General features: G+C 40.2%; 101 protein-coding genes and 1 tRNA gene (1 of these 102 running past the window's edge). 64 read left to right on the top strand and 38 right to left on the bottom strand.

All coding sequences use genetic code 11. The annotated features are described in order from the left end of the window. Positions 1-1791, bottom strand: partial view of a M13 family metallopeptidase gene (locus tag AAEZ22_RS05870; RefSeq protein ID WP_086995990.1) — the 5' portion only. It extends 291 nt beyond the left edge of the window; 1791 of the gene's 2082 nt are visible here — the first part of the coding sequence; the start codon lies at positions 1789-1791; its stop codon lies beyond the left edge, outside the window. Positions 1792-1982: 191 nt separating this feature from the next. Beyond that, positions 1983-3773 carry an ABCB family ABC transporter ATP-binding protein/permease gene (locus AAEZ22_RS05865; protein WP_089368215.1) on the bottom strand — a complete coding sequence of 597 codons (1791 nt, stop codon included), beginning with the start codon at positions 3771-3773 and terminating at the stop codon, positions 1983-1985. Between the two features lie 137 nt (positions 3774-3910). Between AAEZ22_RS05865 and AAEZ22_RS05860 the strand changes: the two genes are divergently transcribed. The 5 genes from AAEZ22_RS05860 (at position 3911) to AAEZ22_RS05840 (ending at position 8959) form a co-directional block, all read left to right on the top strand. Further along, entirely contained in the window at positions 3911-4477 is a 567-nt protein-coding gene (locus AAEZ22_RS05860; protein ID WP_352296536.1) for a hypothetical protein, read from the top strand. Positions 4478-4585: 108 nt separating this feature from the next. After that, positions 4586-6424 carry a protein translocase subunit SecD gene (gene secD / locus AAEZ22_RS05855; RefSeq protein WP_352296533.1) on the top strand — a complete coding sequence of 613 codons (1839 nt, stop codon included), beginning with the start codon at positions 4586-4588 and terminating at the stop codon, positions 6422-6424. Beyond that, on the top strand, positions 6417-7358 hold the full coding sequence (gene secF, locus AAEZ22_RS05850) for a protein translocase subunit SecF (protein ID WP_352296530.1): 942 nt from the start codon (positions 6417-6419) through the stop codon (positions 7356-7358). The genes secD and secF overlap by 8 nt, the downstream gene beginning before the upstream one ends. A 109-nt stretch (positions 7359-7467) precedes the next feature. Next, complete coding sequence (locus tag AAEZ22_RS05845; RefSeq protein WP_179806603.1) at positions 7468-7944, top strand: transcription elongation factor GreAB; 477 nt, start codon at positions 7468-7470, stop codon at positions 7942-7944. Positions 7945-8518: 574 nt separating this feature from the next. Further along, positions 8519-8959 carry a GFA family protein gene (locus tag AAEZ22_RS05840; protein WP_339685072.1) on the top strand — a complete coding sequence of 147 codons (441 nt, stop codon included), beginning with the start codon at positions 8519-8521 and terminating at the stop codon, positions 8957-8959. 299 nt (positions 8960-9258) lie between these two features. Here the strand turns inward: AAEZ22_RS05840 and AAEZ22_RS05835 are convergent, their stop codons facing one another. Next, complete coding sequence (locus AAEZ22_RS05835) at positions 9259-9609, bottom strand: hypothetical protein (RefSeq protein ID WP_339685069.1); 351 nt, start codon at positions 9607-9609, stop codon at positions 9259-9261. A 735-nt stretch (positions 9610-10344) separates the two neighbouring features. Between AAEZ22_RS05835 and AAEZ22_RS05830 the strand changes: the two genes are divergently transcribed. The 7 genes from AAEZ22_RS05830 to AAEZ22_RS05800 all read left to right on the top strand — a co-directional run bounded on the left by AAEZ22_RS05830 (position 10345) and on the right by AAEZ22_RS05800 (position 16508). After that, on the top strand, positions 10345-10632 hold the full coding sequence (locus AAEZ22_RS05830) for a hypothetical protein (RefSeq protein ID WP_339685067.1): 288 nt from the start codon (positions 10345-10347) through the stop codon (positions 10630-10632). Positions 10633-10717: 85 nt separating this feature from the next. Next, positions 10718-11254: a c-type cytochrome gene (locus tag AAEZ22_RS05825; RefSeq protein WP_350544074.1), complete on the top strand. Its 537-nt coding sequence runs from the start codon at positions 10718-10720 to the stop codon at positions 11252-11254. Between the two features lie 23 nt (positions 11255-11277). Then, positions 11278-11781, top strand: a complete 504-nt coding sequence (locus AAEZ22_RS05820) for a YybH family protein (protein ID WP_350544071.1) — start codon at positions 11278-11280, stop codon at positions 11779-11781. A gap of 68 nt (positions 11782-11849) precedes the next feature. Continuing rightward, complete coding sequence (locus AAEZ22_RS05815; protein ID WP_350587208.1) at positions 11850-12668, top strand: formyltransferase family protein; 819 nt, start codon at positions 11850-11852, stop codon at positions 12666-12668. Between the two features lie 730 nt (positions 12669-13398). After that, entirely contained in the window at positions 13399-14793 is a 1395-nt protein-coding gene (locus tag AAEZ22_RS05810) for a RimK family ATP-grasp domain-containing protein (RefSeq protein ID WP_086996005.1), read from the top strand. Then, positions 14793-15950 carry a peptidase C39 family protein gene (locus tag AAEZ22_RS05805; protein WP_350544066.1) on the top strand — a complete coding sequence of 386 codons (1158 nt, stop codon included), beginning with the start codon at positions 14793-14795 and terminating at the stop codon, positions 15948-15950. The genes AAEZ22_RS05810 and AAEZ22_RS05805 overlap by 1 nt, the downstream gene beginning before the upstream one ends. A 42-nt stretch (positions 15951-15992) precedes the next feature. Next, a complete protein-coding gene (locus tag AAEZ22_RS05800; protein WP_011328060.1) occupies positions 15993-16508 on the top strand; it encodes an MgtC/SapB family protein in 516 nt (171 codons plus the stop codon). A gap of 28 nt (positions 16509-16536) precedes the next feature. On the opposite strand, the gene AAEZ22_RS05795 is transcribed toward AAEZ22_RS05800, so the two are convergent. Together AAEZ22_RS05795 and AAEZ22_RS05790 are read right to left on the bottom strand one after the other, a co-directional pair. Beyond that, positions 16537-17772 carry a sensor domain-containing phosphodiesterase gene (locus tag AAEZ22_RS05795; RefSeq protein ID WP_352296523.1) on the bottom strand — a complete coding sequence of 412 codons (1236 nt, stop codon included), beginning with the start codon at positions 17770-17772 and terminating at the stop codon, positions 16537-16539. 69 nt (positions 17773-17841) lie between these two features. Next, on the bottom strand, positions 17842-18852 hold the full coding sequence (locus AAEZ22_RS05790; protein ID WP_089368220.1) for a GlxA family transcriptional regulator: 1011 nt from the start codon (positions 18850-18852) through the stop codon (positions 17842-17844). Positions 18853-18979: 127 nt separating this feature from the next. Here AAEZ22_RS05790 and AAEZ22_RS05785 point away from each other — a divergent pair, with 127 nt between their 5' ends. Next, complete coding sequence (locus AAEZ22_RS05785) at positions 18980-20887, top strand: beta-ketoacyl synthase (protein WP_089368221.1); 1908 nt, start codon at positions 18980-18982, stop codon at positions 20885-20887. A 72-nt stretch (positions 20888-20959) separates the two neighbouring features. On the opposite strand, the gene AAEZ22_RS05780 is transcribed toward AAEZ22_RS05785, so the two are convergent. From AAEZ22_RS05780 to AAEZ22_RS05770, 3 genes are all read right to left on the bottom strand, one after another. After that, positions 20960-21376: an MgtC/SapB family protein gene (locus tag AAEZ22_RS05780; RefSeq protein ID WP_011328064.1), complete on the bottom strand. Its 417-nt coding sequence runs from the start codon at positions 21374-21376 to the stop codon at positions 20960-20962. Between the two features lie 709 nt (positions 21377-22085). Beyond that, complete coding sequence (gene fghA / locus AAEZ22_RS05775; RefSeq protein ID WP_011328066.1) at positions 22086-22928, bottom strand: S-formylglutathione hydrolase; 843 nt, start codon at positions 22926-22928, stop codon at positions 22086-22088. A 58-nt stretch (positions 22929-22986) separates the two neighbouring features. Further along, positions 22987-24108: an S-(hydroxymethyl)glutathione dehydrogenase/class III alcohol dehydrogenase gene (locus AAEZ22_RS05770; RefSeq protein WP_011328067.1), complete on the bottom strand. Its 1122-nt coding sequence runs from the start codon at positions 24106-24108 to the stop codon at positions 22987-22989. A 129-nt stretch (positions 24109-24237) separates the two neighbouring features. Here AAEZ22_RS05770 and AAEZ22_RS05765 point away from each other — a divergent pair, with 129 nt between their 5' ends. The 7 genes from AAEZ22_RS05765 to hflX all read left to right on the top strand — a co-directional run bounded on the left by AAEZ22_RS05765 (position 24238) and on the right by hflX (position 32340). Further along, positions 24238-25110, top strand: coding sequence for a LysR family transcriptional regulator (locus AAEZ22_RS05765; protein WP_086996014.1), 873 nt, complete (start codon positions 24238-24240; stop codon positions 25108-25110). A gap of 138 nt (positions 25111-25248) precedes the next feature. Then, positions 25249-26466: a lipoprotein-releasing ABC transporter permease subunit gene (locus AAEZ22_RS05760; protein WP_309217160.1), complete on the top strand. Its 1218-nt coding sequence runs from the start codon at positions 25249-25251 to the stop codon at positions 26464-26466. Beyond that, positions 26459-27157, top strand: coding sequence for a lipoprotein-releasing ABC transporter ATP-binding protein LolD (lolD, locus tag AAEZ22_RS05755; RefSeq protein WP_309217093.1), 699 nt, complete (start codon positions 26459-26461; stop codon positions 27155-27157). The genes AAEZ22_RS05760 and lolD overlap by 8 nt, the downstream gene beginning before the upstream one ends. Continuing rightward, positions 27147-28391: a lipoprotein-releasing ABC transporter permease subunit gene (locus tag AAEZ22_RS05750; protein ID WP_309217095.1), complete on the top strand. Its 1245-nt coding sequence runs from the start codon at positions 27147-27149 to the stop codon at positions 28389-28391. Before lolD ends, AAEZ22_RS05750 begins: the two co-directional genes overlap by 11 nt. 134 nt (positions 28392-28525) lie before the next feature. After that, complete coding sequence (locus AAEZ22_RS05745) at positions 28526-28999, top strand: YehS family protein (RefSeq protein WP_011328072.1); 474 nt, start codon at positions 28526-28528, stop codon at positions 28997-28999. 433 nt (positions 29000-29432) lie between these two features. Further along, positions 29433-30785 carry an NADP-specific glutamate dehydrogenase gene (gene gdhA / locus AAEZ22_RS05740; RefSeq protein WP_011328073.1) on the top strand — a complete coding sequence of 451 codons (1353 nt, stop codon included), beginning with the start codon at positions 29433-29435 and terminating at the stop codon, positions 30783-30785. A gap of 208 nt (positions 30786-30993) precedes the next feature. After that, complete coding sequence (gene hflX / locus AAEZ22_RS05735) at positions 30994-32340, top strand: GTPase HflX (RefSeq protein WP_309217096.1); 1347 nt, start codon at positions 30994-30996, stop codon at positions 32338-32340. 264 nt (positions 32341-32604) lie between these two features. Here the strand turns inward: hflX and AAEZ22_RS05730 are convergent, their stop codons facing one another. Next, on the bottom strand, positions 32605-34338 hold the full coding sequence (locus tag AAEZ22_RS05730) for an AMP-binding protein (RefSeq protein WP_309217097.1): 1734 nt from the start codon (positions 34336-34338) through the stop codon (positions 32605-32607). 182 nt (positions 34339-34520) lie between these two features. Then, a complete protein-coding gene (locus AAEZ22_RS05725; protein ID WP_011328076.1) occupies positions 34521-34967 on the bottom strand; it encodes a DUF3010 family protein in 447 nt (148 codons plus the stop codon). A 382-nt stretch (positions 34968-35349) separates the two neighbouring features. On the opposite strand from AAEZ22_RS05725, the gene thrS reads away from it, so the two are divergent. The 10 genes from thrS to AAEZ22_RS05675 all read left to right on the top strand — a co-directional run bounded on the left by thrS (position 35350) and on the right by AAEZ22_RS05675 (position 45744). Next, positions 35350-37260, top strand: coding sequence for a threonine--tRNA ligase (gene thrS / locus AAEZ22_RS05720; RefSeq protein ID WP_011328077.1), 1911 nt, complete (start codon positions 35350-35352; stop codon positions 37258-37260). Between the two features lie 61 nt (positions 37261-37321). After that, on the top strand, positions 37322-37882 hold the full coding sequence (infC, locus tag AAEZ22_RS05715) for a translation initiation factor IF-3 (RefSeq protein WP_080516827.1): 561 nt from the start codon (positions 37322-37324) through the stop codon (positions 37880-37882). A gap of 212 nt (positions 37883-38094) precedes the next feature. Beyond that, positions 38095-38295, top strand: a complete 201-nt coding sequence (rpmI, locus tag AAEZ22_RS05710; RefSeq protein ID WP_004587840.1) for a 50S ribosomal protein L35 — start codon at positions 38095-38097, stop codon at positions 38293-38295. Between the two features lie 15 nt (positions 38296-38310). Next, positions 38311-38673, top strand: coding sequence for a 50S ribosomal protein L20 (gene rplT, locus AAEZ22_RS05705; RefSeq protein WP_011328079.1), 363 nt, complete (start codon positions 38311-38313; stop codon positions 38671-38673). 273 nt (positions 38674-38946) lie between these two features. Continuing rightward, entirely contained in the window at positions 38947-40764 is a 1818-nt protein-coding gene (locus AAEZ22_RS05700; RefSeq protein ID WP_011328080.1) for a M14 family metallopeptidase, read from the top strand. A gap of 1 nt (position 40765) precedes the next feature. Beyond that, positions 40766-41407 (top strand): MBL fold metallo-hydrolase, encoded by a 642-nt coding sequence (locus tag AAEZ22_RS05695; protein ID WP_011328081.1) that lies wholly within the window; start codon positions 40766-40768, stop codon positions 41405-41407. 94 nt (positions 41408-41501) lie between these two features. Next, on the top strand, positions 41502-41960 hold the full coding sequence (locus tag AAEZ22_RS05690) for an Lrp/AsnC family transcriptional regulator (RefSeq protein ID WP_011328082.1): 459 nt from the start codon (positions 41502-41504) through the stop codon (positions 41958-41960). Positions 41961-42092: 132 nt separating this feature from the next. Further along, a complete protein-coding gene (locus tag AAEZ22_RS05685; protein WP_011328083.1) occupies positions 42093-43649 on the top strand; it encodes a SulP family inorganic anion transporter in 1557 nt (518 codons plus the stop codon). A gap of 200 nt (positions 43650-43849) precedes the next feature. Next, positions 43850-44920, top strand: a complete 1071-nt coding sequence (locus AAEZ22_RS05680) for a sensor histidine kinase (protein WP_011328084.1) — start codon at positions 43850-43852, stop codon at positions 44918-44920. Beyond that, positions 44920-45744 (top strand): LytR/AlgR family response regulator transcription factor, encoded by an 825-nt coding sequence (locus AAEZ22_RS05675; RefSeq protein ID WP_089368227.1) that lies wholly within the window; start codon positions 44920-44922, stop codon positions 45742-45744. Before AAEZ22_RS05680 ends, AAEZ22_RS05675 begins: the two co-directional genes overlap by 1 nt. 81 nt (positions 45745-45825) lie before the next feature. Here AAEZ22_RS05675 and pyk read toward each other — a convergent pair whose 3' ends face one another. After that, a complete protein-coding gene (gene pyk, locus AAEZ22_RS05670) occupies positions 45826-47262 on the bottom strand; it encodes a pyruvate kinase (protein WP_011328086.1) in 1437 nt (478 codons plus the stop codon). A 337-nt stretch (positions 47263-47599) separates the two neighbouring features. Between pyk and gnd the strand changes: the two genes are divergently transcribed. Then, positions 47600-48973, top strand: coding sequence for an NADP-dependent phosphogluconate dehydrogenase (gnd, locus tag AAEZ22_RS05665; RefSeq protein ID WP_011328087.1), 1374 nt, complete (start codon positions 47600-47602; stop codon positions 48971-48973). 84 nt (positions 48974-49057) lie between these two features. Here gnd and ansA read toward each other — a convergent pair whose 3' ends face one another. Both ansA and sppA read right to left on the bottom strand, forming a co-directional pair. Next, positions 49058-50068: an asparaginase gene (gene ansA, locus AAEZ22_RS05660; protein ID WP_011328088.1), complete on the bottom strand. Its 1011-nt coding sequence runs from the start codon at positions 50066-50068 to the stop codon at positions 49058-49060. A gap of 72 nt (positions 50069-50140) precedes the next feature. Next, entirely contained in the window at positions 50141-52006 is a 1866-nt protein-coding gene (sppA, locus tag AAEZ22_RS05655) for a signal peptide peptidase SppA (RefSeq protein WP_011328089.1), read from the bottom strand. A gap of 316 nt (positions 52007-52322) precedes the next feature. Between sppA and AAEZ22_RS05650 the strand changes: the two genes are divergently transcribed. The 6 genes from AAEZ22_RS05650 (at position 52323) to bamJ (ending at position 57124) form a co-directional block, all read left to right on the top strand. Continuing rightward, positions 52323-54284, top strand: a complete 1962-nt coding sequence (locus AAEZ22_RS05650; protein ID WP_350544028.1) for an oxidoreductase — start codon at positions 52323-52325, stop codon at positions 54282-54284. A 220-nt stretch (positions 54285-54504) separates the two neighbouring features. Then, entirely contained in the window at positions 54505-55053 is a 549-nt protein-coding gene (locus tag AAEZ22_RS05645; RefSeq protein WP_089368956.1) for an NAD(P)H nitroreductase, read from the top strand. Positions 55054-55377: 324 nt separating this feature from the next. Beyond that, the gene (locus tag AAEZ22_RS05640; RefSeq protein ID WP_306288054.1) at positions 55378-55755 is read left to right on the top strand and encodes a hypothetical protein; all 378 of its coding nucleotides are present in this window, start codon (positions 55378-55380) and stop codon (positions 55753-55755) included. A gap of 151 nt (positions 55756-55906) precedes the next feature. Beyond that, positions 55907-55997: transfer RNA gene (locus tag AAEZ22_RS05635), tRNA-Ser, on the top strand. Between the two features lie 50 nt (positions 55998-56047). Continuing rightward, positions 56048-56434 carry a hypothetical protein gene (locus AAEZ22_RS05630; protein ID WP_011328093.1) on the top strand — a complete coding sequence of 129 codons (387 nt, stop codon included), beginning with the start codon at positions 56048-56050 and terminating at the stop codon, positions 56432-56434. Positions 56435-56503: 69 nt separating this feature from the next. Next, positions 56504-57124: a BamJ family beta-barrel-assembly machinery protein gene (gene bamJ, locus AAEZ22_RS05625; protein ID WP_011328094.1), complete on the top strand. Its 621-nt coding sequence runs from the start codon at positions 56504-56506 to the stop codon at positions 57122-57124. Positions 57125-57363: 239 nt separating this feature from the next. Here bamJ and AAEZ22_RS05620 read toward each other — a convergent pair whose 3' ends face one another. The 6 genes from AAEZ22_RS05620 to ubiG all read right to left on the bottom strand — a co-directional run bounded on the left by AAEZ22_RS05620 (position 57364) and on the right by ubiG (position 65535). Further along, the gene (locus AAEZ22_RS05620) at positions 57364-59709 is read right to left on the bottom strand and encodes a TonB-dependent receptor (RefSeq protein ID WP_350544023.1); all 2346 of its coding nucleotides are present in this window, start codon (positions 59707-59709) and stop codon (positions 57364-57366) included. Between the two features lie 273 nt (positions 59710-59982). Further along, on the bottom strand, positions 59983-60252 hold the full coding sequence (gene yfaE / locus AAEZ22_RS05615; RefSeq protein ID WP_011328096.1) for a class I ribonucleotide reductase maintenance protein YfaE: 270 nt from the start codon (positions 60250-60252) through the stop codon (positions 59983-59985). Further along, positions 60252-61382, bottom strand: coding sequence for a class Ia ribonucleoside-diphosphate reductase subunit beta (nrdB, locus tag AAEZ22_RS05610; protein WP_011328097.1), 1131 nt, complete (start codon positions 61380-61382; stop codon positions 60252-60254). The genes yfaE and nrdB overlap by 1 nt, the downstream gene beginning before the upstream one ends. 67 nt (positions 61383-61449) lie before the next feature. After that, the gene (nrdA, locus tag AAEZ22_RS05605; protein ID WP_011328098.1) at positions 61450-63732 is read right to left on the bottom strand and encodes a class 1a ribonucleoside-diphosphate reductase subunit alpha; all 2283 of its coding nucleotides are present in this window, start codon (positions 63730-63732) and stop codon (positions 61450-61452) included. 412 nt (positions 63733-64144) lie between these two features. After that, the gene (locus AAEZ22_RS05600) at positions 64145-64825 is read right to left on the bottom strand and encodes an HAD family hydrolase (RefSeq protein ID WP_350544018.1); all 681 of its coding nucleotides are present in this window, start codon (positions 64823-64825) and stop codon (positions 64145-64147) included. Further along, positions 64825-65535, bottom strand: a complete 711-nt coding sequence (gene ubiG / locus AAEZ22_RS05595) for a bifunctional 2-polyprenyl-6-hydroxyphenol methylase/3-demethylubiquinol 3-O-methyltransferase UbiG (protein WP_350544015.1) — start codon at positions 65533-65535, stop codon at positions 64825-64827. The genes AAEZ22_RS05600 and ubiG overlap by 1 nt, the downstream gene beginning before the upstream one ends. 177 nt (positions 65536-65712) lie before the next feature. On the opposite strand from ubiG, the gene gyrA reads away from it, so the two are divergent. The 10 genes from gyrA (at position 65713) to AAEZ22_RS05545 (ending at position 76687) form a co-directional block, all read left to right on the top strand. Next, a complete protein-coding gene (gene gyrA / locus AAEZ22_RS05590) occupies positions 65713-68412 on the top strand; it encodes a DNA topoisomerase (ATP-hydrolyzing) subunit A (protein ID WP_011328101.1) in 2700 nt (899 codons plus the stop codon). Positions 68413-68736: 324 nt separating this feature from the next. Further along, positions 68737-69819: a 3-phosphoserine/phosphohydroxythreonine transaminase gene (gene serC, locus AAEZ22_RS05585; protein WP_011328102.1), complete on the top strand. Its 1083-nt coding sequence runs from the start codon at positions 68737-68739 to the stop codon at positions 69817-69819. Then, the gene (gene aroA / locus AAEZ22_RS05580) at positions 69819-71096 is read left to right on the top strand and encodes a 3-phosphoshikimate 1-carboxyvinyltransferase (protein WP_011328103.1); all 1278 of its coding nucleotides are present in this window, start codon (positions 69819-69821) and stop codon (positions 71094-71096) included. The genes serC and aroA overlap by 1 nt, the downstream gene beginning before the upstream one ends. Before the next feature lie 105 nt (positions 71097-71201). Beyond that, entirely contained in the window at positions 71202-71912 is a 711-nt protein-coding gene (gene cmk, locus AAEZ22_RS05575; protein ID WP_011328104.1) for a (d)CMP kinase, read from the top strand. Positions 71913-72007: 95 nt separating this feature from the next. Beyond that, positions 72008-73675 (top strand): 30S ribosomal protein S1, encoded by a 1668-nt coding sequence (rpsA, locus tag AAEZ22_RS05570; RefSeq protein ID WP_011328105.1) that lies wholly within the window; start codon positions 72008-72010, stop codon positions 73673-73675. Between the two features lie 63 nt (positions 73676-73738). Beyond that, a complete protein-coding gene (gene ihfB / locus AAEZ22_RS05565; protein WP_011328106.1) occupies positions 73739-74026 on the top strand; it encodes an integration host factor subunit beta in 288 nt (95 codons plus the stop codon). A gap of 22 nt (positions 74027-74048) precedes the next feature. After that, positions 74049-74330 (top strand): lipopolysaccharide assembly protein LapA domain-containing protein, encoded by a 282-nt coding sequence (locus tag AAEZ22_RS05560; protein WP_086996069.1) that lies wholly within the window; start codon positions 74049-74051, stop codon positions 74328-74330. Positions 74331-74332: 2 nt separating this feature from the next. After that, a complete protein-coding gene (gene lapB / locus AAEZ22_RS05555; protein WP_086996072.1) occupies positions 74333-75469 on the top strand; it encodes a lipopolysaccharide assembly protein LapB in 1137 nt (378 codons plus the stop codon). A gap of 45 nt (positions 75470-75514) precedes the next feature. Next, on the top strand, positions 75515-76219 hold the full coding sequence (pyrF, locus tag AAEZ22_RS05550) for an orotidine-5'-phosphate decarboxylase (protein ID WP_011328109.1): 705 nt from the start codon (positions 75515-75517) through the stop codon (positions 76217-76219). Between the two features lie 93 nt (positions 76220-76312). Then, positions 76313-76687, top strand: coding sequence for a hypothetical protein (locus AAEZ22_RS05545; RefSeq protein WP_182677664.1), 375 nt, complete (start codon positions 76313-76315; stop codon positions 76685-76687). 65 nt (positions 76688-76752) lie between these two features. On the opposite strand, the gene AAEZ22_RS05540 is transcribed toward AAEZ22_RS05545, so the two are convergent. Together AAEZ22_RS05540 and AAEZ22_RS05535 are read right to left on the bottom strand one after the other, a co-directional pair. Then, positions 76753-77583 carry a CvfB family protein gene (locus AAEZ22_RS05540; protein WP_058373336.1) on the bottom strand — a complete coding sequence of 277 codons (831 nt, stop codon included), beginning with the start codon at positions 77581-77583 and terminating at the stop codon, positions 76753-76755. Positions 77584-77585: 2 nt separating this feature from the next. After that, positions 77586-78908, bottom strand: coding sequence for a DEAD/DEAH box helicase (locus AAEZ22_RS05535; protein WP_011328112.1), 1323 nt, complete (start codon positions 78906-78908; stop codon positions 77586-77588). Positions 78909-79104: 196 nt separating this feature from the next. Between AAEZ22_RS05535 and trhO the strand changes: the two genes are divergently transcribed. The 3 genes from trhO (at position 79105) to AAEZ22_RS05520 (ending at position 82883) form a co-directional block, all read left to right on the top strand. Next, positions 79105-80112, top strand: a complete 1008-nt coding sequence (gene trhO, locus AAEZ22_RS05530; protein WP_011328113.1) for an oxygen-dependent tRNA uridine(34) hydroxylase TrhO — start codon at positions 79105-79107, stop codon at positions 80110-80112. A 157-nt stretch (positions 80113-80269) separates the two neighbouring features. Continuing rightward, on the top strand, positions 80270-82165 hold the full coding sequence (locus AAEZ22_RS05525) for a putative nucleotidyltransferase substrate binding domain-containing protein (protein ID WP_011328114.1): 1896 nt from the start codon (positions 80270-80272) through the stop codon (positions 82163-82165). 7 nt (positions 82166-82172) lie between these two features. Next, positions 82173-82883 (top strand): 3'-5' exonuclease, encoded by a 711-nt coding sequence (locus tag AAEZ22_RS05520; protein WP_011328115.1) that lies wholly within the window; start codon positions 82173-82175, stop codon positions 82881-82883. A 90-nt stretch (positions 82884-82973) separates the two neighbouring features. Here the strand turns inward: AAEZ22_RS05520 and AAEZ22_RS05515 are convergent, their stop codons facing one another. Continuing rightward, entirely contained in the window at positions 82974-84554 is a 1581-nt protein-coding gene (locus AAEZ22_RS05515; protein WP_011328116.1) for a BCCT family transporter, read from the bottom strand. Positions 84555-85050: 496 nt separating this feature from the next. Between AAEZ22_RS05515 and egtB the strand changes: the two genes are divergently transcribed. Both egtB and egtD read left to right on the top strand, forming a co-directional pair. Then, complete coding sequence (gene egtB / locus AAEZ22_RS05510; RefSeq protein WP_192532039.1) at positions 85051-86325, top strand: ergothioneine biosynthesis protein EgtB; 1275 nt, start codon at positions 85051-85053, stop codon at positions 86323-86325. Then, a complete protein-coding gene (gene egtD / locus AAEZ22_RS05505) occupies positions 86322-87308 on the top strand; it encodes an L-histidine N(alpha)-methyltransferase (RefSeq protein ID WP_192532038.1) in 987 nt (328 codons plus the stop codon). Before egtB ends, egtD begins: the two co-directional genes overlap by 4 nt. 4 nt (positions 87309-87312) lie before the next feature. On the opposite strand, the gene AAEZ22_RS05500 is transcribed toward egtD, so the two are convergent. The 6 genes from AAEZ22_RS05500 to pxpB all read right to left on the bottom strand — a co-directional run bounded on the left by AAEZ22_RS05500 (position 87313) and on the right by pxpB (position 92348). Then, on the bottom strand, positions 87313-88152 hold the full coding sequence (locus tag AAEZ22_RS05500; RefSeq protein ID WP_193038530.1) for a PhzF family phenazine biosynthesis isomerase: 840 nt from the start codon (positions 88150-88152) through the stop codon (positions 87313-87315). After that, on the bottom strand, positions 88136-89809 hold the full coding sequence (gene asnB, locus AAEZ22_RS05495) for an asparagine synthase B (RefSeq protein WP_086996100.1): 1674 nt from the start codon (positions 89807-89809) through the stop codon (positions 88136-88138). Before asnB ends, AAEZ22_RS05500 begins: the two co-directional genes overlap by 17 nt. 157 nt (positions 89810-89966) lie before the next feature. After that, positions 89967-90635: a pyroglutamyl-peptidase I gene (gene pcp, locus AAEZ22_RS05490; protein ID WP_011328121.1), complete on the bottom strand. Its 669-nt coding sequence runs from the start codon at positions 90633-90635 to the stop codon at positions 89967-89969. After that, the gene (locus AAEZ22_RS05485; RefSeq protein ID WP_303394021.1) at positions 90628-90708 is read right to left on the bottom strand and encodes a hypothetical protein; all 81 of its coding nucleotides are present in this window, start codon (positions 90706-90708) and stop codon (positions 90628-90630) included. The genes pcp and AAEZ22_RS05485 overlap by 8 nt, the downstream gene beginning before the upstream one ends. Positions 90709-90750: 42 nt before the next feature. After that, the gene (locus AAEZ22_RS05480; protein ID WP_011328122.1) at positions 90751-91689 is read right to left on the bottom strand and encodes a 5-oxoprolinase subunit C family protein; all 939 of its coding nucleotides are present in this window, start codon (positions 91687-91689) and stop codon (positions 90751-90753) included. Beyond that, positions 91686-92348 carry a 5-oxoprolinase subunit PxpB gene (gene pxpB / locus AAEZ22_RS05475; protein ID WP_192532036.1) on the bottom strand — a complete coding sequence of 221 codons (663 nt, stop codon included), beginning with the start codon at positions 92346-92348 and terminating at the stop codon, positions 91686-91688. The genes AAEZ22_RS05480 and pxpB overlap by 4 nt, the downstream gene beginning before the upstream one ends. Before the next feature lie 251 nt (positions 92349-92599). On the opposite strand from pxpB, the gene msrA reads away from it, so the two are divergent. Continuing rightward, positions 92600-93883 carry a peptide-methionine (S)-S-oxide reductase MsrA gene (gene msrA / locus AAEZ22_RS05470; protein WP_086996109.1) on the top strand — a complete coding sequence of 428 codons (1284 nt, stop codon included), beginning with the start codon at positions 92600-92602 and terminating at the stop codon, positions 93881-93883. A gap of 327 nt (positions 93884-94210) precedes the next feature. On the opposite strand, the gene AAEZ22_RS05465 is transcribed toward msrA, so the two are convergent. From AAEZ22_RS05465 to AAEZ22_RS05425, 9 genes are all read right to left on the bottom strand, one after another. Further along, positions 94211-95104, bottom strand: coding sequence for a LysR family transcriptional regulator (locus AAEZ22_RS05465; protein ID WP_192532035.1), 894 nt, complete (start codon positions 95102-95104; stop codon positions 94211-94213). A 298-nt stretch (positions 95105-95402) separates the two neighbouring features. Further along, positions 95403-96059 (bottom strand): 3-oxoacid CoA-transferase subunit B, encoded by a 657-nt coding sequence (locus tag AAEZ22_RS05460; RefSeq protein WP_011328126.1) that lies wholly within the window; start codon positions 96057-96059, stop codon positions 95403-95405. 17 nt (positions 96060-96076) lie between these two features. Continuing rightward, positions 96077-96775, bottom strand: a complete 699-nt coding sequence (locus tag AAEZ22_RS05455) for a CoA transferase subunit A (RefSeq protein ID WP_058373349.1) — start codon at positions 96773-96775, stop codon at positions 96077-96079. Between the two features lie 89 nt (positions 96776-96864). Continuing rightward, entirely contained in the window at positions 96865-97761 is an 897-nt protein-coding gene (locus AAEZ22_RS05450) for a hydroxymethylglutaryl-CoA lyase (RefSeq protein ID WP_179806576.1), read from the bottom strand. Next, complete coding sequence (locus AAEZ22_RS05445) at positions 97761-99767, bottom strand: acetyl/propionyl/methylcrotonyl-CoA carboxylase subunit alpha (protein ID WP_352296506.1); 2007 nt, start codon at positions 99765-99767, stop codon at positions 97761-97763. Before AAEZ22_RS05445 ends, AAEZ22_RS05450 begins: the two co-directional genes overlap by 1 nt. Before the next feature lie 8 nt (positions 99768-99775). Further along, positions 99776-100546 (bottom strand): enoyl-CoA hydratase/isomerase family protein, encoded by a 771-nt coding sequence (locus AAEZ22_RS05440; protein ID WP_352296503.1) that lies wholly within the window; start codon positions 100544-100546, stop codon positions 99776-99778. A gap of 12 nt (positions 100547-100558) precedes the next feature. Continuing rightward, a complete protein-coding gene (locus AAEZ22_RS05435) occupies positions 100559-102166 on the bottom strand; it encodes a carboxyl transferase domain-containing protein (RefSeq protein ID WP_352296500.1) in 1608 nt (535 codons plus the stop codon). A 10-nt stretch (positions 102167-102176) separates the two neighbouring features. After that, complete coding sequence (locus tag AAEZ22_RS05430) at positions 102177-103352, bottom strand: isovaleryl-CoA dehydrogenase (protein ID WP_011328132.1); 1176 nt, start codon at positions 103350-103352, stop codon at positions 102177-102179. A gap of 39 nt (positions 103353-103391) precedes the next feature. After that, positions 103392-103826 (bottom strand): MerR family transcriptional regulator, encoded by a 435-nt coding sequence (locus tag AAEZ22_RS05425; protein WP_011328133.1) that lies wholly within the window; start codon positions 103824-103826, stop codon positions 103392-103394. Between the two features lie 328 nt (positions 103827-104154). Here AAEZ22_RS05425 and AAEZ22_RS05420 point away from each other — a divergent pair, with 328 nt between their 5' ends. From AAEZ22_RS05420 to AAEZ22_RS05390, 7 genes are all read left to right on the top strand, one after another. Further along, on the top strand, positions 104155-105336 hold the full coding sequence (locus tag AAEZ22_RS05420) for a thiolase family protein (protein WP_352296497.1): 1182 nt from the start codon (positions 104155-104157) through the stop codon (positions 105334-105336). 83 nt (positions 105337-105419) lie between these two features. Next, the gene (locus AAEZ22_RS05415) at positions 105420-106910 is read left to right on the top strand and encodes a CoA-acylating methylmalonate-semialdehyde dehydrogenase (protein ID WP_352296494.1); all 1491 of its coding nucleotides are present in this window, start codon (positions 105420-105422) and stop codon (positions 106908-106910) included. Between the two features lie 127 nt (positions 106911-107037). Beyond that, a complete protein-coding gene (locus tag AAEZ22_RS05410; protein WP_011328136.1) occupies positions 107038-108195 on the top strand; it encodes an acyl-CoA dehydrogenase family protein in 1158 nt (385 codons plus the stop codon). A gap of 10 nt (positions 108196-108205) precedes the next feature. Then, complete coding sequence (locus AAEZ22_RS05405; RefSeq protein WP_352296491.1) at positions 108206-109003, top strand: enoyl-CoA hydratase; 798 nt, start codon at positions 108206-108208, stop codon at positions 109001-109003. Further along, positions 109003-110145, top strand: coding sequence for an enoyl-CoA hydratase/isomerase family protein (locus AAEZ22_RS05400; protein ID WP_352296488.1), 1143 nt, complete (start codon positions 109003-109005; stop codon positions 110143-110145). The genes AAEZ22_RS05405 and AAEZ22_RS05400 overlap by 1 nt, the downstream gene beginning before the upstream one ends. A 4-nt stretch (positions 110146-110149) precedes the next feature. Beyond that, entirely contained in the window at positions 110150-111040 is an 891-nt protein-coding gene (gene mmsB, locus AAEZ22_RS05395; RefSeq protein WP_086996141.1) for a 3-hydroxyisobutyrate dehydrogenase, read from the top strand. Positions 111041-111049: 9 nt separating this feature from the next. Further along, a complete protein-coding gene (locus AAEZ22_RS05390; RefSeq protein WP_086996146.1) occupies positions 111050-111820 on the top strand; it encodes an SDR family oxidoreductase in 771 nt (256 codons plus the stop codon). A 74-nt stretch (positions 111821-111894) separates the two neighbouring features. Here AAEZ22_RS05390 and AAEZ22_RS05385 read toward each other — a convergent pair whose 3' ends face one another. Then, positions 111895-112857, bottom strand: coding sequence for an integron integrase (locus tag AAEZ22_RS05385; RefSeq protein WP_193038534.1), 963 nt, complete (start codon positions 112855-112857; stop codon positions 111895-111897). 247 nt (positions 112858-113104) lie between these two features. Here AAEZ22_RS05385 and AAEZ22_RS05380 point away from each other — a divergent pair, with 247 nt between their 5' ends. From AAEZ22_RS05380 to AAEZ22_RS05365, 4 genes are all read left to right on the top strand, one after another. Next, complete coding sequence (locus AAEZ22_RS05380; RefSeq protein ID WP_352296484.1) at positions 113105-113362, top strand: hypothetical protein; 258 nt, start codon at positions 113105-113107, stop codon at positions 113360-113362. Positions 113363-113451: 89 nt separating this feature from the next. Then, the gene (locus tag AAEZ22_RS05375) at positions 113452-113784 is read left to right on the top strand and encodes a YggL 50S ribosome-binding family protein (protein ID WP_352296481.1); all 333 of its coding nucleotides are present in this window, start codon (positions 113452-113454) and stop codon (positions 113782-113784) included. Between the two features lie 122 nt (positions 113785-113906). Further along, positions 113907-114641 (top strand): FRG domain-containing protein, encoded by a 735-nt coding sequence (locus AAEZ22_RS05370; protein WP_352296478.1) that lies wholly within the window; start codon positions 113907-113909, stop codon positions 114639-114641. A 143-nt stretch (positions 114642-114784) separates the two neighbouring features. Then, entirely contained in the window at positions 114785-115270 is a 486-nt protein-coding gene (locus AAEZ22_RS05365; protein ID WP_352296475.1) for a hypothetical protein, read from the top strand. The last annotated feature ends 73 nt before the right edge of the window (positions 115271-115343 follow it).

Below are 115343 nucleotides of genomic sequence, written 5' to 3'. Positions count from 1 at the left end.
CACATCACCAATATTTTCACCTAGGCTATTACGCCCGTTAACAAAGTTACCTTCAATTGGCTCATACTTATTGTACTGCGCTGCTAACTGGTCGGCTTTTGCGTCAAATGCGGCGCGATCGGCATCAGTCCACCAGTTACGTTGGATCCCATTTTCGTCTGATTTAGAACCTTGGTCGTCAAAACCATGGCCCATTTCGTGGCCAATTACTGCGCCAATGCCGCCGTAGTTTACTGCTGCGTCGGCATTTGGATCGAAAAATGGTGGTTGTAAAATTGCCGCTGGAAATACAATTTCGTTAAATGAACTGTTGTAGTAAGCGTTAACGCGCTGTGGTGTCATACCCCAACGGTTACGATCTGTTTTTTGCAGCTCTTTTGCAACGCTTTCGGCTTGAAAAAACTCACGCATGTTTTTTACGTTGCCGATTAAGTCGTTATTACTAATAGTTAAACCTTCGTACGACTGCCATACATCTGGGTAACCAATTTTTGGTACAAATGCAGCTAGTTTAGCGCGCGCATTTACTTTGGTTTCTGCGCCCATCCACTCTAGGTTATCAATACGCTCACCTAATGCGGTACGCAAGTTTTCGACCAGTTCAGACATTTGTTGTTTTGACGACTCAGGAAAATAACGTGCTACGTATATTTTACCAATAGCAAAACCAAGTGAATTGGTGCTCGACATTTCATCTATAGCACGTTTCCAACGCGGACGCGGCTCTTGCTGACCATTTAACTCTTTACCAAAAAATGCAAAATTAGTATTAAAAATATCTTCAGAGAGCAAGTTAGCGTTACCACTTATTGCGTGGTAGGTTAAATAATCTTTCCATACCGCTAAGTCTTCTTGATTGATTAATTCAATCATGGCTTTTATTGGCTCGGGTTGCGATACATTTAACTGCGGTACTTTGTAGCCTGTTTGAGCAAAATATGCATCCCAGTTAAAGTCAGGGTAGGCAGTGCTTAGCTCGTCGCGTTTAATTTGATTTAATGTAAGGTCGCGGTTACGGCGCTTTTCGCGTGGCCAATGGCCTTGTGCAATTTTGGTTTCTAGCTCTAAAATTGCCTGTGCGCGCTCATTGGCGTTATCTGCATCGGCAAATTTAAGCATGTCGGCAATATGAGCAACATAGGCGCTACGCGTATTAACAAAACGTTCTGAGTCTTCAAGATAGTATGAACGATCGGGTAAGCCTAAACCGCCAGCCCCTAACGACATTTCGTATTTATTAGGATCTAAGCGGTTAAACCACATGCCACCACCAAGCGGGGCTTTAACACCGGTTAACCAAGACTGACCAAACATTTTGGCTAAGTCGTCGGTTGATGATATTTCACTTATTTGCGTTAAAAGCGGCTTAATTGGTGTTATGCCTAGCTTATTAAGTGCTTTGGTGTCCATGTAGGCGTTGTAAAAGTCGGCTACTAGTTTTTCATCGGCATTTAAGTCTTTACGCGCGGCAATTTCTTCAATAATTACTTTAACGCGGTCTTCGCTGCGCTCGGCCAATGCCGAAAATGCACCATAGCGGGTTTTATCAGCAGGCATGCTGTAATTGTCATACCAAGTGCCACTGGCGTACATAAAAAAATCGTCGCCTGGTTTAACCGCTTCGTTACGTGCAGCTAAATCAACACCAAAACTACCCAACTCTGCTTTTTCTGTTGTTGCGGCTATTGGTGCAGTAGGTGCTGGTTGTACTTGCGTTTTTGATGTTTGTGGCTCTGAACAGCCGGTAATAAATGTGGCAGCTAATGCAGCTGCAATTAAACTCTTTTTCATTGTGTTCCCCTGAGCTTTCACTCTGTTTAATTAATATTTTTTATTATTGTAAATATTATCTTAACCTAGGTTCAGGTTATTTTAGTAATTGTTATTTATAAGAGGCTGCTAAACAAACCTTTTGAGGTGAATCACCCTAGAGGTCGATAAAATAGCAAATAAAGCCTTTATACGAGCAATATTAATGGTATTTATGTGTTTTTTGCTTGTTCTTGCTGCAATTGCCACATTTGCGCATATTGGCCGTTAAGGGCTAGTAACTCAGAATGTGTGCCTTGCTCAAGAAGCTCGCCTTTATGCAATACTAAAATATTATCGGCATCTATTATGGTTGATAAGCGATGGGCAATCACTATGCTGGTATGGTTTTGTGTGACAGCGCGCATAGCCGTTAAAATAGCTTGCTCGGCATGGGAGTCGAGGGCTGAGGTGGCTTCGTCAAAAATTAAAATAGGCGATTTTTTTAAGATTGCGCGGGCAATGGCTATGCGTTGTTTTTCGCCGCCCGACACTTTTAAACCGCGCTCGCCTACTAAGGTTTTATCGCCTTTATCAAGGCTGTTTATAAACGCTGTTAAATGCGCCATAGCAATGGCTTGATCTATTTCGGCCTCGCTGGCTGTTGGCCTGCCATAAGCAATGTTTTCGCGTATTGAAGTATTAAATAGCACGGTATCTTGCGGCACTATGGCTATAGCTTGGCGTAAACTGTGCAAAGTTACGGTGTTTATAGGTTGCTTATCTATAGTGATACTACCTGATGACACTTCATAAAAACGATACAAGAGCCTAGCTAATGAGCTTTTTCCTGCGCCACTTGCACCGACTATTGCTACCTTAGTGCCGGGTTTTACGCTAAAACTAACATTGTTAAGAATAGGGCGGTTAGCATCGTAACTAAAGCTTACATTGTTAAAGCTAACCTCACCTTTAGTGAGTGTTAGTAGTTGTGATGCAGGAGTGTCGGCAATGTGTGGTTTTTTGTTGAGCAGCCCAAGCATGTTTTCAAGGTCGGTAAGGGCGCGTCTTATTTCGCGATATACAAAGCCTAAAAAGTTAAGCGGTAAAAACAGTTGGATCATATACGCGTTTATCATTACGAGTTCACCAATGCTAAGTGTACCGGTTACTACTTCGCTTGAGCCTAACCACATAAGTGCGGTAATGGCGCTGGCTATAATTAACGCTTGCCCAGAGTTTAGTGCCAATAACGACATGCGGTTTTTTAATCGGGCTTTTTCCCAGCGCGCTAAAAAGGTGTCGTAGGTGCTGGCTTCAAACTCTTCATTGTTAAAGTATTTTACTGTTTCGTAGTTTAGTAAGCTGTCGATAGCGCGGGTATTACTTAAGTTGTCGGCGGTGTTAGCTTCGCGAATAAAGCGATTGCGCCACTGGGTTACGGTTACTGTAAAGGTAATATATATGGCAACTGCAAGTAGGGTTATAAGCGCAAACCAGATAGAAAACAAAGTGCCAAAAATTAATGCAACGGTAAGAATTTCAAATAGAGTAGGCACAATGTTAAACATTAAAAATCGCATTAAAAAGCTCAAACCGCTGGTGCCACGCTCTATATCGCGACTTATGCCACCGGTTTGTCGATCTAAATGAAAAGCCAGTTCAAGCGAATGCAAATGCTTAAACACCTTTAGGCCTATGTCGCGCATGGCGTGTTCGGTAACTCGCGAAAAAACCGCATCGCGTATTTCACCTAAAAATACGCTGGCAAAGCGCAGTGCACCGTACATAATAAGCAGTAGGGTAGGAATAAAAAGCACTGGGTGAATAGATTTATCAACGCTATCAATAATTTCTTTTAGTGCCCACGGCATAAGTAAAGTAGCACCTTTAGCGCCTACCAGTGCCATAGCTGCAATAAAAACTCGCCCTTTAAATTGTGTGATATAAGGCCAAAGTGTTTTTATACTTTGGCGCAGGTTCATTGCGTCGGGGCGTTTTACTGAGCTTTGTTTAGAGCGCATGAATGATCTCGGTTTTTATAATGGGTATAAATTGCTGTGGATTTAATTTTTCATCAAGCTAAATACTTAATTAGACTATTGTATTTTAAATAGCTGCCCTTATATACTAGTAATCCTTAATTAAAGTTTGAAAATTGATGTTTAAATTTCGTTTGTTTTTAACTGCATTTTTGCTTATTACTGCACTTTTTAGTGCATGTAGCGAAGCCGCGCCAGTTAAACATGGTTTAAACACTGCAAATTCTACTTTAATATCTGCTGCTTTTTCAGCAGCTCCTTTCTCACTAGATACTACTTCATTAGATGCTACTTCATTAGATGCTACTTCATTAGATGCTACTTCATTAGGTGCTACTTCATTAGGTAATGTTTCATTAGATATAAGTCACCCCTCCATATTAGTTAAAGTATTGCATGCTAAACAACAAACTAAGCCTAATAAAACAGCGTTTGATGCACTGCAACCTAGGCTAACTGCCAGTAATTCATCGTTGTTTTTATTTAGTGCGCAAACAGAGCCTGAATACGACGTTATTTATGAATTTTTTATTCATACGCTAGCAAGGCAGTTTTATTTACAACCTAAAGCTATAAGCACGGCACTACCTTGGTATACAGTTGTTTCTAATAGTAAAAAGTCTCGTATTAGTGGCTGGAAAGAAGCTAACTTACTTTACAGCGCTACCAACACTCATCACGCTTAATTTCCTTATTTAATAATTAATAGGTTTTAACTTTTAAAGTTTTAGCTTGCAGATTAATTGTGCTTTTTTAAGCGCTTATCAGCTAGTTGCTGATAGTAAGGAATAACAATGTTGAGTTTTAAAAATAATAAAAAGCCGTTTATGGCTAAATTTAAATTAAGCACCTTTGCTATGTTGGTGGTATTACTGCTATTGGCAATAAGTGCGTTACCTAATTTATATCCAAACCAGTCATGGTTGTATGTTAGCGCAGCCCCACACACCGAAATACAAACACCCCCGAGCACCAATACCCTAGTTACATTTTTAAATGAGCAAGGCTTAAATGTGGCGCAAGCGCATGAGTCGCAAGCAACAATAAATGTGCTGCTTAACGAGCCTACAAAAAGTGCCCAGGCACAAGCGGCTATAAAAGCGCAATATGCAAATACTCAGGTTAAAATTGTGGAGCGTGCTACCAGCCCAAACTGGTTACAAAGCTTTGGACTTTCGCCAATAAAGCTTGGTCTAGATTTAAACGGTGGAGTGTTATTTGTACTTGATGTAGATTTAGATAAAGCCATTGATGAGCAATTAGTGAGTGCGTATCAGCAAGCTAAATCAATCATAATTAAGCAAAAAGCACATGGGGTAAAAGCCCTGCAAACTCAAACCGGGTTTGTAATAAATGCTCTACCTAATGCTGGTGATAAATTAACCCCTGTTATTAAAGAGCTGCAAAGCCGCTTTGCTAACTTAGCAGTAGTAACAAACAATAATGGCACAGTTAAAACGGCGCAATTTAGTTACTCAGAGCAAGGGCGAAGCGCGTTTAACAAAGAAGTTATGAGCCAAACCCTCACAACCCTACGTTCGCGTATTGAAGAGCTGGGCATAACCGAAGCGGTAACACAGCGCCAAGGTAAGCAGCGCATTCGTATTGAACTACCTGGAGTGCAAGATCCTACCGAGGCGAAACGCATTATTGGCGCAACGGCATCCCTGGGGTTTTATCAATTAAAAGCTGTGGGTGGGCAAACCTTTAATTTACAGACGGGCGGTACTATAAAACTCGACCCTGTGCCAATTTTTACCGGTGAGCATATTAATAACGCTCATGCTGGGCGCGACGATTGGAGCAAACCGCTAGTGCAGTTAAGCCTTGATAGCCAAGGCGGCGATGCTATGTCGGCATTTTCTAAAGCTAATATAGGTAAACCTATGGCGACGGTTTACTCAGAGTATTCGCAAAATGCTAAAGGAGAGGTAGTTAAAAAGAGTGAGGTTATTAATGTAGCCAATATTGCTCAGCACTTAAGTTCGCGTTTTAGCATAACCAATATGCAAAGCCCACAAGCCGCGGCCGACTTAGCGCTATTGTTACGTGCAGGCTCGTTAAGTGCGCCGGTTACTATAGTGCACGAACAAACCATAGGGCCAAGCTTAGGCAGCGAAAATATAAGTAACGGCTTAGCCGCCCTAATGTTAGGTATGGGTATTACTTTGGCATTTATGGCTATGTGGTACAGACGTTTAGGGTTAATTGCCAACGTAGCACTTATTTTAAATTTAACCTCTTTAGTGGGTTTAATGTCGTTATTGCCTGGGGTAGTGCTTACGCTTCCCGGTATTGCCGGATTGGTGCTAACCATAGGTATGGCAGTAGATACCAACGTCATTATATTCGAACGTATAAAAGAAGAGCGCCGTAAAGGCCGCGCGCCTTATCAAGCTATTGAGCAAGGGTATAAGCAAGCATTTAGCACTATTTTTGATGCCAATATTACCACTATGATCACTGCACTTATTTTATACGGTATAGGTTATGGGCCAGTGAAAGGCTTTGCAATTACTTTGGCGCTGGGTTTAGTAACCAGTATGTTTACAGGCGTGTATGTATCGAAAGTGTTGAGCCAAAGTTTGTATTTAAAATTGGGTAAAAAAAGCGGAGTAAGTACAGATGCTTAATTATTTTTTAAAAGGCGAAACCGGCACACGCATGCGTTTTATGGGCTTGGTTTTAAGTACAGTATTAGTATTGCTATCGGTAGTAACCTTGGCGCAAAAAGGGCTTAACTTTGGCCTAGATTTTACCGGTGGTTACTTAACAGAATTTACGACTAACCAAAGTATTGAGCTAAAGCAGCTTAAAACTTTTATAGCTAAAAACCACAACGGTGAGTTTGAGCTAACAGCGCAAGGGAATAACCACTTTCAATTAAGAGAAGCGCCAGCTATTAATCAATCTGCGAGTAATAGCAGCAACGATTGGCAAAGTGCGGTAACACAAAGCACCGACATAAATGCCACGGTATTGTCATCGGCCTATATTGGCTCGCAGGTGGGCGATGAGCTATTTGAACAAGGCTGTTTGGCACTTCTAGCAGCTATGGTTGCAGTAATGCTGTATTTAGCGATAAGGTTTGAATGGCGTTTAGCCCTTGGCTCGGTAGTTGCTTTAACACACGACTTAATATTGGTGCTGGGTTTGTTTTCGCTATTACAGCTTGAATTTAACTTAACCGTATTAGCCAGTTTATTGGCAATTATAGGCTACTCACTTAATGACTCTATAATTGTTGGCGACAGGGTGCGTGAGCTATTAAGAGTTAAATTAAATGCCAGTATTAGCGTATCCAGCATTATAAATAGTGCGATTAAAAGCACCCTAACGCGTACCTTAATTACCTCAGGCACCACTTTAGCCACAGTAGCAAGTGTGTGGCTATTAGCTGGAACACCGCTGCAAGGCTTTGCTATTGCGTTATTTAGTGGCATTGTTGTGGGTACGTTTTCATCTGTTTGTATTGCCGCCACCTTGCCCGAGCTAATGGGGTTAAGTGCTAAAAACTACGAAGTGAAAATAGATAGCCAAAGCCAAGCGCTCATGGATATGCCATAAAGGCTCAAAGCATACAAATAAACAAAGCTTAGGGGCCAAACTATTGTGTTTAGCCCCCGTAGCAATGTTAAACTGCTCGCAATATTTTTACTGTATGTGTGTAAACCTCATGAACAAAGCCCACGTTATTGAACACCTTAAGTTTGCCCTAGAGGCGCAGCTTACCACCGCAAAAGTGGCCGCTAAAACAGCGCACGACACCGCCACGCACGAAGAAAACATAGCAGAAAACAAATACGATACCCTAGGGTTAGAGGCCGCCTATTTAGCCCAAGGCCAAGCGCAGCGCGTAAACGATTGCTATAAAAGCATGGAGTTATTTAAGCCCATATTTAATCAGCCAGCCAGCAGTAAAATAGCCATTGGCTCGCTAGTGTGCTTAGAGGGTACAAATGAGCAGCAAAAATGGTTTTATTTAGGCCCAAGCGCAGGTGGGTTAACCGTAGAGGTTAAAGGTTTAACGATTGCCGTTGTAACCCCCGGCGCACCACTAGGTAAGCTGTTATTAAATAAACAAATTGATGATGGCATTAGTTTAACCATTGCCGATGTAAAGCACGATTATGACATTGTAGAAATTTTATAAAATATTGGTTGTAAGCAAAGCCCATTTTTAAGCACCACAAAACGTATTTATTCCCCCTCATTTTATTGTCGGATGGCATGGCTTCGCCATTTATCCGACCTACATCAATGTTTTATCGCGTAATTTGATGCATATGGAATATTTAAACGTAGGTCGGATAAGCGAAGCGCCATCCGAAAAACAGTACCATAACAATAACATTTTGCAGGATAATTAAGCAGACACCCATCTTAATATCTGCAATTTCAGCATGCCGGGTTCAAACGTGAAGTGGATGTCATGTTGAATTTTATGTTAAATACTTAAATCCCAATTTAAATCTTTACTAAAACATTTATCATTATCGACTCTACTACGGATAAGTTGTGTTGCAAGCTATACCTACTACACTTATCAAGCGAAAGCATCAATACATACTGCAAGCAACTCTGGTTTACATCGACGTGCATCGGCGTTTCAGAATGTGACTGATGTTAAGTTGTAACTATCATCGGTAGAGGCTTACATAAGACTCTGTCGTTATTTATTTTACTGAAGATGCGTCCAACCGGGTACGCATAAAAGGAAAGAGATTATGACCAGTTCTTATACAGGTGGCTGCGAACACGTTCATATCAAAGCTAAAGCAGAGCCAATCGATAATCATGTTTGTCACTGTAATGTCTGTAAGAGCGTGACGGGCCAGCAGAGTACGCATGTGGCATTCTTCAAATACACAGATCTGTCCGCCGATCACCCTGAAAAAATAAAGCGCCAGCCGTTCAATAAGGACAATCCAGAAGGACCACTTGAGCTTTGTAGCTGTACTGATTGTGGCGCTGCATTAATGCTTGATGATAAACAGAAACGCATTCGTGTTGCCGTGCCAAATGTTATGGGTTACAAAGAAGCAACGTTTCCTAAGGCTACATATCACGCATTCTACGACACATCAAAGGGCTACCCCAAACCATCCGACGGTCGTCCGGTTTATGAAGGATTGCGTCCTGAATTCGCTTGGCCTGAACCTGCTTAAGCGAATGCTTTTATACTCGAACAGGAGAGGTTAAGCAATCAACCCTCCTATCGACCTTGGCATCATTATAGCGAACCGTATAACAATTTCACGGCTTGGTATTACAGTTTTCGATACATGAAGGTAGTGATGCCCGTTTTTTGCACTAACTGATTTGGTAGGCATTACACCGGAGATATACGCGATCTCTTTAAATAATCGAAACAAAGGGGGCCACCCATTAGAAAGTTCCGGTCAAGCAGGCAGCTGCGTTTTCTTGAACTTTTTATTTAAAAGCTAAGTATTCTTACTTTTTAAACTCAATTTAAATATGACTGTGCGTTCAGTAATAATAAATTTTTAATGGGTTGTTGGACAATATCCATCCGTTTGCGCATTAAGTCACGAACAGCTCTAAGCTTGCGTGGATATATGTAATCTTCAGGGAGTATATTTAAGCGTAACATTTCAGCAAACCAGCGCACATCACTATGATCGTCAGCATGTATTAAGTCTGAATGTTGTTGGATTACAGCGAGATTCGCTAAATATAGTTTAAACTTTGCATCCATTAATACATCAACTAGCCAATACCAATTAAATGTTGATTCAACAACAAGTCCTGTTAGCTTGTCTTTATAGGGGGTAAAAAAAAATGACAGAAGCGTCATTATTTAAACGCTTTGCTCATTAATGATAGCAATAACACTATTATTTGAATGTAAGTCAATTCCACCATATAGCTTCATACTAAGATCCTCGATATACTGTTTATGTTTTGCTCAACACAACTGCATCGAAAAACACAAGGAGCTTTCTGTTTGGTTATCAATATTTAACCTTTGTAATTCAGGGTGTTGCAAACACACAGACTTTATCTTATCTATGAAAAACGTTTAAGCAGTGAACTCTAATAGCGCATTTTACATTCTAAACGATATATAAAATGTGAACACACTAACCTATACGATTAAGATGGCTTTTGCTGCAAATGAGTGACCTGATTAGAACGAATAAGTACATAACTTTGTTTTAATAAGCACTTTAACCTTACCGCAATTAAAATTATTAAATACTAACCAGGCAGCAATCCAACATTAAGATTACAGTTTTGTCATGTTTGTGTCATGTCAATGACAGGTTGAACTTTTATACTTACGCTTATATTCCTTCTATATTTTAATATAAAAGGCTTGGAATAAAAATTAATGAATAATTGCAATCGATCTTGCAAGTAAGGCATTACTTAGTTCAAGGATAAATAGCAGCGATCTCTTAACTATTATTAATAATATGGCTTTATTTTAGCTGCAACTATTACGATAAATTTGAGTGTTAAGAAGAGTGATATCGCTTTGATACACCTAAATAGGCCTCAATAGAATTTATAAGTCTAGGAGTTAACCATGAATATTTTAACAAAATTAGCTTTAGTATTGATACCAACAATTACCTTATCTACGTCAGCTCTAGCGCATAATCCATCAATGCATGTAAAAAAGACAAAAAAGGCGGATTGTACCAAAGTGAATCAAAGTAAAATGGATATGAAAGATCCTGTTGCAATTGCCATAATGAAAAAATGCATGAAGCAGTCGAAAATCGATAAACATGACATGAAAGATATGGAACACAGCAAGATGAAGCAAGAAGAGCATAAAAAATCTAAAGAAGATGATGGTCATAATCATTAACCTATCTTAGTAAGTCGTTTGGCAAATGTTTAAGTGCTGATACGTTAAATGGCGTCTTAAAATCTTAGTATCTCAAGGGGATTGTATGAAAATCATTAGATTACTATTATTGTTTGTTGTTTTAGGTCTTGCTTCAGCAGCTACTATTATTTACTCCGGTATTGTAGATGTTGCTGCAGATGAACCGCACAGTGATCTTGTTTATTGGCTATTAACAGAAACTAGAGAAAACTCTATTAGTAAGGCTTCACAAGATATAATTGTACCTGATTTGAATGAACCAGAATTACTACTAACCGGTGGAAGTGATTATGAATATATGTGTTCTAGTTGCCACCTAAAGCCAGAGCAGCGTGAAAGTGATATGAGTTTAGGCTTATATCCAGCGCCACCTAACTTAACTATATCGAGTAACGAGCATATAAATCATGCGCACGACGAAGATGAAGACAAGCTAGCTCGTAGGAATTTCTGGATTATCAAACACGGTATTAAAGCATCAGGCATGCCAGCATGGGGGAAAACCCATGACGATAAGCGTATGTGGGCAATGGTTGCTTTTATTAAACAGCTACCTACCTTAACACCAGAAGAGTATCAAATACTCACTGCTATAGACTAACCCAACACTATAAAGGAAGAAATATGAAAAAATATACTTCAGCAATACTGATACTTGTTCTGAGTTTTTCTACGATTGCTCATAATGATAAAAATCATAACACACAAGATAAACAAGCAATTATTGATATCATCTCGAGTATTAAACTTGGTTGGGAAAATGGTGATGGTACACCATTTAGAAAGACTTTTCTAAATTTTAAAGGTGCTAGATATATAGAGTCTGGTGGTCAAAACTCAGGGTTAGACAGCTTAGTTAATCATCACGTTGAACCTGAGAAAGATGCAATGGAATACCTAAAATTAGACTTTTCCAATATAGAAATAACTTTTGAAGGAAGTGAGAAAGAATTTGCTTGGGCTATTGCTGATAGTGCGGTGCAGGGGAAAGTTAAAATTTCAGGTAAAGAGTTTGATAAAACAGGCTATCAAACCTTCTTATTTCGTAAGATCGATGGTGATTGGAAAGTTATTCATAGCCATTCATCGACTCGCGACAAAAGACCAAAAGCGGCTCATAAACATTAAGGTTAGGTATTTGAATGTAATTTACGCAGCTAGTATTTAAGCTAAGTATTTTGGAATTAAAAAAGCATATGAAAATAGTTTACTTCGGAAACAACTTATTCTCTTCGTGTTTAAAGTATTTATTAGATGAAAACCATCAAATATTGCGAGTATATAAAAATAGTCATGCGCATGAATCATCTATTATAGATAGGTTATGTGAACAAAATGATATTGCTATTTATGAGCACAGACCTAAGTTAATAGAGCTCAATGATTTGATCTCCTTAGGTGCAGAACTGTTCATAGTTGCTGAATATGCTTACTTACTACCTGATACAAATGTGAAATATGCAATCAATATACACCCTACTTTACTACCTGAAGGTAGAGGGCCGACTCCTTTACCATATTTAATAAAAAACCCTGATTTTTCAGGAGTGACTATTCATAAGATAACTAATAGCTTTGACTCTGGAGATGTAATTTTACAAGCTAAAGTTCTGCAATCTACTAGTGAAAGCATAACAACTTTAATGATAAAAATGCACCTTGAATCTGTCAAATTATTGAAACTTTTTATTGAAAATATTAATAACTATTACGAATCTGCAAAGGCCCAAGTAAACTACTCTTATTGGTCAAAAATTGAAATGTCAGAGAGCGTTTTAGATTGGAATACATCAATAAATGAGATCAAGATACAGAAACTGTGTTTTGGGCATCTAGGCTTAATTATAAAATTAGATCAAGTATTATGGGTTGCATCTCATCTGGAGTTCATAAATGAAAAGTATACATCGCGACCTGGGTGTGTAGTTTATGAAGATGATAGTTTATTGGCTGTCACAGCACTAGACGGAATAGTCTGTATACATAAGCGCTCTATGTTCTCTTTGCCTGTATAATAGAAACTAAGAAACGAGAGATTTGCATAAGTGAAACCTTGTCATATTGGAGCTCGGTTATAATTTTTGTGTTAGGCTAAAAATTAAATGTCTAACACAGAGTCTAATTGCTCTTCAAAACAAAATAGATGATTAACCGCATCAATGTCTGGAGCCAATTAAGTATAGACATTGTCTAGTTTTTTGTAGCCTTGAATATATTATTATAAAATATTAGTAGGCTGTTTTCATTTGGAAACCCTCTTTGGTTTTTGTTAGTTTTCGAAATTTTCAGGGCTTAGGTTCAATTGCTTTATAAACATGCTTTAAATTAACACATCGCGATTATCTAAATCGTTTTAACGTAGGTCGGATAAGCGAAGCGCCATCCGACAATAAAGCGCCATCCGACAATAAAGCCGCATCACAATAATATTCCGCCATCAGGCAGAGCCAAGCCAAGGTTATAAACACTTACCGTTCCCATAAATTATGTGTCGGATGGCGTGGCTTCGCCATTTATTCGACCTACATCAATAATTTTCATCTTCACGCTAAAAATATCTCGTTTGTTAGTTTATCAAAAAGGCCTTATAAAGCAGATGTGGTTTAGGATTACCTAAACTAAAGCACCCATCTTATTAAGTGACACGCGCAATGCACCACTTAGTACGATGGGTGTTTCTATTTTTAATGCTTAATTATAAAAAATTAAGCATGCTTTTATAATTAGACTTAACTAGGAAAAGTCGTGTTTAAAACCTTAATTGTGGTTGATAACAACGAGCAAACTCTTGCTCAATCATTCGAAAATGTTATTACGTTTAATACTTACCTACGTGACTATCCAAAACGTGATGAACCTAAAACTCGCATTATTAACTTATGTGACTCAAGCCAATACTTGAGCAAAGGTTACTATTGCTCGCTACTCGCTGAAGCGCGTAAGCACCAAGTATTACCAAGTGTAAAAACAATAAATGCGTTACGTAGCGGCCAAGCACCTATGCACAATGTTGGCCAAATAGATGGCGCTCTATACTTTGGTAATGCCACTAACGATGAGCAAACAAAAGCGGCTAAATCGGTATTTAAACAATACCCGGCGCCTATTTTATTTGTTGATAACCAAGGCTTATTACAACAAGGGTCGTTATCGTCATTAGATGAGCAACAGTACAGCGATTTTGTAGCTAAGTTGAATAACTTTACCCAAACGCAATGGCGTATTACTGCGGAGCGACGTCGTTTTCGCTGGGACATGGCAATACTTGTTGATCACAATGAAAAGGTGCCACCAAGCGATAAAGACGCAATAGCAAAGTTTATTAAAGCAGCGGCTAAACATGGTATTAATGCCCAAGCATTAAGCTTTGACGAAATAGACAATATAGCCCAGTTTGATGCGTTATTTATTCGTCAAACTACAGCAATTGACCACCCAACATATCGCCTTGCTAGCAAGGCACAAAGCTTAGGTTTAGTGGTTATTGACGATGCGGAGTCTATTTTACGTTGTTGTAATAAAGTGTATTTACACGATGCGTTTAACTATCAAAAAGTACCTAGTTTAAAAACAGTGGTTGTGGCTGATCAGTCAAGCGAGACTCTTGAGCAGTTAGAAGCGGCGTTTACCTACCCGTTAGTATTGAAAATGCCAGAAGGCTCGTTTTCAAAAGGGGTATATAAAGTAACGAACCGTGCTGAGCTGGAAGCTAAGTTAACTGAGCTATTTGAATTTAGTGCTTTAGTGCTTGCACAAGAATACATGTACACCGAATACGATTGGCGAGTAGGGGTACTAAATGGCCGTGCAATTTACGCGTGTCGTTACTTAATGGCGCGTAACCATTGGCAAATTTATAACCACGATGCAAAGCGGTTTTTTTCGGGTGGCTTTGAAACATTGCCTACTTTTGAATTACCAAAAGCGGTATTAGATGCAGCATTAAAAGCGTGTAAAACAGTGGGTAAGGGTTTATATGGCGTTGATGTAAAAGAACATCAAGGGCGTGCTTATGTACTTGAAGTAAACGATAACCCAAGTATTGATCATAAAGTAGAAGACGGCTATTTAGGCGATGAGCTTTATATGATCATTATGGATGAGTTTAAACAACGCCTTGAAGCGAGGGGGCGTGGTTAATGGCAAAAGCCATGGTTGAGAGTGTGGTTAATGAACAGACTGAGCAAGTGGTTATTCGCCAAGCGCTTATCAGTGATTTAACCGCGCTTACAGCACTTGAAAATGCTTGCTTTAGTAACGACAAGCTTAGCCCGCGCAGTTTAAAGCGCTGGCTAAGTGCTAAGCACGGTATTTTATTAGTTGCCGAGCAAAATAATGCGTTATGCGGTTATGGGCTAATTTGGTGCCATAAAGGCACTCGTCTAGCGCGTCTTTATTCGCTTGCTGTATTACCTACCATGCAAGGCAAAGGCATTGCAAAAATGCTACTTATTGCACTTGAAAAAGCCACCGCAGAGCGTGGGCGAATTTATCTGCGTTTAGAAGTGGCTGTAAATAACGACAGCGCAATTGGTTTGTATAAAAGCTTAGGTTATCGGGTGTTTGGTCAATATAGCGATTATTACGACGATCACAGCGATGCGCTACGCATGCAAAAAAACATTCGTAAAACCAGTGAGCTTAAGTTAGCACGGTTAACTCCGTGGTATCAGCAAACTACTGAGTTTACCTGTGGTCCTGCGGCGTTGTTAATGGCTATGGGGAGCTTAGATGCTAGCACTGAACTGACTCAATCGCATGAGTTGTCGTTATGGCGAGAAGGCACTACTATTTTTATGACCTCTGGGCATGGCGGCTGCCATTCGTTTGGTTTAGCACTGGCGGCACATAAACGTGGTTTTAACAGCGAGGTAATTGTTAATACCCTAGAGCCGTTGTTTTTAGATGGCGTGCGCAGTGAAAATAAAAAAGTAGTATTAGCAACGGTACATCAGCAGTTTGTAGATGGCATAACCGCTGCCAAAATACCGCTTAGTAATAAAGATGTTGAGCTTGAAGACATTGAGCGTTGGCTGAAGCAAAATTTTAGCGTGTTGCTCTTAATCAGTACTTATCGGTTTGATGGTAAAAAATCACCGCATTGGGTGTGTGTTACGCATTTAGATGAGCACTGTGTGTATGTTCATGATCCGTTTTGTGAGCCAGGAAGTGATAGTCAATTGGCTATAGATTGCCAATATGTGCCCATTGCCCGCAGCGACTTTAGTAAAATGTCGGCGTTTGGTAGCCAACGCTTAAGAACAGCAGTGGCTATTGCTAAATCAAAAAATTGTTAATATAAAATTAAACTATTCATATATGAATAACGAGGAAATTACGTGTTTTTACCTGATTTATTTGATGTAGCTCCGTACTCATGGGCTGCAATTGGTACGGCGGCATTTTGTGGCGCTATTATTGGTATTGAGCGCCAATTACGTGGCAAACCTGTGGGTATTCGTACTTCTGCGTTAATTACTTTAGGTACCTATTTATTTTTATCGACTGCGTTTAATTTACAAGGCGATGTAATTGACCACTCTCGCGTAGTGGGGCAAATAATTACTGGTATTGGCTTTTTGGGCGCAGGCGTAATGCTAGCTAAAGACGGCGCTGTGGTAGGAGTAACGTCGGCAGCAACCATTTGGGTGTTAGCGTCTATTGGTGTAATGATAGCCACCGAAAACTTGGGCGCAGCTATTAAGCTCTCTGTGCTGGTGGTCGGTATTTTATACGGTGTTGATGTGCTTGAAGCTAAGTTTAAAAGCTTAAGTAAAGGTGTGCACACTAAAGTTAAAATTTATTCTAAGCGCTATTATCGCAAGAGCGAAAATGAAACAGAGCGCCACTTATAAAGTGGCGTTTTTATAATTAAATTTATAACTAGCTTAATACTAATTTTTGATGCACTAAAGCATCGCAAAGTGCTTGTGGGCGTCCTAAATAATAGCCCTGAACTTTATCGACATTTAGTTTGCGGAGGGTGTTTATTTCTTCTAGTGTTTCTATGCCTTCGGCAATAATATTACAACCAATGTCTTTAGCAAATCCGCATAATGCTTTAGCTAATAAATATTTTCGACGGTCGCTATTAATGTTTCGGGTAAGGCTAATATCAAGTTTAATAATATCTGCTTGTAGCTCCAAAATATGCTGAAAAGAAGAATACCCCGCACCAACATCGTCTATAGCTAGGCGTATGCCTTTTTTACGCAGTGGCGCGAGTGCCGTTAACATTTCATTGTAGTTAGCAATAGGAGAGTGTTCGGTTACCTCCAATACTATATTGCTGCAATCAGAAATAGCAGCTAATGCATTGGCAACGGCACCACTTAGTATATGCTCTGGAGAGGTGTTAATTGACACATACACCTCTTTATTAAAATGACTCATATTGCCTAAAACATTGTTTATTGCCAACATTTCTAGAGCTTCACCTAAACCAAACTGTGCTGCTTCATCAAACCAAATGTTAGGTGTTCTATAGGGCTCAACAAAAAAGCGAGACAAGGATTCGTAACCCGAAATTTTATTTGTGTTTAAGCTATATATAGGCTGGTAGTAAATCTCAATCTTGTTTGTGTTTATAATATTAAGTACGTTAGATTTAATAAGTTGTTTTGCTTCATTGTTTTGTATTTGCGTATCAATAAGCTGCGAGGCCAGATCTGAAATTAAATTTAAAAACGCCAGATCACGCTTGTTTAATGTGTCGTCTTTTTGCTCGTTGTAGCAGCAAAATGTGCCATAAATATCGCCGTTAGATAAGGTAATTGGCACCCCAATATAAGCGCCAATATTAAGCTTTTTAGTAACCGGCATATCGCGGGTTATACTATTTTTACTGGTGTCAGGTATTATATTATCTAGTTCATTATTGGCTAATTTATTACAGTAGGTTTCGTTTATGGGATCAAAATTACCTACTTTTACAATGTCGTTAGGGCGTTTGGTATCAACTAATTTAAATATACGTTTAGAGTCTTTAAACTCAGAAATAAAAGCAACGTCCATATCAAGGTGTTTACGAATAAGTGCTAGCAAGCGAGTTAGTCTAATATTGAGATCAGTCTCTGCTTCAATATCTAATAGTAAATTTTCACTAAAATTTACATGCATATTTCCAACTTCCTTGTGTTTTAGTTAATGGTTTATATTATTACAGTAGCCTGACTTGTTTTTAAAGTATTAGCCAAACAATTTTTTTCTCACTACTTTACGATACTCACTGGGTGTTTGGTTCAATATTTTTCTAAATATTCGCGTTAAATGACCTTGATCGTTATAGCCAACTTCTAACGCTACTTCCTGAATTGATAAATTTGACGAAGCGAGCAACTCTTTAGCACCTTCTACTCGTAACTGTTGCCAATACTCAATAGGGCTTTGGTTGGTAGCTGCTTTAAAGCGCCGCGTAAAAGAGCGATAGCTTAAATTAAACTGTGCGGCTACATCCTGTAAATTAAGCTCTGTTGCTAAGTTGGTTTTTAACCAAAATTGAATTTGGGCAATTAACTCATCGGGATGGCGATCAACCGCACCTTCAAGATAGCGCTGATCTTCGTAGGGTTTGCGTATTTCGTGGGAAAAATTGCGCTCAACATGCTGCGCTGCAGCTTTGCCATAATACTGGCTAATAATATGCACTATTACATCGGCTAGGGCGTTTAGGCTGGCTACGGTATAGAGTCGCTCGGATTGAGTAATAAAAAAGTCAGGCTTTAACAGTACCTTGGGGTAGTCGTGACTAAATTGTTTAGCGTAATGCCAATGGGTGGTTGCTGGGTGCCCGTCAAGTAACTTGGCCTCTGCTAGTAAACAGTTGCCAGTGCCTACACCTATAATATGGCTGCCATTAGTAAAACTTTGCCCCAACCAAGTAACTATATTTTGATTAGTGCGTACAACTGGGCGCGGGTTTCGCCAAATACCGGGCACTATTACTAAATCGCAATTGGGGGTATTGCTGGTGGCGCAATCGGGAAGGATTGCCAAGCCGGTACGATTACTTATTGGTTCAAGGTTTTTAGCAACTAAATGAATAGCGAGTGGCCTAAAGTTTTGTTTATTAATATGGCCTTTTGCAAAGGCTTCGCCCGCTCTCAACATTTCTATAGGGAGGGTTAAACTCGTTATTAATAAGTGTTGGTAAACAGCAATAGCTATATTTAATGGGGGGTTACTCTGTTTATCAGTCATATAGATGCTCCGACCAGTTAGAGTTGGCCTTTTATGCTTAATATTTGGCTATTAAAGCACAAAGAGTGGTGCGCAATCCATTTAAACTAGTGTCATATTCTTATAACACGTTTTTTAAAGGTAAATTATGACCGCATTACCCGTAATTGTAGGCATGGGAGGCATTAATGCCGCTGGCCGTACTTCTTTTCACCAAGGTTACCGCCGTATTGTGTTAGACAGTTTAAGTGCACAAGATCGTCAAGAAACGTTTTTAGGCCTCGCCACCTTGATGAATTTAGTTAGTGTTGTTGATAATCAACTACAAGACACTCAAGGTAACAATGTTGAGCAAAGCGACATAGAAGCACGTTTTGGTGAACAAATAATTGCCGGCACGCTTATTCGTAAAATCGAAAACGAACATTTTGATCCAGACGCTACCCCATGGCAGCAAAAAATGACGCTAAGCAACTCGGATGAGAATGCGATTGTGTTTGAAACCCGTGCTCGCGATTTACCACAACCGATACCTGCAAGCTGGCAGGTAGAGCAGCTCGAAGGTAAAAAAGTTAAAGTTACTATTGCCGCAGATATAGATGTTAAACACGCTTCAACTCGTGACAACCCGATTAAATCGGCAGGGCAGTTTCCTACTGGGTTTGATCCGTCAGTAATGTATAACAGCCGCTATCAGCCACGTGGTTTGCAAGCAACTATTTTTGCTGCTACCGATGCAATAAAGTCAACCGGGCTTGATTGGCAACATATAATGAATAGCGTAGAGCCAGACAAAATTGGTACCTATTCGGCGTCGGTTATTGGCCAAATGGATGACACAGGTTTAGGTGGCTTAGTTAAAGCTCGCCAGCAAGGCGACCGCGTAAGCACTAAGCAATTAGCGCTGGGTTTAAATACTATGTCGACCGATTTTATTAATGCGTATGTAACGGGCAACGTAGGTACTACGTTTTCAACTTCGGGCGCATGTGCTACGTTTTTATATAACTTACGCGCAGCGGTTAACGATATACAAGCCGGGCGCACTCGCGTTGCTGTAGTAGCCAGTGTTGAATGTGCTATTACGCCAGAGGTTATAGAAGGCTTTGGTAACATGAGCGCACTGGCAAACGTTGAAGGTTTGCGCCGTTTAGATAACTTAAGTAATACAGATGAGCCCGACTATCGTAAAAGTAGCCGTCCGTTTGGCGAAAACTGTGGCTTTACGCTAGGTGAAGGCGCGCAAGTGGCTATTTTAATGGATGATGCTCTAGCACTAGAGTTAGGCGCTGACATTATGGGGTGTGTGCCAGATGTATTTGTAAATGCCGACGGGATTAAAAAGTCAATTACTTCACCAGGGCCGGGTAACTACATTACTATGGCAAAATCGGCGGCACTGGCAAGTAGCTTATTAGGTAAAGAAGCCCTGCAACAGCGCAGCTTTATATTAGCCCATGGTTCAAGCACGCCATTAAACCGTGTAACCGAGTCATTGATTTATCATAAAGTGGCACAAACCTTTGCTATTGATAACTGGAAAGTAACTGCGCCAAAAGCATATGTTGGCCATACTATTGCTCCTGCAAGTGGCGATCAGTTAGCTATAGCATTAGGTGTATTTAGCCACAATATTATGCCTGGTATTACGACTATAGATAAAATAGCCGACGATGTTTACGCTGATCATCTAGATATTAGAAACAGCCACTATGATTGCGGTGATATGGATATTGCATTTATTAACTCAAAAGGCTTTGGTGGTAACAATGCTACCGCTACAGTATTGTCTGCAAAAATAACACTGCAAATGCTTGCCAAGCGCCATGGCAAAAGCGTTATGGATGATTATGCTAATAAAAATGTGGCTGTAAAAGCAGCGCAACAAAGCTATCAATCACAAGCAGACTTAGGCCAATACCAACTAATTTATCGTTTTGGTGATGGCTTAATTGACGACAACGACATTGTTATAGATGAGCAAAGCATACACCTTCCTGGCTTTGAAAAAGCGATTGCTTTTAATACAAAAAATCCCTATCAAGACATGTTTTAAGCACACATTCTTGTTTGGTAAGGCGCTTTTATAGCGCCTTTTTTGTTTTTATTAAGATATAAAATTAAGAGGTTACTTAAACTTTTTAATATAGCGTAATGTTATAAAGTTAATAATGGCCAGTAAAATAGCTATTTCGTAGCGACTGTAGGCCACAGCAATACCAATTAAACCCATATTCCAAATGCTCGCCGCGGTGGCAGTACCTGAGGTGGACTGGTTATTTTTTAAAATTGCGCCACCGCCAATAAAGCCGATACCGGTAATGATCCCCTGTAACATTTTTGATTGTGCTTCAGAGGAGTCAAGTACAGACAACGCAATTAACGCATAACCACATGATGCCACCGCTACTAACGGAAAGGTACGCAGCCCCGCACCATCTTGGCTGCGCTCTCTGTCGTAGGCCATTGGCAAAGCGAGTAAATAAGCTATGCCTAAGTGAATCAGATTATCAACGATTTCGTGCCACTGTAAATCAATTTCCATGATCTTGCCTTTTTAGTTAATCTTAATAACTAGCTAGCAATCTGTAAGCCATTTATTTAATATTTTAAATTCAGTAATTTAGGTTTGCCTTTATTTTTATTCTGCCTGGCTTGGTAATAGTTACACTACTATTTTACTATTTTACTATTTTACTAAGTAGTTAGTTTGATATCGCTTTTGAATATCCATATTCTTTTACTTATATTAAAGGTAATTATGTACATCACTTGCCTTTTAAAAAAAACAATAAATACAGCCACTAAACTTGAAAAAAACGCGTTATTACTGCGCGTTAGCAACCTCTGATGATTCTGCCGTTTTGGTTATACGCCTGGTCGTTTGCGTTGGGATTGTATGCTTGCGTATTATTAGTTGAAAATAACGAGCCTTTAAATCACAGCGTTGCGATTGTAGGTGCATTCCCTTTTTTGATTATATATTTACTGCAATTAATTGGTTTTGTTAAGGAGTTTATAAAAAAGGAAGTGCATGAGTAATGTGCTTTGTTTAACACCGTTACAATTTAAAATTTAAAATTTGATTTTATTTTACAAGGTCAGCATGCTCTAAATAAGCTTATGGGTAGAGCCACAGCAAGCAGGGTAATAAAAGGCGAGTGAATACTGATGCAAGTAAGGACGTTTTTTTAATAGTTTAAAATAATGTGTAGAGGGTTCTCTACACATTATTACTACAAACAATAATATTGTTATGCAGACAAATACTGATGATGAAATACCAAGTGCTGATCAATAAAGCTACTGATAAAAAAGTAACTATGATCGTACCCGGTTTGCATTTCTAGGGTCAGTGGGTAGTCTTTTTGTTTTGCAACAGCCACTAAATTTTGCGGTTTTAATTGCTCGTCTAAAAAGTTATCGGCATCGCCTTGGCTCACTAACATTGGCAAGTAGTTACTTTGCTCAGCTTTAGCCATTAATTTGCAGCTGTCGTATTGTGCCCATGTTGTTTTATCGGCTCCTAAATAACCCGTAAACGCTTTAACGCCCCATGGGCAATTAATAGGGTTTACTATAGGGCTAAACGCCGAGGCACTAACATAATCCTGTGGGTTTTTAAGGGCGATCATCAACGCACCGTGGCCGCCCATTGAATGACCACTAATTGCTTTTGTGCTAGTCACTGGAAAGTGCTGCTCTATAAGCGCGGGTAATTCATTCACTACGTAGTCGTACATATTAAAGTGAGTGTTGTAAGGGGCTTGTGTCGCGTTAACATAAAACCCAGCGCCTTGAGCAAAATCGTAGCTGTCTTCGTTAGGAACATTATCCCCACGAGGGCTAGTGTCGGGTGCCACAATAGCAATACCTAGCTCAGCTGCTTTTTTGAATGCGCCTGCTTTTTGCATAAAGTTTTCGTCGGTGCAGGTTAAACCTGAAAGCCAATAAAGTACCGGTACTTTATTACTTTCACTAGCGCCGGGCGGCAAAAAAACGGCAAAACGCATAGTACAATGAGTGCTTACAGCGCTGTGCGTATATTGTTTATGCCAGCCACCGGATACTTTTACACTTGAGATATTTTCTAACATGATAATCCTCAAAAGCCGCTTATATCCACACCGTGAATACAAGCGATTGGTTTATTGCTTAGTAATGAATAACGGTACGAATGCTTTTGCCTTCGTGCATTAAATCAAATGCATCATTAATGTCTTCAAGGCCCATTGTGTGGGTAATAAAGTCATTTAGTGCAAACTCGCCAGCCATGTAACGTTCTACAATTTCAGGTAGTTGTGAGCGGCCTTTAACACCACCAAATGCGCTACCACGCCATACACGCCCAGTAACTAATTGGAATGGACGAGTAGCAATTTCTTGGCCAGCGCCTGCTACACCAATAATTACCGACTCACCCCAACCTTTATGACAACACTCAAGTGCTGAGCGCATAACATCAACATTACCAATACATTCAAACGAGTAGTCAACGCCGCCATCGGTCATTTCAACAATTACGTCTTGAATTGGCTTGTCGAAGTCTTTTGGATTAATTAAATCGGTTGCGCCAAGCTTGGTTGCTAACTCGTATTTAGAGTTGTTTATATCGATACCGATAATACGACTCGCACCGGCCATTTTTGCGCCAATAATAGCTGATAAACCTATGCCACCTAAACCGAAAATAGCTACAGTGTCGCCCGCTTTTACTTTAGCTGTGTTTGTTACTGCGCCCATACCTGTTGTTACGCCACAGCCTAGTAAGCATATTTCTTCTAAAGACGCTTCTTTGTTTACTTTAGCTAAAGAGATTTCTGGCAGTACTGTGTACTCAGAGAAAGTTGAGCAACCCATGTAGTGGTAAATTGGCTGACCGTCTTTATAAAAACGTGTTGTACCGTCTGGCATTAAGCCTTTACCTTGGGTTTCGCGCACAGCAGAACACAGGTTAGTTTTGCCCGAGGTACACATTTTACATTCACCACATTCTGCGGTGTATAAAGGAATAACATGATCGCCAATTTCTACGCTGGTTACGCCTTCGCCGATTGCATATACAACACCAGCGCCTTCGTGGCCTAAAATTGCAGGGAATATACCTTCAGGATCTTCACCCGATAATGTAAATGCATCGGTATGACATACACCAGTAGCGGTAATTTTTACCATTACTTCGCCTTTTTTAGGCATCATCACATCAACTTCTTCAACACTAAGTGGTTGATTAGGACCCCAAGCAATAGCTGCTTTTGATTTAATAAATTCTGACATGTGCTTATCCTTTGTAGTGGGTAGATAATAATTGTAGACCCAATTTGCTTGGGTGATGTAGCTATTGTATTTGTTTCTCAAATAATGATAATCTCAATTTTATTAAAACACTTTTTCAGAACTGTAACAATGGCACGATGGGATGGAATAGACGAATTTATTGCGGTAGGTGAAGAAGGTAGTTTTACCGCTGCAGGCAAAGCAATTGGGCTGTCGGTTGCGCATATTAGCCGCCATGTTAGTGCGCTTGAACAACGCTTAAATACACAGTTGCTAACGCGCACAACGCGTAAAGTGGTTTTGACCAAAGAAGGTGAGGTGTTTTTACACCAAATAAAGCATTTACAACATGCAATGGATGATGCCACGCAAAGTTTAGCGCAACAGCAAAGTACGCCAAAAGGTAAAATTAATCTAACAGCCCCGGTAATGTATGGCGAGAGCTTTATTATGCCAATAGTGCATAATTTTATGCACGACCACCCCGATGTAGAAGTCGTTGCTACGCTCAGTAATGAGCAAGAAAACTTATTAGAAGGTGGTTTTGATCTAGCTATTAGACTGGGGCATTTAAAAGACTCGAGCTTAAAAGCACGGCGCTTAAGTGCACGGCGTTTTATTATGTGTTGTGCCCCTGATTATTTAACCCGATTTGGCGAGCCACACACATTAGGTGAGCTAATAAATCATCAATGTTTAGTGGGGAATAGTCGTTATTGGCGGGTAAACGAAGGAGGGCGCGAAAAGCATATTAAAATAGCTGGGCGACTGCAATGTAATAGTGGCTGGGCGTTGGTAGATGGCGCTAAAAAAGGTTTAGGGATTATTCAGCTCCCTAATTACTACATTGAAAACGAGTTAAAAACAGGGCAGTTAGTGCCTATTTTAACATCCTATCAGCCGCTGCAAGAAGGGGTATGGGGTGTGTATCCGCCTCGACAGTTTGTGGCAACTAATGTAAGGGTGCTACTTGATTATTTAGTCGCAGGACTAAAAGCTTAATAGCGGGTTAATCATTTAATTTTTATTCTAGCCAAGTATCAGATTTTTAAATATTTATTACATTTAGTGGCATACCCAAGTACGGATTATTCGTGTTATTATAAGTTACTATTTTTAGGATAAGTGTTTAAAAACAATATGTTTCAACCGGTTAGTTTGTTTATTGGGCTTAGATATAGTCGCTCCTCAAAAGGGAATGCGTTTATTTCATTTATCTCGTTTTTTTCTATTGCCGGTATTGCGATTGGCTTAATGGCATTATTTACTGTCAGTTCAGTAATGAATGGCTTTGAAGGCAGCTTAAAAACCAATATGCTTGGGCTTATTCCGCACGTTGAAGTGCAAGCTAATAAGCGTACTGCAGCGCAAATGAGTAGTTTAAAAGCAGATCTTGAACAATCTCCTTATGTAAGTACTGTAAGCCTTTATCAGCATGGTGAAGCTATATTACAAACCAATAAAGATTTACACGGTGTGTTGCTGCAAGGCTTATATGGCGATGACGGCTCGCTCTATAAAATTACCGATAAAATAGTACAAGGAAATTGGCAAACAGTACTTAATAAAAACTATAGCATTGCCATTAGTCGCTACCTGAGCCGTAAATTAGGTGTTGGTTTGGGAGATAAGCTGCGGGTTATTATGCCAAATGCTTCTACCTATACACCGCTTGGGCGTATGCCTAGCCAACGCTTGTTTAAAATAGCAGCCATTTACGAAACCGGCTCTGAAATTGACATGGGGCTGGCTTTTACCAGTGGTACGTCGTTGCAACGCGTATTAAAGTTGGATCAAAACACTGCACCTAATTTAAGTATTTCTTTGTATGAACCCTTTGCATTGGATGAATTTATACAGGCCAGCAAACTAATATTAAAAGATCATACCTATACAGATTGGCGCAGCAGCCAAGGCACATTATTTGCTGCTGTAGCAATGGAAAAACGGATTATGTCGATGTTATTAGGGCTTATTGTGCTGGTTGCGGTATTTAATATTGTCTCTGCGCTAACGATGATGGTAAGTGAAAAACAAGGCGAAGTCGCTATTTTACAAACTTTGGGTTTAACACCATCGCAAGTACAAAAAGTGTTTATGGTGCAAGGGCTTTATAATGGCGTGATTGGCACCGCAGTAGGGGCATTTTTAGGTGTATTACTTAGTTTATATATTAATGAATTATTAGCATTAGTAGGGTTAAATTTGATGGCAGGTATAGAGTTGCCGGTAAAGTTTGATGTGCCAAGCCTAATTATTATCGCTTGTTCGAGTATTGCTATGAGCTTTTTAGCCACTGTTTACCCTGCGCGCAAAGCCGCAAAAGTAAAACCAGCCGAGGTATTGCGTTATGAATGATTTAGTTATTAGTTGTGAAAATTTAAACAAGGTTTATCAAGATGGTAGTAACCAAGTTGCAGTGTTAAAAGGGGTTAATTTAGCCCTGCAACAAGGTGAAATGCTGGCCATAGTGGGCAGCTCTGGTTCGGGTAAAAGTACTTTATTGCACATACTCGGTACGCTCGATACTGCAACCTCTGGCAGTGCTAAAATTAAAAATCAAGAAGTGGCTAAACTCTCTCGTAAAGAGCAAGCAGCATTTAGAAATAAAAACTTAGGCTTTATTTATCAATTTCATCATTTGCTTATGGAATTTAGCGCGGTAGAAAATGTAGCTATGCCGCTTTTAATTAAAGGACTAAGTGCTAAGGCTGCGAAAGTAGCTGCATTAGAAATGCTTGAAAAAGTGGGCCTAGCGCATCGCAGCTCTCATAAGCCGTCGGCACTGTCTGGTGGTGAGCGCCAACGAGTGGCAATTGCGCGCGCGCTCGTTACTAAACCGGCATTAGTGCTTGCCGATGAGCCAACCGGTAATTTAGATAAACAGAACGCGATTAAAATATACGACTTAATAAATGAGCTTAATAAAAGTTTAAATACCAGCTTTGTGGTGGTAACACACGACTTAGAGCTGGCCGACAAACTCGGTAAAATAGCCTATTTAGATGATGGAAAACTTACTATTAAAGAGTCGCAACATGTTGCTTAGTGCGTTTATAAGTAAACGCTTTAGAGCGTATTCTGGTCATAAAGATGAAAAAAATGGCTTTGTAAGCTTTATAGCTAAAGCATCTACTGTGGGTATTTTATTGGGCGTTGCGGTTTTAATAGTTGCGCTGTCGGTAATTAATGGCTTTGAGCAGCAATTAGTGCATCGCTTATTAAGCGTAGTGCCGCAGGTTGAATATGTAGCGCCTAATAGGCCAATTGCTAATTGGCCACAAAAAGTTGAGCAGCTGCGACAGCAAGATCATGTAACCGGCGCCGCGCCATTTATTGCAGTTAACGGCATGGCGCAATTTAAAAGCCAATTAAAAGCAGTAGAAATACGCGGGGTTGAGCCTTCATTAGAGGGGAGCGTGTCGGCTATTAATCAATTTACCAAAGGCAAATTGGTGAGCCAGCTTGGCATTGATGAAGTTATTTTAGGCAAGCAAATAGTTAACCAGCTCGATGCCAGCGTGGGCGATAGTATTACCTTACTTATTCCTCAAATAGCTCAGCAAGGGCAGTCATTATTAGCCCCTAAGCGAGTAACGCTGTTACTTGCAGGTATTGTTGAAATGGGTGGGCCAATAGACAGCACAGCTGCATTTATCCACCTTAATAAAGCGCAGCAAACATTAGGTTACGATGAAAGCCAAGTAACCGGGCTTCGCCTAAGCGTTGATGACGTATTTACCGCGCATCAAATTGCGCTACGGGTAGGGCAAACCATAGACGACTATGTATACATTTCTAGTTGGTTTAGAACGCAAGGCAGCTTATACCAAGATATACAAATGGTGCGTACCATAGTTTATATTGTGGTGTTTTTAATTATAGCTGTGGCAAGTTTTAATATTGTGTCCTCATTGGTAATGGAAGTACGCGAAAAACAAGGCAATATTGCTATTTTAAAAACCATGGGCGCAAAAGACAGTACCATTTTAGCTACCTTTGTAATGCAGGGGTTAACGCAAGCTTTTGTAGGTGTGGTATTAGGCAGCTTAATTGGTGTGGTACTGGCAATAAATATTAGCGAATTATTTACTTGGCTCAGCCAACTCTTTGGCGCAAACCCACTTCAAGGAGTTTATTTTATAGAGTTTTTACCCAGTAAGTTAGTGTGGCAAGATATTGTGGTAACAGTTGTTGTTACTTTTATTTTAGCGGCGTTAGCTACTATTTATCCGGCGTGGCAAGCAACAAGAGTTGACCCTGCAAAAGTGCTGGGTAATTAGCGGCATTGGTAGCGTGTGCGCTGCTAAATAAAAACTAATAGGGCAGTATTGGCAAGTCTGTTAAACTAGGGCGCTTATTTACAAGCTAACAATAACTAACCATTGGGTTAGCATTTACTACTCTGGGATTTACTTTGACAAATAACGATATTTTACGCCGCATTCGCTACACTTTTAATTTAACCGACACCGCTATGGTAAATGTTTTTGCTGCAGCTGAGCATACGGTTACTACAGAGCAAGTAATTGCTTGGTTAACTAAAGAAGGCGAAGAGGCTTACACTGAAATAAGTGATACAGAGTTTGCAACTTTTTTAAATGGTTTTATTAATACGCAACGTGGTAAGCGCGAAGGCGATCAACCTGCTCCTGAGAGCAAGTTAAATAACAATATTATTTTTATGAAGCTGCGTATTGCTTTAAATATGAAAGCGGAAGATGTGATTGCGACGCTGGCACTCGTTGACTTTAATTTGAGTAAGCATGAGCTAAGCGCGTTTTCTCGTAAAGTAGATAACAAGCACTACCGCGTATGTAACAACCAGGTACTTCGTTTATTTTTAACGGGTGTACAACAGCAGGTTCGTCCACAAAGCACTGCTGAGTAAGCAAGGTAAAGCCATTACTCTTTCAAAACGCTAAAACAGCCCTTGTTTTAGCGTTTTGTTGTTTTTAAGTTAAATATATTTCAATTTGTTACACGCCTACTTTAAAATTGTTCAATACCGCTTAATAAACTAGCAATTGAATGAGATCATTTAAATATCAAGTAATTACCTCCTTTGTTAGCTGTTTGTTTAGTTTTAGCAACTGCGCACTGTATTTTTATATTGTTAAAGTGAATAAAAATTTGGCTAGTCGCTGTTTTATTTTTACACAACAGTAAAATAATTCAACTTGAATGACGTGCAACACCACTCTTTCTAATGGTAAGGTGTATGAAAATTATGATTTTAAAATAGATTTATATTCAAAAAACAAACTCAATCATACTTACCCGAATTCTCAAATTTTAAAAATAGCTTACACGGAAGAATAATTATGAATTATATACATAGTACGATAGCTCAATTAAAGCAAACTAGCCCCGCGCAAAGTGAGTTTTATCAAGCTGTTGAAGAAGTACTAGAATCTTTAGAACCTCTTTTTGCAAAAACTACAAATTATCAAAAAGAAGCCATTATAGAAAGAATGGTAGAGCCAGAGCGTCAACTAATGTTTCGTGTACCTTGGGTTGACGACGAAGGTAATATTCAAGTAAATAAAGGCTATCGCATTGAATTTAGCTCTACCTTGGGCCCATATAAGGGGGGCTTGCGTTTTCACCCGAGTGTTAATGCCAGTATTATTAAGTTTTTGGGTTTTGAGCAAGTGTTTAAAAACTCATTAACCGGCCTACCTATTGGTGGTGGTAAAGGCGGTGCTAACTTTGATCCAAAAGGGCGCTCAGACGGTGAAATAATGCGTTTTTGCCAATCATTTATGAACGAGTTATACCGCCACATTGGCCCAACTACCGACGTACCTGCAGGGGATATTGGTGTTGGCGCACGCGAAATTGGTTATTTGTTTGGCCAGTACAAGCGTTTAACAGGGCGTTACGATGGTGTGTTAACCGGTAAAAGCCTAATGTGGGGTGGCTCGTTAGTTCGTAAAGAAGCAACTGGCTACGGCGCAGTGTATTTTGCAAACTACATGCTACAAAACCGCGATGATAGCCTAGCTGGAAAACGTTGTTTAATTTCGGGCTCGGGTAATGTTGCTATTTATGCGATGGAAAAGCTGTATCAATTAAATGCAAAACCAATTACCTGTAGTGACTCTCGCGGTACGTTATTTCATGACGCGGGTATAGACTTAACGCTTATTAAAGAGTTAAAAGAGCAGCAACGTGGCTGTTTAAGCAAATATAAAGAAAGCTACCCAGAAGCTACTTATATTGCTCGCGCAGATTACCCAGAAGATGGGCATGCAGTGTGGCGTTTTAAAGCCGATGCTGCGTTCCCGTGTGCCACTCAAAATGAGTTAACTCAAGGCGATGCAAAAGCGCTACTAAGCAATGGCTGTATTTTGGTGAGTGAAGGTGCAAACATGCCTTCGACCAAAGACGCGATTGACTGCTTTATTAAAGCCAAAATAGCTTACGGCCCAGGTAAAGCTGCTAATGCGGGCGGCGTTGCAACCAGCCAATTAGAAATGGCGCAAAATGCCAGTATGCAAAGTTGGACTTTTGAAGAAGTGGATGCAAAATTACAGCACATAATGAAAAACATTTTTAATATTGCTAACGAAACAGCGGCAGAATTTGGCCAACCTACTAACCTGTTACTTGGCGCTAATATTGCTGGTTTTCGCCGTGTTGCCGATGCAATGATAGAGCAAGGCGTAGTTTAACTAAAATAGTTTAAAGCAATTGCAGCTTATTGCTGTGAGAGCCTGTACTTAAAAACACCCCATAAATTTAGCTATTTATGGGGTGTTTTATTTAAATAACCGCTTAAGTTAGTTATAACGCTATAAAGCCAAGCTATAACAGCGTAGGATCAGGCTACTTTCGAATGAAAATAGGTTTGCACTTCGCGGTGCATTAACATAAAAAACTATGCAACTAACTGCAAAAGCATCACTTCCTAACGCATTACTTATCTCTATTAGTACACCTCACTTTAAAGGCGATGAAGCAACTGAGTCGCTTGCAGAGTTGGCACGCCTAGTTACCACTCTTGGCTTTAAAGTAGTTGGCACACAATCACAAAAGCAAAGTTCTACCCAAAAAGTAAATGTACTTGGCTCAGGCAAACTGGCTGAAATAGCGCGCCTTACTGGAAATAAAGGTTCTGCTGCAGATGAGGATGAAAATTTTCTTGATGACGATCCATTATCCGACATGCCATCAGAAATTCCATCAGACGGTTTAGATTTTGCTTGTGCCGATGTTGTCGTTTTTGACTGCGATTTAACGCCTTCTCAACTACGTAATGTTGAGAACCAGTTAGGTGTGGAAGTATTTGACCGCACCGGCATAATTATTGAAATATTTAGCCGCCATGCGCGCACTAAAACAGCAAAATTACAAGTTGAAATTGCTCGCCTTAACTATGTAGCGCCGCGTCTGCGTGAAACAACTACCGGCGATAAAGAACGCCAAATGGGTAAGGGTGCAGGTGAGACAACGCTTGAACTTAACCGTCGTAAAGTACGCGACCAATTAGCCGAGTTAAAGCGTGAACTGGTAAATGTTCAAGATGTAATGATGGACAGACGAGAACAGCGCTCAGAGCTATTTTCGGTTGCTTTGATTGGTTATACCAATGCGGGTAAATCGTCGATGATGCGCGCAATTACGGGCAGTGACGTAGAGGGCGAAAACAAGCTTTTTGCTACGCTGGATACCACAGTTCGTGCTTTGTATCCAATAACGCAACCACGCATATTGGTATCTGATACAGTTGGTTTTATTAAAAAATTACCGCATGACTTAGTTGCTTCATTTCATTCAACTTTAGCCGAGGCACATGATGCGTCGTTATTGTTATATGTAGTTGATGCCTCGGATGCGTCTTTTCGCTCACAACTAGATGTAGTGCATAATGTATTGGCAGAAGTGGGCGTACAAGGTAGTAAAAAGTTATTAGTACTTAACAAGTCAGATCAACTTAGCGATGAGCAACAACAAGCATTAATGGCTGAATTTCCTGATGCCATGATGACATCAACACGTAACCCAGCTGATATAGCTAAATTACATAAATACATTGTTGATACAGCACAAAGCGACATGATTGAAGAAGAGGTTATTATTCCTTATACCGCCAAAGGTATAGTGGGTGAAATTCGCTCGAGCATGAGTGTCATTAAAGAAGAATATGAATATAGCCATATTAAGCTCACCGTACGCTCCAATGCGATTGACTTAGAAAGGCTAAAAAAGCGTATGCTTAATTTATAGTTAACCTGAACTCTGGTTAAGAGATTTACTAACATATTGAATCATCGTTATATTTAATTTTATTTTCTCTAGCCAGAGGTTTTCAGTGAAAACAAGGCGAATTTACGCGTCAATAGCTGGCCTATTGCAAGTAAATTCAACGCAGTTAGCGCTGAAAACAGCTGCTTGAGATAAGTTTATTATCCGGAGCTCAGGTTAGTTAGTGCACGTTTGGTATAATAAAAGCACAGCCCAAAACAGGCTGTGCTTTTTTAAAACTGATAATTATGAAAACGCTTTTTCTGCTAACTCTTCTTGCATTTGTTCTCGCATTTTAAACTTTTGCAGTTTACCGGTTACCGTCATAGGGTAATTTTCAACAAAACGAATATGGCGCGGCACTTTAAAATAAGCTAGTTTGTCTTTTAAAAACAACCGTATTTGTGCTTCGTCTAGTTGTGCATCTTCTTTGGGTTGGATCCAGGCGCATACTTCTTCACCGTATTTTTCGTCGCTAATACCAAATATAGCGGCATCTTGAACACCTGGGTAGGTATAAAGCACTTCTTCTATTTCGCGGGGATAAATATTTTCACCGCCGCGAATTATCATGTCTTTAATGCGGCCAACAATACTAACAAAGCCTTCGCTATCCATTACCCCTAAGTCGCCAGAATGCAGCCAACCATCTTGATCTATGGTCGCTTTGGTTTTTTCTTCATCGTTCCAGTAGCAACGCATAATTCCTGCACCCCGACTGCATACCTCACCCGATAGCCCCACGGGTTGAATGTTACCTAGCTCATCAATTATTTTAACTTCGGTATGCGCTAATGCACGGCCTACTGTCGTTACTTGGCGCTCAATAGATGAGTCGGTTTCAGTAATATTATTAATAGGGCTGCATTCAGTTTGGCCATATGCAATAACTACTTCGTGCATATTCATTAAAGTTTGTACTTTGCGCATTACTTGCTCGGGGCAGGTAGAGCCGGCCATTACACCAGTGCGTAATGTACTTAAGTCGTAATCATTAAAGTTACTTAATTCAAGCTCACTAATAAACATGGTCGGTACACCATGCAGTGCTGTACAGCCCTCATTTTGTACTACTTCGAGAGTTGTTTTCGGATCAAATGCATCCCCAGGATAAACGGCTGTAGCGCCTTTGCTCATAGACACTAAACTGCCAAGTACCATACCAAAGCAATGATAAAGTGGCACAGGTATGCATATTTTATCTTTATTGGTAATGTGCATGGCTTCACCAACAAATAATGCATTATTTAAAATGTTTTTGTGAGTAAGCGTTGCCCCTTTGGGGTTGCCAGTGGTGCCAGACGTAAATTGAATATTGATATCTTGATTGCAATTAAGGGTAGCGGCTACTGAATCTAACTGCTGTTTATGCTCTTGAGTTGCAAGTGCGGTTACTTCAGCGAATGAAAACATACCAGGGCTTGCTTCATCACCAATTCTAATGACGTTTTTAAGCGTGGGAAGAGCAGCGGCATTAAGCTGCCCTTTTTCGCACTCTGCTAGCTCTGGCGCTAAACTTTGTAGCATTTGCAGATAGTTACTGCCTTTAAATTCTGAAGCGGTAATTAAGGTAGTGCACTCAACGCTGTTTAAAGCGTACTGCAATTCGCTGGGGCGATAAGCTGGGTTTACACATACCATAATTGCGCCAATTTTAGCGGTGGCGAACTGAGTTAAACACCATTGAATGTTATTTGGCGACCAAATACCTACTCTTTCTCCAGGCTTAATACCCAGTGCTAGTAAGCCCATTGCTAATTGGTTTACTTGATGTTGAAACTCTTTATAGCTCAAGCGTATATTTTGATGGTGCACAACCACGGCTAATGCGTCGGGGGCATTGTCGACAATGCTGTCGAAGTAGTCACCTATGGTTTGCTTGGTTAATGGGGTGCTTTGTATTCCTTTAAAATAACTCTGCAATAGCGGCATAGGGTTTATTTTTTCTATTTCTTTAACCGCTTTTGTTGTTACATTCATGTCATTCTCCGTATCAATAGATATGAATAGCTGAATGATAAATAAACATATATTGTCGACAAAGGGAAGAGGGGTAGACTAATGTCTTAGGTTTGTTGCTGAAAATGAAATAAGTAAAAATAAAGCAAAAAAAAACGCGCCTTACACTGTAAGTACGCGCTTTTAGCAACGACTAAATGAGGTTACATTTCGTCGCTGCGGTAAGTTTTTTTCATAATATAAACGTAAGCGTTTACAAAAGCATTTTCTTGATACTTTTTAAGACCGGTATCCTCAAAATCAATGGGGATAGGGTTGCGCTTAACTTGCTCTTTAATTTCGGTTGTTGTAAATAATTTTACATCAAGGTTTTCGATTAGCTGAATCGCGGTTTCCATTTTAAAACCATTAGCACTACCAGCAAATTTACCTTTTGGAGCACGTTGACGTATTGCAACAGAATCAATTTGGTAATCTTGCATTAGCTTGGCAAAATCAAACTGAAACTTACGCATTACTTCTGTGTCGTTACCGTTACCTAAGGTAAAGCGTGTTTGGCGCACGTCGCGAATATCAAATACGTCATTATCTTTACTTAAAATACAAAGTAGTACATCACTACCGGTAATATCTACACCACATGTTCTCATTACTATTCTCTAATATAACTTAATTACCCAGTATTATACGCAACATCCATTAAATTGCGAGAGTAAGCACTTAAGTCAGTTGTAAATTTAACGGCGATTAGATTTATTATATTGATGCAATAAAATCTGCGCCGAAACATTATTAATTTAGCCTTTATAACAAAATAGCAGGTGTTTTAGCCGCTTTAAACTTGTAATTAGTAGCGTTGCACGCGACAATATCTTTTTTGTAGTTGAGCAGACTCAGCATCTACATTAGCCAAATTTGGCGAAAAATAGTCAATGCTTATTCGTAAGAGCGTTGTCGAGTCATTCTCATTTAATTAATTTAAAAAATACACGTGATACATTGTAGGTGTCACCACTGTAGCAAGGATTTATAATGCCAGTTATTACTCTCCCTGACGGAAGTCAACGTAGTTTTGAAAACCCAGTAAGTACGCTAGATGTTGCCAACGATATTGGCCCAGGACTCGCTAAAGCGACCATTGCTGGCCGTGTTAATGGCGAGCGTGTTGATGCATGTGACCTAATAAGTGAAGATTCGCGCCTTGAAATCATCACCGCAAAAGACGACGACGGCTTAGAAATTATTCGTCACTCGTGTGCACACTTAATTGGGCATGCGGTTAAACAGCTTTTCCCAGATGCAAAAATGGCAATTGGTCCTACTATTGATAACGGCTTTTATTACGATATTGATATGGAACAGTCGTTATCTCAAGATGATCTTGACGCGATTGAAAAGCGTATGTTGCAACTTGCTAAAACAAACTACGATGTAGTTAAAAAAACCGTAAGCTGGCAAGAAGCACGCGATGTATTTGCAGCGCGTGGTGAAACATACAAAATAGAAATTTTGGATGAAAACATCGCTAAAGATGACCGTCCAGGGTTATATCATCACGAAGAATATGTAGACATGTGTCGTGGCCCTCACGTACCTAACATGAAATTTTGCCAAAACTTCAAAATAATGAAAGTAGCGGGTGCATATTGGCGTGGTGATTCAGAAAACAAAATGCTACAACGCATTTACGGCACTGCGTGGGGCGATAAAAAGCAACTTAAAGCGTATTTAAAACGCCTTGAAGAAGCTGAAAAGCGTGATCACCGCCGTATTGGTAAAGCACTTGATTTATGGCATTGGCAAGAAGAAGCGCCAGGCATGGTATTTTGGCACAACGATGGTTGGAGCATTTACCGTGAGCTTGAAGATTTTGTGCGTGAAAAGCTACGTGAATATGATTACGAAGAAGTAAAAGGTCCAATGATGATGGATCGTTCGTTATGGGAAAAATCAGGTCACTGGGAAAAATATGCAGATGCTATGTTTACCACAGTGTCTGAAAAGCGTGAATACGCGATTAAACCAATGAACTGCCCAGGTCACGTACAAATATTTAATCAAGGTTTAAAATCGTACCGCGATTTACCACTACGTATGGCTGAGTTTGGTTGTTGTCATCGTAACGAGCCATCGGGTGCATTACATGGCTTAATGCGCGTACGTGGCTTTACCCAAGATGATGCGCACATTTTCTGTACCGAAGAGCAGATAATGGACGAAGTTTCAGCGTGTATTAAGATGGTTTATGATACATATGAAACATTCGGTTTTGAAAAAATCGTGGTTAAGCTCTCAACACGTCCAGAGCAACGTATTGGTGAAGACCATATGTGGGATAAAGCAGAGCTGGCATTAGCCGAAGCACTTAAACTAAACGAGATTGAATTTGATTACCTACCAGGTGAAGGCGCATTTTACGGCCCTAAAATTGAATTTACTTTGTACGATTGTTTAGACAGAGCGTGGCAATGTGGTACAGTGCAACTAGACTTTGCATTACCGGGTCGTTTAGGCGCAACTTATGTTGCTGAAAATAACGAACGCCGCACCCCAGTTATGATACATCGTGCTATTTTAGGTTCTATTGAACGCTTTATTGGTATTTTAACTGAAGAATACGCTGGTTTATTCCCTACGTGGCTTGCGCCAAAGCAAGTGGTAATTATGAATATTACCGATAAACAAGCCGATTATGTTAAAGAAGTTGTACAAAAATTAAATAAACTTGGAATTAGAGCCACTGCTGACTTGAGAAATGAGAAGATTGGCTTTAAAATCCGAGAGCATACACTTAAGCGTATTCCTTACTTACTTGTTGTTGGCGATAAAGAAGTTGAACAACAAGAAGTAGCAGTACGTACCCGCACAGGTGAAGACCTTGGCAAATTTAATGTTGATGACTTTGTAGCTAAAATTAGCGAAGAGATAAAAAGTCGACAATAAAAAATCGAGCGTGTAAGGCATTTACAAACAGCCAATTACACGCTTACTATTATTGATATTCTTGGAGGAACGTACTATTAGAGGCGGCAAGAAAGGGCAACAAACAGCCCAAAAAAATCGTATTAACGAAGAAATTACAGCTCAAGAAGTTCGCTTAATTGACATTGACGGCGAGCAAGCTGGAATTCAGTCATTAAAAGACGCGCAAACTATGGCTGATGCAGCGGGTGTTGATCTTGTAGAGATTAGCCCGAACGCTGAGCCGCCTGTTTGTAGAATCATGGACTACGGTAAGTTCATCTTTGAAAAAAGCAAAGAACTAAAAGAGCAGAAGAAGAAGCAAAAGCAAATCCAGATAAAAGAAATCAAATTCCGTCCTGGTACGGATGAAGGTGATTATCAGGTTAAGCTGCGCAACTTACGTAAGTTCTTAGAAGCTGGCGATAAAGCTAAAATTACGATTCGCTTCCGTGGTCGTGAAATGGCTCACCAAGAAATTGGTATAGAATTATTAAACCGTATCAAAGGCGATTTGGAGGAGCTTGCAGTTGTTGAGTCTTTCCCTAATCGCGTTGAAGGTCGCCAAATGGTTATGATGATGGCGCCTGTTGCTAAAAAATAATTTTTAAGCGATAATACGCACCGAAAATAGCTCAGGTCTGCAAGTAATATGTAAATATTCACCTGAGTTAACCGGTTTTAAAGTAAGATTGCAGCATTTATGCTGGGTTTTCACCGGAACATGGCAGTAAGTTAGGCCTGAAAGTGGAGCTATAGCAATATATCTCACGCCTGCTTACTAATTTAAATGCAATACAATTTGGAGTTATTGCAATGGCTTATAAGCTAAAAAGTCACAGAGGCGCAGCTAAGCGTTTCAAAAAGACTGCTTCTGGCGGTTTCAAGCGTAAACAAGCGCATCTTCGTCATATTCTGACTAAGAAAACTTCTAAGCGTAAGTTACACCTACGTCCTAAGATGATGGTTCATAAAAATGACCATGGTCTAGTTTCACGTATGTTACCGTTCGCTTAATAGGGGTTTTTAGAAATGGCAAGAGTTAAACGCGGCGTTGTCGCACGTGCACGTCACAAAAAAGTTTTAAAACAAGCAAAAGGTTATTACGGAGCACGTTCACGTGTTTACCGTGTAGCTTTCCAGGCTGTTACTAAAGCGGGTCAATACGCTTACCGTGACCGTCGTGCGAAGAAACGTACTTTCCGTCAATTATGGATTGCACGTATCAATGCTGCTTCACGTCAAAATGGTCTGTCTTACAGCCGTTTTATCAGTGGTCTTAAAAAGACATCTGTAGAAATCGATCGTAAGATCCTTGCAGATATCGCTGTTTATGACCAAGTTGCATTCGCAGCGCTTGTTGAAAAAGCAAAAGAAGGCCTAGCGGCCGCTTAAGCTTTTTTATATAAGTATTAAAAAGGAGCCTATGGCTCCTTTTTTTGTGTTCGGCGTATAGTAATTATTCCGCAGTTTGCTTTTATCATTAGTATAAACTGCATAGTATATTGAATTTTAGTAAATTTATTGTTCCCCTTAATAATTCGCTAAACACAAACAAAGTGCTAAATGTTATTGGCTGCTTTTTTTTGTTGAATCACCGCACTTTCATCATATAAAAATGTTTAATTGATATAATTTATTTAATTAAGGCGTTTGTTAGAGAATTTTATGTTTGCAAGTTTATTGGTTTTATCAGCTAGTGTGGCGTATGACAGCCATTTACCTCCTTTGTTGCCATGGCAAGGGCAAAGCATATCCCTAATGCAAAAAGCAGGTCCACTGACCACTGACTTTGAACTTTCCTCTGGTGAAGCATCACCAAGTTATGCCGAGACGATGGCTTTTGTAGACAGACTGGTTGCTGCGAACCCAACGCAATTTAAAGCTCAAACAATTGGTTACAGCAATAGCCAACGGGCTATAAAAATGTTGATTGCCAGCGAGCAAGGGTATTTTCAAGCCAGTCAAATAGCAAACGATACTAAACCAACCATTTTTGTTCAAGCCGGTATTCATGGCGGAGAAATTGACGGTAAAGATGCCATGTTTATGTTGCTCAGAGATATAGCAACAGGTAAGCGCCGCGATATATTAAAAAACGTTAATATTTTATTTATTCCTATTTTAAACGTAGATGGCCACGAGCGCAGTAGTGCATTTAACCGTATTAATCAGCGCGGTCCGGTAAAAATGGGCTTTAGAACCAATGGCAATAATCTAAATTTAAATCGTGATTTTACTAAACTCGATACACCAGAAATTAAAAGTGTTTTAAAAGTAATTAACGACTACAACCCTAATTTGTATATTGATGTACATGTAACCGACGGTGCAGATTATCAATACGATGTAACCTATGGCTACAATCCGGTGTTTGCTAGCGAGTCGCCGGCGGTATCAGATACACTCAATCAACTTTTTAAACCTTTAATAGATGAAAAGCTGGTATCGCAAGGACATATACCAGGACCACTGGTATTTGTTATGGACAAGCGCGAGTTTAAAAGTGGCCTAGCGGGTTGGGTGGCTACGCCAAGATACTCTAACGGCTGGGGAGACTTAAAGTCATTACCGACCATTCTCGTTGAAAACCATTCATTAAAACCCTATAAACAACGAGTTTTGGGGACGTATGTGTTTTTAGATGGCGCAATAAGTGCGCTTGCTGAGCATAGTAATGAATTATTAGCTGCGGTAAAAAAAGAGCAAGCATTTATTCCTAAGCAACTTAGTGTTAAGCGCGGCTATGCTGAGCAAGCAAACGAAATAGAATTTAAAGGCATAAGTTACGCGCGAGAACAAAATGCACTTTCTGGACAAGTAGAAGTTAAATATTTAGGTAATAAGCAAGACTACACTAATCTTCCTATTTATTGGCAAAAAGAGGTACTGCATACAGTTGAAGTACCTAAAGCATTCTTTATTCCGCCAGTGTATAGCGACCTTGTAGCAAAACTTAAATTGCATGGTGTGGAGTTTACTCAGCTTGAGGGGGTAAATACTCAACCATTAAAAGTAGCGAAAGTAAAAGATTACACTTTTGATAAAGCCCCCTTTGAAGGGCGATTTAGAGTCTCGGCAAACTTTGATTATGTTGCTGCAATTAATGTTGATTTAAATGGCTGGTATCAAGTGAACACGCAGCAAAAAGCAGGCGAGTTGGCGGTGCATTTATTACACCCCGAAGCGCCTGACTCATTTTTTGCGTGGGGCGAATTTAATACTATTTTTCAGCGTACTGAGTACATGGAAAACTATGCATTAATTCCTTATGCCCGCCAAATGCTCAAAAATAATCCTAAATTAGCGCTCGCGTTCGATAAAAAGATTAATGACGATAAGGTATTTGCCAAAGATGCCGATGCGCGCTTAAATTGGTTATATGAGCAGAGCCCATTTTACGATCAAGCTTATTTAAAATATCCAATATTAATGTCTTTTGAAGAAGACATTGTACTTGCTGAGCAAAAAGATAAAGAAATTTAAGATGCATATAATTACAATACCCGTTACTGCTTTTGCACAAAACTGTCGCATTATTGCATGCTCGCAAAGCAAACAAGCTGTGGTAGTAGACCCAGGTGGCGATTACAACAAAATTGTGGCGGCATTAAAACAGCACGATTTAACGTTAACAGCAATTTGGTTAACGCATGGCCATTTAGATCATGTTGGTGCGGCTGATGCCTTGCGTAATACCTATAGCGTAAAAATAATTGGCCCACATAAAGATGAGCACTTTTGGTTTGAAAATTTACCAATGCAAGCACAAATGTTTGGTTTTGCAGCGGTTACTGCTTTTTATCCAGATGAGTGGCTAGCACACGACGATATAATACGCGTTGGGGAGTTGAGCTTTATCGTAAGGCATTGCCCTGGGCATACTCCTGGTCATGTGGTGTTTTATCAGCCACAACAGCAGTGTGTTATTGTGGGTGATGTAATATTTAAAGGCTCAGTAGGGCGCACGGATTTCCCAAAAGGAGATGCTCAGCAGTTAATTACCTCAATTAAAACGCAAATAATGACGCTCCCCGATAATACCCGCATACTTGCAGGGCATGGCAGCGATACGAACGTAGGCTACGAAAAACAAAACAATCCTTTTATAAGTGGGCAGTTTGGTTAATGCTGAGTAAATAAATTTTTTGCCAAAAACAAGCAGACTGTTTTTTAAAACACATGTATAATTTAGCCAGTTTATCTGATAAATAAGAAATAAAATGTCTCTAAATCACGTAGATCGCCAAATTTTGGCACTTTTGCAGCAAGATGCTAGTTTATCAACCGCTGAAATAGCAGATAAAGTAGGTTTGTCGCAATCTCCTTGTTGGCGCCGTATTGCTAAGCTAGAGCAAGATGGTTACATAAAAAGTAAAGTTGCACTTTTAGATGAGAAAAAGCTGGGCTTTGATATGCTGGTTTATGCTCACGTGCGTTTATCGAACCATGGTAAAAAGAATCTTGCTGAATTTGAAAAACTAATATTGAGTTACGATCAAGTAACGGAATGTTACACTATGGCAGGCACCATGGACTTTATGCTGCGTATTATTTCACAAGGTATTGAGGGCTATGAGCACTTTGTACGTGATAACTTGCTTAGCTTAGAGTACGTTCAAGAAGTACATTCTAATGTGACCATGACTTGCGTTAAACGCAGTACCGCTCTACCTCTGTAACCAAATATCTATTAACGCTAAGTACTTATTACTTAGCGTTAATGCCCTACTGACAATTGTTAACTGGGCGCTAATTTGATAGAATTCAGCGCTTTTTTTGTTACCCGTCTATGAAAACACTTGAGGAACTCAATGTTTAACTTACTCAGCAAAGCGCCAAGCTCTGCTAAAAACGATATCCTATCTGGATTAACCGTGGCATTAGCCTTGGTCCCAGAAGCTGTTGCGTTTGCCTTTGTTGCAAATGTAGAACCTTTAGTTGGACTCTATGCCGCGTTTATCGTTGGTTTAATTACGGCTATTTTCGGTGGTCGCCCTGGCATGATTTCTGGCGCAACCGGAGCCTTAGCTGTTGTTATGGTAAGTTTAGTATTTGATCATGGGGTTGAATATTTATTTGCCACTGTGCTGCTAATGGGCATACTGCAAATACTGGCTGGAGTTTTTAAGCTCGGAAAGTTTATTCGTATGGTGCCGCATCCGGTAATGCTTGGCTTTGTGAACGGCTTAGCCATCGTTATATTCTTAGCTCAGTTGGGGCAGTTTAAAGTTCCCGATGGCATGGGCGGTCAGCAATGGATGACAGGGAATCCTCTGTATATTATGTTGGGGTTAGTGGCACTAACCATGGCTATTATTCATTTTTTACCTAAATTAACTACAGCAATCCCATCGTCGTTAGTTGCTATTGTAACAGTTACAGCCTTGGTTATTGGCTTTGATTTAGAAGCGCACACTGTACTTGATTTCCTAAAAGGGATGACCGGCGATGAAGCGGTAACGATTGCTGGCGGTTTACCTGAATTTCATATTCCTATGGTGCCATTTACCCTAGATACTTTTATTATTATTTTTCCTTATGCACTTATTTTAGCGGCAATTGGTTTAATTGAGTCTTTATTAACGCTGAGCCTAATTGACGAAATAACAGAAACGCGTGGGCATAGTAACAAAGAATGTATAGGCCAAGGCGCTGCAAATATTACCTGTGGCATGTTTGGTGCTATGGGCGGTTGTGCCATGATAGGTCAGTCAATGATCAATATTAACTCAGGTGGGCGTTCGCGTTTATCGGGCATTAGTGCTGCGCTAATATTACTTGCGTTTATTATTTTTGCCTCAGGTTTAATTGAAATGATCCCACTGGCTGCTTTGGTTGGTGTAATGTTTATGGTGGTGTTGGGTACTTTTGAATGGGCAAGCTTTAAAATGATGAAGCGTGTACCACTGTCTGATGCATTTGTAATTGTATTAGTGTCGGGTGTTACCGTTATTACCGACTTAGCCATTGCAGTGTGTGTGGGTGTGATTGTATCGGCATTGGTATTTGCTTGGCAGCATGCAAAGCATATATACACAACCAACTATATTGATGAACAAGGTGCTAAAGTATATGAATTACATGGACCGCTGTTTTTTGGTTCGGTTAAAAACTTTGTTGAATTATTTGATGTAAAGAACGACCCTAACGATATTATTATTGAATTTAAATATAGTCGTGTGGCCGATCACAGTGCCATTGAGGCAATTGACAGCTTAGCTGATAAATATAAAAAAGCAGGCAAAAAATTACACCTACGACACTTAAGTAAAGACTGTACGCAACTGCTGCATAAAGCACGCGATTTAGTTCAAGTTAATGTAATTGAAGATCCAACCTATAAAGTGGTATCAGATAAGCTTGCTTAATTTAAATTAAATTAAGCAATAATTTAGTAAATAAATACGTTAAAAGCGAAAGGTTTATTCCTTTCGCTTTTTTATGCGTAACAATAGATACGATCAATACCTGTTTGCGGCAAGGCTCTTAAAAAGCAAGATGGTTGGTAGTGCTAAGCGTTTACATAACTCGATATAATAGTGACAAATACACAGGGTAATAATTTATTTTGAATTGGCAATCTTTGATTGATAACAGACAGCGTTTTTTTTGGCTCTTGCAAGTAGCAGGCTGGATTGGTTACGCCTTGGTAAATTATATCGGCTCTAAAGTATTTGAGATGCGCGATATTTACGTATTTGTTATTTTATTAAATGCCTACGCAGGCTGTTTAATGACAGTGCCGCTGCGCTATATTTACCGAAAAATTTGGCATGCCTCACCTTGGGTATTAATGCTGGTTGTATTTAGTGCGTCCTATATTACGGGCACTTTATGGGCTGTGGTACAAAAATTTAATTTATGGGAAATATACCGCCATGGCTATCGGCCAGAAGAATGGTTTTACTACCTACAGCAAGGCTTAGATTCGGTATACATAATTTTATGTTGGAGTGGTTTATACTTTGGCGTTAAGTATTACCAGCTATTACAAAGTGAGCGTCAAAAAGCACTAAAAGCCACTACCATGGCGCACGAAGCTCAATTAAAAATGCTTAGGTATCAGTTAAATCCGCACTTTTTATTTAATACCCTCAATGCTATTTCTACATTAATTTTGGTAAAAGAGAACAAAGATGCTAATTTAATGGTGTCAAAATTAAGCGACTTTTTACGTTATACACTTAATACAGATCCAATTAAAAAAGTGCCGCTAGAGCAAGAGTTACATGCCTTAATGCTTTATTTAGAAATAGAGCGAGTGCGGTTTGATGAACGCTTAAAAGTAAATATAGAAATTAGTGAGCAAGCAAAGCAGGCATTAGTGCCGAGCTTGATTTTACAACCTATTATAGAAAATGCGATTAAGTATGCAATTGCACACTTAGTAGAGGGCGGTGTAATAGATATTAAGGCGCAAGTGTTTGCTAATGAATTATTACTTGAAGTAGGTGATAATGGACCAGGAACAGAACTAATTAATGGTCAGTTGGTAAATGCTCAAGGTGTAGGCGTTGCAAATACCAAGGATAGATTAAAAACGCTCTACGAAAATAATTATTCGTTTGTATTATCGCATAATACGCCAAGTGGGTTAAAAGTTAATCTGCGAGTACCGTTTGAGAAGGCAGTAAAGTAATGATAAAAATAAAAACACTTATAGTTGATGATGAGCCATTAGCACGTAGAGGCTTAGCTGTAAGGCTTGAAGAGTTTGCTGACATTGAAGTGATCAAACAATGTAGTTCCGGTGCCGATGCGATTGAAATATGTAAAAATCAAAAAATAGATCTCATTTTTTTAGATATTCAAATGCCTGGTATGAACGGTTTTGAAGTTGCACGCGCGTTAAGCGAAAGTACACGAGTATTACCAGCTATTGTTTTTGTTACTGCTTTTGATCAGTTTGCAGTTAAAGCATTTGAAATACATGCTTTAGATTACATTTTAAAACCCGTTGATGACAACAGACTTAAGCAGGCGGTAGAAAAAGTGCATACTTATTTAAAAACGCAGCAAGACAACGCCCATAAGAAAAAACTAGCAAGCTTTGTCGCTGGGATCACAGGTAATAATTGCGAAGAAATACTTAAAAAATTAGCCACAGGCGACACATTAACTGATAGACGTTACCCAGAGTCGCTTGCCGTAAAAGAGCAGGGCGAAATAATTCGTGTGCCAGTTGTTACTATTCAATGGGTTGATGCTGCGGGTGATTATATGTGCCTACATTGCCAAGATGGGCAAACGCATATATTACGTAAAACCATGAAAGAGCTTGAACAAGAGCTTGATCCGCAGTTGTTTGTACGCGTGCATCGCAGTGCAATTGTAAATACTAAACAAATCAGTAAATTGGTCACTCAAGTAAGTGGTGAATATTTATTAGTACTTGAAAACGGTCAAGAGCTTAAAGTAAGCCGTAGCTACCGCGATAAAGTAAAAGCAGCATTAGCGAGTTAATATTTCAGTTAGTGATTGTAGAGTAGATACAAAAAAAGCGAGCTAAGCTCGCTTTTTGTATTTAAGTTACTGTATTAAATATTAGCTTACAGTAACAATTTTCATGGTGTTAGTTGCGCCCACAGTTTCCATAGAGTCACCGTGCGTAATAATAACTGTATCGCCAGACTCTAAAGCACCTTGTTCAACAAGTGTTGCAAGTGCCGCTTTAACCATGCCGTCTTTTTCAGTTTTAGTAGAATCAAAAAATACTGGATAAACACCACGGTATAGCGCAGTTTGTCCTAGTGTACTGGCATGGCGAGATAACGAGTAAATAGGTAAACCTGAGCTAATACGCGACATTAATTTAGCCGTACTACCTGATTCAGTTAAGGTAACAATTGCTTTTACTGAATCTAAGTGGTTTGCTGCATACATAGCCGAAAGGGCGATAGATTCTGCATTACTTGAAAAACGACTGTCTAAACGATGTTTAGAAACATGCGTTTCTTTTTGCGACTCAGCACCTAAACAAACTCGCGCCATAGTTGCAACGGTTTCTTCAGGATAATCCCCCGCGGCTGTTTCAGCCGAAAGCATTACGGCATCAGTACCATCAAGCACTGCGTTGGCAACATCCATTACTTCAGCACGTGTTGGCATTGGATTGTCGATCATCGACTCCATCATTTGCGTCGCAGTAATAACGGTACGGTTTAATGAGCGCGCACGGCGAATAATGAGTTTTTGCTTGCCCATTAGCGCGGCATCACCAATTTCAACACCTAAATCACCGCGGGCAACCATGACCGCATCAGACGCAAGAATAATATCATCAACGGCTTCTTGTGTTTCAACGGCTTCTGCACGTTCAATTTTTGCCAATAACTGCGCTTTTGAACCTGCGGCTTCAGCCAGTGAGCGTACGTAGCGCATATCATCGCCACTGCGTGGGAATGAAACGGCTATATAGTCAACGTCAATTTCTGCAGCTGTAAGTAGGTCTTCTTTGTCTTTTTCTGTAAATGCCGGCGCAGTTAAGCCGCCGCCTAAACGGTTAATCCCTTTATTGTTAGATAAAACACCGCCAACAGTTACAGTACAATGTACTAAGTGGCCAACAACTTCGTTAACGCGTAGCTGAATAAGGCCATCGTTTAACAGCAGTAAATCATTAGCGCTTACATCGTTAGGTAGTTCTTTGTAATCTATACCAACAGCGTTAATATCGCCTTCGCCTAACTCCATTTTTGCATCAAGGGTAAATTTGGCACCAACAGCAAGGGTTACTTTACCTTCTTTAAAGGTAGAAACACGAATTTTAGGGCCTTGTAAGTCAGCAAGAATAGCAATATGTTTACCTAAGCGTTTAGCAATTTCGCGTACCGCTTGGGCGCGGTCTTTATGATCTTGTGCCACACCGTGCGAGAAGTTTAAACGTACGACATTTGCACCTGCGCAAATAATTTTTTCTAAGTTGTTATCTCTATCAGTAGCAGGCCCTAGTGTCGCGACTATTTTTGTGCGTCTTAGCATTTAATTCTCCTGTATGCTTAATTTTAAGCAGATTGACGGTTATTTTGTTTTATAAAGCAGTTACCATTAGCAGGTAAAGTTTTAGTTATGGGCAATTTTTATTGTATTGCCACTATTATATACAAAATGAATGTGCGATCATTATGACACCGGTGTCAGGGGGCGTCAATGATCTATAAATTTTTAATCTAGCGACTATTTCTCCCCCTGAGTCCGCTGTTGTTTGATATAATTACATTGTGATAAAAGTATATTTTTTTGCTCATGATATAATACACGTGCCAAAGTATTTATTTAAATTAACTAACCAATTAGTTGTTACCGAGGAGGGCACTAAATGCAAGTTGCATTAGTAGGGTTAGGCGTTATGGGGAAAAACCTTGCCCTAAACTTAATTGAAAAGGGCATAACGCTGGTCGCTTATGACAAAAACCCCCATGCGGGTGAAGAGTTATTGAGCTGCGCTAAGTCAGAAGGTTTAGCTGATAAGCTGCACATTGTTTCTGATTTAGGAGACATGGTTAGACGTTTAGAAGCACCGCGTTCTATTTTGTTGCTTGTTCCTGCGGGCGAGTTGGTTGATGCTGTATGCAGTGAGCTAATAGAAGCAGGCGTACAGTGCAGCGATATTATAGTTGACTGTGGTAACAGTAATTATAAAGACGGTATTAACCGCAAGCTTAAATACCAAAATAAATTTGAGTTTGCCACTATGGGGATTTCAGGCGGCGCAGAAGGTGCTCGTCATGGTCCTGCTATGATGGCAAGCGGATCTGAAGGTGGTTGGGAGCGTGTCGAGCCATGGTTTACAAAGGTTGCTGCAAGTTATAAGGGTGAATCATGTTTCGCTCGTGTGGGCCAATCAGCCAGTGGTCACTTTGTAAAAATGGTTCATAACGGCATTGAATATGCGCTAATGCAACTTATTGCTGAAGTGTATCAATTGCTGCGTCATGGCACTGGGCGTTCACCTAAAGAAGTAGCAGAAATTTTTGACGAATGGTCGCAAGAGCATTTAAACAGCTACTTATTGTCTATTTCTAGCCACATATTGTCACTTGAAAATCAAAATAATGTACCACTTGTGGACTTAATTGATAATAAAGTGGGCGCTAAAGGTACAGGTTTATGGACTGCGCAAAATGCATTAGAGCTTGGTATTGCAGTACCGTCTTTAGTAGCTGCAGTGCAAGCACGTCATTTAACGAATGTTTATGACACAACTGCTGCACAAGAGATGACTTACGCCGATAGAGCAACTACTAAAGTTGAAATTGACTTAGTTGAGCTTAAAGATGCATTTACCTTAGCGAGTTTACTTGCTTATCGCCAAGGTTTGGCTTTAATTAAAGGCGCGTCGCGTACGCATCAGTGGAAAGTAGATTTGTCTAAAACACTGCAAACATGGCGTGCGGGTTGTATTATTCGTGCTGATTATTTAGATAGTGTTGCACAAGGCGTTGAATTTATTGACACCCTTGATAAAGAAGTATTTGCACTGCGTAAAATAACAGGCCAAGCAATGATGACAGGCTTAGCGTTTCCGGTGCTTAGCTCATCGCAAACTTACTTTGCTACATTAACCACTCCAAGTAATGGGCATTTAGTACAAGCCCAGCGTGATTACTTTGGTGAGCATGGGGTTAAAACCCATACAGGTGAAGTGTGTCATTTAACAGACCTAGTTGAGATTGACGCGAAAGTACGTTAATCAACCAGAGTGCAGGTTAATTATTAAAACGACAAAAAAAGCACGCTAAATTTAGCGTGCTTTTTTAATTTTAAGTCCGCTAAATTAACGGGTTAACTCACCGCGTAAATTGTCTTGCATTAAATGGCGAATTGTCTCTACTTCAAGGTTTTGGCTTAATAAGTAATGCAGCTTAGTTAAGCAAGCCTCTAATGTCATATCGTAACCACTGATCACACCTATATTAAGGAGCGCGTTACCCGTTGCATAGCCGCCCATATTTACATGACCTTTTATGCATTGGGTTAAATTTATAATAATAACGCCGCGCTTGCTGGCTTGCTCTAAAATAGTTAAAAATTCAGGATCTTGTGGTGCGTTGCCCACGCCAAAACTTAATAATACCAATGCTTTAATGCTACCGTTTACTAAGCTTTTCACAACCTCGGTACTAATACCCGGATATAAATGCAGCACACCAATAGGCTGCGTTGTAATGGGGGTTACTTGTAAATCGTTTTCAACATAGGGGCTTAATTGGCCTTTTATAAGTTGAATATTAATACCAGAAAGCGCTAAAGGCTCAAGGTTTGGTGAGGCAAATGCATCAAATCCATCGGCATGGGCTTTAGTGGCTCGATTACCACGAAACAACTGATTATTAAAAAATAAGCTTACTTCAGCAATAGGGTAGTTTGCTGCTAAGTACATAGCATTGAGTAAATTCACTTGCCCGTCTGAGCGCAATTGCGACAAGGGAATTTGTGAGCCGGTAACGATTACAGGCTTAGTTAAGTTTTCAAACATAAAAGATAAGGCGGCGGCGGTATACGCCATAGTGTCGGTGCCGTGGAGGACAACAAAGCCATCATAGTCTTGATATTTGTTTTTTATATCATCTGCTATTAACTGCCAGTGAGCAGGCGTCATATCAGAGGAATCAATTAAAGGGCAATACTCGTGAATATCAAAAAGTGGCATTTCTTCACGGTTAAATTCTGCATTATTGACCACAGTCTGAGTTAAGAACCCTTCTGCAGGAATATAGCCGCGACTCGATTTTTTCATCCCAATTGTACCGCCAGTGTAAGCGATGTAAATGCGTTTACGTTTCATAAAAAAAGCCCAGTAAAATAACTGGGCTTAGTATAACTTTAAATACAACTGCTTATAAAGGCAGATGCACTTTTATTGTGCGACAGAGCAAGCTAAACAGCGCGCATAAACACCTTGTGGATCGTTATAATCTTTAAGGTTATCTATTTCACTACTTAAACGCTTAACCACACTTTGTAAGTTAGCTTGCGTTGCAAGCACCGAGGTTGTTGCGTTGTTACTGCCAAGCATAGATTTAACCGACGCATTACCTAAAATATCTTGAATCATTTTTTGTTGCGGGCTCAAGCTTTGTTTAATCGTTTTAACATCGTAATGATTTAGTTTAGCAAGTGCTGCTGCCGCTTTAATTGCGTCTTGCTTATCACCTAGTTTATCGATTAAGCCTAGCTCTTGTGCTTTTGCTGCGATCCATACACGGCCTTGGGCAATATTATCAACTTGCTCAGGTGTCATGTTACGTGCATCTGCAACCACATCTAAAAAGCGTCCGTAGGCCTCCTCAACACTCATTTGAATTACTTGCGCCATTTTGTCATCAAGCGGGCGAGTAATAGAAAACCCAGCCATGTCGGTTGTTGCCACGCCATCCGAGTAAACACCAAGGTTAGATAAGGTGTTTTCAAAGGTCATAAAGGTGCCAAATACGCCAATAGAGCCGGTAATTGTGCTTGGCGCAGCCCAAATTTCATTCGCTGCTGAAGCAATCCAATAACCTCCAGAAGCCGCAACAGAGCTCATTGAAGCAATAACAGGTTTACCTGCTGCTTTAAGTGCTAACACCTCAGCGCGAATAACTTCAGAGGCAAACATACTGCCGCCACCCGAATCAATGCGCAGTACTACGGCTTTAACTTTGTCATCTAAACGTGCATTACGCAGTAGTGCAGCTGTAGAGTCGCCGCCAATTTCGCCGGCTTTGCGCTCACCATCTACAATTGTACCTCTAGCAACAACTACCGCGACTTTTTCTGTCATTGGGTTATCAAATACAACAGGGGGCTTAACTAGGCTTAAATATTGACGAAATGAAACTTGTTTAAAAGTTTTACCTTTTTCATCAGCGCCAACTAAATCAATTAACTGTTGGCGAACTTGTTGATTGGTTTTTAATGTGTCTACCCATTGATTATCTAGCGCATATTGACCCGCGTCGCCATTTGCAGCTGTCATTTTTGCTAAAAATACATCCATGGTTTCGTCAAAATTTGATTCATCAAAAGGACGTACTGCAGCAACATCTTGTTTGTATTCATTCCAAAGTGCAGTTAACCATACGCGATTAGCTTCTTTAGCTGCATCCGACATGTCATTGCGAATAAACGGCTCAACTGCCGATTTAAACGTACCAACACGGAATATATGCTGCGTTACTTTTAACTTTTCAAGTGCTTCTTTAAAGTACAGTGGGTACATACCAAAGCCTTCAATTGCTACACTGCCATAAGGGTGCATAGCGACTTCATCTGCATGTGCTGCAATGTAGTATTGAGCTTGAGTGTAGTAATAACCAGAGGCAATAACCTTTTTACCCGTTTGTTTAAATGCTTCAAGTGCCTTGGTAATTTGTTTTAATTTATTTAAATGCGCTTTTGGCATTTCTTGTAAATCTAACAGTATTACGCTGATACGGTCGTCTTTTGCGGCTTCGTTAATAACCTCAACTATATCATCGAGTAAAATTTCACCCGGTGATTCAGCGTTTGAAGTAGCATCACTAATTGCTGCTTCAATAGGATCTATATAGGTTTTTTCTTCAACAATAGGGCCGTTAAGGTTTAGTCTAAGTACTGAGCCATTTTCTACAATTATTTTATCGCCGTCACTTGAAAGAGACACAATAAAAACAATAACCAGTAATAAAAATAAAATGTTGAGTATTAAACGACGAGAAAAATTTATCCCAGTCCAAATACCTTTAAATACTTTTGCAATCAAAATAGATCCTTAATTTGGTACAACTAATACATTACAAGCATCTTAGCTCAGAATATAAATAAATTTAACTGCTAAATCGTAACGAAGTATTTATAAAGCTAATTATGCCACTGTTGCTATTCACATTTTTATCAATATAAACTTCAGTTGCACTTTTTGAAATTAAAAAAGTAGGCTTGTAATAGCCGAAAAATGGGTATTGTTAGCCTAATGTGCAACAGTTTATTAAAATACTAAGCTCAGATATTGCTTATTGGTCGGTATTAAAGCAGAATTGATCAATGCATACAGGTTAGACCAGTTAATGGGGCACAGGATGTTAGAACAACAATTACAATTAAAACACACACAATTACGTAACCGCTTAGTAATGGGCTCAATGCACACCGGTCTTGAAGAAGGTTGGCATAACCGCAAACGCCTACGTGCTTTTTACGAAGCACGTGCTAAAGGTGGTACTGCCATGTTAATTACCGGGGGCTATAGCCCAAATTTGCGCGGTAAATTAACGCCTATTTCGTCATCCTTTAATAGCTATTACGATGTTTTTAAACATCGTGCTTACACCAATGCAGTACACAAGCATGGTGGTAAAATATGTTTGCAACTACTTCATGCCGGGCGTTATGCGTATCACCCTTTTAATCAAGCTCCGAGCGCAATTAAAGCACCTATAAGTCCTTATAAGCCAAAGGCAATGTCGTTAAGCTCAATTAAAAAAACTATTAAAGACTTTGCACATTCAGCCTACATGGCTGAAAAAGCAGGCTACGATGGCGTAGAAGTAATGGGCTCTGAAGGGTATTTAATTAATGAGTTTATGGCACCGCATACGAATAAACGAAATGATGAGTTTGGTGGCAGTTTAGAAAATAGAATGCGTTTAGCCGTTGAAATAGTTAAAGCGGTTAGGGCTAAGGTATCGGAGCAGTTTTTAATTATTTTTAGACTGTCGGTAATGGATTTAATTCCTAATGGTTCTACCCCTGAAGAAGTAACTATTCAAGCGCTTGAACTTGAAAAAGCGGGTGTTGATATTTTTAATACAGGAATAGGGTGGCACGAAGCGCGCATTCCTACAATTGCAAGTATGGTTCCGCCTGGGGCGTTTAAAGAAGCATCAAAACGCTTAAAAGATGTAATTAAAGTACCCGTTATCGCGGTAAACCGTATTAACACCCCAGAAATAGCTAACGAAATACTAAACGCAGGCGATGCCGACTTAATTTCGATGGCGCGGCCATTACTGGCTGATCCGGAGTTTTTTAATAAATATAATAATCAGTTATCAAAGCATATTAATATTTGTATAGGGTGTAACCAAGGGTGTCTGGATCACGTATTTAAAGGCAAGCGTGCTACTTGTTTAGTTAACCCACAAGCAGCTTTTGAACTCGACTACCCACTAGAAAAAACGACTAAAGCTAAAAAGGTATTAGTAGTTGGTGCAGGGCCTGCGGGTTTATCATCATGTTGTTATTTGGCAGAAAAAGGCCATACGGTAACGCTGATTGATCAAAAAATGCAAATGGGTGGGCAATTCAATTTAGCCATGCAAATACCTGGGAAAGAAGACTTTAATCATACCTTAGCGTATTACACTAATGAGCTTGAACGTTTAAACGTAACGGTTGAGTTAGGTAAAGCATACAACGACAGCATGCTTGCACACTATGATGACATTGTATTTGCTACAGGGGTAAGGCCGCGTGAGGCAAGTATTGAATGCAGTGATGGTAAACGCGTATTTGCCTACGATGAAGTTATTCGTGGTGAAGTAGAGTTAGGTAAGTCAATTGCTATATTAGGCGCCGGTGGAATCGGGTTTGATATGGTGGCTTTTTTAAGCGAGCAAAAGTCGCAAAGTATTAGTGACTTTAAAAGCCAGTGGGGTATTGAGTGCGAACCTAAACCCCATAAAGATGATCGCCAACTGTACATGCTAAAACGCAGTGCAGGGCGCTTTGGTAGTGATTTGGGTAAAACAACAGGCTGGATCCATCGCCAAGTAGCTAAGCAACATAGCGTTAAACAAATTGCTGATTGTCAGTATCATAGTTTTGATAAAAATGGTTTAACCATTACAGTTGCAGGAGATAAGCAAGTATTAGCTGTAGATACTGTGATTGCCTGTATTGGTCAGGTTTCTAATAATGAAGTATTGGCAAAGCAAAGCGACAACGCCAAAGTGCATGTTATTGGGGGCGCTAAGCTTGCCACTGCAATTGATGCTAAACGTGCTATTTATGAAGCGCTGCAAATTGCCAGAGAAATATAACATTTTGGCTTAGCCAATAGGCTAGTCTAACTTGTTATAACCAATTGGCTACTGCATACTATACCCCGCTATTTAGGCGGGGTATAAGTTTATCCCGCCTGTTAATATACAGCTTAGGCTGTTTATCTATTATTCTCGCTAAAATAAGCACTGATATTACAGCGCTTTATTTTTCTATGTTAAATCAATGCTATGCTAGCTTTTATTTTGAGAGATGGTTATGAACGCGATTGAATTATTATTGACCCGTCAATCTGACGCCAAATTAACAGAGCCAGGCCCAAATGAAGAACAACTCGCGGTGATCCAGCAAGCTGCGCTACGTGTTCCCGACCATGGTTGTATTGCACCTTGGCAATTTATTGTTGTACAAGGCGATGCGCGCCATAAATTAGGCGACATTTTTCAGCAAAGTGCAATTGCAGAGCAACAAGCCGAAAAAATGATTGAGCGCACAAAAGAGCACCCGTTGCGCGCGCCTATGATTATTATTGCTATAGCAAAGTATCAAGAACACCCAAAAGTCCCGCGAATTGAGCAAATACAAAGCGCAGGGTGTAGCGTATTTGCTATGCAACAAGCGGCTTTTGCACAAGGGCTTAGTGGTATTTGGCGAACTGGTTTTTTTGCGCAAAGCCCTGCAGTTAAACAGGCATTAAAATTAAATGAGCAAGACGAAATAGTGGGCTATTTGTATTTAGGCACGCCGGCTGTTGAGTGTAAAAAGTCGCCTCGTCATAAAGCTGTTGATTTTTTCAGCTACTTATAAAATAAGATGAACTTTTTGCCCTACTTATACTCATATACCATTAACGCTTGTATGTTAGAGTGGATGTGTAAGTAACCAGAACTCTTGATAATAAATCTATCTCTAGCAGCTATTTTCAACGCTAGAGAAAATAAGTTTAAATATCATTATTATTAAATGTGTTAGTAAATACCTTAACCAGAGTTCAGGTTAAGTAGTTTAGCTGTGAGAAGTGCTAGGATGCGTAATCTATAAAACTCCTTCTGCAGTTTGTTTTTTAATCGATTGTTTTTTGATAAAGTATGGAAAGTCTTAATAAAAACAAAGATAAAGAAGACGAAATTAATGGGAAATTTATTTTTACGTGAAAAAGAAAGTTGGCTGGCCTGGTCTTTTTGGGGCGCCATAGGTGCTTTTATAACCCTTTATATTGCAATGAGTACCAGTAAAGCACATTTTATTGTTGCCTCATCAATGGGGGTGTTAGTTGTTTTAACCTGGTGGATGCAACAATCTAAACGCTATGACTTTGGTCGTGCATTTAAAATATGTTGTTATGTGTTATTACTCACCGTATTGCCTGCATTTTTGGTTGTAGTAGTGCCTAGTGATGATTTAAATCGGTTTGATTTAATATTTCAAAGTGCAACATTTTTAACTTTAAGTTTATTTGTGTGTTTGCTTTGTTCTTGGATTGCACGCAGGCCAAAGCAATATTACTAAAATAAACTCCTTTGTTAAATTTAGCTGTTGCTAAATTAATAATTGGTATTTAAATACATTGCTTTAATTTTAAGCATAAAATTATTTTTAACGATTTTATGCTTTTAAGCCTTTACAAGTTTGTCATTTACCCCTATTATTCGCGCCGTGCGGAGAGATGGCAGAGTGGTCGAATGCACCGGTCTTGAAAACCGGCATGGGTTTATAGCCCATCTAGGGTTCAAATCCCTATCTCTCCACCATTATTTAAAAAAACCGCCTTATTGGCGGTTTTTTGCTTTGTGGAACTTGTATGTCAAAATCAACTAACCTTTCAACCTCACAGCAATTAATTAAACACGTTTTATTATGGATTGTGTTTGCTTATTGTTATCAAAGTGCAATAAGTTTATTAGTCAAAATGGCACTTGATGCGCAACCAAATAACCCTGTTATTACCGCCTTTGTTTATGCCCTCGGTTTTAATATTTTAGTGGCTCATTTAATTACTAAATACGATAAATTTTGGCCAGTTATTGGCTCAGTATTTATAGGTTTAGTTGGGCTTGTGGTAATTCCATTTTTATTATTTGGTGCTAGTGGATTACTCACTTTAGCGCTACTTGCTGGAATTTTATGCAGTTTACCAGTGAGTACCTATATTGTTGGCCTAATTAAAGTAAAACACAGCAAAAACTAGCCCCAAAGCGGGTTTATTTTGTGATAGCATAGTCGCGTCTTTTAACTAACAAAACGTGAAAAACACATTATGTCAGATAATTTTACTACAGATGCTGAAAAAGCAAGTTACGGTATTGGCTTACAAATGGGTGAGCAACTTAAGTCTAATCCTTTTGAAGGCTTAAACCTAAATTCAGTGTTTGAAGGCATGAAAGATGCGTACGCAGGTAGCGCTTTTCAAGTTGAGATCCCTGAGATCCAAGCTGCTTTTGAAAAAATCAATGAAGAAATTCAAGCTCGTCGCGAGCAAGAATCACAAGTACTTGCTGCTGAAGGCATTGCATTTCTAGAAGAAAATGCAAAACGTCCTGAAATCACAGTAACTGAATCAGGTCTTCAATACGAAGTAATTACTACAGGTGAAGGCGACAAGCCAACAGCTGAGTCTACAGTACGTGTTGATTACCACGGTACATTAATTAACGGTACTGTTTTTGATAGCTCATACGAGCGCGGTCAACCTGCTGAATTCCCAGTAGGTGGCGTGATCAAAGGTTGGACTGAAGCATTACAAATGATGCCAGCGGGTACTAAATGGCGTCTTTACGTTCCTCATGACCTTGCTTATGGTGAACGTGGTGCCGGTGCTGCAATCGCACCTTACTCAACACTAGTATTTGATGTTGAGTTACACGAAATTATTGCTTAAGTATTCTTAAGCAATAAATAAAAAACCGCATTCATTAAATTGAATGCGGTTTTTTTGTGTCTTACCGGTATATTTAACTTTTTATCTGCTCATTTATGCTTCTTCTTTTCTTTTTGTGAAAAGTATTTAAAGTGAGATATGTATAAAGAGGATATAAAACACTGCACTTTAGCAAGCAATAAATATGCCCCAGCATAGCAAGGGGCTTATTAATGATTAGCGGTAATTAAAGTATATTGTTAAAAGTAGCCGCGAATACCAAAGCGGAAGTTTCTACCTGGTAATGGGGCGGTGTCTTTAATAAATGAGCTATGTACAAAGCCAAGCTCATCAGTAATATTATCAACGTTGATATACAGTTGTGTATCAAGGTTACCTAAATCTAGCTGATAGTTAGCTTGTGCATCAAATAAAGTATAACCATCGGTTTTAGTCTCATAGGCGGTAATATCCCTTTGTGAAAAATAATGGGTAGCGGTTAATGCGAATTGCCAATTACCTAAGTTGTATTGCAACTCAGAGCCTAATTTATTAGCAGGGATACGAGGTAAGTTTTCATCGTCTTGCTTGAGTTTTGCTCGCGTAGAGTCACCAAATACTTTAACCAAGGTGCTTGCGTTAACTTTATAATGCGCATCAAACTCTAAGCCATACAGCTCGGCGTCTTTACTGGTAAACTGATACACCGCCACACCATGGTCGTGGCCGTTATCAGCCGCTTCTAAACCATGTTCTTCATCAAATACTAAGCCAGTATTTTCTTGAAAGTAAAAGTTTTTAATATCATTATAAAAAAAGTTTACAGAGTAACCAAAGTCACCGCTAAAGCGTCTAAAACCTAAATCAATATTGGTTGAGGTTTCTTGTTTGATATTCTCGGGTTCAAAATGCGCTTCACCGTCTTCAATATGATAGCCTAGGCCAAGCTCATAGGTACCAGTTGCAATGTGTAAGCCATTAGATAATAGCTCTGCAGAGAGCGGGGCACGTTCTGAGTGTGAAAGACTCATTGCCATACTATATCCAGGGGTATATTGCCAAATAGCACCCATTGAAGCGCTAAGGTTAGTAAAGCTTTTAGTGTAGTCAAGTACTTCAGCATTGCTTGTTTGCGTGTCATCATGGCTATGCTGTTGCGCTGCTATTTGGCTTTTTATTTTATAGTCTTCAACTCGCGCACCTAACTCAACAGTTACATCACCAAACTCACGTTCTTCTAATAAATATAAAGCATTAGTGGTGGTTATACTGGCTGGCGTAAATGCTTCTTCGCCATTTGCATCATAGTCTGAGTCGCTGTAATGGTAGCCAATCATGCCATGCCAATTGGCAAACTTATGCTCTATGTTTAAGCGTGCTTCAGTGGTTTTGTTTTTAAATGTAGTGCCTATTTCACCATTTTCAATTTCACTGTGTGAGTAGTCGGTATAGCCCAGGCGCAAGTTAATGGTTTCAATCCAATTATTATGCAGCGCATAGCTTAATAGGCCTTGCCAGCGATCTTGCTCTAAATGTGCGTAAACGGGGATTTTTTCATCTTCATCGGCAACCGGCTCTTCGTCGTGTGCATGAGAATGTTCGTCACCTGGAATACCATAATCCGTTTTTATTTTACCGTAAGAAAACCCAACCGTTAAATGCTCACCTACGTAGCTAGTACCAAAGTTAACGGTTTCACTGTCGATAAAGGTGTTTTCTACAGAATCTTTACTTTCAACATCACCATCTTCGTGAAGCTGGTTAAATCGTGGTGTTTGATAGTCATCGCCGCTGCGTTTAGTGCCATCAAAATGAAAGTTAAAATTATTATAACCCGTCTCTAACTTTGCAGCGTAGGTATTCGCGTTGGATACCGAATCGTGACTGTATTCTACTGCACCGGTTAATTCATTTATATTACTCGTAGGAATGCGGTTATCAACTACGTTTACCACACCACCAATAGCACCAGAGCCATACAGTAGGGTACTTGGGCCACGTAGTACTTCTATTTGTTCAGCAGCTAAGCTGTCGCTAGAAGTAGCATGATCAGGGCCAATACGCGATGCATCACTGCTGTCTAAGCCATTTTGCATAATTTTAACCCGAGGGCCATCTAAGCCACGAATAATTGGGCTTGATGAAACAGGGCCAAAATAACTCGCGTTAACTCCCGGTAAGCCTTTTAGGGTTTCGCCGAGCGTTGGCTTTGACTTGTTTCTTAGCTCATCACCAGAGAGTACATTTACCGGAGAAATCATTTCTAAGCTACTTTTGTGCAAGGCTGATGCAAACACAACTACAGTTTCAATAGAGGTTGGCTTTAAAGCAATTGCAATATTGTTTGATGACTCGGTTACCGTAATGCGTGAATCGCTATAGTTATCTTTGCTAATATGCAGCTGGCCGCTCGCATCAAGCTCAATGGCAAACTCGCCAAGCTTGTTAGTTTTAACGCTTTGAGATTTACCGTGTACATGAATAGTGGCGTTTTCAATAGGTTGATTTTTTTCATCTGTTACTTTGCCATTAACAGTAGCAGCAAGTGCAGAGTGAGAGCATAAAACAGAAAAAATTGCAGAAGAAATTAATGTTAGCTTAGTCATGAGTCTTTAAGTTCGTGGTTGTTATGTTGTGATATAATATAACACTACAAAAGCGACGGTTCAATGATGTTATAGTATAACCTTATCGATTTTAGTAATTAATTAGCAGGGAAATCTGCAAGGCTTTGATTGTTAACAATTTATAAAGGTTAATTAATTTGGTTTATGAATATGCTTTTTATAAAGGGCTAAAAAGTACTTTTAAACTAAGTGGTTTAAAAGTACTTAAAACTGATTAGAGAGTGATTTTTAGACTGTTTGGTTTAAATGAAGTTAAAGTTTAATATGTATGTCGCCATTAGGTTTGCAGCAGCACAACAGTATTTCGCCGTCGCGTACAAACGCTAGAGGCTCTTCATTATAATCAACTTTACCCGACACTAAAGTCGCTCTGCAGGCACCGCAATAGCCTTCGCGGCATTGAAAGGCCACTTCTATCTGTTGAGATTCTAGGCAGTGTAAAACAGAAGGGCAGCCAGTGCTAAATTCTATGCACTGGCTGTTATCTGCAAGCGTAATGCTTGCAGTAGGTCGATCAGTCATTATAAATCAAAGTCACCAAATTCAGAGGCATCAACTTGCGAGTCTATTTGACCAACAAGGTAGGAGCTAATTTCAGCTTCTTGTGGTGCTACTTGCACGTTATCTGACACCAACCAAGAGTTTATCCATGGGATGGGATTACTGTTGTTTTTAAACTGTGCAGGAAAACCAATGGCTGTCATTCGAGCGTTGGTAATGTATTCAACGTACTGACATAAAATGTGTTTATTTAAGCCAATCATTGAGCCATCTTTGAATAAGTACTCGGCCCATTCTTTTTCTTGCTCTGCAGCGTCCACAAACATTTTAATTGCTTCGTCGCGGCACTGCGCGGCAACAATCGCCATTTCTGGATCGTCTTTACCGTCTTGCATAATATTTAAAATATGCTGAGTGCCAGATAAATGTAGCGCTTCATCGCGGGCAATAAGCTTGATTATTTTAGCGTTACCTTCCATCAATTCACGCTCAGCAAACGCAAACGAGCAGGCAAAGCTGACATAAAAACGAATCGCTTCTAAAATATTTACCGACATCATTGCCAGGTAAAGTTTCTTTTTCAGCTCAAATAAATTAACAACAACAGATTTACCGTTAATCTCGTGTTTGCCTTCACCGTATAAATTGTAAAGCGACACTGAGTTAATTAAATCATCGTAGTATTTTGTTACCGCATCGGCACGTTCACTAATTTTATCATTGCTAACTATGTCATCAAAAATAAGTTCAGGTGCTTGGGTAACATTACGAATAATATGCGTGTACGAGCGGCTATGAATCGTTTCACTAAACGCCCACGTTTCTATCCATGTTTCTAACTCTGGTAGCGATACAATAGGCAGTAGGGCCACGTTTGGTGAACGCCCTTGTACGCTATCAAGCAATGTTTGATATTTTAAGTTACTTAAAAATATATGCTTTTCATGATCAGGTAATGCTTGAAAGTCTAAGCGGTCTTTGCTTACGTCAACTTCTTCTGGGCGCCAAAAAAACGAAAGCTGCTTTTCAATTAGTTTTTCAAAAATAGGGTATTTTTGTTGATCATAACGAGATACGTTAACGGTTTGGCCAAAAAACATTGGCTCTTCCATTTGGTTATTATGTTTACGACTAAAGGTAGTATAAGACATGTTTATCACTCAAAAAACTATCAGAATAAAGCGGGCTTAGTGCCCGCTTAAAATAAAAACTCAAAAATTAAATTTTACACGCGCCGCCTGCGCAATCATCATCTTCAAGATCCGGTGTATCTTCTTGTGCATCAGATGCACCATCGCGGGTATTGTGATAGTACAAGGTTTTAACACCCAGTTTGTAGGCGCTAAGCAAATCTTTTAATAAGACTTTCATCGGTACGCGACCGCCTTCAAACTTACCAGGATCATAATTTGTATTGGCCGAAATAGACTGATCAATAAATTTTTGCATTATACCCACAAGTTGTAAGTAACCATCGTTTGAAGGAATATCCCACAGTAACTCGTAGTTATCTTTTAAACGTTCATATTCAGGTACAACTTGCTTTAAAATACCGTCTTTACTTGCTTTAACGCTAATATGACCACGTGGTGGCTCAATACCGTTTGTTGCGTTAGAAATTTGCGACGATGTTTCTGATGGCATTAGCGCACTTACTGTTGAGTTACGCATACCGTGCTCTTTAATGCTGGCACGTAATGCATCCCAATCAAGGTGTAGTGGCTCATCACAAATTTTGTCAAGATCTCGCTTGTACGTATCTGTTGGCATTATACCTTGAGAGTAGGTTGTTTCGTTAAACTTAGGACATGCACCACGCTCTTTAGCAAGCTCGTTTGATGCTTTCATTAAGTAGTATTGAATCGCTTCAAATGTTTTGTGCGTTAGTGCATTTGCGCTGCCATCTGAATAACGCTTACCGTTTTTAGCTAGGTAGTATGCGTAGTTAATTACGCCTATTCCTAGAGTACGACGACCCATAGTGGCATTTTTTGCAGCCGGTACTGGGTAGTCTTGAAAATCAAGTAAGTTATCTAAAGCGCGTACAGCAAGCTCAGCCAATTCTTCAAGTTCATCTAGTGACTCAATAGCCCCTAAGTTAAATGCAGAGAGTGTACATAGCGCAATTTCGCCTTCTTCGTCGTTTACGTTATCCAACGGCTTAGTTGGTAATGCAATTTCTAAACATAAATTAGATTGGCGAATAGGTGCCACTTTAGCAATGAACGGGCTGTGCGTATTACAGTGGTCAACGTTTTGTAAGTAAATACGACCGGTACTTGCACGTTCTTGCGCAAACATTGAGAACAGTTCAATAGCTTTAATGCGTTTTTTACGAATTGATTCGTCTTGTTCGTATTTTACATAAAGCGCGTCAAACTCGTCTTGGTCTTCAAAAAATGCATCGTAAAGGCCTGGCACATCAGAGGGGCTAAACAACGTAATGTAGTCGTCTTTAATTAAACGCGAGTACATTAGTTTATTAAACTGTACGCCGTAATCTAAATGACGCACGCGGTTGTCATCAACCCCGCGGTTATTTTTAAGTACTAACAGGTTTTCTACTTCTAAATGCCAAAGCGGGTAGAACAAGGTTGCTGCGCCGCCACGTACACCGCCTTGCGAACAGCTTTTAACCGCTGTTTGAAAGTGCTTATAAAAAGGAATACAACCCGTATGGTACGCTTCGCCATTGCGAATATGGCTACCCAGTGCACGAATGCGACCTGCGTTAATGCCAATGCCGGCACGTTGCGATACGTATTTAACAATTGCAGACGAGGTGGCGTTAATTGAATCAAGGCTGTCGCCACATTCAATTAATACACACGAGCTAAACTGGCGTGTTGGCGTACGAACACCTGCCATAATTGGCGTAGGCAGTGAAATTTTAAACAATGAAATCGCATCGTAAAAACGTTTTATATACGCAATACGTGTATCGCGAGGGTAGTCAGCAAATAAGCTAGCAGCGACTAAAATATATAAAAACTGCGCGCTTTCATAAATCTCACCGGTTACACGGTTTTGAACTAAGTATTTACCTTCAAGCTGTTTAACCGCAGCATAACTAAAGTTAAGGTCACGGCTGTGATCTAGGTATTCGTCTAATTCGTCAAGCTCTTGCTCGGTGTAATCTACCAGTAGGTGAGCGTCGTAGCGTTTGTCGCCAACCATTTTTGTTACATGATCAAATAAACGTGGTGGCTCAAATTGGCCATACGCTTTTTTACGTAAATGGAATACAGCTAAACGTGCTGACAAATACTGATAATCAGGAGATTCTTTTGAAATCTGATCGGCTGCAGCTTTAATGATGGTTTCGTGAATATCTTTAGTACGAATACCGTCGTAAAATTGAATGTGTGATTTTAATTCAACTTGCGAAACCGAAACGTTATTTAACCCTTCGGCGGCCCATTCAATAACGCGATGGATCTTGTCAAGATCAAGTGGCTCTTTACGGCCGTCACGTTTGCTTACAGATAACTGTTGGTTCATAGTTTTGCCTGTATTCCTTGGAAATTAAGTATTTTGACCAATGATTAATACTCCAAAATAACAGAGTATCTATTCATTTATTATTGTTTACACCAATTCAGGCGATTTTATTGAATAACATTTAGCCACAATATCTGGTGTTGTTCAAATTAGAGATCACAAGATAGTGTGGTCCGCGTTGTTTTGCAAGGGACAGAATTGCCCCTAATTGTGGATAACGTCGGGATAACACATTTGTGTTAGTAAGCATTAACCTTCGAACATTCGGTTAAGTTGAAATTTACAAAAATCAACTAAGGATCTACTAAATTTACGCTTTTTAAAAATATATTTTGACTGCTTTTTTTATCAGCAGGCTTTGTGTGAAAACTAACACAATCACAATATATAGTGTTTAATAATTAACATAGCACTATATATGGTTAAAACCTTCAATAGGGCTTTGCCAATTAAAATCGGCCTGCCAGCTCAAAACTTCGGTTAAGTTAGGCACGTAACCCCAAAGTGCGGTTGCGGTGTGCATACCTGCCGCTTTACCTGCTTGAATGTCACGCAAAGCATCGCCAATGTACAAGCAACGATTAGGCGCAACGCCCATTAGCTTGGCACAATGTAGTAAAGGTAAAGGCGAAGGTTTAGCTTCAGCTAAAGTATCGCCACTGATAACCACGCAGGCATTTTTTAAAGCAGGGATCGCGGCTACTAAAGGGGCGGTTAAAAATCCGGGTTTGTTAGTCATGATCCCCCATTTGATGTTTTTTCGCTCCAGTTCGATAAGTAGTGGCTCAATACCAGCAAAGCACGTGGTGTGTTTGGCTATGTTAGCCGCGTAGGCATCAATTAATTGCTTAACGAGTTGTGCTTGCGGTTGCTCACCCCATTTATCTTTAAAACCGACCTCTAACAAGGCTGCTGCGCCATTAGATGCAGCAGCGCGATATACCTCACGACTTACTGTATCTAATTGCTGGGAACGCAGTACGGTATTTAAAGCTGTACCTAAGTCATCAGCGGTATCGAGTAAAGTGCCATCTAAGTCAAATAAAAAAGCATCGTACTCTATAGTAGGTGACGTTGATTGAGAGCTAGCCATTACGCTAACTTCTCAAAATGCAGAATATAATTTACGCTTACGTCGGTATTAAGCGAGTACTGCTTAGATAATGGATTATAAGATAACCCAGCACTGGCGCGCACTTTTAAACCCGCTTGTTCAGCCCAGGCAATTAACTGTGCTGGTTTAATAAACTTTTTATGATCGTGAGTGCCTTCAGGCACCATTTTTAATAGCTTTTCTGCACCAATAATGGCGTATAAATAGGCTTTAGGGGTTTTATTAAGTGTTGAAAAAAACACATCAGCACCGGGTTTTGCAAGCTCTGCAACAGCATGAATAATAGAAGCCGGATCGGGTACATGCTCCAGCATTTCCATACAGGTTACTACATCAAAGCGAGCAGGGTGCTCGGATGCATATTGTTCAGCAGGTACTTTAATATACTCTACATGTACGCCTGTCTCTAGGCTGTGTAATTTGGCAACAGTTAAAGGCTCTTGGCCCATATCTATGCCGGTTACCTTTGCCCCCATGCGCGCCATGCTTTGGCTTAAAATACCGCCGCCACAACCTACGTCTAGTGTTTCTTTGTCAAATAGACCGCCAGTTTTATTGGCTATAAAGTCTAAACGTAAGGGGTTTATTTCGTGAAGCGGTTTAAATTCCCCGTCTAAATCCCACCACCGCTCTGCGATGGCCTCAAATTTTGCAATTTCTGCGTGATCTATATTTTGATGTTCGGTCATAAAATACTTCCTCGTCAATCTGGGGGCATTATATAGGGCTAAATTGGTAAATCGCAAAGTTTTGCGCCTGTAAATCTAAATAAATTGTGGTAGCATGTTTCTTTAGCAATAATAACAAATTCTCTTGATACCTAATAGTGGGTGTTTAAGAGCTGATACTGAAGGAATGTGATATCAATGACTGATCTCGCCCATGGCATTCTGCCAGTCAATATTGAAGACGAGTTAAAAAACTCCTACTTAGATTACGCAATGAGCGTAATTGTAGGACGTGCATTACCAGACGTGCGTGATGGCTTAAAACCTGTTCACCGCCGCGTTTTGTTTGCAATGAACGAGCTTAGTAATGATTGGAACAAGCCTTACAAAAAATCGGCACGTGTTGTCGGTGACGTAATCGGTAAATACCACCCACACGGCGATAGTGCTGTTTACGACACTATAGTACGTATGGCACAGCCATTCTCACTGCGTTATATGCTAGTAGATGGTCAAGGTAACTTCGGTTCGGTTGATGGTGATTCAGCAGCGGCAATGCGTTATACAGAAGTACGTATGGCAAAAATGTCGCATGAATTATTAGCCGATCTTGAAAAAGAAACGGTTGATTTCGTTCCTAACTACGACGGCACTGAGCAAATCCCTGACGTTTTACCAACCAGAGTTCCTAACTTATTAGTAAACGGTTCATCGGGTATTGCGGTAGGTATGGCAACAAACATTCCACCTCATAACTTAACTGAAGTGGTAAATGGCTGTTTAGCACTCATTCAAAACCCTGAATTATCTATTTTAGAGTTAATGGATTATATCCCGGGCCCAGATTTTCCAACTGCTGCAATTATCAACGGTAAAAAAGGCATAGAGCAAGCCTATTTAACTGGCCGTGGTAAAGTGTACATGCGTGCCCGCGCTGAAATAGAAGTAGATGAAAAAACGCATCGTGAAACTATCATTGTTCACGAAATACCTTATCAAGTTAACAAAGCGCGCCTAATTGAAAAAATTGCCGAGCTGGTTAAAGATAAAAAAATTGAAGGTATTAGTGCACTACGTGATGAATCAGATAAAGACGGTATGCGTATCGTTATTGAGATTAAACGTGGTGACGTAGGCGAAGTTATTTTAAATAATTTATATGCGCAAACGCAGTTACAAACTGTGTTTGGTATGAATATGGTTGCGTTAATTAACAACCAGCCTAAGTGCTTTAATTTAAAAGAAATGCTTGAAGAGTTTATTATTCACCGCCGTGAAGTAGTAACTCGTCGTACTGTTTTTGATTTACGCAAAGCGCGTGACCGTGCACATATGCTAGAAGGTTTAGCAATTGCACTGGCAAACATCGACCCAATTATTGAGCTTATTCGTAATTCACCAACACCTGCTGAAGCAAAAGTTGCTTTAACAGCGCGTTCGTGGGAATTAGGTAACGTAAAAGCCATGCTTGATAAAGCAGGCGAAGACAACGTTGCCCGCCCAGATTGGTTAGCTGCTGAGTTAGGTATTCGCGATGGTCAATACTTTATTTCTGAGCAACAAGCTCAAGCAATCCTAGATTTACGCTTACATAAGCTAACGGGTTTAGAACACGAAAAGATTCTAACTGAATACCAATCGTTATTAGATTTAATTGCTGAGCTTTTACATATTTTGGCAACACCAGAGCGTTTAATGGAAGTTATTCGCGATGAGTTAGTTGAAATTAAAGCGCAATATGGTGATGAGCGTCGTACTGAAATAAATGCCGCAGCACACGATATCAGCCTTGAAGATTTAATTACCGAAGAAAACGTAGTAGTAACGCTTTCTCACGAAGGTTATGTTAAGTATCAGGCTCTGTCTGATTACGAAGCGCAGCGTCGTGGTGGTAAAGGTAAATCGGCAACGAAGATGAAAGATGAAGATTTCATTGAACGTTTATTAGTTGCTAATACGCACGATACTATATTGTGTTTCTCAACGGCTGGTCGTTTATATTGGCTTAAAGTGTATCAGTTACCACTTGCAAGTCGTGCAGCGCGCGGCAAACCAATTGTTAACTTATTACCACTTGAGGCAGATGAACGTATTACCGCTATATTACCAGTACGCGAGTATGCAGAAGATAAATACATCTTTATGGCAACCGCATTTGGTACAGTGAAGAAAACACCACTAACGGCATACAGTCGTCAACGTGCAAGCGGTATTATTGCGGTTAACCTAAATGAAGGCGATAGCCTAATTGGTGTTGATGTTACCGATGGCAGCAACGAAATTATGTTGTTTACCGATGCGGGTAAAGTAGTACGCTTTAAAGAAGCAGAAGAAACAACGGTTGTTGATGAAAACGGTAACCCAGTACTAGACGAAGAAGGTAACCCTGAGATTCGCTTTAAAGGTGTTCGTCCTATGGGCCGTACAGCTACAGGTGTTCGTGGTATTAAAATGCCTGAAGGACAACGCGTAGTATCGTTAATTGTGCCTAAAACAGATGGTGCTATTTTAACCGTGACTGAAAACGGCTACGGTAAACGTACTTTACTTGAAGACTACCCAGCGAAGAGTCGTGCGACTCAAGGTGTAGTGTCTATTAAAGTAAGTGAGCGTAATGGTGCGGTTGTAGGTGCTGTACAAGTTGATGATAACGATGAAATAATGATTATTTCAAATCGTGGTACCTTAGTACGAACTCGCGTTAATGAAGTTTCTACGGTTGGACGTAACACGCAAGGTGTTATTTTGATCAGAACTATTGACGAAGAGCAAGTAGTTGGTTTACAACGTATAGAAGAGATTGAAGTTACCGAAAGTGACTTAATTGATATCGAAGACGTCGAAACAGTTGATACGGTTATTGATGAAGTAGCGGATGATAATCCTCCTTCAGAATAATTGAGATTAAAAAAGCGGCCTTGGCCGCTTTTTTTAATGGTGTTGAATAAAATTAATATTAATAATACTGCGCAATAAAATAATTTTTACACTAGCAAAAAGACTCAATTGCAAGACGTTAATTTATATATATAGTTGTTCTCAGTAATTGTTTTATATTGCTCTGTTTGCTGCATTAATGCAGCTTTATAGGTAATGAAGGCTTTAATACTATGAGTGAGGCTATAGCCCACTTAATGATCACAGCTTTAATTTAATGTGTATAACCTGATTGAATGGTAATCGGGTGTATAATTTTTTAATTACTGGAATGAGGAAAAGGTAATGAGTAAGTATAATTTTTGTGCGGGGCCGGCCATGTTACCGCCAGCAGTAATGAAAAAAGCACAACAAGAATTTATAGATTGGCAAGGTTTGGGTGTATCGGTGATGGAAATGAGTCACCGTAGTAAAGAGTTTTTAGCGCTCACTAAAAAATGTGAAGCGAGCCTGCGTCGTTTAATGAATATTAGCGATGAATTTGAAGTGCTGTTTATGCATGGTGGCGGTCGCGGTCAATTTAGTGCTGTGCCATTAAATTTACATCAGGAAAATAAATCAGCGGTTTACTGCGAAAACGGCGTATGGTCAAAAAGTGCAACGGATGAAGCAAATAAGTTTACCCAAACTACTGCTATCGATGTCCGTAACGATACCGATGGTCAATTTTCGATTAAAGCAGTGGCTGACTGGCAGTTGCCTGCAGATGCGTCGTACATTCACTATTGCCCTAACGAAACCGTTGATGGCTTAGAGATTTTTGATGTACCGAGTCATCCAACAGCGCCAATTATTGCAGATATGTCGTCAACTATTTTATCGCGTGAAATTGACGTTAATCAATTTGATTTAATTTACGCTGGCGCACAAAAAAATATAGGTCCTTCGGGCATTGCAATCGTTATCGTACGTAAAACATTACTAGCACGTGAAGGGCTTCCTAAACCAGGTATTTTAGATTATGCACTAGAGGCCAAGCAGGGCAGTATGTTTAATACGCCACCAACATTTGCATGGTATTTAGCGGCTGAAGTATTCCAATGGCTTGAGCAAAATGGTGGTGTAAAAGCCATGGAAGCACAAAATATTGCAAAAGCTGAACTACTTTATAATTTTATCGATAATTCTGATTTTTATTCTAATAAAGTAGCTAAGCATAGTCGCTCGCGTATGAACGTCCCTTTTTGGTTAAATGATGAAAGCTTAAACAGTAAGTTTGTTGCTCAATCAAACGAAGCAGGCTTGCTAGCACTCGAAGGCCATAGAATTGTAGGTGGAATGCGCGCCAGTATTTACAACGCAATGCCACTTGAGGGCGTGCAAGCGCTTGTTGATTTTATGGCTGCTTTTGCAAAGGAAAATAGCTAATGGAACAATTACGCTTAGAACCTATTTCGCGTGTTAATGGCAGCGTCACTCTGCCGGGTTCAAAAAGCTTATCAAACCGTATATTGTTATTAGCGGCATTAGCAAATGGCACTACTGTTGTTGAAAACTTACTTGATAGCGACGATATACGCCATATGTTGGGCGCGTTACAATTATTAGGTGTTAACGTTAGTTTAAACCAAGAGCGAACAGTTGCTACAGTACAAGGTGTTGGTGGGGTATTTAAAACCCCAAGAGAGCCTTTGTTTTTAGGTAATGCAGGCACAGCTTACCGTCCTTTAACCGCTGTACTTGCTGCGGTTGCAGGTGAGTACGAACTGATTGGCGAGCCACGCATGGAAGAGCGCCCAATAGGGCATTTAGTCGATGCGCTGCAAGCACTTGGCGGTGATATTACTTACAGCAAAAATAAAGATTACCCACCGCTTAAAATTATAGGTGGGCAAATTAACGGTGGTGAAGTTGCAATTGACGGCAGTATATCAAGTCAATTTTTAACTGCATTACTAATGGCTGCACCACTGTTTAATGGTGATACCAAAATAACGATTAAAGGCACTTTAGTATCTAAACCCTACATTGATATTACCCTTGATGTAATGGCACGCTTTGGAATAGAAGTTGAGCATAGTAATTATGCAACTTTTACCGTAAAAGGTGGTCAACAGTACCAGTCACTTGAACGTATTATGGTTGAAGGCGATGCGTCTTCTGCATCTTACTTTGTAGCTGCAGCTGCAATTGCCGGTGGCGAAATTGAAATTAAAGGGGTTGGTGCTAAATCGGTGCAAGGCGATATTGGCTTTGCTAAAGTAATGGAACAAGTGGGCGCTAAAATAGATTGGTATGATGAGCGTTTAGTTGTTCGTAAAGGCCAATTAAACGGTGTTGATATTGACGCAAATGCCATACCTGATGCAGCAATGACATTAGCCACTGTGGCTCTGTTCGCTAAAGGGCCAACGGCTATTCGTAATATTTATAATTGGCGCGTAAAAGAAACCGATCGACTACACGCTATGGCAACTGAGCTCAGAAAAGTGGGCGCAGAAGTTGTAGAAGGGCACGATTTTATAGAAATCACTCCCCCGAAACACTTTAACGATGTAGCAATTGATACTTACGATGACCATCGCATTGCCATGTGTTTTGCTATGGTTGCCGTAGGTGGAAAGCCAATCACGATTAATGATCCTAAGTGTACTTATAAAACATTTCCGACATTTTTCAATGTATTAGCATCAGTTAGTGAGTAGGTTTTTGATGTTAATTAATAAAAAGTTACACACTAATAGCGATCTATTTAAATAACTGACGTATAATATTGCGGTTTACTTAGGTGTGCATTGTAGGAGGTTTAAATGCAGGCGTTATTAATGCCCGTGATCACCGTAGATGGCCCAAGTGGTTCAGGTAAAGGAACTGTTTGTCGCTTGTTAGCCGAAAAGTTGGGATGGGATGTACTTGATAGTGGCGCAATTTACCGCGTTTTATCTCTAGCGGCACTTCACCATCAAATCGCATTAGATAACGAAGATGCATTAGTTCCCTTAGCTGCTAACTTAGATGTGCAGTTTTTGGTAGATAGTCAAACTAATGCAGCAAAGGTTGTTTTAGAAGGTGAGGATGTAACCACTACAATCCGTAACGAAGAAGTAGGGGCTGCAGCATCAAAAGTAGCAGCACTACCTCGCGTACGCGAAGCGTTATTACGTCGCCAACGCGCATTTAGAACTGAACGAGGTCTAATTGCTGATGGTCGTGATATGGGTACTGTGGTTTTTAAAGATGCACCGCTAAAAATATTTTTAACCGCCAGTGCACAAGAACGCGCCAAACGACGTTTTGTTGAGTTGAATGCTCGCGGTCTTAATGTTACACTGAGTGGTCTATTAAAAGACATTCAAGAGCGTGATGATCGCGATATGAATCGTGCCGTTGCGCCACTTGTGCCTGCAGAGGATGCTATTGAGCTTGATACTAGCGAGCTTAATGCACAGCAAGTATATGATAAGGTATTAACTTTATTGGATACGGCTATCTCTGAAGGTCGGCTTCCTAAACGAAGCTAAACACATTTTATGCACCAGCAGGATGCCAGTGCTATTTTAACAACCCCATGCAGCATGGTTGCTTATTGGTATAATATATAGAGACGTATATTCGTATGTCAGAAAATTTTGCGCAGTTATTTGAAGAAAGCTTAAAGGGTTTTGAAGCAGAGCAAGGCTCTATCGTTAAAGGTACAGTAATCTCAATCGAGAACAACATTGTACTTGTAGATGCTGGTCTTAAATCAGAAAGTGCTATCCCTGCTGAGCAGTTCAAAAATGCTGCTGGTGAACTTGAAGTTGCTGTTGGCGACGAAGTAGATGTTGCACTAGATGCAATTGAAGACGGTTTCGGTGAAACTATCCTTTCTCGTGAGAAAGCGAAGCGTCACGAAGCGTGGATCCGTCTTGAGAAAGCATGTGAAGAGCAAGAAACTGTTACTGGTGTTATCAACGGTAAAGTTAAAGGCGGTTTCACAGTTGAAGTTGATTCAATCCGTGCTTTCCTACCTGGTTCACTTGTTGATGTTCGTCCAGTACGTGACACAACTCACCTTGAAGGCAAAGAGCTTGAATTTAAAGTAATCAAGCTTGATCAAAAACGTAACAACGTTGTTGTTTCACGTCGTGCAGTTATCGAATCTGAAAACTCACAAGAACGTGAAGAGCTTCTTGCTAACCTTGTTGAAGGCCAAGAAGTTAAAGGTATCGTTAAGAACCTTACTGACTACGGTGCATTCGTTGACCTTGGTGGTGTTGATGGTCTACTACACATTACTGATATGGCGTGGAAGCGTGTTAAGCACCCTTCAGAAATCGTTAATGTTGGCGACGAAATCGCAGTTAAAGTTCTTAAATTCGACAAAGATAAAACTCGTGTATCTCTAGGCCTTAAACAGCTTGGCGAAGATCCATGGGCAGCTATCGCTGGTCGTTACCCAGAAGGTTCTAAACTTTCTGGTCGTGTTACTAACCTTACAGATTACGGCTGTTTCGTGGAAATCGAAGAAGGCGTTGAAGGTTTAGTTCACGTTTCTGAAATGGATTGGACTAACAAGAACATCCATCCTTCAAAAGTTGTTAGCCTTGGCGACAGCGTTGAAGTTATGGTTCTTGAAATCGACGAAGAACGTCGTCGTATTTCTCTTGGTCTTAAGCAATGTATTGCTAATCCTTGGCAGGAATTTGCTCGTCTACAAAACAAAGGCGACCAAGTTACTGGTAAGATCAAATCAATCACTGACTTCGGTATCTTTATCGGTCTTGACGGTGGTATTGATGGTCTTGTACACCTTTCAGACATTTCTTGGAATACACCTGGCGAAGACGCTGTACGTGAATTCAAGAAAGGCGACGAAATCACTGCTATCGTATTGCAAGTTGACCCAGAGCGCGAACGTATCTCTCTAGGTGTTAAGCAAATCGAAGCTGACCCATTCAATAACTACCTTGATGCAAACAAAAAAGGTGCTATTGTTAAAGGTAAAGTGACTGAAGTTGATGCTAAAGGCGCAACTATTGAACTTATCGAAGGCGTTGAAGGTTACATCCGTGTAGCTGATATCGCTCAAGAGCGCGTTGAAGATGCAACTACTGTTGTTTCTGTAGGCGACGAAATTGAAGTTAAATATGTTGGTGTTGATCGCAAGAACCGCACTTTAAGCTTATCTGTTAAAGCTCTTTTCGAAGCTGAAGAGAAAGAAGTAATAGAAAAGCTTAAGAAAGACGAGCCAGTGTTTGAAAACGCAATGGCTGCTGCTTTCGCAAATGCACAAAAAGACTAATTAATCAGTCTTTAATTGGAAGGGCAGTTTATGCCCTTCCATTATTTCTTTTAAGGAAATGCTATGACTAAGTCAGAACTGATAGAAACACTTGCACAGCAACACGCACACGTTCCAGTGAAAGATGTTGAAAATGCAGTAAAAGAAATTCTTGAACAAATGGCCGGCTCATTATCTTCTTCAGATCGTATTGAGATCAGAGGTTTTGGTAGTTTTTCTTTGCATTATCGCGCTCCACGTACCGGTCGTAACCCTAAGACTGGCGAAACAGTAGAGCTAGATGGTAAACATGTACCACATTTTAAACCAGGTAAAGAATTACGTGATCGTGTAAACGAAAGCATTGCCTAGTTAACTTATTGGAGTAGGGTACTTGTTTAAGGTATTAAAAATTATTCTGGTTGCACTTTGCTTGATAAGTGCATTTGTATTGGGTTCTCAAAATCCACAATTAGTACAAATAAACTATATTATAGCCAGCAATACATTGCCTTTAGCCGTTATAATAAGTATTTGCTTTTTATTAGGTGTTGTAATTGGTTGTTTTGTAAGCTTTAAATTATTTTCACAACTTAAGTGGCAAAATTATCGTTTAAAAAAACAGTTAGCACCTGAACAAAGTAAAAAAAAGCCTGCTGCTGATAAAGACTCATAATTATGATTGAGCTGTTATTTTTACTACTTCCTGTGGCTGCCGGTTACGGCTGGATAATGGGAAAAAACAGTGCTAAAAATCAAGCTCATCAATTTAATCGGCAGATCACCTCTGAATATAGTAAAGGCTTAAAGTTTTTACTCGACAGGGAAGAAGATCAAGGCCTTGAACATTTAATTAATTTACTAGAAGTTGCAGCTGACTCGGTTGAACATTATTCAACGCTTGCAACTATGTTTCGCCGCAGAGGCGAGCTAGACCGCGCAATAAAAATTCACGAACTCCTTTTAAAACACCCAAGCCTTAATGAGCAACAAGCTGCTGCTAGTCGTTTAGAATTAGCAGAAGATTATGTTATGGCTGGGCTATTAGATAGTGCCGAAGAGCATTTAGTTTGGCTTGTTAAAATGGACCACAGTGAAGCATTAGATCCTATTATCACTCTATATTCGCAAACCCGAGAGTGGCAAAAAGGGATTAATATGTTTGAAGCGCATAGTGAATTATTTTCAAAAGAACAACACTTTAAAGCCATAGCTAACTTTTACTGTGAGCTGGCGTTAAGTGATAATAACCCCTCATTAATGCGCAAAGCCATTAGTTTGAATCATAAAGCGATACGTCCTTTATATGAACTTGGTTTGTCTGCATATACTAAAGAAGACTACGTAAAGGCAATTTACTATTGGCGCGAATTAATTTGCCAATTTACATTTTTTGCTCCTTTATTTGTCGATAAATTAGCACATTGTTATAAGCATCTAAATTTAACTCATCAATTTCATCAGCTGATCAGTGAGTTACTCGACAAAGGTGGCGTGCTAATAAAAATACAACATTGCCAAGCTTTGTTAGAGCAAGGTAATACAGAGCAAGCTTTTGAGTTTTTAACTGATAGCTTAAAGCGCCAACCAACCATACGCGGGTTTAGTTTTTTATTACAACTAATGGGCGCTCAAGATAAAAATACTAAAGAGGTGCTCGACCAAATAGATAAACTGGTCACTTCTTATATTGCCACCAAACCAGACTTTCAATGTCAGCATTGTGGCTTTACTAGTTATACAATTTATTGGAATTGTCCTTCTTGTAAGCATTGGGAAACTACTGTACCAAGCAAGGGCTTAGACGGATTTTAATCTTTTAGTTTTCAAATAACACTTTCGCTATAAAGTAGGATAGTTATGCCTTTCGAAAAATCAAAAAAAATTCTTATTGCACTCGATTACGATGATCAGCAAGCCGCTTTAGACTTTGTAAAACAGCTATCACCCGATTCATGTCGCCTTAAAGTAGGTAAAGAAATGTTTACTTACTTTGGCCCTGCATTTGTAAAAGAGTTAATTGATTTAGGTTTTGATGTATTTTTAGATTTAAAATTTCATGATATTCCTAACACAGTGGCAAAAGCAGTGACTGCGGCGGCAAAAATGGGTGTATGGATGGTTAATGTGCATGCAAGTGGTGGCTTTGAGATGATGAGCAAAGCTAAACAAGCACTAGCTCCATTTGGCGATAAAGCACCATTATTAATTGCTGTTACCGTGCTAACGAGTATGGATGAGACAGAGTTAAAGCGTTTAGGCGTAGAAAAAACACCACAAGAGCAAGTTATTTATTTAGCGAAGTTGGCAAAAGAAGCAGGACTTGATGGTGTTGTTTGCTCTGCTCAAGAAGCACAACAATTAAAAGCAGAGTTAGGCGCAGGCTTTAAGCTAGTAACGCCTGGTATTCGCCCAGTAGGGAGTGATGCTGGCGATCAAAAACGCATTATGACTCCTAAACAAGCTATAGATGCAGGCAGCGATTACTTGGTGATCGGACGTCCAATTACTCAAGCAGACAATCCTGTTGCTGTTTTGGCAGATGTTAATAAATCTATAGAATAATTTAACAAAAGTTCAGACTTTATTGCCAGAACCCTTGCGAGATGTTTGTTTTATGTTACATTAATAAAATCAAAATGCAGTAAGGGTTTTATTTTGAGACTAATGTTAGGTTCTATAGTGATTATTGTTGCTGGATTTTCAGTAAACAAATATGTTTTTTCTAGTAAAGTGTATGATGGAGTAACGACAGTTACGGATATTGTTGCTATATATCCCGTAAATATATTCGATTTTAAACAAACAATGCAAAATTACGCTTATCACCTTTGTTATAAAAATGAGGATAGATTAAGTCAACAGCATGTAACTTCACACGAATGTGTAGATAGCCATGATAGCCTTAAACGAGATTGTGAAGATAAAGTATTTCGTTTAGCGCCATTAAATTTGCAAAATAAAGAAGAAGTGCTCAATTACGCTAAGCAATATACACAATGTACTTTGCCGTATAAATATATTATTGGGTAGTGAAAGGTTAGTTATAAGCGCTAAGTGCAGCACTTAGGCTACACTCAACGCATAATAATAAATTGTTATTTTAAGCGAATGGATTTCGCTTCAATTTCTATTAATCCTAGTTTAAATAATCCACCAATTGCCTTTTTATAATTAGCTTTACTGGTCGAAAATATTTTCTTAATTGTTTCAGGATCAGACTTATCACCTAAAGCAATAACGCCACCTTCCTCTTTTAGCTTTTCCATTATAACATCGCCAAGATTACTAACTTTAGCCATACCTGGTTTTTCTAATACAACGTCAATTTTGCCATCTTCACGCACTTTTTGAATAAAGCCTTTTAGTTTTTGCCCTACAAATAAGCTTTTAAATACCATATTGTAAAAAATAACACCAAAGTGAGATTCTTCAATAAGGACTTTGTAACCAATGTCAGTTTTACCCGCTATGATCAAATCGACTTCTTGTAAATGGGTGTATTGCGGCTCATCTTTAGATAAAAAACGATTAAAGTTATTTGATGCACAAATACGCTTACTGGCATTGTCTAGGTACAAACGCACTAAATACGAATGACCTTCTTGCATACGCGGTTTTTGCTCATTAAACGGCGCTAGTACATCTTTTTCTAAGCCCCAATCTAAAAAGGCACCAATACTATTAATTTCTTTAACACGCAGTAGGGCATATTCACCTACTTGTGCATGAGGCTTTTTAATTGTTGCTGTAGGTAAATTAGCATTATCTAAAAATATAAATACGCTAATGCTATCTCCAGCTTCAAGCTCATGTTTTATTTCTTGTTTTGGTAAAAATACTTCGCCTAAATCGTGGCCGTCTAGGTAAGCACCTTCGTTACTAACTTCTTTTACAAATAAGGTTTGTGTGGTTCCAAGGTAACTCATAATTATTCCTGTTCAGGCTTTTTTCTACGGCGCATAGGAGTATCGCCATCAATATTAATAGGGGCTTTAATGGGTGCAGATGGTTTTTTAGGCTTAGCTTTGCGTTTAAACACTGGCTTTTTAGCTGCTACTGTTTTTTCTGTGGCTAAAACTGCAACTGGTTTCTTTTCTTTAATCCCTTTAAATTTAGCTTTTAAACCATCAACGCTATCAAACTTTAATTCATCATTTAAGAATGCTTTAATTGCTAAATAACTTGGCCAATCTTTAGGGCCTACTAACGACAGTGCGCTGCCTTTAAAACCAGCTCGACCTGTTCGCCCAATTCGGTGAACATATTCTTCAGCGTGTTTAGGTAAATCAAAATTTATAACATGGGTAACACTGAGTAAATCTAAGCCACGTGACGCAACATCTGTGGTTATTAATATTTTGAAGTTTTCGCGGCTAAATGCATCCATAATATCGAGACGCTTATTTTGTGCTAAATCACCTGCTAATGGCTGTGCTTTAAAACCTTTAGCGCAAAGCGCTTCGCTCAAACGGCTGGTATCTGCACGGGTAGCTGTAAATATAATACATTGGCCAACATCGTCTTGATTCAAAAAGTGCTCAAGTAAGGCTTCTTTATGATCAAGATGATCAGCAAGATATAAGCTTTGTTTAATATCTGAGTGTTGCTCGTTTGCAGCGCTGAGCATTATTTGCTTAGGCTTTTTTAATAAGTTGCGTGATAGTGCATCTACTTGTGCATGATCTAGTGTAGCCGAAAACAATAATGTTTGGCGCAGGCGATGATCGGCCAAGTCATTAATCATTTTAAGTTGTTCGGTAAAGCCTAAATCTAGGATACGGTCTGCTTCATCAAAAATAAGCAGCTCAAGACCGCTCAATTGTAACGTACGCTTTGTAAGGTGATCGGCTAGACGACCTGGTGTTGCAACTACAAACTGCGGATCGTTTCTAAGCGCTTTAATTTGGTCATTAAAATTTTCGCCGCCGAGTATTTTTACGGCTTTAATGTTTGTACCTGCGATTAATAAACGCAGTTGTGTAAATACTTGCGTAGCAAGCTCACGTGTCGGAGCAACAATAAGTACCCGAGGATCGCGTTTACTGAGTGCTTTTTGTTTCATTACTCGTTGAACAGCGGGTAATAAAAACGCCAAGGTTTTGCCTGACCCTGTTTTAGACTGGGCGAAAATGTCATGCCCTGCAAGTGCTGTAGGCACTGCATGTGCTTGAATGTCGGTAGGCTGGGTGATCCCTTGGTGTGCTAGTTGTGTTTCAAGGCGATTATCAATCCCAAGATCAGTAAAGTGCAAGGTGTGTTTCTCCAAAATGAGCAAGTTATATCTTAATTCTATCGGCGCATTATAGCCCACAGAGGCGTATGGCTAACAGTAAAATGCAAATTATAAGGCTAATTTTTGCATTTAATCACAAAAAGCGTAAAATACGCGCCCAAGATGCGCCGGATTTACGATTCGGTATATATTAAAAAGCAAAATAGGAATAAATATGACGGCTGTTCATAAAGACAATTTAACCAGCGAGCACTTTATAGTGTGTGCACTGTATAAATTTGTAGCATTACCTGAGTTTGAAGCGCTTAGAAAACCATTACTAGATGTAATGGAGGCAAATGAAGTTCGCGGTACTTTACTAATCGCCTCTGAGGGTATTAATGGTACGGTTTCAGCTAAACGTGCTGGCATAGATAATCTTCTTAAATGGCTTGAACAACAGCCAAGCCTTAATAACATTGTTACTAAAGAATCTTACGATGACGAATGCCCATTTTACCGCACCAAAGTAAAACTAAAAAAAGAAATTGTGACTATGGGGGTTGAGGGCATCGATCCGCTAAAAGTAGTGGGTAGTTATGTTAAGCCAAATGAATGGAACGCATTAATTTCAGACCCAGAAGTGATACTTATAGATACCCGCAACGATTACGAAATTGAAATAGGTACCTTTCAAAACGCAGTTGATCCTAACACCAAAACATTCCGTGAATTTCCGCAGTGGGCTAAAGAAAACCTTGATCCAAGCAAGCATAAAAAAGTAGCTATGTTTTGTACTGGCGGTATCCGCTGTGAAAAATCAACAGCGTATATGAAAGAGCAAGGCTTTGATGAAGTGTACCATCTTGAAGGCGGTATTTTAAAATACCTTGAAGAAGTACCAAAAGATGAAACCATGTGGGAAGGCGAATGTTTTGTATTTGATAATCGTGTAGCGGTTAATCACGACTTACAAAAAGGCTCGTATGACCAATGTCATGCGTGTCGTATGCCAATCACCGAAGACGAAAAGTTAAAAGCTGAATATATGGAAGGCGTGTCGTGTCACCATTGTATTGATAATGTAAGCGATGAGCAGAGAGAACGTTTTGCTGAGCGACAAAAGCAAATAGAGCTTGCACAAGCGCGTGGCGAAGGCCACATTGGTAATGAAGCACAAGCTATTTTACAGCAACGTAAAGAGGCTAAAAACGCTAAAAAACAAGCCCAACGTAGTAAATAATATTTTATTAAATTAATTTAAAAAGAGTCATTATTGACTCTTTTTTTGTATCCACTATATGTTTTAACCTAAGATTGGTAATGTTAGTCTTTAGGTAATACCAATTGCATTAAATTAGTATAAAACACATCATAATATCGCTATGTAGGAAGCAACTATGCAAGCCGAACAAATAGAAATAGCGCAGTTTTTAGCACAGCATCCCCCTTTTAACGATTTACCCATTAAAGCGCTTAACGAGCTGGCGCAACAAGTTGAAGTTGCTTACTTTAGAGCGCAAACAGAGATTTTACAGTTAGGCCAAGATATTGCCGACTTGTACGTTATAAGAAGCGGCTCGGTAGAAATGTATCGCCGTAATGGCGAGCTTTATAATCGTTTAGCCGTGGGTGGAATATTTGGCCAAATGGGCCTATTGATGAACCGCAAAGTGCGTTTTCCGGCCACTGCACTAGAAGACACATTGGTTTACTGCATTAATGTTGAACTGTTTAATCGTTATTGCGATGAGTTTGATGCATTTGCTGATTACTTTGAAACCGATGGCAATGTACGTTTGCACCAAGCTATTGTTGAGCAAGCCGACAGTAACGATTTAACGACAGCAAAAGTAAAGTCGCTTATTCATCGTGATGTAGTGACGGTATTAACCACTTCTACGGTGCAAGATGTTGCTAAATTAATGAGTGAAGAAGCGGTTTCATCAGTACTGGTTACAGATATAAATAAGCCCGTTAACGACGACCCGGAAGAGGATGATGGCCAAGTAGTTGGCATAATTACCGACCGAGATTTACGTAATAAAGTGGTTGCGCCAGGGTTGTCGTTTGATACTCAAGCACAGCATATTATGTCTACTAACTTAGTAATTTTAGATGCTAATGCCTACGTTTTCGAAGCTGTATTAGCTATGTTAAGAGACAGCCTGCATCATTTGCCGGTAGTGCAAAAACGCAGGCCGATTGGGGTAATATCACTGTCTGATATTTTACGTTACGAGTCGCAAAGTAGCTTGTTATTAGTGCGTGGTATTTTGGCCCAGCAATCAGTGGAAGACTTAACCCATTATGCCCGCCAGTTACCTAATGTATTTGTGCGTATGGTTAACGAAGATGCAAACTCTCATATGGTTGGTACAGCCATGGCAGTGATTGGCCGTACTTTTAAGCAAAGGTTATTAATATTAGCTGAAGAAAAGTATGGGCCAGCTCCCGTGCCTTATTGTTTTATTGCTTTAGGCTCCATGGCGCGCGATGAGCAACTTATAGTAACGGATCAAGATAATGCGCTTATTTTAGATGACAGTTACAACGATGAGTTACATAACGAGTACTTTCAAAACATTGCTGATTTTGTTTGTGATGGTTTAGCACAATGCGGCTACACCTATTGCGATGGCGAAATTATGGCGTCATTTAAAAAGTGGCGTAAAACTCGCTCTCAATGGTTTGAGCAATTTGCAGATTGGATAGCAAAACCAAAACCACAAACGTTATTACACAGCTCTATATTTTTTGATTTGGACGGCGTTTGGGGTAAAACAAAATGGGCCGATGAGCTCAAAGTCTTTGTTGCTAAACAAAGTAAAGCAAATAGGGTGTTTTTGGCAAATATGGCTGCTAATGCGCGTAATCGAACGCCGCCTCTTGGGTTCTTCAAAGGTTTTGTTTTAGAGCATAACGGCCAGCATAAGCACTCAATGAACTTAAAACGCCGTGGTACCGCACCACTTTCGGATGTTATACGGGTGCATGCATTAGCGATTGGTTCACGCAAACAAAACTCGTTTGACCGCCTTGAGGATATAATTGCCGCAAAAAGTTTACCCGAGGGTAAAGCACAAGATTTACGAGATGCGCTGGAGTATATAGCTATGATGCGAATTCGTCATCAAGCATTACAAATAGAGCAAGGTGAAGAGCCCGATAATAATTTAGATCCACATCAACTTTCACCGTTTGAGCAGCGTAATTTAAAAGAGGCATTTGCGATTCTTGAAAAAGCGCAAAACTATCTAAAATTTAGCTTTATTTCAAATACAAATGTGAAGTGATTTTTCTATGAGCAAGCAAAAGCAAGCAATAGTTGACTGGTCGCTTAGGTATCAGCAATTAGCAAATAGCAGTGAAAATGCCTTGTTACAGCAGTTTTATGCATCGGCTTTTAATCAGCCTGCTGCAGCAATAGCTGATGTGCCATTTGTAGCGATGGATTTTGAAACCACCGGCTTAGATAGCGAAGCAGATGACATAGTGAGTGTGGGTTTAGTGCCTTTTAACTTACAGCGAATATACTGCAAGCACAGCCGCCATTGGGTAGTACAACCGCGCAGAAACTTACATGAAGAATCAATAATCATTCATGGTATTACGCACTCAGAGGTTGATGATGCACCAGACTTTAATCGTATTATTGAGCCTTTGCTTGCCGCGCTAAGCGGTAAAGTCGTGGTGGTACATTATGCAGCAATTGAGCGGCCATTTTTAAATAATGCGTTGTTACTTAGGCTGCACGAAGGCATAGAGTTTGCGTTAGTTGACACTATGGATATTGAAAAAAGAGCATTAACAGCACGCCAGGGTTTAATAGGGCGGTTATTTAACTCTAAAATAGGCTCGTTGCGATTAAATGATTGTCGTAAGCGCTACTCACTTCCTGCGTATAATAACCATAATGCCCTAACTGATGCATTGGCCACAGCTGAGTTGTTACAAGCGCAGCTGAGTCATCATTATCGCTTAGATACGCCGATAGATGATTTGTGGATATAAACTTTATTTTATAGCTATAAAAAACGCCGCATAATTTGCGGCGTTTTTATTAGTACTTTTTATAATTACCAGTAAGGGTAGTAAGTACGGTTACTTTTTAGTACGAGGCTCAGTACGTAAGCCCAACAGTAAGCTTAAACACATAAACAACAATACAATAGTAAAAGGTAACCCGGCAGATATAGCGCCAGCTTGCAGCGCTTGTATAGCTTCAGTTCCACCTATCCAAAGTAGTGCGGCAGCTACCGCACCTTGGGTTACAGCCCAAAAGATACGTTGTGGTACAGGTGCATCAATTTTGCCACCAGCCGTGATCGAATCAATTACCAATGAACCAGAGTCCGATGACGTAATAAAAAACACCAATACTAAAATAATCGCTACAAACGATAAAATGTTAGACAAAGGTAATGCATCAAACATTTGGAACATAGCAAGTGGTACTTCAGTAAGGCCGTTAGTACCTAGCTCACCTACATTATTAACCACCTGATCAATAGCAATACCGCCGTATATAGACATCCATAAAATAGTAACAGCAGTAGGCACTAGTAATACCGCAATTAAAAATTCACGTATAGTACGACCACGAGAAACACGCGCAATAAACATACCTACAAACGGTGACCAGGAAATCCACCACGCCCAGTACGATACAGTCCAGCCATGCATCCAGGTTTCATCTTCACGACCATGAGGATTACTTAAGGGAATAATATTTTCTACATAGCCCATTATGGTAGTAGGAACATTACCTATAGCAACAGCAAAGCCAACTAAAAATACAAACACAAGTAAAACCAAGGCAATTAACATATTGGCATTACTAAGTACTTTTACTCCGCCATCAATCCCTCTAACTACCGAAATAATAGCTAAAAGTGAAACCCCAATAATAACTAAAATTTGTGAACCAACACCACCAGAGGTACCAAATACATGATCTATACCTGCAGAGGCTTGTTGTGCTCCTAACCCTAGTGAAGTTGCAAGACCAAAGAGTGTTGCAAGCACAGCTAAAATGTCGATAAGGTGGCCAGGCCATCCCCACGCTCTATCACCTAAAATAGGATAAAAAATAGAACGGATAGACAGTGGTAAGCCTTTGTTATAAGTAAAGAATGCAAGTGAAAGTGCGACAACTGCATAAATAGCCCACGGATGTAGACCCCAATGGAACATAGTTGCGCCCATTGCTAGTTTTGCTGCCTCTGGTGTATTAGGAGCTACATTTAAAGGTGTTTCAAACCAGCCAGTATAATAAGCAAGCGGTTCTGCAACACCCCAAAACATTAAGCCAATACCCATACCTGCAGCAAATAACATAGCTAACCATGAAAGGCGAGAGTGAGTAGGTACTGCATCATCTCCCCCTAAACGTATTTTACCGTAAGGCGATACAATAAGTGCTAAACAAAAAATAACGAAAAAGTTAGCAGCCCACATAAATAAGGCATCAAAGTTATTAATAATATCTGTTTTTATACTATCAAGTGCAGACTTAGCTGTTTGTGGATCGGTAACTAAAATAGCGATCAAAAAGATGACAATCAGACCAGCACTTATGCCGAAAACAGAGTTATGTATATCTAACCCCCATTTTTGTACGTTGTCTTGACCTACGGTATAGTCCGTACTATCAATACTATATTTGTCATGCTCTTCGCTCATGCAATACCTCATTTGTTGTTCTAACCCTGGATGTTACCCAGTGTCGTAATTAATTATATTAGTCTTGTAATTATATTAGTTTAAACACAAATAATTAGAAGACTAACTAATCTGATTTTTGATCATTAACTTTACTAGTGTATGAGTTAAATACTAAATGTAAATGATTTTGTATTTAGACTGCTGATATTATAGTCAAAATGATGATATTTGTTGCTTTTAAGTATAAAAAACAAACACTCTCTAACTTGTTAAATTAGTTTACTATTTACTAATACATATACGAGAACACTTATGAATCAGCGCATATTATCCGAAATCAGAATTATAAAAACACATAGGTAAATAATTACTGTCACGGAGTATGTAAATACTAATAAGCTGCTAATTAAAGGTGCCTAATATAAACGCCCCTTTAATCTAGGAATACTTAGTATTTGATTTAACATTAGGTTATATTTTAACAGTAAAGTAGTTAAAGGAGTAAATTGCGACTATGACTAATGATATTAAACATTTAGTTGGAAAAAATGAGCTTATTGAGCATTTTAAATCGGTACGTAAATATAGCCTATCACTCATTAGTGCGTTAAGTGCAGAAGACTGTCAATTACAAGCAATGGCCGACGTAAGCCCAAGTAAATGGCATCTTGCGCATACCAGTTGGTTTTTTGAAACATTTTTACTTGGCATTCATAGCCGTAATTACAAAGTATTTAACCCTGAGTTTAAAATATTATTTAATTCTTACTACAACGGAATTGGTGAGCAATTTAAGCGGGGCAACAGAGGCAGCCTATCGAGGCCGAGTCTTGATGACGTAATAGCATACAGACGATATATTGATGAAGCTGTTATAAGCGTGTTAAATACTGCAATAACCCCAGAAATAGAGCAAATAATTACTCTTGGCCTAAATCACGAGCAACAACACCAAGAGCTAATGTTGATGGATATTAAGTATAACTTTTCTATTAACCCAATATTTCCTGCGTACCAATCACTAAAGCCAACTCAAGTACCAAACCAGCAATCCAGTGCCGCTATAAAGTTTATAAACTTTGACCAAGCAATTATAAATATAGGGAGCAATGCTGAAAACCAATTTGCCTACGATAACGAACAACCTAAGCACTCTGTGCTGGTTCATCCATTTAGCTTTGCTAATAGATTAGTGACTAATGCAGAGTATTTAGGCTTTATTAATAGCTCAGGCTATAGCAACCCGCAACATTGGCTAAGTGACGGCTGGGCACATATACAGGCTAATAATTTAACACAGCCATTGTATTGGCATTATATAAACGGGGAGTGGTTTGAGTTTACCCATTACGGATTATTACCCCTTAACTTAGCCGCGCCGGTTTGTCATGTTAGTTATTATGAGGCCAGCGCTTATGCAAGTTTTGTTAATGCACGCCTGCCCACAGAGTTTGAATGGGAATATGCAGCCCAGCAACACGCACCAAGTAATACAGCGCACACGTCACTTTTATTGCCAAATATGGCCGATAGTAGCGCTGCTATTGGGCAGCTTACAGATAGCTGCTGGCAATGGACAAACAGTGCTTATTTACCTTACCCAGGTTTTAAGCCAATTGCAGGCGTGGCAGGAGAGTACAATGGTAAGTTTATGAGCAATCAAATGGTATTACGTGGCGGTTGCGTGTTAACTCCTGCTAATCATTTACGTACAACCTACAGAAACTTTTATTATCCCCATCAAGCCTGGATGTGTAGTGGTATAAGACTCGCTAAGGATAAAACATGAGCCAAATGACAACAATAAAGCAGTGCAGTATAAATACCTCTATAAGCAACTGTGAGTTTTTAACAGATGTAATAAGTGGCTTAACCCAGCAACAAAAATCACTCCCCTGTAAATATTTTTATGACGACAAGGGGGCTGCATTATTTGAGCAAATAACAAGGCTGCAAGAGTATTACGTAACCCGTACTGAGCTGGCTATTTTAGAAAGGTACTCAAAAGAGATTGCACAAATCCTACCTGAAAGCTTATCAATAATAGAACCCGGTTGTGGTTCAGGCAAAAAAATTGCCCACTTATTAGCTCATATGAGCAAAGTAAAAACGTTTGTACCGTTCGAAATATCTACAGAAATGCTTAACTATTCATTAGCGCATTTATCGCCATTATTCCCTGAACTGGTTATTGCTCCGTTATTAGGCGACTTTACCGATAGCGCAATGGTTAAACAGCTTATTAAAGAAACCGCCCTCGATAGCCAAACTAATTTAGTGTATTTCCCGGGCTCCACCTTAGGTAATTTTAACACGCTTAAAGCCATTGAAATAATGAGAAACTTTCAGCATTTATGTGGTGTAAATGGCTATGTTTTAATCGGGATTGACTTGGTAAAACAGCGCCAAGTACTGTTAGATGCATACGACGATAAACTCGGTGTAACCGCTGCATTTAATAAAAACTTATTACAACGAATCAATGACGAACTAAATGGATCATTTAACTTAGCCAATTTTAACCATGAATCACGTTATAACGAGCAGCATAACCGCATAGAAATGCACTTAGTGAGCCTTTGCGAGCAAACAGTGATAATTAATAACCAACAAATTAATTTTAAACAAGATGAAAGTATTCATACCGAAAATTCTCATAAGTACACCCTAGAATCGTTTAAACAGCTTGCGGCACAAGCTAATTTAAGTTTAGAGCAAACATGGCAAGACGATAATAATTACTTTGCCTTATGCCTATTAAGGCCGCTATAAATTATTAGTAAATAACAACTTGGCCGTTGTTAAGTTTATAGTTTAACAACGCGCCATTAGGCGATTGCTGTATAAGCGTAACTTTATTTAAACCGTATAGTCTAAATAATAATGGCGCAATAACCGATACTGCTGAACCCGTTGCGGTATCTTCGTTTACACCAAACTGCGGGGCAAAGTATCTAAAATGTGCAGTGGCATTTTGTGCTTGAGTATTTTGTACTGTTAGCGCAATAACCGCATTTTTATGCAGGTGACTTAGGGCATTAAAATCAACTTGTAAGCATGTTAAATCGTCTTGTGCATTGAACAATAACAAGGTGTAACCGTTTTTATTGGCACTGCTGTACGCGGCTTTTATTGATAATGAAAATACTTGCTGTAATTTACAGTAGCAGGGGGATTTTATCGACTCAATACTTGCTAATACCAACTGAGTTTGTTGCCTGTTAATTTTTATTTTAAAACGCTCATTACAGCTTGTAATAAATACCTGTGGGCAATAAGAAAAATAATGAAGTAAAAAGTTAGCTGCAGCCAAAGTGCCATGCCCACAGCGCTTAATTTCACTTGTTTGGTTAAACCAGCGAATTTTACAATAAGGTTTAGTTATCTCATTTTGATTTAAAAATACAGTCGCAGGATGATTCGATTTTGACGCAATATATTGCATTAATTTAGAGGTTAAGCCATTTTTATAAATAATAATTAAAGCACTTGAACCGGCTAAGTTAGCTGTGTGGTTATTAAAAACAGCTTGGGACGATGCGAGTGTTATAAAGCGGCACACAAGCCATGCAGGCTTGTGTGGCGCTAAACAAATTCGCTTAGCTTTTGCTAGCATACGCATCGTTATGAATGAGCGCGGCACGTCCAGAAGGGTCAGCATTATTTTGAAACGACGCATCCCATGCCAGCGCTTCGGGCGTAGAGCACGCTACCGATTTGCCATAAGGCACACATTTAGCGGCGGCATCACCAGGAAAGTGAGATTCAAAAATAGCGCGGTAATAATATGCTTCTTTAGAATCGGGGGTATTTATAGGGTATTTAAACTTTGCATTGGCAAGCTCTTGATCGCTCACTTGCTCGTTTACAAACACTTTTAAGGTATCAATCCAGTTATATCCTACACCGTCTGAAAACTGCTCTTTTTGACGCCATAATACTTCCTCTGGTAAATAATCTGCAAAGCCTTCGCGTAAAATATGCTTTTCTATTTTTCCCTCTGTACACATTTTAGCTTGTGGGTTAATACGCATTGCCACATCCACAAACTCTTTATCTAAAAATGGTACGCGTGCTTCAACTCCCCATGCTGCCATCGATTTATTGGCACGTAGGCAATCAAACATATGCAGTTTAGATACTTTACGGTTAAGCTCTTCATGAAACTCTTGTGCATTCGGCGCTTTATGAAAATACAAATAGCCACCAAACAGTTCATCTGCTCCTTCGCCCGATAGCACCATTTTAATACCCATGGCTTTAATTTGTCGGGCCATTAAATACATAGGTGTAGAGGCACGAATAGTGGTTACATCGTATGTTTCTATGTGATAAATCACTTCGCGCAGGGCATCTATACCTTGCTCAATAGTAAATATAATAGGGTGATGAATAGTGCCTATCATATCGGCTACTTTTTTAGCCGCGGCTAAATCAGGTGAGCCCTCAAGGCCAACAGAAAAAGAATGCAATTTAGGCCACCATGCATCGCTTTCGTCGTTATCTTCAATTCGTTTTGCCGCAAAACGCTGGGTTATAGCCGATATAAGCGACGAATCTAAGCCACCAGAGAGTAATACGCCATAAGGCACGTCGCACATAAGCTGGCGTTTAACGGCAGCCTCTAGTGCGCTTTTCACATCTTCGGCCTTTGCGCTGTTATTTTTAACGGCGTCAAAGCTTTGCCAATCGCGTTTGTAATACGCTTTAAGCTCGCCATCTTTACTGCTTAGGTAATGCCCAGGCGGAAATTCTTCAATGTGCTTACAAATTGGTGAAAGGGCTTTTAGCTCTGAAGCTACGTAAAAGTTACCGTGTTCATCGTGACCGGTGTAAAGCGGAATAATACCAATATGATCGCGGCCAATAAGGTAACTGTCATTTTCTTCATCGTATAAACAAAATGCAAAAATGCCATTTAAATCATCTAAAAAGTCGGCACCTTTTTGTTTGTAAAGCGCTAAAATAACTTCGCAGTCAGATTCTGTTTGAAAGGTAAAATCGGTGGTTAAATTTGCCGCTAATTCTTTATGATTATAAATTTCACCGTTTACCGCTAAAATATGTGTTTTTTCTGGATTATATAAAGGCTGTGCACCGCTAGAAACCCCTACAATAGCTAGGCGTTCATGTACTAAAATTGCTTTTTTCGATGCATAAACACCCGACCAATCAGGGCCGCGGTGCCTTAATAACTTCGACATTTCGATGGCTTGCGTACGCAACTGTACGGGATCAGATTTTATATCTAACACCCCAAAAATTGAACACATAGACTACCCCTCATTCTTGTTTTTATGTGTATTGCAGAGCAAAAAAACTCTGCGACTCACCTTTGTTTTAGCAGAATTAATAACGTAAGTCACACCGCATTTACAAAATAATAAGAATAATTTATGCACCAACATAGCTCGTATTGCACCAAAATGATTAATGTGTGGTGCCGGCTGCTATTTTTACATCGCGCTCATTGCTCAAAGCTTCAGCTATCATTACTTTTAGCGCATTTATTACCACTTCTTCACTCATGCTTGGTGCGCCATTATGGTGCACTGCTTGGCTTGGTAAATAAGGAATATGAATAAAGCCGCCTTTCATTTTTGTATAGTTTTCGTTTATATAATGCAGCAAACCATACATCACATGGTTACACACATAAGTACCGGCAGTATTAGAAATGGCCGCAGGAATATCACTTTCATGTAAGGCGCTTAGCATACGTTTTATTGGTAAATTGCTAAAATAAGCATCGGGGCCATTTTTTGCAATTGGGGTATCAATAGGTTGCTTACCGGCATTATCTTTAATGCGAGCGTCATCTATATTAATCGCAATACGCTCTATAGATATTTCGCTACGTCCACCAGCTTGGCCAACACATAAAACTATCGCCGGGTTATGGGCCTCTATCGCTTGGTGTAATTGCGCAATAGAGGTATTAAACTCACACGATAACTCAATAGCACATACTCTATGTTTCATTATTATATGGTCGTCGAGCTTTTGCACTGCTTGCCAAGAGGGGTTAATGGTTTCGCCATCAAAAGGAGTAAAACCGGTAATTAATACGCACGCCATAGGGTAAGTTGATTTAGTCATTGAACACCACGCTATACATTAAAACAATATTAACGGCGAGTAAGGTTACTGCCGTAGGAGTTTGTACTTTTATTACACTATGCTTCTATTTATATTTAAATCGAGCATAACCGTCCTATTTTTTATTATTGCTATTATTGAGTGCCAAACTGAGCTGATGTAAATGAGCATTTTGTTTATGTTGGGCTCTGTGTGCTTGCTCTAGGGTTACATATTCAAATTCTATATTATCGGCTGCTCTAAACTGTGCAAATTGATGTAAGTCAGCACTGATCACTGTACCTAGTAGCGGATAGCCGCCGGTAGTTTGGCCATCATTAAGTAATACTATGGGCTCTCCGTTGGGGGGCAATTGTATGCTCCCTGGGTTCACAGCCACAGAAGGTAATGAATGTGTGTGCATCAGATTATCTGTATTATTTACTAACCTTACGCCCATTCTATTACTGTTAGGGCTGGCTTTAAATTTACCCGAAGTAAAGCTATGCAAAAGTGTTTTACCTAATAACTTTGCGTGTGGGCTAGGGTGCAAGCGGATAATTTTACGTTGCGGTGGAGCAATAGCCCCCATTTTTATAAAAGGGCCATTAAAAGGCTTAATTGGAATGCAGTCACCACTGCTGAGTGCTTTGCCATCGAGCCCACCAAAGCATGCATTTAAATCAGTTGCTCGAGAGCCCATTATTAGTGGGCACTGCACGCCGTCTTTTACTGCAATATATGCTCTTAACCCCGCTCGTCCTGTGGCAAAGCTTAATACTTGTTTATTTTTAATAGCGTATGTCCAACCTGGGTAAATCGGCTGTTCATCAAGCTTTGCCTGTAAATCAGCGCCTTGGATGGCAATGACAGTATCGCAGTTAAATTCAAGCTCACATAAGCCCACAGTTACTTCAAGCACCGCATCGTTGTCGTTATTACCAAGGAGTCGATTAGCTATTAATTGTGCACAGGGGTCTAAGCTGCCAGCTTTACTTACTCCTAAATGACGATAGCCAATTCGGCCAAAATCTTGAATAGTGAGTTGTACGCCTGGTTTTAGTACTTTTATCATGCGCTTGCTCCTTGGTTTTTTAGCGCTACAAACTCAAGGGTATCGCCTGGTTGCATTAAGCAAGGTTGCGAATGAGAGCTATTAAATAATGTGGTATTGGTATGGCCAATAATATGCCAGCCACCGGGAGTGTCGCTAGGGTAAATACCGGTTTGGGCAGCGCCAATAGCCACCGCACCTTTAGGTACTTTAATGCGAGGCTCAGCGCGCCTTGGGGTATGTAGGCGTGTATCTAAACCATGTAAATAGGCAAATCCGGGCTGAAAGCCTAAAAACAAAACGTGATACTGAGCTTTGCTATGTATACTAATTACCTCATCAATACTTAAATTATGAAAGCGGGCTACATAAGCAAGATCTTCACCCTCGTATAGGGTCTCTATTAAATGGTGTTTACCAGTAAAAGTACTGCTTTTAAGCTCATCCCATAATAATGGTAATGCCTCTAGCCATTTAGTTAAGCCCGCCGATGACTTCAAATACAAAGTGAGGGAATTCATTCCTGCAACTAAGTCGGTAAACTCTGCGGTGTTTTTACAGTGCGCAGCTAAAGCCCAAATTTTTTTTTGTATAGTTAATACATTGTTTGCGTCTAAATGTGCTGCATCTATCAATAAGCTATTGTTACTAAGTGCATAAATTATAGGAGCCGAACTCATAAAACAAACCTGTTAATACAACATGTTTCAAAGCTAACATAGTTCTATTGATTTATTTACACCATTGCGACCAGCAAAATGGATTAAGAGATAAAATATAAACCTTATAGGCCGCTCACTCGTATTTAATTACTTACCAAGTTGAAATAATAATTCAACAGGTAAGGTCTTTATTAAAGCCTGTTACTATTTTTTGTTCAAAATACATTCGCAACAGTAACCGGCCTTAGCATTTATTTAAGAGGTAGTTTATGTCGTATCAGGGTTTAATTTATTTATCTAGCGTTGCTATTTTATTTAGCGCAAGCAGTGTTGCTTTATCAATGGAAAAAGTAGTGCAAAGTAATGTTCAAGCGACTATGCACGTAGAAACACTAGTACTTGGCTCAGGTTGCTTTTGGGGCGCTGAAAAACGCTACGAAGCACTTAATGGTGTTATTGATGCTGAGTCAGGTTATGCCGATGGAAACGGCTTTAAAGCCACTTACAGCAATATAACCAGTCAATCACGTCGCTTTGACGAGGACAATTACGCCGAAGTTGTGCAAGTTACCTATAACAGCAATATTATTAGCGCAAAGGAGCTACTCGAAAACTACTTTGAAAGCCACGACCCAACACAAAAAAATCGCCAAGGTAACGATGTAGGCACTCAGTATCGCTCAATTATTTTAACTACCACCACTGAGCAAGCGAAAGTAGCAAAGCAAGTTAAATCGCAATATCAACAACTGCTTACGCAAGCAGAGTACGGCACTATAGCAACTATTATTAAGCCACTTGACACTTTTTATGCAGCTGAAGAATATCATCAAAATTATTTAGAAAAAAATCCAAATGGCTATTGCCCTGATCACTCAACTGGCGTGGTGTTTAACAAAAAACCGCCCGAACAAGTAGATAACTCCGCTTTATTAATGGGTAAACAAATCGTGGTATTAGACTCACGCGAATACTGTCCATACTGTGAAAAATTTAAAAGCGCTGTAGCTAACGACTACAAAGGCAGTATTGCTATGAGCTTTCGCCACGCCGATCAACTCCAAGGTTTAACCATTAAGTCGGCAACCTGGGCAACCCCCACTATTTTATTTTTAGAAAATGGCACTGAAGTATACGGACGTCAAGGCTATGCAAGCCCAGAGGCGTTTTACAAAGCCCTTGGCGCATTTAAACTAGGCGATAGTGAAGCCTATAAAGTTGCATTTAATTCAAAAACCGATCGCGCTTATTGCAAAGAATACAAAATTTTTAAAAATACACCCGATGGCACCTTTGTCGATAAGCTCAGTGGCGAGCCGCTATTTGATACCCGCGATAGGTTTAACTCTGGAACTGGGTGGTTATCGTTTACGCATCCAATAAAAAGTAGCGTTACTGAACATGACGACAGTAGCTGGGGAATGACTCGTATTGAGCTGCGCTCTAAAAGTACTGGCATACACTTAGGGCATTTATTCCCCGGGGAAGGCCCACGCGGTACAGACCGTTATTGTATAAATGCTACGGTTCTTGAATTTATACCAAGGGATTAAAAATACGTGAGATATACAAAAGCCCAGTAAACTTAACTTTTACTGGGCTTTTTAATTAAGGCTTTAGCTAAAAAGCAGTATTAAAGCCTAATTTATTTTTAGTAAATATTATGTGGATTGCCTAAAAATAAAAACAGTTCAAGCCAAGTCACCACCTAACTTGAACCGTTTTTTACACTGACAACATCTTACACACACAATATAAGATTCTTTTACCAGCTTAATTATTAAACCTTAAATTAAGCTGCGATACTTTCGATAGGTGAACTTTAGATTTATTGAGCATTAATCACAAACGATAAAAATACACCCAATGAGTGAAATAAATTAATCTATAGGTTTGGTTTGTGTATTTTTAAAAGTAGCTATAACCCACTTAGCAAATAAATCAAGCGGATGATTTACATTACTTGGCTCGTGTTGCACTAAATAGTACTTGTCTTTAGTGGTCAGCGGGCGCTCGAATAGTTTATATAACCAGAGTTCGTCTAGCCAGCTTTGGCTTATAGGCAGAGGAATAAGCGCAATACCCATACCTTGCTGCGCTGCTCGTGCTACACCAAACATGCTGTCAATTTGTATAATTTGGGTTGGTGAAAAGTCAACTATTCCTGCTTTCTCGGCCCACTGATGCCATGCCCAAGGGCGTGCTTTGTGTAATATAAGCGGCACTTGATTAAGGGCTTTACAATGATCATCCTTCCATTGTGACAACAAATTTTTATTGCAAGCAGGTATATACTCTAAGTTAAACAGCTCTGTTACAACACCTTCGGTTGGCTTATTCGAGGACAGCACTATTGATAAGTCGCTATGTCGGGTTAGCTCTTTACGGGTTTTAAGCGTATCCATTTGTAAATTAATATTAGGGTGCGCCGACGTCCATTCGCGCAATCTAGGCATTAGCAACTCGCTTGCAAAAAACTCAGGCAAGGTAATCGTTAAATTTGTATTTTGCTGCATTTGGCTAAATTCATTAATTGTGCTCTCAAGCGTACTAACTATTGGCGATATAGCTTCAAAAAAGTCCTTTCCAGCTGTAGTTAAACTAATCGAGCGGGTTTTACGCACAAAAAGCTCAATGCCAAGTTGTTCTTCTAGTTGTTTAATTTGATGGCTTACAGCCGAAGGCGTTAAATACAGCTCATTTGCTGCATGCTTAAAGCTTAAACTTCGTGCCGCGAAGCAAAATGAGCGAAGACCACGTATAGGAGTTTGCATGTTTTCCAATATAAAGTTGTTTGAGTCGCCTATATAAGGCAATAACTGAACCAATTATTAAAATCAATAATATCAGAAGGTTGAAACTTTTACTGCATTAAGTTCACAATAATGGTGCAACAAGGTAACAAGGTGGTGCAGAGCAGTTACAAGTTAGCGTAAAATTTCAGCTTCTTAAAATAATAATAAAACTTAGAAAAATAGGCAAAAAAAATCCCTCGTTAGAGGGATTTTGGGTAACTCAGCGCCATTGGCACTGGGAATGAGGTCGGTACAAGGTAAAGTTTAAACCTAGGGCTTAAAACACCATTTCTGGTACTTCACCGTCAACAAGTAATTTACCTGCTGTTTTACTAATAATTTCATCTACAGATACGCCCGGAGCGCGCTCTAACAGATGAAATGCGCCGTCTTTAACTTCTAGTACGGCTAAATCTGTAACTATTTTTTTAACGCAATTAACGCCGGTAAGCGGTAATGTGCAGGCCTCTAATAGCTTTGAGTCGCCATGCTTACTGGCGTGGGTCATGGTAACAATAATATTTTGCGCGCCTGCAACCAAGTCCATTGCGCCGCCCATGCCTTTAATTAACTTTTTAGGGATCATCCACGACGCTATGCTACCGTTTTGATCTACCTCAAAAGCGCCCAGAACTGTTAAGTCTACATGACCACCGCGTATCATGGCAAAACTATCTGCACTATTAAATATGGCTGCACCTTTTGCAGCTGTCACGGTTTCTTTACCCGCGTTAATCATATCGGCGTCTAGCTCTGCTTTAGTTGGGTATGGTCCCATGCCTAACAAGCCATTTTCGGACTGTAACATAACTTCAATATCGTCTGGAACATAGTTTGCGACGAGTGTCGGAATTCCTATGCCTAAATTAACGTAATAGCCATCTTTTAGCTCTTGTGCAACGCGCATTGCAACTTGTTCACGTGATAATGCCATAATATTAATGCTCCTGCTTAATCTCGTGTAGTAACACGTTCAATGCGTTTTTCAAAGTTGCCTTTAATAACGCGGTTTACATAAATACCTGGGGTATGAATTTGGCTTGGCTCAAGTTCACCCGGCTCTACAATTTCTTCTACTTCGGCTACTGTAATTTTACCAGCGGTTGCGGCAAGTGGATTGAAGTTCATAGCAGTGTGGCGAAACACTAAATTACCAAAGCGGTCGGCTTTCCATGCTTTAACAATAGCAAACTCACCGGTTATCGACTCTTCTAAAATATAAGGGCGACCGTTAAATTCTTTTACATCTTTACCTTCGGCAACGGGCGTACCGTAACCTGTTGCAGTGTAAAATGCCGGAATACCTGCACCACCAGCACGCATTTTTTCTGCCAAAGTGCCTTGTGGTGTAAGCTCTACGTCAATTTCGCCACTGAGTAACTGTTGCTCAAATAGCGCGTTTTCGCCAACGTATGAGGCAATTACTTTTTTAATTTGTTTGTCTTGTAATAAAATGCCCAAACCAAAGTCATCAACACCGCAGTTATTAGACACCACAGTGAGCTCTTTGGTTTTCATTTGCTTAATTTGTTTAATTAAGCCCTCAGGAATACCACATAAACCAAAACCACCGGCAATTACGGTATCGCCATCTTTTAATCCTGCCATTGCAGCTTCGTAACTAGAAACTACCTTATCAAATCCGGCCATGAGTCACTCCTCATTGTGTGCTTAAATTATTTAACTAACTACATGATAGTTAGTTTATAAGTACTTTGTATAAAAAATTATTTGAGATGTTATTTAGCATGCAATGCAATCGACACTTTACTTACGGGTTGTTTGCCAAGCGCTTTTGTTATTTGCCATCCAGCATCACTAAGCCTTTGTAAATCAATTGCGTGCTCAATGCCAAGCCCTTGCAGTAAGTAAACTACATCTTCGGTGGCAACATTTCCTGACGCCCCTTTAGCATAAGGGCAACCACCAAGGCCTGCTACCGCCGCGTCAACCGTTGCTATACCTAAGTTTAGTGCAGCGTAAATATTTGTGAGCGCTTGGCCGTAAGTGTCATGAAAATGCACTGCAAGCTGCGACTTATCAATGTGCTGTAATAGCAAAGTGAGTAACTCAGTTACCTTTTTAGCTGTGCCTACACCTATGGTATCGCCAAGGCTTATTTCATAACAGCCCAGTGCGAGTAGCTTTTGGCTAACATAAAGTACAGCTTGAGGGTCGATTTCGCCTTCATACGGGCAGCCTAAAACACAACTTACATAGCCGCGTACTTTAATGTTATGCGCTTTGGCAAATTCCATAACGTCGCTAAAACGCTCAATACTTTGCTCAATACTGCAATTAATGTTTTTTTGACAAAACGATTCGCTAGCCGCTGTAAATATGGCAAATTCTTTAATTCCAGCGGCATGCGCAGCTTGTGCGCCTTTTAAGTTAGGGGTTAACGCACTTAAGTTTACATCGGGCAAATCAAGAGCTGATATCACATCCGCTGAGTCTGCCATTTGCGGCACCCATTTAGGGGATACAAAAGCACCGGCTTCAATGTCTTTTAAACCCGCAGCAGCAAGCGCGTTAATAAGCGCTACTTTGTCGGCGGTGGTAACTGCTTTTTCGTTTTGTAGGCCATCGCGCGCGCCTACTTCAACAATACGCACTTTTTGCGGAAAAACGCTCATTATGCGCCTCCCTCAGCAATCTCACTTGCAACTGTCGTATCTTCAACAATAGCCAGTAACGCGCCATGGCTTACCAGTTCACCTTCGGCAAAACAATAGCTTTGTAAAATGCCATCGTGCGGTGCATTGAGCGTATATTCCATTTTCATCGCTTCAATAATAACCACAGGATCACCTTTGGTAATACTACTGCCAAGCTCAACTAAGTGTTTCACTACCGTACCATTAAGTGGCGCAGCTAAAGGCAGGGCATCACTTTGGTGATCGCTAATATAGTGCTTGTTTACTAGCTCTAGGCGAGTTTGCAGTGCTTTGTGCATTACGGTGATCACGTTATTAACGCGACTTACGTGGGCTGTGTGTTTTTCGCCGTTTATAAATACACTACAAAGGCCATTATTTAAACTGCCTTGAACATTAAATACGTGCTCATTATGGGTAATACTGTAGCCATTTTTCGTTTTAACCGCATTAAGGGTTAAATCAACAAACGCAATTTTAACGCTTTGCAGTGCATTTAAGGCAAAGCCACTGAGTTGTTGCCAAGGGCTTGTATTTGGCGCTTTGCCTTGAGTGCTAACCAGCTGCTCTAAATAAGTAAAAGCTGCAATAAGCTGGCTGGCTTGGCGCAGAGAGTGATCAACCGCCACTAACGAATCGCCTTGCTCGGCAATAAAGTGAGTGCTAGGCGCGCCTTGTTTAAAGCTAGGGTGCACAGCTAAGTTATGTAAAAAGCCAATGTTAGTACTAAAGCCCGCTAAGTGAAATTGCTCAAGCGCGTGTTGTAAACGGCTCAGCGCTTGCTCGCGATTGTCATCATGCACAATTAACTTGGCTATCATGGGGTCGTAGTATGGGCTAATTTCGTCACCGGCTGCAATACCAGTATCAATGCGCACAAACTCACTGTTTAGCGGAGTATAAAGTGCTTCAATTGTGCCTGAGCACGGAATAAACTCATTAGCAGGGTCTTCAGCGTAAATACGCGCTTCAAAGCTGTGGCCTTGCAATTTAATATCAGCTTGTTTGAGTGGCAGTGTTTGCCCGCCTGCAATATTAATTTGCCACGTAACTAAGTCAACACCAGTAACCATTTCGGTAACCGGGTGCTCTACTTGCAAGCGCGTGTTCATTTCCATAAAGAAGAACTCATCGCCACACAGTAAAAATTCAACCGTACCTGCACCGCGATAGTTTATGGCAAGAGCACAACGTACCGCGGCTTCACCCATTTCTTTGCGCAGTGCGTCTGATAAACCCGGGGCAGGGGCTTCTTCAATTACTTTTTGATGACGACGTTGCAACGAGCAGTCACGATCGCCCAAGTAAACACAGTTACCGTGGTTATCGGCAAACACTTGTACTTCTACGTGGCGTGGTTGGTTTACGTAGCGCTCTAGTAATACTAAATCGTTACCAAAGCCAGCAACGGCCTCACGCTGTGCGCCTTCAAGTGCGCTAATAAATTCATTAGTATGATTTACCACGCGCATGCCTTTACCGCCGCCACCAAAAGCCGCTTTGATCAGTACCGGATAGCCAATTTTTTCGGCTTCGGCTTGTAAAAAAGCAGGATCTTGCTTATCGCCGTAATAACCTGGTACTAATGGCACATTAGCTGCCGCCATAATTTCTTTAGCACGCGTTTTAGAGCCCATAGCTTCAATGCTGCTTGCTGGTGGCCCAACAAATACAATATTATTTGCTTCACATGCGTTGGCAAACGTGCTGTTTTCAGACAAAAACCCATAACCAGGGTGAATACAATCTGCGCCGCTGTCTTTTGCTACTTGCAGTATTTTATCGGCAACTAAATATGAGTCTTTACTTGGCGCTGGACCAATGTGGTAGGCTTCGTCAGCCATTTTTACGTGCTGCGCGTGTTTATCAGCGTCTGAATACACAGCAACTGTGGTTAAGCCCATTAGTTTAGCACTGCGCATTATTCTGCACGCTATTTCACCACGGTTAGCAATGAGTATTTTTTGTAATTTATTTACGTTCATAATTAATCCTACAGTTGCCATTGTGGTGGACGTTTGTCAAAAAAAGCGCTTAAGCCTTCTTGGCCTTCATCCGATACACGAATTTTGGCAATACGATGAGCGGTAAGCTCAATTAGCTCATCGGTTATTTCTTTATTTGCTACATCGTTAATAAGCGCTTTTGCCGCTTTTACAGCAATAGGGCCATTATCAATCAATGTTTGCAGCATAGCGTCGAGCGCACATTCTAAATTACCGGTTACTTGATGAATTAACCCAAGTTGCTTGGCGGTATGCGCATCAAATACCTCAGCTGTTAAAAAGTATCTACGCGCTGCACGCTCACCAATGGCTTTAATAACATAAGGGCTAATAACCGCAGGAATAAGCCCCAGCTTTACTTCGCTTAGGCAAAATTGCGCATTGTCTTGGCATATTGCAATGTCGCAACAGGCAATTAAACCCAAAGCGCCACCAAACGCAGCACCTTGCACCGCACAAATAGTAGGGTGCGGGCTTGTTGCTAACACTTGCATTAATTTAGCTAACTGCATTGAGTCGGCTAAATTATCGTTAACATTGTTATCTGCCATCGATTTCATCCAGGCTAAATCGGCTCCGGCTGAAAAATGTTTGCCTTCAGTTTTTAACACCAAGGCGCGAATATCGAGCGTATTAGCATGTTCAATACATTTTATAAGCTCTTGAATGACTTCGCTGTTAAATGCATTACGTTTTTCTGGGCGGCTTAAAACGAGTACCGCCACATTTGATTTTGTTATTTGTAGAGTAACTGACATTTTGCGCTCCGATTACATTCTAAATACGCCAAATTTCGACTCTTGCACTGGTGCATTACTAGCGGCACTTAAGGCAAGTCCTAAAACGCTACGTGTGTCGGCAGGATCAATAATACCGTCATCCCATAAGCGGGCGCTGGCATAATACGGATGTCCTTGCTCTTCGTACTGATCAATAATTGGCTGTTTAAAGTCACTTACTTCTTGCTCGCTCATGCTCTGGCCTTTACGGGCTAAACCGTCTTGCTTAACTTGCGCCATTACACCAGCTGCTTGCTCGCCGCCCATTACAGAAATACGCGCATTGGGCCACATCCACATCATGGTAGGTTCAAATGCACGACCACACATGCCGTAGTTACCTGCGCCATATGAGCCACCAATCAATACGGTAAATTTAGGCACATCGGCACACGAAACTGCCATAACCATTTTAGCGCCGTGTTTGGCTATACCTTCGGCTTCGTATTTTTTGCCTACCATAAAGCCAGTTACGTTTTGTAAAAACACTAAAGGAATGTTGCGCTGTGTACATAGCTGAATAAAGTGTGCGCCTTTTTGCGCCGACTCACTAAATAAAATACCGTTGTTAGCTACTATACCAACTGGGTGGCCATAAATACTCGCAAACCCCGTTACTAGGGTTTCGCCAAAGTAGCGTTTAAATTCGTCAAACGATGAATCATCAACTGTGCGCGCTATTACTTCGCGTACATCAAATGGCTTTTTAAGATCGGTGCCAACAATGCCGTAAAGCTCGTTAATATCAAAACGAGGTGCTTTAACTTCCTCTAGTAATGGCGCTGTAGGGCGGGTGTAATTAATACGCGCTATACATTGGCGCGCAATCGACAGCGCATGCTCGTCATTTTGCGCATAATGATCGGCAACCCCCGACGTTTTACAATGCACGTCGGCACCACCAAGTTCTTCGGCGGTTACTACTTCACCGGTTGCTGCTTTAACAAGAGGCGGGCCCGCTAAAAATATAGTGCCTTGATCTTTTACAATTATGCTTTCATCGGCCATGGCCGGTACATAGGCACCGCCTGCGGTACATAAACCCATAACCACAGCAATTTGCGGAATACCTTTACCCGACATACGGGCTTGGTTGTAAAATATACGGCCAAAATGCAGTTTATCTGGAAATACATCATCTTGCTCTGGCAAGTTTGCACCGCCCGAGTCAACTAAATAAATACAGGGTAAATGGCAACGCTCAGCAATATCTTGCGCGCGTAAATGCTTTTTAACCGTTAGCGGAAAGTAAGTACCGCCTTTAACCGTGGCATCGTTTGCAATAATCATGCACTCAACACCTTTAACACGGCCAATACCGGCTACCACACCGGCACAGGGAATTTCTTGCTCGTAAACACCAAAGGCGGCAAATTGCGAAATTTCTAAAAATGGCGAACCTTCGTCAATTAAAGTGCTAATACGGTCACGTACAAATAATTTACCGCGGCCTTCGTGGCGCTCTTTTAATGCAGCGCCGCCACCTTGGCTAATGGTTGCCACTTTACTGCGTAAATCATCTACTAACGCCGACATATTTTTATGGTTTTGTACAAACGTTGGATCGTGAGGATTAACGCTCGATGTTAAAATCGTCATTATTTAATCCTTAACGGCTTTCAGTGAAAAGTTCGCGGCCAATTAGCATACGGCGTATTTCTGAGGTACCTGCACCAATTTCATATAATTTAGCATCACGTAGTAGGCGGCCCGTTGCGTATTCGTTTATGTAACCATTGCCACCTAAAATTTGAATTGCATCAAGCGCCATTTTAGTTGCCAGCTCTGCTGCATATAAAATAGCACCGGCAGCATCTTTACGAGTGGTTTCACCGCGATCACACGAGCGAGCCACTGTATATACATACGAGCGTGCGGCGTTCATTTGCGTATACATGTCGGCTACTTTGCCTTGAATTAACTGAAACTGACCAATAGGCGTATCAAACTGTTTACGCTCATGAATATAAGGTACAACAATATCCATACACGCTTGCATAATACCCAGCGGGCCTGCTGCAAGTACTACGCGCTCGTAGTCTAGGCCGCTCATTAATACCTTAACGCCTTCGTTTAAGTTACCTAAAATATTTTCTTCGGGTACTTCACAGTTTTCAAATACCAGTTCACAGGTATTTGAGCCACGCATACCGAGTTTGTCGAGCTTTTGCGCGGTTGAAAAACCAGGAAAGTCGCTCTCTACAATAAATGCAGTAATACCTTTTGCGCCGGCAGTTAAATCTGTTTTAGCGTAAATAACTAAAGTATGCGCATCTGGACCATTGGTGATCCACATTTTGTTGCCGTTTAAAATGTACTTATCGCCTTTTTTCTCGGCTTTAAGTTTCATTGAAACTACGTCAGAACCCGCATTTGGCTCGCTCATAGCAAGGGCACCAATGTGCTCACCGCTAATAAGCTTAGGCAAGTATTTTTCTTTTTGGGCTTGCGTGCCGTTACGGTTAATTTGGTTTACACACAGGTTTGAATGCGCACCATAGCTTAGGCCAATAGAAGCACTTGCACGGCTAATTTCTTCCATGGCAATAACATGCTCTAAATAACCTAAACCAGCACCACCAAATTCTTCAGCTACTGTCATTCCCAGTAAACCCATTTCGCCCATTTGTGGCCAAAGCTGGTTTGGAAAAGCGTTATCAAGGTCAGTTTTTTCGGCTAGTGGGGCAATTTCTTGGCTGGCAAAGCTATTTACATGTCCGCGGATCATATCGGCGGTTTCGCCAAGGCCAAAGTTCATTTCTTTATATAGTGAAATAGTGCTCATGATTCATTCCTGTGTGATTGATTAAGTTAATACCGCGTATTACTCATCTATTTTATTTAGTGTGTCGCGGCAACGGCGCTCGGCTGTTACCAATTCCATAAGAACAACTTTAATGTCGTCCATCTGTTGTGAAAGGTCGGCTTTTTTCTCGCTAATAAGGTCAAGCATAGTTACCAGTTGCTTAGCACTTGATTTGTCGGCGTCGTAAAGTTCAAACAAACGTCCTGTTTCTGCCAGCGTAAAACCTAAGCGTTTACCACGTAAAATTAATTTTAAGCGTACTTTATCGCGTTTAGAGTAAATACGGGTTTGGCCATTTCTACTTGGCGTAACAAGCCCTTGGTCTTCATAAAAGCGGATAGAGCGGGTGGTAATGTCAAACTCCTTTGCGAGTTCGCTAATACTAAAAGTTTGTTCATTATTGGCAGGCACAGTGGCCGACGTTGCAAAGCTTGTTTGATTATCTGGTTTCATAGTAGTGTTTACCTCATTCGAATAACCCCAATATAAGTGAAGTTTACGTAAAGGTAAAGTAAGATGTTTATGTAATACTTTAGACTAATGAAAATAGCGAGTAAACTTTCATTAAAGTTAGGCTTTAAAGCCTGCGTAGGCGTTTTTACTGAAGTGTAATGATACATAATACAAATAAGTTTACAGTTTTTACAGTCAACTAAAAGTTGATTTTAGATTTACGTTGGCGTAAACGTAAATATTATGTATGCTCGTAAACAGATTATAAATAAATTATTTGGCTCAGCGCGTTAAATTGCACAGTGCCAATTACTAAATGGAGCCTTTTATGACTACTGAAGCCGTTGTTATTGTAGCAGCAAAACGCACACCAATGGGTGGATTTATGGGCGCACTTAATGATGCGCAATCAACTGAGCTGGGGGCAACCGCTATTGCTAGTGCATTGGCAGAAACAGGCCTAAGCACAGATGCTATTGATGAAGTAATTATGGGCTGTGTATTACCTGCTGGTGTAGGCCAAGCACCTGCTCGTCAAGCAATGTTAAAAGCAGGCCTGGCACTTAGCACGGGCGCTACCACTATAAATAAAGTGTGTGGCTCGGGCTTAAAAGCGGCAATGTTGGCACATGACCTAATTAAAGCGGGCTCTATCAATTCAGCAGTGGCTGGTGGCATGGAAAGTATGAGTAATGCACCGTACTTTATTCCCAAAGCACGCGGCGGTATGCGCATGGGGCATGGCGAAATTAAAGATCACATGATGAGCGATGGTCTTGAAGATGCTTACGACAACAAAGCAATGGGTTGTTTTGCACAAGACACCGCCGATGAATACGGTATTGGCCGTGAACAAATGGATAACTTTGCACTAAGCTCGCTAACCAAAGCAAAAGCCGCGATTGAAAACGGTAGCTTTAATAACGAAGTTGCGCCGCACACTATGCAAACACGCAAAGGCGACGTTACTGTTGCCATTGACGAGCAACCAGGTAATGCCCGCCCAGAAAAAATTCCGAGCCTACGTGCTGCATTTAAAAAAGACGGCACAATTACAGCCGCTAACTCATCGTCAATTTCAGACGGTGGTGCAGCACTTATTTTAATGAGCGAGTCAAAAGCCAAAGAGCAGGGCTTAACCCCGCTTTGTAAAATTGTAGCGCACAGCACGCATTCTCAAAAACCAAGCGAATTTACAGTAGCGCCAGTAGGCGCAATGAACAAGGTACTAGAAAAAGCCGGTTGGACTACAGCCGATGTTGACCTGTGGGAAATTAACGAAGCGTTTGCCATGGTTACTATGCTTGCTATTAACGAGCTTAAACTAGATGAAAACAAAGTTAACGTAAATGGCGGTGCATGTGCATTGGGCCATCCAATTGGTGCAAGCGGCGCACGTATTTTAGTAACGCTTATTCATGCACTTAAAAACCGCGGCCTTAAAAAAGGCGTAGCGTCTTTATGTATTGGTGGCGGTGAAGCCGTCGCCATGGCAATAGAAACAGTTTAATTTTCATCACAAAATAATAATCAATGCAGCGCTAATTATAATAATAAAGCTGCACTAACACTCTTATAAAACAGGATTTAATTATGCACCAAGTACCACTACTGATTAACGGCGAATTTATTCAATCAAGCTCAAAAGAACTTATTGACGTAATAAATCCAGCCAACCAAGAAGTGCTAGCCCAAGTACCTTGCACCACAGACGCAGAAATGGACGCAGCTATTGCCTCAGCTTCAGAAACGTTTAAAACGTGGAAAGATGTGCCAATTACTGAACGTGCGCGCATTATGATGAAATACGCTGCGCTATTAAAGGAGCACCACGACGAGCTTGCTACTATTATTTGTCATGAGCTGGGTAAAACCTTTGAAGATGCCAAAGGCGACGTATGGCGTGGTATTGAAGTAGTTGAACAAGCGGCTAACGCACCATCGATGATGATGGGCGAAACCATGGAAAACGTAGCGCGTAAAATCGATACTTATTCTTACATGCAACCATTAGGTGTGTGTGCGGGTATTACGCCGTTTAACTTTCCGGCAATGATCCCATTATGGATGTTTCCGCTGGCAATTGTGTGTGGTAACACCTTTATTTTAAAACCGTCTGAACAAGATCCACTTACGCCAATGCGCTTAGCTGAGTTATTTATGGAAGCAGGCGCGCCAAAAGGCGTATTACAAGTAGTACATGGTACAAAACCACAAGTAGATCGCATACTAGAGGACAAAGCAGTACGCGCTATTTCGTTTGTTGGCTCGTGTGGCGTTGGCGCTTATATATATTCAAAAGGCACAGCAAATCTTAAACGCGTACAAGCGTGTGTGGGTGCTAAAAACCACATGGTTATTATGCCTGATGCCAGCAAATCGCATGTGGTAAATAACTTAGTTGGCGCGTCGGTTGGTGCCGCTGGTCAGCGTTGTATGGGTATTTCGGTTGCAGTATTTGTTGGCCAAGCAAAAGACTGGGTTGATGAAATTAAAGCGGGCTTTGAAGGTGTACGCCCAGGCGTATGGGATGATGCAGGCGCAGCGTATGGCCCGCAAACATCACCGGCTGCAAAAGCACGTATTTTATCGCTTATTGCCGGTGGTAAAGAGCAAGGCGCTAAGTGTTTAATTGACGGTTCAAACTTTACGGTTGAAGGCTACGAGCAAGGTAACTGGGTAGGCCCAACGTTGTTTACCGATGTAACTAAAGACATGGACCTATACAAAGAAGAAATTTTTGGTCCCGTACTGGCGTGTATGTTTGTAAATACATTAGAGGAAGCCATTGCCCTAATAAACGACAGCCCATACGGTAATGGCACGTCGTTATTTACCTCAAGCGGCGCGGTTGCGCGTAAGTTCCAACACGAAATTGAAGTAGGCCAAGTAGGTATTAATATTCCTATCCCGGTGCCACTGCCGTTCTTTTCGTTTACTGGTTGGAAAGGCTCGTTTTATGGCGATACTCACACTTACGGTAAGCAAGGTATCCGTTTTTATACCGAAACTAAAACCATTACTTCACGTTGGTTTGAAGACGACATCGCGTCGGGTCCAAATATGAGCATTAACTTAAAGTAATTACTCATAATAAATAGTTTATAAAAAGCATAATTAATAATAAAGAAGGGCACGAAGGTAACTCCTATTACCTTCGTTGCTCTTCACTAATCACCTAGACAACACATAACTAATTGAAGAGGTCTATATGGACTTTAATTTATCAGATGATCAGCAAGCATTTGCTCAAACAGCACGACAGTTTGCTGACTCAGAACTCGCACCTTACGCCGCTAAGTGGGATCGCGAACATATTTTTCCTAAAGACACGATTAAAGCTGCAGGCGAACTAGGTTTTTGCGGCCTTTACACGCCAGAAGAAGCCGGTGGCCTTGGCTTATCGCGTTTAGATTCAAGCATTATATTTGAACAACTTGCTATGGGCTGTACCGCAACAACAGCCATGTTAACCATACATAATATGGCCACTTGGATGGTAGCAAGCTTTGGTACTGACGCCGCTAAAGACAAATACTGCGAACAACTGGTTACTGGCGATTTACTGGCATCGTATTGTTTAACAGAGCCAGGCTCAGGTTCAGACGCCGCATCGCTAAAAACTAAAGCAGTACGCGATGGCGACGAATACGTTATTAACGGCTCAAAAATGTTTATTTCGGGCGCGGGCGAAACCGAAGTATTAGTTGTGATGGCGCGCACCGGATGCGATGGCCCTAAAGGTATTTCGGCCTTTATAGTACCTGCCGACGCTAAAGGTGTTGAATACGGTAAAGCCGAAGAAAAAATGGGCTGGAACGCACAACCTACACGCTTAATTAGTTTTGAAGATGTGCGTATTCCGGCGCATAACTTATTAGGTGCAGAAGGCGAAGGCTTTAAATTTGCTATGCAAGGCCTTGATGGTGGGCGCATTAATATTGCAACCTGTTCAATTGGCACGGCGCAAGCGGCGCTTAATACGGCCCGCGAATATTTAAAAGAACGTACTCAGTTTGGTAAACCACTGGCCGCGTTTCAAGCGCTGCAGTTTAAAATTGCCGATATGAACACCGAGCTTGTAGCCGCGCGCCAAATGGTAAGGCTGGCTGCGTTTAAGCTTGATAATAACGACAGCGAAAAAACTACGTATTGCGCCATGGCAAAACGTTTTGCAACCGATGTAGGCTTTACCGTATGTAACGACGCCCTGCAAATTCATGGTGGCTATGGTTATATTAAAGAATACCCATTAGAGCGCCATGTACGAGATGTACGTGTACACCAAATTTTAGAAGGCACTAATGAAATAATGCGCGTTATTATAGCGCGTCGTATTTTAGCAGAGTCAGCCAGCGAAGTTTTATAAGGAGTTATTTATGTCAGAGTCAAATACTAAGTCTAATCCTAGCATTGAATTAACGACCGAAGGTCATGTAGCCATATTAACTATGTCAAACCCACCAGCAAATACCTGGACCAAAGACACATTAATAGCCTTAAAAAACACCGTTAATAAGTTAAATAAAAATAAAAATATTTATGCACTAGTGCTTACCGGCGAAGGCGAAAAGTTTTTTAGTGCTGGCGCCGACTTAAACTTGTTTGCCGGTGGCGATAAAGGCGTAGCCGCCGAAATGTCGCGCGTATTTGGTGAAGCATTTGAAGCACTTAGTAACTTTAGAGGCGTGTCGGTTGCGGCTATTAATGGCTATGCCATGGGCGGTGGTTTAGAAGTAGCACTCGCGTGTGATATTCGTATTGCTGAAGAGCAAGCACAAATGGCGCTTCCTGAAGCTAAAGTAGGTTTACTACCGTGCGCTGGTGGTACACAAAACTTAGCATGGCTGGTTGGCGAAGGCTGGGCAAAACGCATGATTTTATGTGGCGAGCGCTTAAAAGCCGACAAAGCACTGCAAATTGGCTTAGTTGAAGAAGTTGTTCCACAAGGCGAAAGTTTTGCTGCGGCGCTTAAACTAGCTAACCAAGTGGCCGATCAAAGTCCGTCATCGGTTGCAGCATGTAAAACATTAATTCAAAAAGGGCGTCATCAGCCTATGGCGAGCATTTTACCGCTAGAACGTGAGTTATTTGTGGCCTTATTTGACACCGAAGATCAGCAAGAAGGCGTAAGTGCCTTTTTAGAAAAGCGTCGTGCAAATTGGGTGAACGGCTAATGAGCGGCTTAACATTATTAAATCATGCAGATGACGCAGTCGTATTCGAAACGGCAACCGCGTCAAATGGTGCTTTAATAGCGTTTGCTACGCTAAATGCACCAAAATCATTAAACGCGCTTAATTTTGAAATGATCAAACTATTAGAGCCGCAACTAAAAGCATGGGCGCAAGATAGCAGTATTGCTATGGTGGTATTAAAAGGCGCAGGCGACAAAGCCTTTTGTGCTGGCGGCGATGTTGTAAGTTTGCACCACGCTATGACTCAAGGCAGCGCAAGCGACTTAGTAGAAGATTTTTTTACGCAAGAGTATCGGCTTGATTATTTAATTCACTGTTACGAAAAGCCATTATTAGTGTGGGGTAACGGCATTGTAATGGGCGGCGGTTTAGGCTTAATGGCCGGTGCAAGCCACCGCGTAGTAACCGAAACATCGCGTATAGCAATGCCTGAGCAAACTATTGGCTTATACCCAGATGTTGGCGGTAGTTATTTTTTACATAAAATGCCTCACAGTGTTGGATTATTTTTAGGGCTTACGTCAGCGTCTATAAATTGCGACGATGCCCGTTTTGTTGCCCTTGCCGATCACTATGTAAAAGCAGACAAATACGATGCACTTTTAGCGGGTTTACTCAGCATTAAATGGGGTAAAACGGCCAGTTTAAATCACGAAAAACTTACTACGCTGTTAACTGATTTAGATCAGCAATCAGGGCGTTTGCCTAAAGGTAATATCAAAGCAAATTTGGCAACTATTCAAGAACTCGCTGAGTTTACTACGCTACAACAACAGGTTGACTATATTTTAAACTTAAACACAGACGACAAATGGCTACTAAAGGCGCAAAAATCGCTTAAGCATGGTTGTCCGCTAAGTTGTGCGTTAGTAAGCCGCCAGTTAAAAACCAGTAAAGGCAAAAGCCTTGCAGAGTGTTTTAGAATGGAGCTGGGTATGTCGGTACGTGCTGGCGAAGTGGGTGAGTTTCAAGAAGGTGTACGTGCATTGTTAATCGACAAAGACGGTGCGCCAAACTGGCAATACAAAACACTCAGCGACGTGCCAAGCTCTGTGGTAGATAGCTTTTTTGAAGATCGCTATGGCAATAACCACCCACTTAAACAATTACAACAAGGCTAAAGCTATGAGTAAACTCAATATAGGATTTATTGGTTTAGGCAATATGGGTGGGCCCATGGCGGCAAACCTTATTAAAGCAGGGCACACAGTAAGTGTGTTCGACTTAAACCAAAATACAGTTAACGAGCTAAAAAGCAAAGGTGCAAACGCAGCCGCAGATGCAACGCAATGTGCCAACAACGTAGACATACTTATTAGCATGTTGCCTGCTGGCAAGCATGTTAAAGCGCTTTATTTGGGCGAAAACGGGCTAATTAACAGCTTAAGCAAAACCACCTTAGTTATTGATTGCTCAACCATAGATGCCGAATCGGCGCGCGTGGTTGGTAAAGAGTTAGCACAGCAAGGTATTAGCTTTGTAGATGCACCGGTATCGGGTGGCGTTGCAGGCGCAACCGCCGGCACACTTACCTTTATTGTAGGCGGCGATAAAGCCGCGTTCGACAAAGCCAATACTGTGCTGGTTGATATGGGCAAAAATATTTTTCATGCAGGCGACATTGGCGCAGGGCAAGTTGCAAAAATATGTAATAACATGCTGTTGAGCATTTTAATGGCAGGCACCAGCGAAGCACTACAAATGGGTATAAATAATGGCCTAGACCCTAAAGTGCTTAGCGACATAATGACCGCAAGCTCAGGGCGTAACTGGACGTTAGAGTTATATAACCCGTGTCCGGGTGTAATGGAGTCGGCTCCTGCAAGTAACGAATACAAACCAGGCTTTATGGTCGATCTAATGGCAAAAGACCTAGGCTTGGCAATGGAAGCGGCAAAACAAAGTAAATCAGCCACGCCAATGGGTTCAATGGCCAACGACTTATACGCTACACTGCAGCACCAAGGTGCGGGTACTGAAGATTTTAGTGCCATATTTAAATTATTTTCGAAGTAGGGGTAACGCGTGGAAATTAAAAATAACACGGTAGTAATAACCGGTGGCGCACAAGGCTTAGGTTTTGCTATGGCGCAAAAGTTTGCAAAAATGGGCGCAAACATTGCCCTAATCGATATGGCGCAAGATGCACTTAACACAGCAACTGAGCAATTAAGTCAACTTGACGGCGTAACTACGCGTATTCAAGGCTACGCCGCTAACGTTACCAACGAGAGCGAAATGGAAGCGGTATTTAACACCATTAATAGCGACTTTGGCCATATTGGTGTATTGATCAACAACGCCGGTATTTTACGCGATGGCATGTTTATTAAAGCTAAAGATGGCAAAGTAGTTAAAAAAATGTCGCTTGAGCAATTTCAATCAGTAATAGACGTAAACCTTACTGGCGTGTTTTTGGCAGGGCGAGAAGCCGCCAGCCATATGATTGAGTCGGGCAAAGGTGGCGTTATTGTAAATATGTCGAGCGTAGCGCGCGCCGGAAACATAGGGCAAACAAACTACGCAGCCTCTAAAGCAGGCGTTGTAGCGCTTACTACTACATGGGCTAAAGAGCTTGGCCGTTTTGGTATTCGCGTAGGCGCAATTGCACCAGGTGTTATAAGCACCGCAATGACCGACGTAATGAAACCAGAAGCTAAAGAGCGCATGCTTAGCGTAACCCCAGTAGGGCGTTTAGGTGAAACTGCAGAAATAGCCCATACCGCACAATATATTATCGAAAACGACTTTTTTACCGGTCGCGTAGTAGAAATAGACGGCGGCATTCGTTTGTAACATACTCAGATTAAAGATTAATTAAAAAAGCATAACTCTTGTGGGTTGTGCTTTTTTGTTTTAAATAGAGACGTTTATAATCTTGAAAAAGGGCTAATAACACCATTAGCACCTTGCTGTAAAACATGGGTATATATTTGTGTTGTACGAATATCGCTGTGCCCGAGTTGTGTTTGTACTGTGCGTATATCAGCGCCGCTTTGCAGTAAGTGCGTAGCGAATGAGTGGCGCAAAGTATGTGGCGTAACGTGTTTATTAATGTGTGCATTAAAAGCCGCTTTTTTTACAGCGCGCTGTAATTGCTTTTCATCAATATGATGGCGCCTTAGCTGTTTACTCTCAGGATCAATACTGAGTTTATAAGATGGAAATAAATATTGCCAACCCAGCTGTTTGTTATGATTTGGATATTTTTTACGTAATAAATGCGGCATATACACGCCACAAAACAGCGGGTTATTTAGGTCTAATTGTAAATAATTATCGACTAATTGAATTTGTGTTCGTATTTGTGGTATCAGTTCTCCTGCAAGCGTTACAACACGATTTTTGCCCCCTTTACCATCCCAAATTCGAACACAGTTATAATCAAAATCAATATCTTGTGTCCGCAAACGTAGTACCTCCATTAACCGCATACCGCTACCATAAAGTAGTGCACACGCTAAATAATGCTTTGTAATACAGTGTTTAAATAACGCTGAAACTTCTGTTTGTGTAAGCACAACAGGTAATTTTCTCGGGCGTTCACTTTTTACAAAATCTAATGATAATGAGAGAGGACTTTTAATTATTTCCTTATATAGAAAACTTAGCGCATTCAATGCCTGGGATTGTGTGCCTTGCGCTACATTTTGCGAGTTTACTAAATGATTTAAATATAATTCTACTTGAGTATCCCCCATAGAGTTTGGGTGTTGCATATTATTAAAGCGGATATAGGCAGCTATCCAAAACAAATAAGCTTCAATAGTGCTCTTTGCATAACGCTTGCTATACATATGATCTTTAATCATGGTTAGAAAGAGAGATTTCATAAATGATATTCAATTATTTAAACTCGACACTGTATATATAGACAGTTATTTGTATTTTGTCCAATAACATTATTAAAAGTCGTTTTGGGGTATTTTAACTACGGTAACTTTATAACATACGTAATTACTTGTTTACATTGTAGTTATTTAGTGGAACTATTGAGCCATGTAATATACGCCGTTTTGGGGTGTTATAAACCCCCATAGTGGTGTTCAATAAGCTGTTATAAACTATCAAGGAGGTATTATGAATACTTGGGACTTTAACAACTGTCGAGCATTTCTTGAATACATGATCAATGAAAAACCAGAGAACCCAGAGCTGGTGAAGGCATACATAAAGCTCATAGAAAAGAAAACTGAATACGATATTGCTATTAGCTCACACAATACCGATTTTCAAAAAAAGATTAATGATAATCAGAAAGAGCAAACGAAAAATTGGCAGGATAATCAAGCTGCTGTGACTAAAGAAACAATCAAGCACAATGCAAATCGTTTATAACAAAGCAATTAAAAATCGCCCACAAAATGCGTGGGCTGGACTCGCTACCGCTCGCCTTTTATTGCGGCGTTATATGCCTAAGGAACATCATGTGCAGTATCAAAAGTCGTAGATTACGTAAAAAGTTATATTTAGACGAGTTTGCCGTTTTTGGTTTTGAAATTTCATGCTCAATTGGCGCCAAAAGCTCAGATGAGTTTGATTTATTTCTAGATCAATTAGTCTCTTTTGTTGAAGACCATGAACTAATCATGAGTGGCGGCGGAGACGTTAAAGAATTTAATGCTTTTATTTGCTCTGAGCATCGTTATGTTTCTGCTACTAAAGAAGATAGTGATAATATAAAAACTTGGCTTAATAATAATGAAGCAGCAAACAATATAGTTGTTGGTGAATTAGTAGACGCAAACTACGGCATATAACAAGCGCATCAAGCACGGGACTGCTAACAGTTTGCTCGGTTCCGCTCCGCTTCACATTTTAGCAAACTATCATCAGCCCCTTATGCGGGCGTTATGCATTTATAGAGGTAGTTTGAGGATTTATGGAAACAGTTATCGAATCATTTGAACACTTTCATAAGCTATTTTCTGATTGGCCATCACAGACTAGGTATTATTTTCGTGGTGTCTCGAAAAGCTATTATGAATTAATCCCTTCACTAGGTAGAAGTACCGATGAGACGGGGTACTATGATGAGCAAAGAATGCTTCGTGAGTTTAAAAGTCAGGCTCAAGCCTATATGAATAAGATTCCAAACAATGACTGGGAGTGGCTTGCTCTTGCTCAACATCATGGTTTGCCAACACGTTTACTAGATTGGACAACTAATCCATTGGTTGCACTTTATTTTGCGGTAAAAGATGATATCGAAATTAATGAGCAAGAAAAATCAAATGGGTATGATGGTAGCAGTGCATTTTATTTTTTAATCTATAAAACTCCTCCACTAGATATTACTATTTCTAAAAGCCCTATTGATTATGTCAATAGTGAAAGTAGTAGAGGTCATGGACTCTTCTGGCCTCCGCATGCAACGCCTAGAATTAAAGCACAATCAGGGGTTCTATCAGTACAGCAAGATCCGAGTAAGCCATTCTCTTATGGTAGTCGATTAGAAAAATATATAATTCCTCAACATCTGCGTACCAAGTTCAGACAAATATTGAATGCATATGGAGTCAATGATTCATCTATGTTTCCTGATCTTGATGGATTAGCATCTCATTTAAAGAACATCCGTGAAGATCACTACAGGTCTTGGGAAAGAGATGCATAACAAGTTGCTGCACTCGGAAAAATTACTCGCTGCGCTCCCAATTTTCCGGTGAGCAAGGCGTTAGGCTTACTATAAAGTATTTACAAAGATTTGAGGATTGTCTTATCAATCCAACATGGGAAGAAATCGTAGAGCGTGATCCATTGATTGCGTTTTCCCATTATTTGTCTGGCCGTGTAAATGTACTCTACACGTTTGCTGACGAAATTCTTGAAAACCTCGATCACGGTTTTTCTAGTAAACGCATTAATGTTAGTCACGTTGAACGTGCAGAGTCGCTCATGTGGTTGTGGCTGTTAGGAGCATACGAAGTCGTGCGCACCATGCATCAGGCTAAACAATGCTTCAGCTGCAGGCTTGTTCAAGACCTAACTGACTTAAAAAAAACTCTGGCATCTGTTCGAATGCCCGCTGCAAAGATGGAGAAGCGGGGAAAGAACGTTCCAGTAACATCGAATAGAAGCCCTTCTGGATGGTGCGTTAAAGATCGAGACGTGCTAGTCAATGACCCAGAAGAAAATGATGTTTCAGCACGCTGGATCTTGTCAGAATTTCATCGAGTATTTTCTTCCATTACGAAAGCTGATGTGCTCGGACACCATGAACAGACGTACGAATCGCAAGCCTAACAACACGCCCTGAGGTGGACAGCAAGCACTAAAGCTCACTTTCCACCGCAAATTTTAACAGCGGTGATCCCTT

Source organism: Pseudoalteromonas sp. 20-MNA-CIBAN-0454 (genome assembly GCF_040308685.1).
GTDB lineage: Bacteria > Pseudomonadota > Gammaproteobacteria > Enterobacterales > Alteromonadaceae > Pseudoalteromonas > Pseudoalteromonas nigrifaciens.
The sequence above is the reverse complement of the archived record's forward strand: the minus strand, read 5'-3'. Positions and strand labels throughout refer to the sequence as shown.

Bases quoted from the DNA above. Each gene is read 5' to 3' on its own strand.
- AAEZ22_RS05865 (WP_089368215.1), bottom strand. From the start codon at position 3,773: ATGCGCTCTAAACAAAGCTCAGTAAAACGCCCCGACGCAATGAACCTG.
- AAEZ22_RS05860 (WP_352296536.1), top strand. From the start codon at position 3,911: ATGTTTAAATTTCGTTTGTTTTTAACTGCATTTTTGCTTATTACTGCA.
- secD (WP_352296533.1), top strand. From the start codon at position 4,586: ATGTTGAGTTTTAAAAATAATAAAAAGCCGTTTATGGCTAAATTTAAA.
- secF (WP_352296530.1), top strand. From the start codon at position 6,417: ATGCTTAATTATTTTTTAAAAGGCGAAACCGGCACACGCATGCGTTTT.
- AAEZ22_RS05845 (WP_179806603.1), top strand. From the start codon at position 7,468: ATGAACAAAGCCCACGTTATTGAACACCTTAAGTTTGCCCTAGAGGCG.
- AAEZ22_RS05840 (WP_339685072.1), top strand. From the start codon at position 8,519: ATGACCAGTTCTTATACAGGTGGCTGCGAACACGTTCATATCAAAGCT.
- AAEZ22_RS05835 (WP_339685069.1), bottom strand. From the start codon at position 9,609: ATGACGCTTCTGTCATTTTTTTTTACCCCCTATAAAGACAAGCTAACA.
- AAEZ22_RS05830 (WP_339685067.1), top strand. From the start codon at position 10,345: ATGAATATTTTAACAAAATTAGCTTTAGTATTGATACCAACAATTACC.
- AAEZ22_RS05825 (WP_350544074.1), top strand. From the start codon at position 10,718: ATGAAAATCATTAGATTACTATTATTGTTTGTTGTTTTAGGTCTTGCT.
- AAEZ22_RS05820 (WP_350544071.1), top strand. From the start codon at position 11,278: ATGAAAAAATATACTTCAGCAATACTGATACTTGTTCTGAGTTTTTCT.
- AAEZ22_RS05815 (WP_350587208.1), top strand. From the start codon at position 11,850: ATGAAAATAGTTTACTTCGGAAACAACTTATTCTCTTCGTGTTTAAAG.
- AAEZ22_RS05805 (WP_350544066.1), top strand. From the start codon at position 14,793: ATGGCAAAAGCCATGGTTGAGAGTGTGGTTAATGAACAGACTGAGCAA.
- AAEZ22_RS05795 (WP_352296523.1), bottom strand. From the start codon at position 17,772: ATGCATGTAAATTTTAGTGAAAATTTACTATTAGATATTGAAGCAGAG.
- AAEZ22_RS05790 (WP_089368220.1), bottom strand. From the start codon at position 18,852: ATGACTGATAAACAGAGTAACCCCCCATTAAATATAGCTATTGCTGTT.
- AAEZ22_RS05785 (WP_089368221.1), top strand. From the start codon at position 18,980: ATGACCGCATTACCCGTAATTGTAGGCATGGGAGGCATTAATGCCGCT.
- AAEZ22_RS05780 (WP_011328064.1), bottom strand. From the start codon at position 21,376: ATGGAAATTGATTTACAGTGGCACGAAATCGTTGATAATCTGATTCAC.
- fghA (WP_011328066.1), bottom strand. From the start codon at position 22,928: ATGTTAGAAAATATCTCAAGTGTAAAAGTATCCGGTGGCTGGCATAAA.
- AAEZ22_RS05770 (WP_011328067.1), bottom strand. From the start codon at position 24,108: ATGTCAGAATTTATTAAATCAAAAGCAGCTATTGCTTGGGGTCCTAAT.
- AAEZ22_RS05765 (WP_086996014.1), top strand. From the start codon at position 24,238: ATGGCACGATGGGATGGAATAGACGAATTTATTGCGGTAGGTGAAGAA.
- AAEZ22_RS05760 (WP_309217160.1), top strand. From the start codon at position 25,249: ATGTTTCAACCGGTTAGTTTGTTTATTGGGCTTAGATATAGTCGCTCC.
- lolD (WP_309217093.1), top strand. From the start codon at position 26,459: ATGAATGATTTAGTTATTAGTTGTGAAAATTTAAACAAGGTTTATCAA.
- AAEZ22_RS05750 (WP_309217095.1), top strand. From the start codon at position 27,147: ATGTTGCTTAGTGCGTTTATAAGTAAACGCTTTAGAGCGTATTCTGGT.
- gdhA (WP_011328073.1), top strand. From the start codon at position 29,433: ATGAATTATATACATAGTACGATAGCTCAATTAAAGCAAACTAGCCCC.
- hflX (WP_309217096.1), top strand. From the start codon at position 30,994: ATGCAACTAACTGCAAAAGCATCACTTCCTAACGCATTACTTATCTCT.
- AAEZ22_RS05730 (WP_309217097.1), bottom strand. From the start codon at position 34,338: ATGAATGTAACAACAAAAGCGGTTAAAGAAATAGAAAAAATAAACCCT.
- AAEZ22_RS05725 (WP_011328076.1), bottom strand. From the start codon at position 34,967: ATGAGAACATGTGGTGTAGATATTACCGGTAGTGATGTACTACTTTGT.
- thrS (WP_011328077.1), top strand. From the start codon at position 35,350: ATGCCAGTTATTACTCTCCCTGACGGAAGTCAACGTAGTTTTGAAAAC.
- rpmI (WP_004587840.1), top strand. From the start codon at position 38,095: ATGGCTTATAAGCTAAAAAGTCACAGAGGCGCAGCTAAGCGTTTCAAA.
- rplT (WP_011328079.1), top strand. From the start codon at position 38,311: ATGGCAAGAGTTAAACGCGGCGTTGTCGCACGTGCACGTCACAAAAAA.
- AAEZ22_RS05700 (WP_011328080.1), top strand. From the start codon at position 38,947: ATGTTTGCAAGTTTATTGGTTTTATCAGCTAGTGTGGCGTATGACAGC.
- AAEZ22_RS05695 (WP_011328081.1), top strand. From the start codon at position 40,766: ATGCATATAATTACAATACCCGTTACTGCTTTTGCACAAAACTGTCGC.
- AAEZ22_RS05690 (WP_011328082.1), top strand. From the start codon at position 41,502: ATGTCTCTAAATCACGTAGATCGCCAAATTTTGGCACTTTTGCAGCAA.
- AAEZ22_RS05685 (WP_011328083.1), top strand. From the start codon at position 42,093: ATGTTTAACTTACTCAGCAAAGCGCCAAGCTCTGCTAAAAACGATATC.
- AAEZ22_RS05675 (WP_089368227.1), top strand. From the start codon at position 44,920: ATGATAAAAATAAAAACACTTATAGTTGATGATGAGCCATTAGCACGT.
- pyk (WP_011328086.1), bottom strand. From the start codon at position 47,262: ATGCTAAGACGCACAAAAATAGTCGCGACACTAGGGCCTGCTACTGAT.
- gnd (WP_011328087.1), top strand. From the start codon at position 47,600: ATGCAAGTTGCATTAGTAGGGTTAGGCGTTATGGGGAAAAACCTTGCC.
- ansA (WP_011328088.1), bottom strand. From the start codon at position 50,068: ATGAAACGTAAACGCATTTACATCGCTTACACTGGCGGTACAATTGGG.
- AAEZ22_RS05650 (WP_350544028.1), top strand. From the start codon at position 52,323: ATGTTAGAACAACAATTACAATTAAAACACACACAATTACGTAACCGC.
- AAEZ22_RS05645 (WP_089368956.1), top strand. From the start codon at position 54,505: ATGAACGCGATTGAATTATTATTGACCCGTCAATCTGACGCCAAATTA.
- AAEZ22_RS05640 (WP_306288054.1), top strand. From the start codon at position 55,378: ATGGGAAATTTATTTTTACGTGAAAAAGAAAGTTGGCTGGCCTGGTCT.
- AAEZ22_RS05630 (WP_011328093.1), top strand. From the start codon at position 56,048: ATGTCAAAATCAACTAACCTTTCAACCTCACAGCAATTAATTAAACAC.
- bamJ (WP_011328094.1), top strand. From the start codon at position 56,504: ATGTCAGATAATTTTACTACAGATGCTGAAAAAGCAAGTTACGGTATT.
- AAEZ22_RS05620 (WP_350544023.1), bottom strand. From the start codon at position 59,709: ATGACTAAGCTAACATTAATTTCTTCTGCAATTTTTTCTGTTTTATGC.
- yfaE (WP_011328096.1), bottom strand. From the start codon at position 60,252: ATGACTGATCGACCTACTGCAAGCATTACGCTTGCAGATAACAGCCAG.
- nrdB (WP_011328097.1), bottom strand. From the start codon at position 61,382: ATGTCTTATACTACCTTTAGTCGTAAACATAATAACCAAATGGAAGAG.
- nrdA (WP_011328098.1), bottom strand. From the start codon at position 63,732: ATGAACCAACAGTTATCTGTAAGCAAACGTGACGGCCGTAAAGAGCCA.
- AAEZ22_RS05600 (WP_350544018.1), bottom strand. From the start codon at position 64,825: ATGGCTAGCTCTCAATCAACGTCACCTACTATAGAGTACGATGCTTTT.
- ubiG (WP_350544015.1), bottom strand. From the start codon at position 65,535: ATGACCGAACATCAAAATATAGATCACGCAGAAATTGCAAAATTTGAG.
- gyrA (WP_011328101.1), top strand. From the start codon at position 65,713: ATGACTGATCTCGCCCATGGCATTCTGCCAGTCAATATTGAAGACGAG.
- serC (WP_011328102.1), top strand. From the start codon at position 68,737: ATGAGTAAGTATAATTTTTGTGCGGGGCCGGCCATGTTACCGCCAGCA.
- aroA (WP_011328103.1), top strand. From the start codon at position 69,819: ATGGAACAATTACGCTTAGAACCTATTTCGCGTGTTAATGGCAGCGTC.
- cmk (WP_011328104.1), top strand. From the start codon at position 71,202: ATGCAGGCGTTATTAATGCCCGTGATCACCGTAGATGGCCCAAGTGGT.
- rpsA (WP_011328105.1), top strand. From the start codon at position 72,008: ATGTCAGAAAATTTTGCGCAGTTATTTGAAGAAAGCTTAAAGGGTTTT.
- ihfB (WP_011328106.1), top strand. From the start codon at position 73,739: ATGACTAAGTCAGAACTGATAGAAACACTTGCACAGCAACACGCACAC.
- lapB (WP_086996072.1), top strand. From the start codon at position 74,333: ATGATTGAGCTGTTATTTTTACTACTTCCTGTGGCTGCCGGTTACGGC.
- pyrF (WP_011328109.1), top strand. From the start codon at position 75,515: ATGCCTTTCGAAAAATCAAAAAAAATTCTTATTGCACTCGATTACGAT.
- AAEZ22_RS05540 (WP_058373336.1), bottom strand. From the start codon at position 77,583: ATGAGTTACCTTGGAACCACACAAACCTTATTTGTAAAAGAAGTTAGT.
- trhO (WP_011328113.1), top strand. From the start codon at position 79,105: ATGACGGCTGTTCATAAAGACAATTTAACCAGCGAGCACTTTATAGTG.
- AAEZ22_RS05525 (WP_011328114.1), top strand. From the start codon at position 80,270: ATGCAAGCCGAACAAATAGAAATAGCGCAGTTTTTAGCACAGCATCCC.
- AAEZ22_RS05520 (WP_011328115.1), top strand. From the start codon at position 82,173: ATGAGCAAGCAAAAGCAAGCAATAGTTGACTGGTCGCTTAGGTATCAG.
- AAEZ22_RS05515 (WP_011328116.1), bottom strand. From the start codon at position 84,554: ATGAGCGAAGAGCATGACAAATATAGTATTGATAGTACGGACTATACC.
- egtB (WP_192532039.1), top strand. From the start codon at position 85,051: ATGACTAATGATATTAAACATTTAGTTGGAAAAAATGAGCTTATTGAG.
- egtD (WP_192532038.1), top strand. From the start codon at position 86,322: ATGAGCCAAATGACAACAATAAAGCAGTGCAGTATAAATACCTCTATA.
- AAEZ22_RS05500 (WP_193038530.1), bottom strand. From the start codon at position 88,152: ATGCTAGCAAAAGCTAAGCGAATTTGTTTAGCGCCACACAAGCCTGCA.
- asnB (WP_086996100.1), bottom strand. From the start codon at position 89,809: ATGTGTTCAATTTTTGGGGTGTTAGATATAAAATCTGATCCCGTACAG.
- pcp (WP_011328121.1), bottom strand. From the start codon at position 90,635: ATGACTAAATCAACTTACCCTATGGCGTGCGTATTAATTACCGGTTTT.
- AAEZ22_RS05480 (WP_011328122.1), bottom strand. From the start codon at position 91,689: ATGATAAAAGTACTAAAACCAGGCGTACAACTCACTATTCAAGATTTT.
- pxpB (WP_192532036.1), bottom strand. From the start codon at position 92,348: ATGAGTTCGGCTCCTATAATTTATGCACTTAGTAACAATAGCTTATTG.
- msrA (WP_086996109.1), top strand. From the start codon at position 92,600: ATGTCGTATCAGGGTTTAATTTATTTATCTAGCGTTGCTATTTTATTT.
- AAEZ22_RS05465 (WP_192532035.1), bottom strand. From the start codon at position 95,104: ATGCAAACTCCTATACGTGGTCTTCGCTCATTTTGCTTCGCGGCACGA.
- AAEZ22_RS05460 (WP_011328126.1), bottom strand. From the start codon at position 96,059: ATGGCATTATCACGTGAACAAGTTGCAATGCGCGTTGCACAAGAGCTA.
- AAEZ22_RS05455 (WP_058373349.1), bottom strand. From the start codon at position 96,775: ATGGCCGGATTTGATAAGGTAGTTTCTAGTTACGAAGCTGCAATGGCA.
- AAEZ22_RS05450 (WP_179806576.1), bottom strand. From the start codon at position 97,761: ATGAGCGTTTTTCCGCAAAAAGTGCGTATTGTTGAAGTAGGCGCGCGC.
- AAEZ22_RS05445 (WP_352296506.1), bottom strand. From the start codon at position 99,767: ATGAACGTAAATAAATTACAAAAAATACTCATTGCTAACCGTGGTGAA.
- AAEZ22_RS05440 (WP_352296503.1), bottom strand. From the start codon at position 100,546: ATGTCAGTTACTCTACAAATAACAAAATCAAATGTGGCGGTACTCGTT.
- AAEZ22_RS05435 (WP_352296500.1), bottom strand. From the start codon at position 102,166: ATGACGATTTTAACATCGAGCGTTAATCCTCACGATCCAACGTTTGTA.
- AAEZ22_RS05430 (WP_011328132.1), bottom strand. From the start codon at position 103,352: ATGAGCACTATTTCACTATATAAAGAAATGAACTTTGGCCTTGGCGAA.
- AAEZ22_RS05425 (WP_011328133.1), bottom strand. From the start codon at position 103,826: ATGAAACCAGATAATCAAACAAGCTTTGCAACGTCGGCCACTGTGCCT.
- AAEZ22_RS05420 (WP_352296497.1), top strand. From the start codon at position 104,155: ATGACTACTGAAGCCGTTGTTATTGTAGCAGCAAAACGCACACCAATG.
- AAEZ22_RS05415 (WP_352296494.1), top strand. From the start codon at position 105,420: ATGCACCAAGTACCACTACTGATTAACGGCGAATTTATTCAATCAAGC.
- AAEZ22_RS05410 (WP_011328136.1), top strand. From the start codon at position 107,038: ATGGACTTTAATTTATCAGATGATCAGCAAGCATTTGCTCAAACAGCA.
- AAEZ22_RS05405 (WP_352296491.1), top strand. From the start codon at position 108,206: ATGTCAGAGTCAAATACTAAGTCTAATCCTAGCATTGAATTAACGACC.
- AAEZ22_RS05400 (WP_352296488.1), top strand. From the start codon at position 109,003: ATGAGCGGCTTAACATTATTAAATCATGCAGATGACGCAGTCGTATTC.
- mmsB (WP_086996141.1), top strand. From the start codon at position 110,150: ATGAGTAAACTCAATATAGGATTTATTGGTTTAGGCAATATGGGTGGG.
- AAEZ22_RS05385 (WP_193038534.1), bottom strand. From the start codon at position 112,857: ATGAAATCTCTCTTTCTAACCATGATTAAAGATCATATGTATAGCAAG.
- AAEZ22_RS05380 (WP_352296484.1), top strand. From the start codon at position 113,105: ATGAATACTTGGGACTTTAACAACTGTCGAGCATTTCTTGAATACATG.
- AAEZ22_RS05375 (WP_352296481.1), top strand. From the start codon at position 113,452: ATGTGCAGTATCAAAAGTCGTAGATTACGTAAAAAGTTATATTTAGAC.
- AAEZ22_RS05370 (WP_352296478.1), top strand. From the start codon at position 113,907: ATGGAAACAGTTATCGAATCATTTGAACACTTTCATAAGCTATTTTCT.